This is a genomic window from Streptococcus sp. 596553 (genome assembly GCF_900411395.1).
In the GTDB taxonomy this organism is placed as follows: Bacteria; Bacillota; Bacilli; order Lactobacillales; family Streptococcaceae; genus Streptococcus; species Streptococcus mitis_BA.
Window position 1 is genome coordinate 316,106 of the sequence record NZ_OXCQ01000001.1, and the last position, 115,343, is coordinate 431,448.

Consider the following 115,343-nt stretch of genomic DNA (forward strand, 5'->3'; position numbering starts at 1 on the left):
GCATTGATGGAGTAAGTGGTATTGTTACAATTTCCCATAATGCGGCTAGTGCAGGAACTCAAGTAAGTGCGACAGCTAAACATGGTAATAGTGAAGTTAGTGCTTCTTCAACACCAGTCAGCTTACCAGCTAGACGATATTATCCAATTCCTGATTCATATAACGCAACACCTCAACCTTCTACTCCTACTCAGCCAGATCAAGGAGCTACTGAGACTCCAACAGCTCCATCTGAGCCAGCTCCACAACCGTCTCAACCAGCAGCTCCGAGTCAACCTGCAAGTCCTGCTCCAGCTCCAAGTTCAGCTCCGACTCAAGCACCTAGAGCGGTAGCAAGTCCTTCGGCTAGCTCAACGAGCACGCAAGCACCTGCTCCAGCTCCAGCTCCAGAGCAAGTTGACAAGTCTAAACTTCGTGCCTTGACTCAAGAGTTAGACCAACGCTTGAAAGCTTTGGCAACAGTATCTGATCCGAAAATCGATGCAGCCAAAGCTGTCCTCCTAGATGCTCAAAAAGCTCTGGAAGATAGTGCCTTGACAGAGCAAGGTTTGCGTACTGCAGTAGAGTCTGTGAAGGCTGCCTTGGACTCTCTTAAAGATGTGAAAGCAAATGCTAGCGACAGCAAACCTGCACAGGACAAGAAGGATGCCAAACAAGGAACGGAAGATAGTAAGGATTCAGATAAGATGACTGAAACAAACTCAGTTCCAGCAGGAGTGATTGTAGTCAGTCTACTTGCCCTTCTAGGTGTGATTGCCTTCTGGTTGGTTCGCCGTAAGAAAGAGTCAGAAATCCAGCAATTAAGTACGGAATTGACCAAGGTTCTCGGACAGCTAGATGCAGAAAAAGTAGATAAAAAAGTCCTTGCCAAAGCCAAAAAACTTCTCCAAGAAACCCTTGATTTCGTGAAAGAAGAAAATGGCTCAGCAGAGACAGAAGCTAAACTAGTAGAGGAGCTTAAAGCAATCCTTGCCAAACTCAAGTAAAACATAATTTATGAAATGTCAGACCTAAAAGACATTTTCGTTCACAAAAGCAGCGACGAGTAACCCTTGTCGTTGCTTTTTGGCTATTTTGGGGACAAGATCCGCCTTGACTAGCAAAAGAAAAGATTGGTCAATAGTAGCCGATACGATTTTGCGTAGCAGAAAGCATACAAATTAAATTGAATATAGTAAAATAGGATTAGAAATCTTAAGAAAGTTGGTTCTTTATTGGAAACGCTAGTATTTTCAATCTCCGTTTTTTTAGCAGGGGTCTTGTCCTTCTTTTCTCCTTGCATTTTTCCACTTCTGCCAGTTTATGCTGGGATTTTATTGGATGATCAGGAAAGTGCAAAAAGTTTTTCCTTGTTTGGGAGAAAGGTTCTTTGGTCCGGTTTGATTCGAACGCTTTGCTTTATCGCAGGTATTTCTCTCATTTTCTTTATTCTAGGATTTGGTGCTGGTTACTTTGGTCATATTCTCTATGCAAATTGGTTTCGATATGTCATGGGAGCTATTATTATCATTTTGGGTCTTCACCAGATGGAAATTTTTCATTTTAAGAAATTAGAGGTTCAAAAAAGCTTTACTTTTAAGAAATCAGAAGCCAATCGTTATTGGTCAGCATTTTTACTCGGTATTACCTTTAGCTTCGGTTGGACGCCTTGTATTGGTCCAGTTTTGAGTTCGGTTTTAGCGCTTGCGGCTTCTGGTGGAAATGGAGCTTGGCAAGGAGCCATATATACTCTTATTTACACTCTGGGCATGGCCCTTCCTTTCTTGGTCTTAGCCTTAGCTTCAGGAGTAGTGATGCCTTATTTTAGTAAAATCAAGCGTCATATGATGTTACTGAAGAAAATTGGTGGTTTCCTCATTATTTTAATGGGAATTTTGTTAATACTAGGACAAGTAAATGTTCTAGCTGGAATTTTTGAATAAAGGAGAAAAAGATGAAAAAAGTAATGTTTGCTGGCTTAAGCCTCTTGTCATTAGTTGTATTGATGGCCTGTGGTGAGGAAGAGACTAAAAAAACTCAAGCCCCACAACAGCCAAAACAAGAAACGACTGTACAACAAATCGCTGTTGGAAAAGATGCTCCAGATTTTACCTTGCAATCTATGGATGGTAAAGAAGTTAAGTTATCTGATTTCAAGGGTAAAAAAGTCTACTTGAAGTTTTGGGCTTCATGGTGTGGTCCATGTAAGAAAAGTATGCCAGAGTTGATGGAATTAGCTGCAAAACCAGATCGCGATTTCGAAATTCTTAGTGTCATTGCACCAGGAATTCAAGGTGAAAAAACTGTTGAACAATTCCCACAATGGTTCCAAGATCAAGGTTATAAGGATATTCCCGTTCTTTATGATACTAAAGCAACCACCTTCCAAGCTTATCAAATTCGAAGCATTCCTACAGAATACCTGATTGATAGTCAAGGAAAGATTGGGAAGATTCAATTTGGTGCTATCAGCAACGCGGATGCAGAAGTAGCCTTTAAAGAAATGAACTAGAATCGATAAAATCTGATTACAAGATGTAGTCAGATTTTTTTAGAAAATTATTTTATAAATATTCACAAATCCCCTATATTTATGGTAAAATAGAATCATCAGTTTATTTTGGAGTCAAAGATGAATATATTTAGAACAAAGAATGTTAGTTTGGATAAAACGGAGATGCACAGGCATTTGAAGTTATGGGATCTGATTTTGCTGGGTATCGGAGCCATGGTAGGGACAGGTGTCTTTACAATCACAGGTACTGCAGCCGCTACGCTTGCTGGTCCAGCACTAGTGATTTCAATCGTTATTTCTGCCTTGTGTGTGGGATTATCAGCTCTCTTTTTTGCAGAATTTGCTTCACGAGTACCTGCTACAGGTGGTGCCTACAGTTATCTCTATGCTATTTTAGGAGAATTTCCGGCTTGGTTGGCTGGCTGGTTAACCATGATGGAGTTCATGACAGCCATATCTGGTGTGGCTTCGGGTTGGGCAGCTTATTTTAAAGGCTTGCTTTCTCAATACGGGATAGCTCTTCCTCAGGCATTAAATGGTACCTTTAATCCTCAAGCAGGGACATTTGTTGATTTATTGCCTATTCTTGTCTTGGTCTTGGTGACTTCGCTTGTTTTACTAAATGCCAAGGCAGCCTTACGCTTTAATTCGATTCTAGTTATTTTGAAATTTTCCGCTTTAGCTCTCTTTGTTTTAGTAGGAATTTGGAATATTAAACTTGACAACTGGAGTAATTTTGCTCCTTATGGTTTTGGACAAATCTATGGTGCTAGTACTGGTATTATGGCTGGTGCGTCCTTAATGTTCTTTGGATTTTTGGGCTTTGAATCCATCTCTATGGCCGTAGATGAGGTCAAGACTCCTCAAAAAAATATTCCTAGAGGGATTGTCTTATCGCTTTCTATCGTAACCATTCTCTATGCCTTGGTGACCCTTGTTTTGACTGGTGTAGTTCACTATAGTCATTTAAATGTCGATGATGCCGTTGCCTTTGCCCTTCGTAGCATTGGGATTAGTTGGGCAGCTAACTATGTGTCATTAGTGGCTATCCTAACCTTGATTACGGTTTGTATCTCGATGACCTATGCCCTATCGCGTATGATTTACAGTTTAGCACGCGATGGCTTGATGCCTGCTGCCTTTAAAGAACTGACGAAGACTAGCAAGGTACCTAAAAATGCGACTATCTTAACCGGTCTAGCTTCAGCAGTAGCTGCAGGAATGTTTCCATTAGCTAGTATTGCAGCCTTCTTAAATATTTGTACCTTAGCCTACTTGATTATGCTGGCTTATGGTCTGATTCGCCTACGGAAAGAAAAAGGGATGCCCAAAGCGGGCGAATTTAAAACACCATTGGTACCCTTATTACCGATTTTATCAATCATCATTTGTTTGTCCTTTATGTTACAGTATAATATGGAAACTTGGATTGCTTTCCTAGTTGCTTTGTTGATAGGAAGTCTTATTTACTTTACTTATGGTTATAAGCATTCTACCATAGAAGAATAATACTCTTCGAAAATCTCTTCAAACTACGTCAGCTTCGCCTTGCCGTATGTATGGTTACTGACTTCGTCAGTTTCATCTACAACCTCAAAGTCGTGCTTTGAGCAGCCTGCGGCTAGCTTCCTAATTTGCTCTTTGATTTTCATTGAGTATATAAAGTGAGAATCTGTTGAGTTGTTGAAACTCAGCAGATTTTTATATGTGAAAGAAATTTCAAATTTTTTCTAAAAATATCTTGACAGATTAAATTTTTAGGAGTAGAATGTTTACTAGTTAATTAAATGGTTAAGGAGTTGTTCATGAAGAAACAAAATTTATTTTTAGTCTTGTTAAGTGTTTTTCTTTTATTGCTAGGAGCCTGTAGTCAGAAGGAAAGCCAGACAGGAAAGGGGATGAAAATTGTGACCAGTTTTTATCCTATCTACGCTATGGTTAAGGAAGTATCTGGTGACTTGAATGATGTTCGGATGATTCAGTCAAGTAGTGGGATTCACTCCTTTGAACCTTCAGCGAATGACATCGCAGCCATCTATGACGCGGATGTCTTTGTTTACCATTCGCATACGCTAGAATCTTGGGCAGGAAGTCTGGATCCAAATCTAAAAAAATCTAAAGTGAAGGTTTTAGAGGCTTCTGAGGGAATGACCTTGGAACGTGTCCCTGGACTAGAGGATGTAGAAGCAGGGGATGGGGTTGATGAAAAAACGCTCTATGACCCTCACACATGGCTAGATCCTGAAAAAGCTGGCGAAGAAGCTCAGATTATCGCTGATAAACTTTCAGAGGTGGATAGTGAGAATAAAGAAACTTACCAGAAAAATGCGCAAGCCTTTATCAAAAAAGCTCAAGAATTGACTAAGAAATTCCAGCCTAAATTTGAAAAAGCGACTCAGAAAACATTTGTAACACAACATACGGCCTTTTCTTATCTAGCGAAGAGATTTGGGCTTAATCAACTTGGTATTGCAGGCATCTCTCCTGAACAAGAACCAAGTCCAAGACAACTAACAGAAATTCAGGAATTTGTTAAAACCTATAAGGTTAAAACAATTTTTACGGAAAGTAATGCTTCTTCAAAAGTAGCTGAAACTCTTGTCAAATCAACAGGTGTGAGTCTTAAAACTCTAAATCCTTTAGAGGCAGACCCACAAAATGACAAGACTTATTTAGAAAATCTGGAAGAAAATATGAGTGTTCTAGCAGAAGAATTGAAATGAGGAAAGAATGAAAATCAATAAAAAATATGTAGCAGGTTCAGTGGCAGTCCTTGCCCTAAGTGTTTGTTCCTATGAACTTGGTCGTTACCAAGCTGGTCAGGCTAAGAAAGAGTCTAATCGAGTTGCTTATATAGATGGTGATCAGGCTGGTCAAAAGGCAGAGAACTTGACACCAGATGAAGTCAGTAAAAGAGAGGGAATCAACGCCGAACAAATTGTTATCAAGATCACTGATCAAGGTTATGTAACCTCTCATGGAGACCATTATCATTACTATAATGGCAAGGTTCCTTATGATGCTATCATCAGTGAAGAATTGCTGATGAAAGATCCGAATTATCAGTTGAAGGATTCAGACATTGTCAATGAAATCAAGGGTGGCTATGTCATTAAGGTAGACGGGAAATACTATGTTTACCTTAAAGATGCGGCCCATGCGGACAATATTCGGACAAAAGAAGAGATTAAACGTCAGAAGCAAGAACACAGTCATAATCATAATTCAAGTACAGATAATGCTGTTGCTGCAGCCAGAGCTCAAGGACGCTATACAACGGATGACGGTTATATCTTCAACGCATCTGATATTATTGAGGACACGGGTGATGCTTATATTGTCCCTCACGGCAATCACTTCCACTATATTCCTAAGAGTGATTTGTCTGCCAGTGAATTAGCTGCAGCCCAAGCCTTCCTATCTGGAAAAGGCGGTCAATTAAGTACGGTTGAATATCGTTCTAGCAGGAGAGAAACAAGATCTAGTGTGAGAACGAGTCAATCTGGAACTCCTCAAAATCCTGCAACAGATTCTGAAAGTCAAAGTGAAGATTTAGCTAGTCTCCTTCAAGAATTGTATGCTTTGCCACTTAGCCAACGTCATGTGGAGTCTGATGGATTGGTATTTGACCCAGCACAGATTATAAAACGTACAGCAAATGGTGTGGCAGTTCCTCACGGGGATCATTTCCATTTCATCCCTTATTCGCAAATGTCTGCCTTGGAAGAAAAATTGGCTCGAAATCTACCAATTGGAGGTCAGCCAGTTCAAAAGCATTCTGATAATACGAAACCAAGCAGTACAGATAAACTAAGTTCAACCATTAAACCAAACTTTAATCTCAATACGCAAGCACCGAATCGAGCAACTGGAGGCGCCTATACAACGGATGATGGGTATGTCTTTAGTCCGACAGATGTGATTGAAGATACAGGAGACGCTTTTATTGTACCGCATGGCAATCATTTCCACTATATACCAAAAGGCGCTTTGTCTGCAGGAGAATTGGCTGCAGCCCAAGCCTATTGGAATGGGAAGCAAGGGTCTCGTCCTTCTTCAAGTTTTAGTCATAATGCAAATCCAGCTCAACCAAGCTTGTCAGAGAACCACAATCTAACTGTCACTCCAACTTATCATCAAAATCAAGGGGAAGATATTTCAAGCCTTTTACGTGAATTGTATGCCAAACCTTTGTCAGAACGACATGTGGAATCGGATGGCTTGGTATTCGACCCAGCACAAATAACAGATCGTACAGCAAATGGTGTTGCTGTGCCTCACGGAAATCATTATCACTTTATCCCTTATTCACAAATGTCTGATTTAGAGCAGAAGATTGCAAGAATGATTCTGTTAAAAGGGCAAAATGGTGCAGTCGTGCCAGGAATGCATTATTTGAAACCAGCACCAAAACCGCAAGCTCAACCGTCAACTGAGAAAAAACAAACTAATTTTGCAGTAGAACAGGTTGTTAGAAAAGTTGGAAAAGGATATGTTGTGGAAATTGCTGGTGTCAGTCACTATGTTTTTGCTAAAGACTTGGCTAAGGATAAGATTGATGCTATTGAAAATCTCTTGTCTAAGAAAACTCAAGAGACACATGCTCTAGTTGCGAAGAAAGAAAACGTCTCTTCTCGTGACAAAGAATTTTATGATAAAGCTTATAATCTGTTAACCCAGGCTCATAAAGCCTTGTCTGAAAATAAGGGGCGTGCTGTTGATTTTCAAGCCTTAGACAAATTAGCAGAACGCTTGAATAATGAATCTTCTAATAATAAAGTAAAATTGGTAGATGATTTATTGGCATTTCTAGCACCGATTACCCACCCAGAACGCCTTGGCAAACCAAATGCTCAAATTGCCTATACAAACGATGAAATTAAATTAGCGAAATTAGCAGGTAAATATACAACCTCAGATGGCTACATTTTTGACGAACATGATATTGAAAGTGATGCAGGAAATGCCTACGTCACTCCACACTTGAACCATAGCCACTGGATTAAAAAAGACAGCTTATCTGAAGCTGAAAGGGCAGCAGCTCAGGCTTATGCTAAAGAAAAAGGCTTACAAGCTCCAAATTCTACTGAAGCAAAACCAGAGGCAACAGGGACAGAAGCTATCTATAACCGCGTAACAGCTGAGAACAAGGTACCATTAGAAAAAATACCAAATCATTTACAGTATACTGTAGCTGTACAGAATGGTTACTTTATAATTCCTCACTTTGATCACTATCATAATCTTAAGTTTGCATGGTTTGACGAAGGACTCTATAAGGCACCTGAGGGTTATACCTTAGAAGATTTATTTGCGACTGTAAAATACTACGTTGAACATCCGGACCAACGTCCTCATTCAGATAATGGTTGGGGTAATGCTAGCGACCATGTTCGTAAAAATAAGGCAGACCAAGACGGTAAACCTGATGAAAATAAGGAACATGATGAAGTAAGTGAGCCAACTCGCTCTGAATCTGATGAAAAAGAGAATCACGCTGGTTTAAATCCTTCAGCAGATAATCTTTATAAACCGAGCACTGATGAAGACGAGACAGAGGAAGAAGCTGAAGATACTACAGAAGAGCCAGACGTCCATCAAGTAGAGACTGCAAAAGTAGAAGCTAAACTCAAAGAAGTAGAAGCTTTACTTGATAAAGTAACGGATGCTAGTCTGAAAGCTACTGCGACTGAAACCCTGGCTAGTTTACGAGGTAACTTGAGCCTGCAAACCATGGATAATAATGACATCATGACAGAGGCAGAAAAATTACTTGCTTTGTTAAAAGGTAGTGAGTCAATTGAGACGAAGCCAGAAGCATAAGTTTATCCTATTAAATCAAGATGATGTAAGAGTCAGTAGCAATACTGGCTTTTATTTTTTTAAATGATATAAAAATCTTGACAGATAAACTGAAAAAAGGTAAACTATTTACTGGTTAATTAAATGGTTAAATAACCAGTTTAGAAAAAATGTTTAACCGAGAAAAAGAAGTTAAGAAAAAGCTTCATCATTTATTGAAATGAGGGATTTATGAAATTCAGTAAAAAGTATATAGCAGCTGGATCAGCTGTTATCGTATCCTTGAGTCTATGTGCATATGCACTAAACCAGCATCGTTCGCAGGAAAATAAGGACAATAATCGTGTCTCTTATGTGGATGGCAGTCAGTCAAGTCAGAAAACTGAAAACTTGACACCAGACCAGGTTAGCCAAAAAGAAGGAATTCAGGCTGAGCAAATTGTCATTAAGATTACAGATCAGGGCTATGTAACGTCACACGGTGATCACTATCATTACTATAATGGGAAAGTTCCTTATGATGCCCTCTTTAGTGAAGAACTTTTGATGAAGGACCCAAACTATCAACTTAAAGACGCTGATATTGTCAATGAGGTCAAGGGTGGTTATATCATCAAGATCGATGGAAAATATTATGTCTACCTGAAAGATGCAGCTCATGCTGATAATATTCGAACCAAAGATGAAATCAATCGTCAAAAACAAGAACATGTCAAAGATAAGGAGAAGGTCAGCTCAGATGTCGCTGTAGCAAGGTCTCAGGGACGTTATACGACAGATGATGGTTATGTCTTTAATCCAGCTGATATTATCGAAGATACGGGTGATGCTTATATCGTTCCTCACGGAGGTCACTATCACTACATTCCAAAAAGTGATTTGTCTGCTAGTGAATTAGCAGCAGCAAAAGCTCATCTAGCTGGGAAAAATACGCAACCGAGCCAGTTAAGCTATTCTTCAACAGCTAGTGACAATAACACGCAATCTGTAGCACAAGGCTCAACTAGCAAGCCAGCAAATAAAGCTGAAAATCTCCAGAGTCTATTGAAAGAACTTTACGATTCACCTAGCGACCAACGTTACAGTGAATCAGATGGTCTGGTTTTTGACCCTGCTAAGATTATCAGCCGTACGCCAAATGGAGTTGCGATTCCGCATGGCGACCATTATCACTTTATTCCTTACAGCAAGCTCTCTGCTTTAGAAGAAAAGATTGCCAGAATGGTGCCTATCAGTGGAACTGGTTCTACGGTCTCTACAAATGAAAAACCTCATGAAGTAGCGTCTAGTCTAGGAAGTCTTTCAAGTAGTCCATCTACTTTGAATAGTGCCTCATTACTTACAAATAAGCCTATCTCTTCAACATCTGATGGCTATATTTTTAATCCAAAAGATATTGTTGAGGAAACAGCAACAGCTTATATCGTAAGACATGGTGACCATTTCCATTACATTCCTAAGTTGAATCAAATCGGACAACCGACTCTTCCAAATAATAGTCTAACAACACCTTCGCCATCTCTTCCAATCAATCCAGGAACTTCACATGAGGAACATGAAGAAGATGGGCACGGCTTTGATGCTAATCGTATTATTGCGGAAGATGCGGCAGGCTTTGTCATGACTCATGGTAACCACAATCATTACTTCTTCAAGAAGGACTTGTCAGCAGAGCAAATTAAGGCAGCGCAAGACCACTTGAAAGGGGCAAATCCAGCAACACCAAGCCCAGCCCATGATGATCACGATGATGATGAGCATGACCACCATCATGGAGAAGACCATGATCACGGTTTTGATGCCGATCGTGTCATCAGTGAGGATGAACAAGGCTTTGTCATGACTCATGGTAACCACAATCATTACTTCTTCAAGAAGGATTTGACAGCTGATCAAATTAAGGAAGCTCAGGATCATTTGAAAGCACATCATGATGCAGAGCCTGTAAAACCTCTTGCTAAAACGGTAGAGTCTTTCTCAAGAGATGCTAGTGATGAAGAAAAGATTGCTTACATTTCTAAGACCTATGGTGTTCCACTTGAAGCGATTAGAATTTCAAACGGATTCTTTGTTTTTGGAAATCCAGACCAAGCCTACGATCCAACTCATATCCACCCATATGCTGTTCGTAAGGAACATGTTCGTTTGCCACTCCAAACTGGAAATCCAGAACTTGATTTCCTAAATGAACTTTATACGACTGCCTTACGTGATGGTGTATCACCTTATAGTTTGCAGGTAGAAAATGGTAGTTTTGTGATTCCTCATGGTGACCACAATCACTACATCAAGGTTCAAACGAAGGGCTATGAAGTAGCTTTGAAAAACAAGATTCCAGCCCTCCAATCCAACTATCAACCTGGAGCTTTTGATGAGAAGGCAGTCTTGGCAAAAGTAGATCAACTTCTAGCTGATAGCAGAAGTATCTACAAAGACAAGCCTATCGAACAAAGACAGATTGAGTTAGCCTTAGGTCAGTTTACTGAAAATATGAAGAAACTAGCAACTAACTCTACAGCAGGTTATCTTGCGACACTAGAACTCTTTGATAAGCAATATATCCATATTGATGAAAGTATCAAACCTGTTGAAACAAGTGCTTTAGATAAGAAATATCAGGCCTTGATTGATAAAATCAATACCTTGGATACAGACTCTTATGGACTTCCAAAGAAAGACCTTCTCGTTCGACTCCAAGAAGCTAAATTGGCTAAAGATGAGGCTGGTTTAGTAGCAGTTGAATCACAACTTCAAGCTCTTCAAGACTTTAATGATCGTACTGGTGATACAACAGTGGAATACATCAAGTACTTCTATGAGCATGTAAACGATGGCCGTTTAAGTGATGAGCTTCGTAATAAAGTAGCTAATTTGACTTTTACTTTATATCAATCCCAATCCTTCCGTAAGGCTGTGGACTTGAATAAACTGTTCCCAAGCATTTACCAAACAAAACAAGAAGTAGAAGAGGCTTTGAAAAATCAGCCAGCTTCTACAAAAGTAAATGAAACAGTTTTAGATAAAGAAACAGTTGATAGCCAATCTGCTAAGCAAGCGATTTATGAATTTTTGAAAGATCTTTATCCTGATCTTAAAAAAGAAGAGCATGTCAATCATGTTAGCAAGGAAGAAGTAGAAAGCCTCTTGAGCAAGGCAAATCAACTCTTGGAACAACTCCAAGAAGAAGGAATCAGACAATCCTTGGCAGAAGAAGTAGAAAATCTCAAAGCTGCTACAAATAAGGCTGATGCAGACTTGGATGAAGTAAACAGTCAGGTGAAAGATGTCTTGACTCGTATCGCTAGCGCCCTTCAACAAGAGAAGGAAAATGCTGAACAAGATCCTCAGACACTTGTACTCTATCAAAAACTCTACGATATTCTCATATCGCTTCACTCTTATTTAGAAAGTAATAATGGTTCTGATGATGACTTTGATAAAGTGGATGCATTACTAGATCAACTTTCTGCTAAGAGTAAAGACAAAGCAGCTTTACTTGAATTGACAAAAGCTATTCTAGTTTTGAATCACCAAATCCAGTCAAAAGCTAGCGCAAGTGAAGAAACAAGTCCAGCAAGAAATGCCGAGGCAAATGGTGCTAACACCAGTGCTGAGAACCAACCAAACGTAACTACAGAATCTAACAGTGAAACTGCAAGCGACGAAAACAAAGCAAGCAACACAAGAGATTCTAAACCTGCTGAACCAGCTTCAGAAAAGGAAACAACAGAATCTACAATAAGTACTGGAAATCAAGAAAAACCAGCAGAATAAAAAGAAAGGCGAAGTAGCTGAGCTACCTCGTCTTTTTAGTCTTTATAAGCTACGATATCAATGATGGTATCAACTGCACGTTCCATAGTCTGAAGGCTGACGTATTCAAAACGACCGTGCATATTCTCGCCACCAGCAAAGATATTAGGGGTTGGGATTCCCATAAAGGAAATCTTAGAGCCGTCTGTCCCTCCACGGATTGGTTCGATAATAGGAGTGATACCCAGATCTTCCATAACGGCTTTAGCAATGGTAATTGGAGTCATATCATTTTCAATGACTTCTTTCATATTGTAGTACTGATCTGTCAAGTTTAGGGTGACACGGTCGCTCCCAAGTCCTTGATTCATCTTATCAGTGATAGACTGCATAGCTGCTTTACGCGCTTCAAAGGTATCTTTTTCAAAATCACGAATGATGTAGCTTGCACGCGCCTCCTCGACACTACCTGTCACATCCATAAGATGATAGAAACCTTGGTAACCATCCGTTAACTCAGGTCGGTCATTTTCTGGAAGTTGATTGTGAAAATCAATTGCTAGCTGAAGGGCGTTGACCATCTGACCTTTGGCGGTACCAGGGTGGACATTGCGTCCTTGGAAATGCAATTCAGCACCCGCTGCTGAAAAGGTCTCGTACTGAAGTTCTCCTAGTGGTCCTCCATCAACAGTGTAGGCAAAATCCACATCAAAATCATCTGCATCAAATTTATTAGCACCAACACCGATTTCCTCATCTGGACCAAAACCAACACGAATCTCACAGTGTTTGATTTCAGGGTGAGCAGTTAGATATTCAATAGCAGTCATAATTTCAGCAATACCAGACTTGTCATCAGCCCCTAGCAAGGTTGTTCCGTCGGTTGTGATGAGCGTTTGTCCTGGATATTTTTCAAGACTCTTGAAGTCGGCTGGATCTAGTTTAAAACCAGAATTTCCAAGTTCAATCACACCACCATCGTAGTTTTCAATTACCTGGGGATTAACTCCTTCGGCATTAAAGTCAGCAGTATCCATGTGGGAGATAAAGCCAATCTTACGCGTTAAAGATGGATCATTGGCTGGTAAGGTCCCAATTGCAAAACCATTTGGCAGATAATAAACATTTTGCAGTCCAACACGTTTCATTTCAGGGATAAGAACATTGGTTGCGAAGTCAACCTGACTCTGAGTACTTGGAGTAGTAGTAGAGTGTTCATCAGAGCGCGTGTTGACCTTAACGTAGGTTAAGAATCGGTCCAAGAGATTTGGATAAGTCATAAAAAACTCCTTTTGAATTCATTTTTTCCATTGTATCATAGAAAAGAGAGAAAAACAAAAGACAGAAGTTAGGGAAATTCACTAGGTTGGCGTTTACTTATTAATGAATAAATGATAAAATAAACTTGATAAAAATATCACAAGGAAGCGATTATGAAAAAAGCAATTTTAATGATGACTTTCGGTTCGCCAGAAGAGATTACTTTTGAAGGTGTGGCTGATTTTTTCACAAATATTCGTCGTGGAGTGAGACCTCAAGACCACGAAATTCAAACTCTCTACGATAATTATGTACGAATTGGAGGCACGCCTCTGCAAAGAATTACTCGTGAAGAGGTTGCCTTGGTAGAAGCTAGGCTAGGAAATGAATATAGTGTCTATTTTGCCAATAAGTTTTCCAGTCCCTTTATTCCAGATGTAATTGGTCAGATGGAAGCAGACGGCATTGAGCAGTGTATTTGCCTGATTTTGGAGCCTCATTATTCTTTTTACTCTGTCATGGGTTATGAGAAATTTTTAGAAAGCAAGCAAATTCAATTTTTGGTCATTAAGGACTGGTATCAGGAAGAAGCGCTATTAAATTATTGGGCAGATGAAATTGCTAAGATTTTAAAAGAAGAAGTAAAGCAGGATAGCTTTAAAGTCATCTTTTCTGCCCATAGTGTGCCCATTTTTGCCTTGGATTTTGGCGATCCTTATATCGATCAAATTTTTGAAAATAGCAAGTTAGTCGCTGAAAAACTAGGTTTGAGTTCCGAGCAATATACAAATACCTGGCAAAGTGAGAGTGATATTGGGATTCCATGGATTAAGCCAGATGTATTAGAATATCTCAGAGAACAGACAGAACATCCAGACCATTATATTTTTGTTCCAATTAGCTTTATCAGTGAGCACATTGAAGTCTTGTTTGATAATGATGTGGAATGTTATGACTTGTGTCAGGAATTGGGTGTCAACTACCATCGTCCACCAATGCCAAATACAGATTCTCGTTTGATTGATACCTTGGTCAACACAGTCAGAGCTAATGAACATCAGGAGTTTAAGGAATTTCTTCCAGAAGAAGAAACCTTTGATGAATTGGTTCCTTCAGACGAGACGAAAAACATTTTGGCCGAATCTCAAGATTTACAAATGCCTGAATTTGTGAAAAAACTGATTGAGAAAAAAGGTCGGGAGAATGTCAAGATGCCTTATCTTATCAAGAAGATGCTAGAAAAAGCAGGCAAGTTACCCAAAGAGTAAAGAAAAAAGGATTTAGCTTTGTGCTAGATCCTTTTAAACGATTATTTTTTCTCAAGAAGAGCTTTGATTTCTTGAAGGACTTCCAATTCGGTTGGTTTTTTTTCGTCAGTTTTTTCTTCCTTTATACCAGTCAGTTTCTGTGCTTTTTCAATACCCTTGATAATAAAGAAGAGGGCGGTACCGACAAAGATAAAATTGATAATAGCACTTAAAAAGTTACCATAGCCGACTCCATGCCAAGACAGTTGAGCGATACGTTCGACTTTAGCAGCTTTCAAAGCGGGATTTAAAATAAGAGGAGTGATAATGTCGTTTACAAGTGAAGTAACGATAGCACCAAAAGCAGAGGCAATGACAACACCGACAGCAAGGTCAATAACATTTCCTCGAAGCAAGAATGATTTTAGATTTTTTAACATATTGTTTTCCTTTCAACGTTTCGTGTTTCATTGTATCCTAAATCATTATAGAAGGCAATTAAAAGGCTCATAAATGGAGCATTATTTTCTAAAAATATAGATCTTGCTCAAGATATAATTGATGATAATAATGAGTATTTGTGCAATTATTGTTTCAATAGTATTTATCTTATCAATGTCTTCATTTACAAATTGCCCTATGATATGAGGGAATTGAGTCACAAACAGAAAAGTAAATAGTAAATCTAACAGAAAAGTAGAAAGGCGAGCAAGAGAAAATTTCACTAAACGAATAAGCCGATTCTTCCTTGCTTGCTTAAATACAATCGTATCATTTGTGATAAAGGCAAATAGGATACCAATACTATTTGCTAGGGCAGTAGCAAGAAGTTCCTGATGACTTAGTTGATAAATGACCAATCGCGAGAGAATCGAAACTAGAGTTGTTGTAAGGCCAAAAAAGAGATAGGCTAAGATTTCATTGTTAAAAATTTTTTGAATAGGAATTTTCATGCTTTAAGTATAGCATAAAGCAGGCTATTGTGCTATACTAGTAAGGTTGATTCAAGCAACCCTTGGTGCTTAGCTTCTTTCACCAAGCATATTTTACGCGGATAACCGCCAAAGGAGAAAAGATGAAAAAATTAACTATTCGTGATGTTGCAGATATTGCAATCGTCGCTGCTATCTATGTCGTTTTGACTGTCACACCGCCTCTAAATGCCATTAGCTATGGTGCTTATCAGTTCCGTATTTCAGAAATGATGAACTTTATGGCTTTTTACAATCCCAAGTACATCATCGGAGTTACTATCGGTTGTATGATTGCTAATTTCTTTAGCTTCGGACTGCTAGATGTCTTTGTTGGTGGCGGATCAACCTTGGTATTCCTCAGTTTAGGTGTTTGGCTTTTTGCAAAATACAGCAAGGATTACCTCTTTAACGGATTGATTCGAAAAGATCATTTCTTCTTTTCAATCCTCTTTTCAATTTCCATGTTTACTATCGCTGCAGAGTTAAATATTGTAGCAGAATTACCATTTTTCCTTACTTGGTTTACAACAGGGATCGGTGAATTTGCCTCATTGATTATTGGAGCGATTATTATCGGTAAAATTGGTCGTCGAATTGATTTAAGCAAATAGAAGAAGACAAGCTAGGTAGCCTTTACCTGGCTTTTTCTTATAGAAAATTTCTAAGGAAACTTGACAAGCTTTTCTGATTATAGTATACTTTTTAAGTAAGCTGATTTAGCTCAGTTGGCAGAGCGCATCCATGGTAAGGATGAGGTCGCCGGTTCAATCCCGGCAATTAGCATGAAATAAACAGAAAAGCCCTTGATTTACAAGGGTTTTTGTTATGTCTGCCCTAAATCTTTCAAAGATATTTCTTATTAAGCTGTGTAAATAAAACTAATACTTAATGAAAATCAAAGAGCAAACTAGGAAGCTAGCCACAGGTTTCAAAGCACTGCTTTGAGGTTGTAGATGAAACTGACGAAGTCAGTAAGCATACATACAGTAAGACGATGCTGACGAAGTTTGAAGAGATTTTCGAAGAGTATAAAGAGTTTCGTCTGTTGACAAAAGTCATTCTCTTTAGTAGAATAGAATATGCGATGAGTCGATAGGTAGTCCTCGGACTACTATTGAGCATAAGGAGGTCATAACGCAGGAGCGGACCTTGATGAGTTGTGTGAACCTGCTCATCACATGAAGATGCCTCTTAGTCCCTGGTCTAGCGACTGGGGATTTTTATTTTTCAAAAAATGATGAAAAAGCTTTGCAATTCATGGAAAAAGTAGTATAATACTTCTATTATAGAAATTTTTAGAAAATTCCGAAAGAGGTTATTTATGGGATATACAGTTGCTGTAGTCGGCGCGACAGGTGCTGTCGGTGCTCAGATGATAAAAATGTTGGAAGAATCAACACTTCCAATTGATAAAATTCGTTTACTTGCTTCTGCACGTTCAGCAGGTAAGACTTTGAAATTTAAAGACCAAGATATTACGATTGAAGAAACGACTGAAACTGCTTTTGAAGGAGTTGATATTGCTCTCTTTTCAGCAGGTGGTTCTACATCAGCTAAGTATGCACCATACGCAGTGAAAGCTGGCGCAGTAGTAGTAGATAATACATCTTACTTCCGTCAAAATCCAGATGTTCCTTTGGTTGTTCCAGAGGTCAATGCTCACGCACTTGATGCCCACAACGGGATTATTGCTTGCCCTAACTGTTCAACAATCCAAATGATGGTGGCTCTTGAGCCAGTTCGCCAAAAATGGGGCTTGGACCGTATCATTGTTTCAACTTATCAAGCCGTTTCAGGTGCTGGTATGGGAGCAATTCTTGAGACACAACGTGAGCTTCGTGAGGTCTTGAATGACGGAGTGAAACCACGTGATTTGCATGCCGAAATCTTGCCTTCAGGTGGTGACAAGAAACACTATCCTATCGCCTTTAACGCTCTTCCACAAATCGATGTCTTCACTGACAATGATTACACATACGAAGAGATGAAGATGACCAAGGAAACTAAGAAAATCATGGAAGATGATAGCATTGCAGTATCTGCAACATGTGTGCGTATTCCAGTCTTGTCAGCTCACTCTGAGTCTGTTTACATCGAAACAAAAGAAGTGGCTCCAATAGAAGAAGTCAAAGCAGCTATCGCAGCCTTCCCAGGCGCTGTTCTTGAAGATGATGTAGCTCATCAAATCTATCCGCAAGCCATCAATGCAGTTGGTTCACGTGATACCTTTGTTGGTCGTATCCGTAAAGACTTGGATGCAGAAAAAGGAATTCACATGTGGGTTGTTTCAGATAACCTTCTCAAAGGTGCTGCTTGGAACTCAGTTCAGATTGCTGAAACTTTGCACGAACGTGGATTGGTTCGTCCAACAGCTGAATTGAAATTTGAATTAAAATAGTCATATAATTTAGGAGTTCAGATGAACTCCTTCTTTGAAATAGAGAGGTGTTTTCATGTCTTATAAAGATTTAAAAGAGTGTAAAATCATCACAGCCTTTATTACCCCCTTTCACGAGGATGGTTCCATCAACTTTGATGCTATTCCAGCCTTGATTGAGCATTTGTTGGCGCATCATACTGACGGAATTCTTCTTGCAGGGACCACTGCTGAGAGTCCAACCTTGACCCACGATGAGGAGTTGGAACTGTTTGCGGCTGTACAAAAGATTGTCAATGGACGAGTTCCTTTGATTGCGGGTGTAGGTACCAATGATACGCGTGACTCTATCGAGTTTGTCAAAGAAGTAGCAGAATTTGGTGGCTTTGCTGCTGGACTTGCAATCGTCCCTTACTACAATAAACCTTCTCAAGAAGGAATGTACCAGCACTTTAAAGCTATTGCAGACGCTTCTGACTTACCTATTATCATTTATAATATTCCAGGTCGTGTGGTTGTGGAATTGACTCCAGAAACCATGCTTCGCTTGGCTGACCATCCAAATATCATTGGTGTTAAGGAATGTACCAGTCTTGCCAATATGGCTTACTTGATTGAGCATAAGCCAGAAGAGTTCTTGGTCTATACAGGTGAAGATGGAGATGCTTTCCATGCCATGAACCTTGGTGCGGATGGGGTTATCTCTGTTGCCTCTCATACAAATGGTGATGAAATGCACGAGATGTTTACTGCCATTGCAGAAAGCGATATGAAGAAAGCCGCAGCTATTCAACGTAAATTCATTCCTAAGGTCAATGCCCTCTTCTCTTATCCAAGTCCTGCTCCAGTTAAGGCAGTTTTGAACTACATGGGATTTGAAGCTGGACCAACTCGTCTACCTCTTGTTCCAGCACCAGAAGAAGATGCTAAACGCATTATCAAGGTTGTCGTAGATGGCGACTACGAAGCAACCAAGGCAACTGTAACAGGGGTTTTAAGACCAGATTACTAATAAGACAATAAAATCCATGACCGCAAGAACGATCATGGATTTTTCTTATTTTCCTAAACAGAATTGGCTAAAGAGTTGGGTGATGAGTTCATCAGGAGCAGCATCCCCAGTAATTTCTCCGAGGATTTCCCAAGTACGAGTCAAATCAACTTGAAGTAAATCAACTGGCATCCCCAGTTCAAGACCTTCGTTTACAGCTTGTAGGCTTTCAACTGCTTTCTCAATTAAGGAAATGTGACGGGCATTTGACAAGTAGGTAGCATCTTGCTCAACTAAGCCAGCATTTTCAAAGAAGAGGTTGTTAATTCTCTCTTCAATCTTATCGATATTTTGGTTTTTAAGGACTGAAATACGAATAACGTCTTCAGGTAGTTCCGAAGCTTCAATCGCTTCTGGCAGGTCGGTTTTATTAAGAAGAATAATACGGTTTGTATCTTGGCTAATCTCAAGAAGTTGTTGGTCTTGGGCGGTTAGTGGTTCACTGGCATTTAGCACCAGTAGAACCAAGTCGGCTTCCTTGAGGGCTTTTTTCGAACGCTCAACACCTATTTGTTCCACGATGTCATCCGTTTCACGAATACCGGCCGTGTCAATCAATTTTAGAGGAACACCGTTGATGTTGACGTATTCTTCTATGACATCACGTGTGGTACCAGCAATGTCTGTAACGATAGCCTTGTCCTCACGCAAGAGATTGTTGAGGAGGCTAGATTTCCCAACGTTGGGACGTCCGATGATGGCAGTGGAAATTCCTTCACGAAGGATTTTACCGCGACGGGCTGTCCTAAGGAGATTGGTTAGCAATTGCTCAAACTCCCTAGTCTTCTCACGGACAACAGCAGTAGTGGCTTCTTCAACATCGTCATACTCAGGATAGTCGATATTAACCTCAACTTGGGCAAGTGTGTTAAGGATTTCTTGACGGGTATTGTTAATCAGGTCAGAAAGGGAACCATCTAGTTGTTTGACCGCAATGTTCATGGCTTTATCTGTCTTAGCACGGATGATATCCATCACGGCCTCAGCCTGTGTCAAGTCTACGCGACCGTTTAAAAAAGCACGTTTGGTAAATTCACCAGGTTCTGCCAACCGAGCTCCTTCACGGATAGCTAGCTGGAGAATCTCATTGGTTACCGCAATTCCACCGTGGGTGTTAATCTCGATAATATCCTCACGGGTGAAGGTCTTTGGAGACTTCATAGCTCCAACCATAACCTCGTCCATGACCTTCCCTGTCTGAGGGTCAACAATATGACCGTAGTTGAGAGTGTGGCTAGCAACCTGACTCAAGTCTTTTCCTTTAAAAATCTTTTGCGCAATAGCAAAACTGTCTGTTCCGCTCAGGCGGACAATACCAATAGCCCCTTCACCTAGGGGAGTAGAGATAGCAGCGATGGTATCAAATTCACGTGTAATCATAATGTTTCCTTTAATAAATAGATCTTTTATTGGAAATTTTTCCAAGTCTCTTTTCAAATTGTAACAAATTTAGGCTATTTCTTCAATGGATGCTACTTGGAGATTGAAAAAGCCTAAGCAATTCTGCTTAAGCTAGCTTATTTGGTGCGCATTTCCCCTTGTGGGAAGTAAGTTCCTTCTGGCATGTCGTTGATGATGACATGGACAGCAGATTGAGGGGCTCCAGTGTTACGGACAACCGCTTCCGTTACTTCCTTAGCAAGAGCCTTCTTTTGCTCGAGCGTGCGTCCTTCAAATAAATCGATGCGTACAAATGGCATAATATCTTCCTCCACTAGTTTTGATTTCTTCTATTTTACCATATTTTGCCGTTTAAAGCTTCAGAAAATTATGATATACTAGGATGTAGCAAAAATTTAGAAATGGACGTGAAGCAAGAAACATGGCACAGTTGTATTATCGTTATGGGACCATGAACTCTGGTAAGACGATTGAGATTCTCAAAGTGGCCTATAACTATGAGGAGCAAGGAAAAGGTGTTGTAATTATGACCTCGGCTCTGGATACGCGTGACGGTGTTGGCTATGTGTCGAGTCGAATTGGCATGAAACGCCCTGCCATTGCGATTGAGGAAACGACGGATATCTTTGGATTTATCCGAGATTTACCTGAGAAACCATACTGTGTTTTGGTCGATGAAGCCCAGTTTCTCAAACGTCATCATGTTTATGACCTAGCTCGTGTTGTAGACGAGTTAGACATACCCGTTATGGCATTTGGTTTGAAAAACGACTTTCGCAATGAACTATTCGAAGGTTCCAAGTATCTCTTGCTTTTATCAGACAAGATCGACGAAATCAAGACCATCTGTCAGTATTGCAAGAAAAAGGCGACTATGGTTTTGCGAACACAGGATGGACTGCCCGTTTATGATGGTGAGCAGATTCAAATAGGTGGCAATGAAACCTATATCTCAGTTTGCCGTAAACATTATTTTGCCCCTGAAATCAATAAGGAGAATGAAGAAAAATGAACATCTATGATCAACTACAAGCTGTAGAAGACCGTTATGAAGAATTAGGAGAGTTGCTCAGTGACCCAGATGTGGTTTCGGACACTAAGCGTTTCATGGAACTTTCGAAAGAAGAGGCTTCTACTCGCGATACGGTAACAGCCTACCGTGAGTACAAACAAGTCCTTCAAAACATCGTTGACGCTGAAGAGATGATTAAGGAATCAGGCGGAGATGCGGACTTGGAAGAAATGGCCAAGCAAGAGCTCAAAGATGCCAAGGCTGAAAAAGAAGAATACGAAGAAAAACTGAAAATCTTGCTCCTTCCTAAAGATCCAAACGATGACAAGAACATCATCCTTGAAATCCGTGGAGCAGCTGGTGGAGACGAAGCAGCACTTTTCGCTGGAGACCTTCTAACCATGTACCAAAAGTATGCGGAAGCCCAAGGTTGGCGTTTTGAAGTCATGGAAGCCTCTATAAATGGCGTCGGTGGTTTCAAAGAAGTGGTTGCCATGGTTTCTGGTCAGTCTGTATACTCTAAGCTTAAGTACGAATCAGGTGCCCACCGTGTGCAACGTGTCCCTGTGACAGAAAGCCAAGGTCGCGTACATACTTCGACAGCGACAGTTCTTGTCATGCCTGAAGTGGAAGAAGTAGAATACGATATTGATCCAAAAGACCTTCGTGTTGATATTTACCACGCATCAGGTGCTGGTGGACAGAACGTCAACAAGGTTGCAACTGCCGTTCGTATCGTTCACTTGCCAACCAATATCAAGGTTGAGATGCAGGAAGAACGTACCCAGCAGAAGAACCGTGAGAAGGCTATGAAGATTATCCGTGCGCGTGTTGCTGACCACTTTGCTCAGATTGCACAAGATGAACAAGACGCTGAGCGTAAGTCGACAATTGGTACTGGGGACCGTTCAGAACGTATCCGTACTTATAATTTCCCACAAAACCGTGTGACTGACCACCGTATCGGCTTGACCCTCCAAAAACTAGATACTATTTTGTCTGGTAAATTGGATGAGGTTGTGGATGCCTTGGTGCTTTATGACCAAACACAAAAATTAGAAGAATTAAACAAATAATGAAATTAGCTCAATTATTTTCAGATTTTGAAGAAGAATTGATAAGAAAAGGAGAGGAAGCAGAAAGCCTCTCTTTTGTCTATCGTAGCCTGAAAAATCTCTCTTTTACGGACTTTGTCTTTGCTCTGCATCAGGAAGTGACGGAAGAGGAAGAAGTATTTGTAAAAGGAATTTTCCAACAGTTAGCAGCTCATAAACCAGCCCAGTATATCATCGGACAGGCAGATTTTTATGGAATGCAGTTAAAAGTTGATGAGCGAGTATTGATCCCTCGTCCAGAGACAGAGGAATTGGTTGAGCTTATCCTAGCTGAAAATCCTGAGACGAATTTTTCAGTTCTGGATATTGGAACAGGTAGTGGAGCTATTGCTATCGCCTTAGCAAAAAACAGACCAGATTGGTCAGTGACAGCAGCAGATATTTCCCAAGATGCTTTAGATGTATCCAGCGAAAATGCTAAAAATCAAAATCTTCAAATATTTTTAAAAAAATCTGACTGTTTTACAGAAATTTCTGAAAAATATGATATAATTGTTTCCAATCCACCCTATATCTCTCGTGAAGATGAGTCAGAGGTCGGCTTGAATGTTTTGCATTCGGAGCCTCATCTAGCTCTATTTGCAGATGAGGATGGCCTAGCTATTTACCGTAGAATTGCGGAAGATGCAAAAGACTATCTCAAAGATGGTGGTAAGATTTACCTTGAAATTGGATACAAGCAAGGTCAAAGTGTTCCTGAACTTTTTAGGAAACATCTTCCTGAAAAGCGAGTACGAACACTCAAGGACCAATTTGGTCAAGATAGGATGGTCGTGGTTGATGATGGACAGGATTAGACAAGAGTTGGAAAAGGGCGGAGCAGTCGTTCTGCCTACAGAGACGGTTTATGGTCTTTTTGCCAAGGCGCTAGACGAAAAAGCAGTTGACCATGTTTACCAGCTCAAACGTCGTCCTAGAGACAAGGCACTCAATCTCAATATTGCCTCTTTAGAGAATATCTTGCACTTTTCAAAGAATCAGCCAACTTATCTACAAAAACTTGTCGAGACCTTTTTACCAGGTCCCTTGACCATTATCCTTGAAGCCAATGACCGAGTTCCCTATTGGGTCAATTCTGACCTTTCAACTGTTGGATTTCGGATGCCCAGTCACCCTATCACACTGGATTTAATTCGAGAGACAGGTCCTTTGATTGGGCCGTCTGCCAATATCTCAGGTCAGGCAAGTGGAGTAACCTTTGAACAAATTCTGAAGGATTTTGACCAAGAGGTTCTGGGTCTAGAAGACGATGCTTTTCTAACTGGACAGGATTCAACTATTTTGGATTTGTCTGGAGACAAGGTGAAAATCTTACGCCAAGGGGCCATTAAGCGAGAAGATATTCTTGCTCGGTTGCCAGAGATTTTTTTTGAGGAGGCATGAAATGCTAAGAAATTTGCAAGAAACAGATGTGAAAGCGATATGTGACATAAATCAAGAGGCTTTGGGTTATTCTTTTAGTCCAGAGGACACAGCTCGTCAACTAGCTAGATTATCTAAGGATTCACATCATTTCCTACTTGCTTATGAGGATGAAGCTAGTCATGCCTTGCTTGGATATGTCCACGCTGAGGTCTATGAATCACTTTATTCTAAAGCAGGATTTAATATTTTAGCCTTAGCAGTTTCACCTCAAGCGCAAGGTCAAGGTATTGGTAAAAGCTTGCTAAAAGGGTTGGAAGAAGAAGCAAAAAGACGTGGTTCTGGGTTTATTCGCTTAAACTCTGCCGATCATCGTCTGGGGGCTCATGCATTTTATGAAAAAGTTGGTTATACTTGTGATAAAATGCAGAAACGGTTTATTCGCATCTTTTAGTTTGATTTTCTAATAAGAAAATGAAACTAATGGACTAGTCACACAATAAAAGGAGAAGACCTATGATTTTTGACAAAGATGATTTTAAAGCATACGATGCTGATCTCTGGAATGCTATTGCCAAAGAAGAAGAACGACAACAAAACAACATTGAGTTGATTGCTTCGGAAAACGTAGTTTCCAAGGCTGTTATGGCAGCTCAAGGGTCTATCTTGACGAATAAATACGCCGAAGGCTACCCAGGCCATCGTTATTATGGTGGAACGGATGTGGTAGACGTGGTAGAAAGTCTAGCTATTGAACGTGCAAAAGAAATTTTCGGCGCTAAATTCGCTAATGTCCAACCTCACTCAGGAAGCCAAGCCAACTGTGCATCTTACATGGCCTTAATTGAGCCAGGTGATACCGTTATGGGGATGGATTTGGCAGCAGGTGGACACTTGACCCACGGAGCTCCAGTTAGCTTCTCAGGTCAAACCTACAACTTTGTTTCTTATAGTGTGGATCCTGAAACAGAACTCTTGGACTTTGATGCTATCTTGAAACAAGCCCAAGAAGTAAAACCAAAACTGATTGTAGCTGGTGCGTCAGCCTATTCTCAAATTATCGACTTTTCAAAATTCCGTGAAATTGCGGACGCTGTTGGGGCTAAACTCATGGTAGATATGGCTCATATCGCTGGTTTGGTTGCTGCTGGTCTACATCCTAGCCCAGTGCCATACGCTCACATCACGACAACAACGACCCACAAAACCCTTCGTGGACCTCGTGGTGGTTTGATTTTGACCAATGATGAAGACTTAGCTAAGAAAATCAATTCAGCTATTTTCCCTGGTATTCAGGGTGGTCCTTTGGAGCACGTTGTGGCGGCTAAAGCTGTTTCTTTCAAAGAAGTCTTAGATCCAGCTTTCAAGGAATATGCTACCAATGTCATCAAGAACAGCAAGGCTATGGTAGATGTCTTCTTGCAAGATTCTGATTTCCGTATCATTTCTGGCGGGACTGAAAACCATCTCTTCCTAGTGGATGTGACTAAAGTTGTAGAAAATGGAAAAGTTGCTCAAAACTTGCTGGATGAAGTCAATATTACCCTAAATAAAAACTCAATTCCTTACGAAACCTTGTCCCCATTCAAGACAAGTGGGATTCGTATCGGATCTGCAGCCATCACTGCACGTGGATTTGGTGAAGAAGAAAGTCGCAAAGTGGCTGAATTGATCATTAAAACCCTTAAGAATGCAGGAAATGAGGCTGTATTAGAAGAAGTGAGAAGTGCAGTCAAAGAATTGACAGATGCCTTCCCATTATACGAGGACTAATACTTTTATGGACATTTATATTAAGAAAGCCATTATCCATCAGTTCAGTTCGGATGATACCGAGCTGTTCCTAGCGGATAAGTTTCTCAATATTACTCCAAAAATCGAAGAATACCTGCGGAAAAAAATTGAACGTGTGTATTCAGATGAAGCCAAGACTGGGATTTTCGAGGAAGAAAATCCCTTCTTCAATCACATCACAGACGATTTGTTGGAGACATCAGTAAAGCTGGCTAATCTCTGGAAAGAGGAGTTCAGCATTTCAGAAAATCTCAAGACCAATGACTTGATTTTTGTGCAATTTTCTAAAGAAGGTGTAGAACATTTCGCTTTTTTGCGAATTGCCCTGCGCGAGACCTTGACCCACCTCGGTGGAGAAGTGGATAATCCAATCAAGCTAACTCAGAATAATCTGCCTGGATTTGGAACAGGTGCTGATGAGGCCTTAGTGATTAATCTTCAGAGTCGCAAGTACCATCTGATTGAAAAACGAATCAAGTACAATGGAACTTTCTTGAACTATTTTTCAGATAATCTTCTTGCTGTCGCTCCTAAGATTTCACCCAAGAAATCCATCAAGGAACTGGAAAAAACAGCCCAGAGAATTGCTGAATCTTTTAACACAGATGACTTTCAATTTCAATCCAAGGTCAAATCAGCGATTTTCAACAACTTAGAAGAAAGCAATGAATTGTCGCCTGAGAAATTGGCCAACGACCTTTTTGACAATAATCTGACTGCTCGTTTGAGTTTTATTGACCAAGTCAAAGAAGCCGTACCAGAACCAGTTCAGTTCGATGAAATTGATGCCAGCCGCCAGTTAAAGAAATTTGAAAACCAAAAACTCTCCTTGTCAAATGGAATTGAGCTCATCGTTCCCAATAACGTCTATCAAGACGCCGAGTCTGTTGAGTTTATCCAAAACGACAATGGAACTTACTCTATCTTAATCAAAAATATCGAGGATATTCAAAGTAAATAATGTTTAAACGAATTCGAAGAGTGCTTGTACTGGCAGTCTTCCTTTTTGCTGGCTATAAAGCTTACCGCGTTCACCAAGATGTCAAACAAGTCATGACCTATCAACCCATGGTGAGAGAAATCTTGAGTGAAAAAGACACCCCAGCAAACGAAGAGCTTGTGCTCGCTATGATTTATACCGAAACAAAAGGAAAAGAAGGCGACGTCATGCAGTCTAGTGAGTCTGCCAGTGGTTCCACCAACACCATAAATGATAACGCCTCTAGCATTCGGCAAGGCGTTCAAACTCTGACAGACAATCTCTATCTGGCCCAGAAGAAGGATGTAGATGTCTGGACTGCTGTTCAAGCCTATAATTTTGGACCTGCCTATATCGATTTTATCGCCCAAAATGGCAAGGAAAATACCTTGGCTCTGGCCAAACAGTACTCTCGTGAGACTGTTGCTCCCTTGCTTGGCAATACCACTGGAAAGACTTATAGTTATATTCACCCCATTTCCATTTTCCATGGAGCCGAACTCTATGTAAATGGAGGAAATTATTACTATTCTAGACAGGTGCAACTCAACCTTTACATCATCAAATGTTTCACTCTCTTTTCGACATCTGGCTAGTCCAGATGTTTTTGTTATAAGTTTTCTTTAAGATAGATATATTACTCTAGAAAGGTAAAGGAGGAAAATCCCTATGAGAAAGAAACTCTTTCTGACCAGTGCTGCGGTCTTGTGGGCAGTAACAGCTATGAATAGCGCCCATGCAGCAACAGATGTTCAAAAAGTTATCGATGAAACCTACGTCCAACCTGAATATGTCCTAGGTTCATCATTGTCAGAAGACCAAAAAAATCAAACCCTTAAAAAACTAGGCTACAATGCCTCAACAGACACCAAAGAACTCAAGACCATGACACCTGATGTCTATTCTAAAATCATGAATGTGGCCAATGACTCTAGTTTACAGTTGTATTCATCAGCCAAGATTCAAAAGCTAGGTGACAAATCGCCACTTGAGGTCAAGATTGAAACACCAGAAAACATCACTAAGGTGACGCAGGATATGTACCGCAATGCAGCAGTAACCTTGGGTGTGGAACACGCCAAAATCACTGTAGCAGCACCCATTCCAGTTACAGGTGAGAGTGCCTTAGCCGGGATTTACTATTCGCTGGAAGCTAATGGAGCCAAGGTGCCACAAGCTAACAAAGATTTGGCTCAAGAAGAGCTAAAGGCTTTGTCCGATATCAATGCTGAAAACAAGGACAAAACAGGCTATGATGCTAATAAATTAAACGTTGCCTTAGCAGATATTAAGTCAGGACTCGCCAAAGCTAAAGAAAGTAAGGGAAATCTGACAGAAGAAGATGTCCGCAAGATTGTTGAAGATACCTTGAAAAATTACAAACTTGATCAGGTCATAACAGGAAACCAGATCAATATCATCATCAATTTTGCTTTAAATCTCTCAAAAAGTGATATCCTCAGCAATGCAGACTTCACTAAAACCCTAAATGACCTTAAACAAAGTATCGTATCACAAGCTGGTGACAGTTTTAAAAATATCAACCTTAACTTTGATGCTGATAAGGCGCTAGAGGACGGCGGGAACTTTTTAAGCTCCCTCTGGCAAGCCATTGCCAACTTCTTCAAGAGTTTTGGTTCTTAAGAAATTTCATGGTATAATAGATGGTAACCGTAACGTTGCCGTCTTTTTTGTCGGCTAATAGAAAGAGAAGAGAATGTTAAAGAAAAATGACATTGTAGAAGTTGAAATTGTTGACTTGACCCATGAAGGCGCAGGAGTTGCCAAGGTAGATGGTTTGGTCTTTTTTGTAGAGAATGCTTTACCGAGTGAAAAAATCCTCATGCGTGTCCTCAAGGTTAATAAAAAGATTGGTTTTGGGAAGGTTGAAGAATACCTTGTCCAGTCACCACACCGTAATCAAGATCTAGATTTGGCTTACCTGCGTTCAGGAATCGCGGATTTAGGTCATCTTGCCTATCCAGAACAGCTCAAGTTTAAAACCAAGCAAGTCAAGGACAGTCTTTACAAGATTGCTGGAATTACGGATGTAGAGGTTGCTGAGACGCTTGGTATGGAAAATCCAATCAAGTACCGCAACAAGGCACAGGTCCCTGTCCGTAGAGTGAATGGTATCTTGGAAACAGGATTTTTCCGTAAGAATTCCCACGACCTCATGCCTTTGGAAGATTTCTTTATCCAAGATCCTGTGATTGACGAGCTAGTAGTAACCCTACGCGACTTGCTCCGCCGTTATGATTTGAAGCCTTATGATGAAAAGGAACAAGCTGGCTTGATTCGAAACATTGTGGTGCGTCGCGGACACTATTCAGGTCAAATCATGGTTATTTTGGTAACAACTCGTCCCAAAGTTTTTCGTGTGGAGCAATTGATTGAACAACTAATCAAACAGTTCCCAGAGATTGTGTCTGTTATGCAAAATATCAATGACCAAAACACCAATGCGATTTTTGGTAAGGAATGGCGCACCCTTTATGGACAAGACTTTATCACTGACCAGATGTTGGGAAATGACTACCAAATCGCTGGACCTGCTTTTTACCAAGTCAATACTGAAATGGCTGAAAAACTTTATCAAACAGCCATTGACTTTGCTGAATTAAAAGAAGATGATGTGGTCATTGATGCCTATTCTGGTATTGGGACGATTGGGCTCTCTGTTGCGAAACACGTTAATGAAGTTTATGGTGTTGAAGTGATTCCAGAAGCGGTTGAGAATAGCAAAAAGAATGCTCAGCTGAACAATATTTCAAACGCCAACTATGTCTGTGATACAGCTGAAAATGCCATGAAAAATTGGCTCAAAGATGGGATTCAACCAACCGTTATCTTGGTTGATCCTCCACGCAAGGGCTTAACCGAAAGCTTTATCAAGGCAAGCGCTCAAACAGGAGCAGACTGCATCGCCTATATCTCCTGCAATGTCGCTACTATGGCGCGTGATATTAAACTCTACCAAGAGTTAGGATACGTGTTGAAGAAAGTCCAGCCGGTGGATCTTTTTCCTCAGACGCATCACGTCGAATGTGTAAGTTTGTTAGAGAAACGTAGTTAATCCTCAAAAGGTTCCCCAAACCTTTTGAGTTCCGCAGACTTACCATGTTGAGGCAGTATCACTGCTTGTACAAGCTGAGGTATCAGCGAAGTAGAAGTAAATGTTCTCCCATTCGATAGGACTCGTAGAATGAAGAGGAAAACCGACGAAACGATACGGTAAGTCCGAAACGCTCAGTGTGTAAGCTTGTTGCTAAAAGCGTAAAAACCTTTGAACGAAAGGAATAATAGACTTTCTGCGAAACAAAATATAATACAATAAAACTATGAATTCTGAAGCAAGTCAGCAATTAAGCGATAGCCGTTTCAAGAGCCTTGTAGGTGTTCAGCGCACGACTTTTGAAGAGATGTTAGCTGTGTTAAAAACAGCTTATCAACGTAAACGCGCAAAAGGTGGACGAAAACCCAAATTAAGCCTAGACTATCTCCTCAAGGTAACTATTCAATACATGCGAGAATAGCGCACTTATGAACAAATTGCGGCTGATTTTGGCATTCACGAAAGCAACTTAATCCATCGGAGTCAATGGGTTGAAGCAACTCTTATTCAAAATGGTTTTACGATTTCAAATTCTGCCCTAATTATAAAAAACAGTAAAATTCGAAGGATTGTAAGGTAAGAGTTTTTTTCTTTCTGAAAAAATGGTATAATAGCAATCAAAACTAGAAAATAAAACGGAATTTGGAACAGATTTGTCTGTATCCTAGTAGAGTGGTGATACTATGAAGATTAGTAAGAGGCACTTATTAAATTATTCCATCTTGATTCCCTACTTGCTTTTATCTATTTTGGGCTTGATTGTGGTCTATTCGACCACCAGCGCTATTTTAATTGAAGAAGGCAAGAGCGCCTTGCAATTGGTTCGAAACCAAGGAATCTTTTGGATTGTTAGTTTGATACTGATTGCCTTAATTTATAAATTGAGACTAGATTTTTTGAGAAATGAGCGACTAATCATTTTAGTTATATTGATAGAAATGGTTTTATTGTTTTTGGCTCGTTTTATTGGTATTTCCGTAAACGGGGCATACGGTTGGATTTCGGTTGCAGGAGTAACTATTCAGCCAGCTGAGTACTTAAAAATCATTATTATTTGGTATTTGGCTCACCGATTCTCCAAACAGCAAGAAGAAATAGCTATTTATGATTTTCAAGTTTTGACTCAAAATCAATGGCTTCCCCGTGCTTTTAATGATTGGCGATTCGTTCTCCTAGTTCTGATTGGAAGTTTGGGAATTTTCCCTGATTTAGGAAATGCAACTATCTTAGTCTTGGTTTCCTTGATTATGTATACAGTTAGCGGAATCGCTTATCGCTGGTTTTCAACCATTCTGGCGCTCGTATCTGCCGCTTCTGTCTTTGTCTTGACCACTATCAGCCTTATCGGTGTTGAGACCTTTTCAAAAATTCCAGTATTTGGCTATGTAGCCAAGCGCTTTAGTGCCTTTTTTAATCCTTTTGCCGATCGTGCTGATGCGGGTCACCAGTTATCTAATTCTTATTTTGCCATGGTCAATGGCGGTTGGTTTGGTCTAGGTCTTGGAAACTCGATTGAAAAACGAGGTTATTTACCAGAAGCTCATACAGACTTTGTCTTTTCTATCGTGATTGAAGAATTTGGCTTTGTTGGTGCCAGTCTTATTTTAGCTCTCTTGTTTTTCATGATTTTGCGGATTATCTTGGTCGGTATCCGAGCGGAGAATCCTTTCAATGCCATGGTTGCACTCGGTGTCGGAGGGATGATGTTGGTTCAGGTATTTGTCAATATCGGAGGGATTTCGGGCTTGATTCCATCTACAGGAGTAACCTTTCCCTTCTTATCCCAGGGTGGAAATAGTCTTCTAGTCTTATCAGTGGCAGTGGCCTTTGTCTTAAATATTGACGCCAGTGAAAAACGCGCTAAGTTGTACCGAGAATTGGAAAATCAAACAATGAACCTTCTGTGAAGTAGAATAAAGAAAGGATAGTCTATGTCTCTTCAAAAATTAGAAAATTATAGTAATAAAAGTGTTGTGCAAGAAGAAGTCTTGATTCTAACAGAATTGCTGGAAGATATTACTAAAAATATGCTTGCCCCAGAGACCTTTGAAAAAATCATGCAGTTGAAAGAATTATCAACGCAGGAAGATTATCAAGGTCTAAACCGTCTAGTGACTAGCTTATCAAATGATGAAATGGTCTATATTTCACGCTATTTTTCAATCTTACCTCTTTTGATTAATATTTCAGAGGATGTGGATTTAGCTTATGAAATCAATCATCAAAATAATATTGATCAGGACTATTTAGGTAAATTATCAACAACGATCAAAATGGTTGCTGAAAAAGAAAATGCCGTTGAAATTCTTGAACACTTGAATGTTGTCCCTGTTTTGACAGCCCATCCAACACAAGTGCAACGCAAAAGTATGTTGGATTTAACAAATCATATTCATAGTCTTTTACGTAAATACCGTGATGTTAAGTTGGGGTTGATCAATAAAGAAAAATGGCACAATGATTTGCGTCGTTACATCGAAATCATCATGCAGACAGACATGATTCGTGAGAAAAAATTAAAAGTGACTAACGAAATCACGAATGCTATGGAATATTACAACAGCTCCTTTTTGAAAGCTGTACCTCACTTGACGACGGAGTATAAGCGCTTAGCGCAAGCCCATGGTCTGAATTTAAAACAGGCTAAACCAATCACCATGGGTATGTGGATAGGTGGTGACCGTGATGGAAATCCATTTGTTACAGCAGAGACCTTGAAGCAGTCTGCACTCACTCAGTGTGAAGTCATCATGAACTACTACGATGAAAAGATTTACCAACTTTATCGTGAATTTTCTCTTTCAACTAGTATTGTCAATGTAAGTAAGCAAGTCAGAGAAATGGCTCGTCAGTCTAAGGATAATTCGATTTACCGCGAAAAAGAGCTTTACCGTCGTGCCTTGTTTGATATTCAATCAAAAATTCAGGCAACTAAAACCTATCTGATTGAGGATAAGGAAGTTGGGCCTCGTTATGAAACAGCCAATGATTTTTACAAGGATTTGATTGCCATTCGAGATTCTCTACTAGAAAATAAGGGAGAGTCCTTGATTTCAGGTGATTTTGTGGAATTATTGCAGGCAGTAGAGATATTTGGTTTTTACCTAGCATCAATTGATATGCGACAAGACTCTAGCGTCTATGAAGCCTGTGTGGCAGAACTCTTGAAATCAGCAGGAATTCATTCTCGCTATAGCGAGTTGAGCGAAGAAGAAAAGTGTGACCTTCTCTTGAAAGAATTAGAAGAAGATCCCCGAATTCTTTCTGCGACTCACGCAGAAAAATCAGAATTATTAGCAAAAGAACTAGCTATTTTTAAGACGGCTCGTGTTTTGAAAGATAAGTTGGGAGATGATGTCATCCGTCAGACCATCATTTCACATGCAACCAGCCTTTCTGATATGCTAGAATTAGCTATTCTATTAAAAGAAGTAGGACTGGTGGATACGGAAAGGGCGCGTGTTCAGATTGTTCCCCTTTTTGAAACAATTGAAGACTTGGATCATTCAGAGGAAACAATGAGACAATATCTTTCTCTTAGCCTTGCCAAAAAATGGATTGCCTCACGCAACAACTACCAAGAAATCATGCTTGGCTACTCTGACAGTAATAAAGATGGCGGTTACTTGTCATCATGTTGGACCCTCTACAAGGCTCAACAACAATTGACTGCTATTGGAGATGAATTTGGCGTTAAGGTTACCTTCTTCCATGGTCGTGGTGGTACTGTCGGTCGTGGTGGTGGACCAACCTATGAAGCTATCACATCTCAACCGCTCAAGTCTATCAAGGATCGTATCCGCTTGACGGAGCAGGGTGAAGTAATTGGTAATAAATACGGTAACAAAGATGCTGCCTACTATAACCTTGAAATGCTAGTATCGGCAGCCATTAACCGTATGATTACTCAGAAGAAGAGCGATACCAATACCTCAAATCGTTATGAAGCTATTATGGATCAAGTAGTGGACCGTAGTTACGATATCTACCGTGATTTGGTCTTTGGTAATGAGCATTTCTATGATTATTTCTTTGAGTCAAGTCCAATCAAGGCTATTTCAAGTTTTAATATTGGTTCTCGTCCAGCCGCTCGTAAGACGATTACTGAAATCGGTGGTTTGCGTGCCATCCCTTGGGTATTCTCATGGTCACAGAGTCGTGTTATGTTCCCTGGATGGTACGGGGTTGGTTCAAGCTTCAAGGAATTTATCGATAAAAATCCAGAGAATATTGCTATCTTACGAGATATGTACCAAAATTGGCCTTTCTTCCAATCGCTTCTTTCAAATGTTGATATGGTTTTGTCAAAATCAAATATGAATATTGCTTTTGAATATGCTAAACTTTGTGAAGATGAGCAAGTTAAGGCCATCTATGAGACTATTTTAAATGAATGGCAAATTACTAAGAACGTTATCTTGGCTATTGAAGGACATGACGAACTCTTAGCTGACAATCCATATCTAAAAGCTAGTCTGGATTACCGTATGCCTTACTTTAATATTCTCAACTATATTCAGTTAGAGTTGATTAAACGCCAACGTCGTGGAGAATTGTCAAGTGATCAAGAACGATTGATTCATATCACCATCAACGGAATTGCGACAGGATTGCGTAATTCAGGTTGATAATTTTCAAGAGTGAATATCAAAAAAATTCTAATAGACTATTGACAAGTAGTTTAAAAATGATATAATTTAACCATTCAGAAAAGTAATCGTACAAACTTTCAAGAGAGTCTGTGGTAGCTGAAAACAGATAAGTGATGATGATGAAAATTGGGCTGAATGTTATTTAGAATTTGAAATCATAAAAATTCGGTGAGCACACCTTACAGTGCATCTCGTTATTGCGAGACAGAGCGATAGGGAAATTCCCTATAATTGAGGTGGTACCGCGCATCGACGTCCTCACACAAGTTTTTTGTGTGAGGACTTTTTTGGTGGAGGTTAGTATGGAAAGAAAACGATGGCGTCGCTTGTTTATACTCAATGAAAATCAAAGTACAAACTAGGAAGCTAGCCGCAAGCTGCTCAAAACACTGTTTTGAGGTTGTGGATAGAACTGACAGAGTCAGTATCATATACCTACGGCAAGGCGACGCTGACGTGGTTTGAAGAGATTTTCGAAGAGTATTAGATAAGTGAAGTATTTTAAAGGAAATAAAAAGGAGAAATAGAATGAAAAATAAACGTTTAATTGGAATTATTGCTGCATTAGCAGTCTTAGTAGCAGGAAGCTTGATTTACTCTTCAATGAATAAACCAGAAGCTAAGAATGAGAAGAAAGTTGCCAAAGTTGGTGTTCTTCAGTTTGTGAGCCATCCATCTCTTGATTTGATTTATAAAGGGATCCAAGATGGACTTGCAGAAGAAGGATATAAAGATGATCAAGTTAAAATCGATTTTATGAACTCAGAAGGTGACCAAAGTAAGGTTGCGACAATGAGTAAACAATTGGTTGCAAATGGCAATGACCTTGTGGTTGGTATTGCAACACCAGCAGCTCAAGGACTGGCTAGTGCCACAAAAGACCTACCGGTCATCATGGCCGCTATTACTGACCCAATCGGTGCTAACTTGGTTAAAGATTTGAAAAAACCAGGTGGCAACATTACAGGGGTATCTGACCACAATCCAGCTCAACAACAAGTTGAACTCATCAAGGCTCTAACACCAAATGTGAAAACAATCGGAGCTCTTTACTCAAGTAGCGAAGACAATTCAAAAACACAGGTCGAAGAATTTAAGGCTTATGCTGAAAAAGCAGGTTTGACAGTGGAAACATTTGCAGTTCCTTCAACAAATGAAATTGCCTCAACTGTCACTGTTATGACTAGCAAGGTCGATGCTATTTGGGTTCCAATTGATAACACCATTGCATCAGGATTTCCAACGGTTGTCTCTAGCAATCAAAGTTCTAAGAAACCAATTTATCCAAGTGCGACAGCTATGGTAGAAGTAGGTGGTTTGGCATCAGTTGTAGTTGACCAACATGACCTTGGTGTGGCAACTGGTAAAATGATTGCGCAAGTCTTGAAAGGTGCAAAACCAGCCGATACCCCAGTCAATGTCTTTTCAACTGGTAAGTCAGTCATCAATAAAAAAATAGCACAAGAACTAGGTATTACGATTCCTGAGTCTGTTCTCAAAGAAGCAGGACAAGTCATCGAATAAATAAGGTAGGGAGGAGGAGACTCTTCCCATTTTTTAAAAAGATGAATATAGAAAGGATTAAATAAAATATGATTGTTTCCATTATTTCTCAAGGATTTGTCTGGGCTATTCTAGGTCTGGGAATCTTTATGACATTTAGGATTTTAAACTTTCCAGATATGACGACAGAAGGTTCCTTCCCTCTTGGCGGAGCTGTTGCTGTCACTCTGATAACCAAAGGCGTGAACCCTTTTTTAGCGACACTACTTGCTGTAGGAGCAGGTTGTTTGGCTGGAATGGTAGCAGGACTTCTTTATACAAAAGGGAAGATTCCAACCTTGCTCTCAGGGATTTTGGTGATGACTTCTTGTCACTCAATCATGCTCTTGATTATGGGACGTGCGAATTTAGGCCTGCTTGGAACCAAGCAAATCCAGGATGCCTTGCCTTTTGATTCAGATTTGAATCAACTCTTGACAGGTCTTATCTTTGTCAGTCTTGTTATTGCTCTCATGCTCTTTTTCTTGGATACCAAACTCGGACAAGCCTATATTGCTACAGGTGACAATCCTGATATGGCTAGAAGTTTCGGGATTCATACTGGACGCATGGAGCTCATGGGCTTGGTCTTATCAAATGGTGTGATCGCCCTTGCAGGTGCCCTCATTGCCCAGCAAGAAGGCTATGCTGATGTGTCTCGAGGAATCGGGGTTATCGTTGTGGGGCTTGCAAGTTTGATTATTGGAGAAGTTATCTTTAAGAGCTTGAGCTTGGCAGAGCGTTTGGTTACCATTGTTGTCGGTTCTATCGCCTATCAATTCTTAGTGTGGGCAGTTATCGCATTTGGCTTTAATACAAGTTACCTTCGTCTATATAGTGCAGTGATTTTAGCAGTCTGTCTCATGATTCCAACATTTAAGCAAACAATCTTGAAAGGAGCCAAGTTAAGCAAATGACAGCCATTGTAGAATTAAAAAATGCAACCAAAGTCGTTAAAAATGGCTTTGATGAAGAAAAGATTATTTTAAATGATGTTTCCTTAGAAATTTTTGAACAGGATTTCATCACGATTTTAGGTGGAAATGGTGCTGGGAAATCAACCCTCTTTAACACTATTGCAGGAACCTTATCACTAACCAGTGGAACCATCCGTATTTTAGGTGAAGATGTTACCAAGTTTTCACCAGAGAAGCGGGCTAAGTATCTGTCTCGAGTCTTCCAAGATCCCAAGATGGGAACAGCTCCTCGTATGACAGTCGCTGAAAATCTCCTGATTGCCAAGTTTCGTGGTAAAAAGCGTGGACTATTTCCACGACGCTTGACTAGCTATAAGGATGAGTTTCAGGCAACTATTGAAAAAGTGGGAAACGGTCTTGAGAAACACTTGAATACACCGATTGAGTTCTTATCAGGTGGTCAAAGACAAGCCTTGAGTCTCTTGATGGCAACCTTGAAGCGTCCTGAATTGCTCTTGTTAGACGAGCATACTGCAGCTCTTGATCCAAAGACCAGTGTCGCACTCATGGAATTGACGGATGAATTTGTCAAGAAAGACCAGCTGACAGCCCTTATGATTACCCATCATATGGAAGATGCTCTCAAATATGGTAATCGCTTAATTGTCATGAAAGAAGGACGAATTATCCAAGATTTGAACCAAGAAGAAAAAGCAAAAATGAAAATCTCTGATTATTATCAGCTCTTTGAATAAAGTAGGGAAAATGAGTGAAATGGTTTACTTTTTTTCTGAAATAAAGTATACTATATAAAGTAAACTATGATAACATGGAGGTATTGTGTATGGTTGACAAACAAGTCATTGAAGAAATCAAAAACAATGCCAACATTGTGGAAGTCATAGGAGATGTGATTTCTTTACAAAAGGCAGGACGGAACTATCTAGGGCTCTGTCCTTTTCATGGTGAAAAAACACCTTCTTTCAACGTTGTAGAGGACAAGCAGTTTTACCACTGTTTTGGTTGTGGCCGCTCAGGTGATGTCTTTAAGTTCATCGAGGAGTACCAAGGGGTTCCCTTTATGGAGGCTGTGCAGATTTTAGGTCAGCGTGTTGGGATTGAGGTGGAAAAACCGCTTTATAGTGAGCAGAAGCCAGCTTCACCCCACCAAGCTCTTTATGATATGCATGAAGATGCAGCCAAATTTTACCATGCTATTCTCATGACAACGACCATGGGGGAAGAGGCCAGAAACTACCTCTATCAGCGTGGTTTGACAGATGAAGTCCTCAAACATTTTCGGATTGGTTTAGCACCTCCAGAACGAAACTATCTCTATCAACGTTTGTCTGGTCAGTATCGTGATGAGGATTTTCTAGATTCAGGACTGTTTTATCTCTCGGATGCTAATCAATTTGTAGATACCTTTCACAATCGGATCATGTTTCCCCTGACAAATGATCAGGGAAAGGTCATTGCCTTCTCAGGTCGTATCTGGCAGAAAACGGATTCACAAACTTCTAAGTATAAAAATAGCCGATCGACTGCAATTTTTAACAAAAGTTACGAATTATATCATATGGATAGGGCTAAAAAATCTTCTGGAAAAGCCAGTGAGATTTACCTCATGGAAGGATTCATGGATGTCATTGCAGCCTATCGGGCTGGAATCGAAAATGCTGTAGCGTCTATGGGAACGGCCTTAAGTCGTGAGCATGTTGAGCATCTGAAAAGGTTAACCAAGAAGTTGGTTCTTGTTTACGATGGCGATAAGGCTGGGCAAGCTGCGACATTGAAAGCACTGGATGAAATTGGTGATATGCCTGTGCAAATCGTCAGCATGCCTGATAACTTGGATCCAGATGAGTATCTACAAAAAAATGGTCCGGAAGACTTGGCCTATCTATTAACGAAAACTCGTATTAGTCCGATTGAGTTCTACATTCACCAGTACAAGCCTGAAAATAGTGAAAATCTGCAGGCTCAGATTGAGTTTATTGAAAAAATAGCTCCCTTGATTGTTCGAGAAAAGTCTATTACTGCTCAAAACAGCTATATTCATATTTTAGCTGACAGTCTGGCGTCCTTTGATTATGCTCAGATTGAGCAGATTGTTAATGAAAGCCGCCAGGCGCAAAGGCAGAATCGCATGGAAGGGATTTCCAGACCGACGCCAATCACCATGCCTGTCACCAAGCAGTTATCGGCTATTATGAGGGCAGAAGCCCATCTACTTTATCGGATGATGGAATTTCCTCTTGTTTTGAACGATTACCGTTTGCGAGAAGACTTTGCATTTGACACACCTGAATTTCAGGTCTTATATGACTTGCTTGGCCAGTATGGCAATCTTCCTCCAGAAGTTTTAGCAGAACAGACAGAGGAAGTTGAAAGAGCTTGGTACCAAGTCTTAGCTCAGGATTTGCCTGTTGAGATGTCACCGCAGGAACTTAGTGAAGTAGAGTTGACTCGAAACAAGGCTCTCTTGAATCAGGACAATATGAGAATCAAAAAGAAGGTGCAGGAAGCTAGCCATGTAGGAGATACAGATACAGCCCTAGAAGAATTGGAACGTTTAATTTCCCAAAAGAGAAGAATGGAGTAATAATGGCAACAAAACAAAAAGAAGTAACAACATTTGACGTACAAGTAGCAGAATTTATCCGTAATCATAAGCAAAAAGGGACAGCAACAGATGATGAAATCAATGCTAGTCTTGTCGTTCCTTTTACCTTGGACGCTGATGGGATTGAAGATCTCTTGCAACGGATTCAGGATGCAGGAATTTCGATCACAGATAACGAAGGAAATCCGAGTGCGCGTGTTCTTAGCAATGAAGAAGAACCAGAACTCAGCGATGAGGACTTGATTGGGTCAACTTCTGCTAAGGTTAATGACCCTGTCCGTATGTACTTGAAAGAAATCGGAGTCGTTCCTCTCTTGACCAATGAAGAGGAAAAAGAATTGGCACTGGCTGTTGAAGCTGGTGATATCGAAGCCAAACAACGTCTTGCGGAAGCCAACCTTCGTTTGGTTGTTTCCATCGCCAAACGCTATGTCGGTCGTGGTATGCAGTTCCTTGACTTGATTCAAGAAGGAAATATGGGCTTGATGAAGGCGGTTGACAAGTTTGACTATTCTAAAGGGTTCAAGTTCTCAACTTACGCAACTTGGTGGATTCGTCAGGCTATCACTCGTGCTATTGCGGATCAAGCTCGTACCATCCGTATCCCAGTTCACATGGTTGAAACCATCAATAAATTGGTTCGTGAACAGCGGAACCTCCTTCAAGAATTAGGTCAAGATCCAACACCAGAACAGATTGCTGAACGTATGGATATGACACCTGATAAGGTTCGTGAAATCTTGAAGATTGCCCAAGAACCAGTATCTCTTGAAACTCCAATCGGTGAAGAGGATGATAGCCACCTTGGGGACTTTATCGAAGATGAAGTGATTGAAAATCCAGTGGATTATACAACTCGTATCGTCTTGCGTGAGCAGTTGGATGAGGTCTTGGATACTCTTACAGACCGTGAAGAAAATGTTCTACGTCTCCGTTTCGGGCTAGATGATGGAAAAATGCGTACCCTTGAAGATGTGGGTAAAGTCTTTAACGTGACTCGCGAGCGTATCCGTCAGATTGAAGCAAAGGCTTTGAGAAAACTACGCCAACCAAGTCGCAGCAAACCGCTTCGTGATTTTATTGAAGACTAAGAGTGAGGAAAATATGGCTTATACAGAAGAGCAAATTGAAAACATCAAAACACGAATTTTAACAGCCTTGGAAGAAGTCATCGACCCTGAGTTGGGAATCGATATTGTCAATCTTGGTTTGATTTATGAGATTCGTTTTGACGGCGACACAGGGCAAACAGAGATTGATATGACGTTGACAACTATGGGTTGTCCCTTGGCAGACCTTTTGACGGATCAGATTTATGATGCCATGACAGAGGTTCCAGAAGTAACGGATACTGAGGTTAAATTAGTCTGGTATCCAGCCTGGACCGTTGAAAAAATGAGTCGCTATGCACGCATTGCCCTAGGCATTAAGTAAACATATAAAAGCATGTGAGAGACCGTTGGAAAAGTGAGGAAATTTCCCCTTCTTTTCCTTTAGTCTCTCCTTTCTTTTGCTGATTTTATTCAAAGAAAATGATATAATAGTAGTTATGGAAAAAAAGAAATTACGCATCAATATGTTGAGTTCAAGTGAGAAAGTGGCAGGACAAGGAGTTTCAGGTGCCTACCGTGAATTAGTTCGTCTTCTTCACCGTGATGCCAAGGACCAATTGATTGTTACAGAAAATCTTCCAATAGAGGCAGATGTGACTCACTTTCATACAATTGATTTCCCCTATTATTTATCAACATTCCAAAAGAAACGCTCAGGAAGGAAAATTGGCTATGTGCATTTCTTGCCTGATACACTTGAGGGGAGTTTGAAGATTCCATTTTTCTTAAAGGAAATTGTGAAACGCTATGTATTTTCTTTTTACAATCGGATGGAGCACTTGGTGGTGGTCAATCCGATGTTTATTGAGGATTTGGTGGCAGCTGGTATTCCACGTGAAAAAGTGACCTATATTCCTAACTTTGTAAACAAGGAAAAATGGCATCCCCTTCCACCAGAAGAGGTAGTGAGACTGCGAACAGAGCTAGGTCTTAGTGACAATCAGTTTATCGTAGTAGGTGCTGGGCAAGTTCAGAAACGTAAAGGGATTGATGACTTTATCCGTCTGGCTGAGGAATTACCTCAGATTACCTTTATCTGGGCGGGTGGTTTCTCTTTTGGGGGCATAACAGATGGTTATGAACGCTACAAGAAAATGATGGAAAATCCCCCTAAAAATTTGATTTTTCCAGGTATTGTATCGCCAGAGCGGATGCGCGAATTGTATGCCCTAGCGGACCTTTTCTTGTTGCCTAGTTACAATGAGCTCTTTCCTATGACGATTTTAGAGGCTGCCAGTTGTGAGGCTCCTATTATGTTGCGTGATTTAGATCTCTATAAGGTGATTTTGGAGGGAAATTATCGGGCAACAGCAGATAGAGAAGAGATGAAAGAAGCTATTCTGGAATATCAAGCAAATCCTGATGCTTTAAAAGATTTGAAAGAAAAGGCTAAGAATATTTCTAGAGAGTATTCTGAAGAGCATCTGTTACAAATCTGGTTGGACTTTTATGAGAAACAAGCCGCTTTAGGGAGAAAGTAAAAAGTGAGGTAATCTATGCGAATTGGTTTATTTACAGATACCTATTTTCCTCAGGTTTCAGGTGTTGCGACCAGTATTCGAACCTTGAAAATAGAACTTGAAAAGCAGGGGCATGCTGTTTTTATCTTTACGACGACAGATAAGGATGTCAATCGTTATGAAGATTGGCAAATTATCCGCATTCCAAGTGTTCCCTTCTTTGCTTTTAAAGATCGCCGCTTTGCCTATCGAGGATTCAGCAAGGCACTGGAAATTGCTAAACAGTATCAGCTGGATATTATCCATACTCAGACAGAATTTTCTCTTGGCTTGTTGGGGATTTGGATTGCGCGTGAATTGAAGATTCCAGTCATCCATACCTATCACACCCAGTACGAAGACTATGTGCATTATATTGCCAAGGGGATGTTGATTCGTCCTAGTATGGTCAAGTATCTGGTCAGAGGTTTCCTGCACGATGTGGATGGGGTGATTTGCCCGAGTGAGATTGTCCGAGACTTGCTATCTGACTATAAAGTCAAGGTTGAAAAACGTGTTATTCCTACTGGGATTGAATTAGCCAAGTTTGAGCGTCCAGAAATCAAGCAGGAAAATTTGACAGAACTGCGTAGTAAATTAGGGATTCAAGATAATGAAAAGATGTTGCTTAGCCTTTCCAGAATTTCCTATGAAAAAAATATTCAAGCAGTATTAGCAGCCTTTGCAGAAGTTCTGAAAGAAGAAGACAAGGTTAAACTGGTGGTAGCTGGGGATGGTCCTTATCTGGATGACCTCAAAGAGCAAGCCCAGAAACTAGAGATTCAAGACTCCGTCATCTTTACAGGAATGATTGCTCCTAGTGAGACAGCTCTTTATTACAAGGCGGCGGATTTCTTCATCTCGGCATCGACGAGTGAAACGCAAGGTTTGACCTACTTGGAAAGCTTAGCTAGTGGGACGCCTGTCATTGCTCATGGAAATCCTTATCTGGACAATCTTATCAGTGATAAAATGTTTGGAACCTTATATTACGGTGAACATGATTTGGCTGGAGCTATTCTGGAGGCCCTGATTGCAACACCAGACATGAATGAGCATACCTTATCAGAGAAGTTGTACGAGATTTCAGCTGAGAACTTTGGGAAACGAGTGCATGAGTTTTATCTGGATGCCATTATTTCAAATAACTTCCAGAAAGATTTAGCAAAAGATGACACGGTCAGTCAGCGTATTTTTAAAACAGTTTTGTATCTACCGCAACAGGTGGTTGCTGTACCCGTAAAAGGCTCTAGACGCATGCTGAGGGCTTCAAAAACACAGTTAATCAGCATCAGAGATTATTGGAAAGACAGTGAAGAATAGAAAGAGGAACAGCTATGAAAAAACAATTAATGAGAAGTGGGCGTGATAAAAAGATTGCGGGTGTTTGTGCTGGGGTAGCCCATTATTTTGATATGGATCCTACTATTGTTCGCGTAATATGGGGTGTTCTTGCTTTTGGTTACGGAGCGGGAATTGTAGCTTATATCATTTTATGGATTATCGCACCAGTAGCAAGTGACTATTGAAAACTAGCTCAATTCATGCTAAGATAATAGAAAATAGAATGTAACGAAGGAGAGAAAAATGGCATTTGGAGATAATGGAAATCGTAAAAAAACTATGTTTGAGAAAATAACCTTGTTTATCGTGATTATCATGCTAGTAGCAAGTATTTTGGGAATTTTTGCAACTGCAATTGGTGCCCTCAGTAATCTATGAAATAGATTCAAGAAAATTTAGTGACTGGGATTTCCCAGCCCTTTTTTAAAGTGAGAAGAAAAAATGAGTATGTTTTTAGATACAGCCAAGATCAAGGTCAAGGCTGGTAATGGTGGTGATGGCATGGTTGCCTTTCGCCGTGAAAAATATGTCCCTAATGGTGGTCCTTGGGGTGGTGATGGTGGTCGTGGAGGAAATGTGGTCTTCGTTGTAGACGAAGGACTACGGACCTTGATGGATTTCCGCTACAATCGCCATTTCAAGGCTGATTCTGGGGAAAAAGGGATGACCAAAGGGATGCATGGTCGTGGTGCTGAGGATCTTAGAGTTCGAGTACCACAAGGTACGACTGTTCGTGATGCAGAGACTGGCAAGGTTTTGACAGATTTGATTGAACATGGTCAAGAATTTATCGTTGCTCACGGTGGTCGTGGTGGACGTGGAAATATTCGTTTCGCAACACCAAAAAATCCTGCACCGGAAATCTCTGAAAATGGAGAACCAGGTCAGGAACGTGAGTTACAATTGGAACTAAAAATCTTGGCAGATGTCGGTTTAGTAGGATTCCCATCTGTTGGGAAATCAACACTTTTAAGTGTTATCACATCTGCTAAACCTAAAATTGGTGCCTACCATTTTACAACTATTGTGCCAAATCTAGGAATGGTTCGTACCCAATCAGGTGAATCCTTTGCAGTAGCCGATCTGCCAGGTTTGATTGAAGGGGCTAGTCAAGGTGTTGGTTTGGGAACCCAGTTCCTCCGCCACATTGAGCGTACACGTGTCATCCTCCATATCATTGATATGTCAGCTAGCGAAGGCCGTGATCCTTATGAGGACTACCTAGCGATCAATAAAGAGCTGGAGTCATACAATCTTCGTCTCATGGAGCGTCCACAGATTATCGTAGCCAATAAGATGGATATGCCTGAGAGTCAGGAAAATTTTGAAGAATTCAAGAAGAAATTGGCTGAAAACTACGATGAATTTGAAGAGTTACCAGCTATCTTCCCGATTTCTGGATTGACCAAGCAAGGTTTGGCAACGCTCTTGGATGCGACAGCTGAATTGTTAGACAAGACACCAGAATTCTTGCTCTACGACGAGTCAGATATGGAAGAAGAAGCTTACTATGGATTTGACGAGGAAGAGAAAGCCTTTGAAATTAGCCGTGATGACGATGCGACATGGGTACTTTCTGGTGAAAAACTCATGAAACTCTTTAATATGACCAACTTTGATCGTGACGAATCAGTCATGAAATTTGCCCGCCAGCTTCGTGGTATGGGGGTTGATGAAGCCCTTCGTGCGCGTGGTGCTAAGGATGGGGACTTGGTTCGCATTGGTAAATTTGAGTTTGAATTTGTAGACTAGGAGACTGATATGGGAGATAAACCGATATCTTTCCGAGATGCGGATGGTAATTTTGTTTCCGCTGCAGACGTTTGGAATGAAAAGAAATTGGAAGAACTGTTTAATCGTCTCAATCCAAATCGTGCTCTGAGATTGGCACGAACTAAAAAAGACAATCCATCTCAGTAAAGAAGCTAAAAAATCCCGTGCCTCATCAGATACGGGATTTTGTGGTACGACGGGATGTATAGCAAACTGAATCTGGAATAGCACAGCATATCTTCTAAAATATTGTTATCAATTGATTTGAATTTCAAAATTAAATTGTTTGATTCTTATTTCACTTTGTTATAGTATATCTGATGTCAAAATTCTCGGCGAGTCAAATAGCGATTCCCAAGCCTGACTATCGTGAGGTAGCGGATTAAAACGGTCTGGGGATAGATCGTTTTAAGTCTGATGCTGGAAATAAGAATCGTCAGGGGAAGGGATAGCGAAATCGTGGCTCTACGAACAGGAACGTGATAGTAAGGCGTATATAGTGGATAAGGGGGCTCAAAACTCTAAAGTCCAAAAAGGTAGTCGTAACCTATATACATAAAGCACGAGAGTAATTGAATTCGGACTAAGATTTTCTATTTTCACTGTAACCTTTTAACGTCCTCATATCTTGTATACACGAGGAAAGATGTATGACTTATCCCGTGAGGTCTATCACTATAAAGAGAAAACGACAGATAGAGGTGATCCTGAGTCACGGTTATCTTTAAAATAGATTGTCTGATAGGATGCTAGCCTGAAAACGTCTTGTTCATGAAATATAGGACGCTATGTATAAAACGCTTCTGTGAACTGAGAGAAGGGGGAGAAGTTCTTTCTAAAGTTTAGTTGAACAGCCGTATTCCGATACTTAGATAAGGGGGTTAGTCTTAGCTCCTACTCGATTTCAGGGGGCAAAAAAGGGGCAATAGCGATTCGAGAAAGATTATACTCTTCGAAAATCTCTTCAAATCACGTCAATATCGCCTTGCCGTATATATGTGACTGACTTCGTCAGTCTTATCTACAACCTCAAAACAGTGTTTTGAGCAGCCTGCGGCTAGCTTCCTAGTTTGCTCTTTGATTTTCATTGAGTATCAGTGACTAAATCATCAACTCTGATTTATCCAATAAAATTGAAAAGGATGGAAAAAAGGTTGCATTTATGATATAATTTATTTTAAAGACCTTATTAGAAATCTTGAAAGAGTATTGAAAACTTAGAATGAGAAAAATTGTTATCAATGGTGGATTACCACTACAAGGTGAAATCACTATTAGTGGTGCTAAAAATAGTGTTGTAGCCTTAATTCCAGCTATTATCTTGGCTGATGATGTGGTGACTTTGGATTGCGTTCCAGATATTTCGGATGTAGCAAGTCTTGTCGAAATCATGGAATTGATGGGAGCTACTGTTAAGCGTTATGACGATGTCTTGGAGATTGATCCAAGAGGTGTTCAAAATATTCCAATGCCTTATGGGAAAATCAACAGTCTTCGTGCATCTTACTATTTTTATGGGAGCCTCTTGGGTCGTTTTGGTGAAGCGACAGTTGGTCTACCGGGAGGATGTGATCTTGGTCCTCGTCCGATTGACTTACACCTTAAGGCGTTTGAAGCTATGGGTGCCACTGTTAGCTACGAGGGAGATAACATGAAGTTATCTGCTAAAGATACAGGACTTCATGGTGCAAGTATTTACATGGATACGGTTAGTGTAGGGGCAACGATCAATACGATGATTGCTGCGGTTAAAGCGAATGGTCGTACTATTATTGAAAATGCAGCCCGTGAGCCTGAGATTATTGATGTAGCTACCCTCTTGAATAATATGGGTGCCCATATCCGTGGGGCAGGAACCAATATCATCATTATTGATGGTGTCGAAAGATTACATGGAACCCGTCATCAGGTGATTCCAGACCGCATTGAAGCTGGAACATATATTTCCTTAGCTGCTGCAGTTGGTAAAGGAATTCGTATCAATAATGTTCTTTACGAACACCTGGAAGGATTTATTGCTAAGCTGGAAGAAATGGGAGTGAGAATGACTGTATCTGAAGACAGCATTTTTGTCGAAGAGCAGTCTAATTTGAAAGCAATCAATATTAAGACAGCTCCTTACCCAGGCTTTGCAACTGATTTGCAACAACCGATTACCCCACTTTTACTAAGAGCGAATGGTCGTGGTACAATTGTTGATACGATTTACGAAAAGCGTGTAAATCATGTTTTTGAACTAGCAAAGATGGATGCGGATATTTCGACAACAAATGGTCATATTTTGTACACAGGTGGTCGTGATTTACGTGGAGCCAGTGTTAAAGCAACTGACCTGAGAGCTGGTGCAGCTTTAGTCATTGCTGGTTTGATGGCCGAGGGACAAACTGAAATTACCAATATCGAGTTTATCTTACGTGGTTATTCTGATATTATCGAAAAATTACGTAATCTAGGAGCGGATATTACACTTGTTGAGGATTAAACCGTAGAGGTGTTTATGAATATTTGGACCAAATTAGCAATGTTTTCTTTTTTTGAAACGGATCGCTTGTATTTGCGTCCTTTCTTTTTTAGTGATAGTCAGGACTTCCATGAGATAGCTTCGAATCCAGAAAATCTTCAATTTATTTTCCCGACTCAAGCAAGTCTGGAAGAGAGCCAATATGCGTTGGCTAATTACTTTATGAAGTCCCCTTTGGGGGTATGGGCTATTTGTGACAAGAAAACTGAAAAAATGATTGGTTCTGTTAAGTTTGAAAAGTTAGATGAAATTAAAAAAGAAGCTGAACTTGGCTATTTTTTGAGAAAAGATGCTTGGTCGCAAGGATTTATGACAGAGGTTGTTAGAAAAATTTGTCAACTTTCTTTTGAAGAAGTTGGCTTAAAACAATTATCCATCATTACCCACCTTGAAAATGAAGCTAGCCAACGGGTTGCTCTTAAGTCTGGATTCCGTTTGTTTCGTCAGTTTAAAGGAAGTGATCGCTACACAAGAAAAATGCGGGATTATCTTGAATTTCGGTATGTAAAAGGAGAATTCAATGAGTAAGCATCAGGAAATTCTAAGCTATTTGGAAGAATTACCAGTAGGTAAAAGGGTCAGTGTTCGTAGTATTTCCAACCATCTGGGAGTCAGTGATGGAACTGCCTATCGGGCCATTAAAGAAGCTGAAAACCGTGGAATTGTGGAGACCCGTCCTAGAAGTGGAACAATCCGCGTCAAATCCCAGAAAGTTGCTATCGAAAGATTAACTTTTGCTGAAATTGCTGAAGTGACCTCTTCTGAGGTTCTGGCTGGGCAAGAAGGTTTAGAGAGAGAATTTAGTAAGTTTTCAATCGGTGCTATGACCGAACAAAATATCTTGTCTTACCTTCATGATGGGGGACTCTTGATTGTCGGAGACCGTACCCGTATCCAACTGTTAGCACTTGAAAATGAAAATGCCGTTCTGGTTACAGGTGGATTTCAGGTTCATGATGATGTACTTAAACTGGCCAATCAAAAAGGGATTCCTGTTCTGAGAAGCAAGCATGATACTTTCACTGTCGCGACCATGATCAATAAAGCCTTGTCAAATGTCCAAATCAAAACGGATATTTTAACTGTTGAGAAGCTTTATCATCCAAGTCATGAGTATGGTTTTCTGAGAGAGACAGACACTGTTAAAGATTATTTGGACTTAGTTCGTAAGAATCGAAGCAGTCGTTTTCCAGTTATTAACCAACATCAGGTTGTCGTTGGAGTTGTAACTATGAGAGATGCGGGCGATAAGTCACCAAGTACCACAATTGACAAGGTTATGTCGCGTAGTCTATTTTTAGTTGGATTATCGACAAATATTGCCAATGTTAGTCAACGGATGATTGCTGAAGACTTTGAAATGGTACCAGTTGTTCGGAATAATCAAACCTTGCTTGGAGTTGTGACACGACGAGATGTCATGGAGAAGATGAGCCGTTCCCAAGTTTCGGCTCTACCGACTTTTTCTGAGCAGATTGGACAAAAACTTTCTTATCACCATGATGAAGTAGTGATTACAGTGGAACCCTTTATGCTTGAGAAAAACGGTGTTTTAGCTAACGGTGTATTGGCGGAGATACTGACTCACATGACCCAAGATTTGGTTGTGAATAGTGGCCGCAATCTCATTATCGAGCAAATGCTGATCTACTTTTTGCAGGCTGTTCAGATAGATGATATACTGCGCATTCAAGCACGGATTATTCATCATACGAGACGATCAGCTATTATTGACTACGATATTTATCATGGTCACCAGATTGTTTCAAAAGCAAATGTAACCGTTAAAATTAATTAGAAACTAGGAGAAAAAATGATAACATTAAAATCAGCTCGTGAAATCGAAGCTATGGATAAGGCCGGTGATTTTCTAGCAAGTATTCATATCGGCTTACGTGATTTGATTAAGCCTGGCGTAGATATGTGGGAAGTTGAAGAGTATGTCCGCCGTCGTTGTAAGGAAGAAAATTTCCTTCCGCTTCAGATTGGGGTTGACGGTGCAATGATGGACTATCCTTATGCTACCTGTTGCTCTCTTAACGATGAAGTAGCTCACGCTTTCCCTCGTCACTATATCTTGAAAGATGGTGATTTGCTCAAAGTTGATATGGTTTTGGGAGGCCCAATTGCTAAATCTGATTTTAATGTCTCAAAATTAAACTTCAACAATGTTGAGCAAATGAAAAAATACACTCAGAGCTATTCTGGTGGTCTGGCAGACTCTTGTTGGGCTTATGCTGTAGGTACACCGTCCGAAGAAGTCAAAAATTTGATGGATGTAACCAAAGAAGCTATGTACAAGGGGATTGAGCAAGCTGTTGTTGGAAACCGTATCGGTGATATTGGAGCGGCTATTCAAGAATATGCTGAAAGTCGTGGTTACGGTGTAGTGCGTGATTTGGTTGGTCATGGTGTTGGCCCAACTATGCACGAAGAACCAATGGTTCCTAACTATGGTATTGCAGGTCGAGGACTCCGTCTTCGTGAAGGAATGGTCTTGACTATTGAACCAATGATCAATACAGGTGACTGGGAAATTGATACAGATATGAAGACCGGCTGGGCGCATAAGACCATTGACGGTGGACTATCTTGTCAATATGAACACCAATTTGTCATTACGAAAGATGGTCCTGTTATCTTGACTAGTCAAGGTGAAGAAGGAACTTATTAATAAAAAGTGAAAAGACTACTGGAAGTTTATTTTGATAAAAAATCCAGTAGATCTTTTTATAATAAAACGTATTGTATCAAGCTTTTAATGCCTGGTATAATGCGTTTTTCTGATTTTAAGATTTTCTTCAACTTTGTTTGTAACGACATTATAACAGAGGATCTAGGATTCAGGGCTCTCCTCCTATATACTATTAGTAAAGCAAAACTAGGGGAGAATATTTTAGTGTCGCAATCTATTGTTTCTGTAGAGGTTCCACAATATTGTCGTTTTGATTCTAAAAAGAGCAATGAAATTCTGTTTAACGTTCGTATTGCCAATCTTAAATTTACCTTTTTCATATTGAAGTATTGAGCTAGTTTATGAAAAAATTGAATGAAAGAGTTGAGTGTTTTAGAAACCTACAGTGTAGTATTCTAGTTTCAATCCACTATATTTTGCTACTCCCCGTAAAGTTTCTATTTTCCCTGAATTCTGATATAATAGAAATATTGACTTCAAGAGTAAGGAAGAGAAGATGAACGCATTATTGAATGGAATGAATGACCGTCAGGCTGAGGCGGTGCAAACGACAGAAGGTCCCTTGTTGATTATGGCGGGGGCTGGCTCTGGAAAGACCCGAGTTTTGACCCACCGTATTGCTTATCTGATTGATGAAAAGCTGATCAATCCGTGGAATATCTTGGCCATTACCTTTACTAATAAGGCTGCGCGTGAGATGAAAGAGCGTGCTTATAACCTTAATCCAGCCACTCAGGACTGTCTGATTGCGACCTTCCACTCCATGTGTGTGCGTATTTTGCGTCGCGATGCGGATCATATTGGCTACAACCGCAATTTTACTATTGTAGATCCAGGGGAGCAGCGAACTCTCATGAAACGCATTCTCAAGCAGTTGAACTTGGATCCTAAAAAATGGAATGAACGAACTATTTTGGGGACCATTTCCAATGCTAAGAATGATTTGATTGATGATGTTGCCTATACTGCTCAAGCTGGCGATATGTATACGCAAATCGTGTCCCAGTGTTACACTGCTTATCAAAAAGAGCTTCGTCAGTCGGAGTCGGTTGACTTTGATGATTTGATTATGCTGACCCTGCGTCTCTTTGATCAAAATCCTGATGTTTTGACTTACTATCAACAGAAATTCCAATACATCCACGTTGATGAGTACCAAGATACCAACCATGCCCAGTACCAACTAGTCAAACTCTTAGCGTCTCGCTTTAAAAATATCTGTGTGGTTGGGGATGCGGATCAGTCTATCTACGGCTGGCGTGGTGCTGATATGCAGAACATCTTGGATTTTGAAAAGGATTATCCTCAAGCCAAGGTAGTTTTGTTGGAGGAGAATTATCGTTCCACCAAAACCATTCTCCAAGCGGCCAACGAGGTCATTAAAAACAATAAAAACCGTCGTCCTAAGAATCTCTGGACTCAAAATGCTGATGGGGAGCAAATCGTTTACTATCGTGCCAATGATGAACTAGATGAGGCTGTATTTGTAGCCAAAACCATCGATGAACTTGGTCGGAGTCAAAACTTCCTTCACAAGGATTTTGCAGTTCTCTATCGGACTAATGCGCAGTCCCGTACTATTGAGGAAGCCCTGCTCAAGTCCAATATTCCTTATACCATGGTCGGAGGAACCAAGTTCTACAGCCGTAAGGAAATCCGAGATATTATCGCTTACCTCAACCTCATTGCTAATTTGAGTGATAATATTAGTTTTGAGCGTATTATCAACGAACCGAAACGTGGAATTGGTCCAGGTACAGTTGAGAAAATCCGTGACTTTGCCAATATGCAAGACATGTCTATGCTAGATGCTTCAGCCAATATTATGTTGTCTGGTATCAAGGGTAAAGCAGCCCAGTCAATTTGGGATTTTGCAAATATGATTTTGGATTTGCGGGATCAACTGGACCAGTTAAGCATTACTGAGTTGGTTGAGGCAGTTCTAGAAAAAACAGGGTACGTTGATATCCTTAATGCTCAAGCAACCTTAGAAAGCAAGGCTCGAGTTGAAAATATCGAAGAGTTTCTTTCTGTGACGAAAAACTTTGATGACACCTCTGATGGGTCAGAAGAGGAAACTGGTCTGGACAAGCTGAGTCGTTTCTTAAATGATTTAGCCTTGATTGCGGATACAGATTCAGGTAGTCAGGAGACATCAGAAGTGACCCTGATGACCCTGCATGCTGCCAAAGGTCTCGAGTTTCCAGTTGTCTTTTTGATTGGGATGGAAGAAAATGTCTTCCCACTTAGTCGTGCAGCTGAAGATCAAGATGAATTGGAAGAAGAGCGCCGTCTAGCCTATGTAGGTATCACGCGTGCAGAGAAAATCCTCTATCTGACAAATGCCAACTCGCGCCTGCTTTTTGGTCGTACCAACTACAACCGTCCCACTCGTTTTATTAACGAAATCAGCTCGGACTTACTTGAGTATCAAGGTCTGGCTCGTCCAGCAAATACAAGCTTTAAGGCATCATATAGCAGTGGTGGTCTTGCCTTCGGTCATGGTATGAGTTTGGCTCAGGCTCTTCAAGACCGTAAACGCAGTGCAGCACCAAAAACTATCCAGTCAAGCGGTCTTCCATTTGGTCAATTTACAGCTGGAGCAAAATCAGCTTCTAGCGAGACGAATTGGTCCATTGGTGACATTGCCCTCCACAAGAAATGGGGAGAGGGAACTGTTCTGGAAGTTTCAGGTAGTGGTGCTACGCAGGAATTGAAAATCAATTTCCCGGAAGTAGGTTTGAAAAAACTTTTAGCCAGTGTGGCTCCAATTGAGAAAAAAATCTAATTTTCCATCCTTCTCACGAATAATAAAGTGAGGAGGATTTTTATGTATAGTATTTCATTCCAAGAAGATTCACTATTACCAAGAGAAAGACTGGCCAAGGAAGGAGTTGAAGCGCTCAGTAATCAAGAGTTGCTAGCTATTTTACTCAGGACAGGAACACGTCAAGCTAGCGTTTTTGAAATTGCCCAGAAAGTTTTGAGCAACCTTTCAAGCCTAACGGATTTAAAAAAAATGACTCTGCAGGAATTGCAGAGTCTGTCTGGTATCGGTCGTGTTAAGGCTATAGAACTACAAGCTATGATTGAACTGGGTCATCGTATTCACAAACACGAGACTCTTGAGATGGAAAGTATTCTCAGCAGTCAAAAGTTGGCCAAGAAGATGCAGCAGGAATTGGGGGATAAAAAACAAGAGCACCTGGTGGCGCTCTATCTCAATACTCAAAATCAAATCATTCATCAACAGACCATTTTTATTGGTTCTGCAACTCGTAGTATCGCTGAGCCGCGAGAGATTCTTCACTATGCTATCAAGCATATGGCGACTTCTCTCATCTTGGTTCACAATCATCCTTCGGGAGCGGTAGCGCCTAGCCGAAATGATGATCAGGTTACTAAACTTGTCAAAGAAGCCTGCGACCTGATGGGGATTGTCCTCTTGGACCATTTGATTGTCTCACATTCTAGTTACTTTAGTTACCGTGAAAAGACAGATTTAATCTAAAGTTCATTAACAACATAGTCAAAGAGATTTTTATCTTTGGGACGATTTTCAAAAAGAAACTCTGGATGCCATTGGACACCGAGAAAGGCAACATCATCCGTACTCATGACAGCCTCAATGATACCATCTTTAGGATCATAAGCCGCAATCTTTAAGTTAGGTGCTAAATCCTTAATACTCTGATGGTGGAAGGAGTTGATATGGGAGATTTCTCCATAGATTTCTCGTAGAACGGTATTTGGTTCTGTCACTAAGCGTTGGGTTGTGTACTCTGCGGAACAATCCTGCCAGTGATCTTCGATATCTTGATACAAAGTTCCACCCATGGCAACGTTAAAAAGCTGAGTCCCACGACAGACAGAAAAAATTGGCTTTTTCTGTTTAATCGCTTCCTTGATGAGGGCCAGTTCGAAGATATCTCTTTGAAGGTGGTAGTCATCGCTATCAATGGTTTTCGGTTCGCCATAGAATTTTGGATCAACATTTTGCCCACCTGTTAAGATGAGCTTGTCAACCATACTGATATAGTGGCAGGCCATTTCTTGATCACCAATCGGTAGGATGATGGGAATCCCTCCAGCGTCTTTAACGCCTTCAACAAAGCCTTTTGCTGCGTAGCTCATCATGATGTCATCATCAGGATGAGTTTTTTCGTTTCCTGTAATCCCTATAACTGGTTTTTTCATAAAATGATTTTCGCTTTCTAATCCTCTTTTCGCATGAAATAGAGGAGAGTTTGGAGTTCACTTGTCAAATCGACATACTGAACGACCACGTCTTTTGGTAAATGCAGATGGACTGGTGAAAAACTAAGAATTCCTTTCACGCCAGCATCCACCAAGAGATTAGCAACCTCTTGCGACTTGACGCTGGGAACTGTCAGGATAGCAGTCTTCACATCAGCATCCTTGATTTTATCCTTGATTTGAGAAATTCCGTAAATGGGAATTCCATCAGGAGTTTGGCTACCGACTTCAGGATGGTCATCTAGGTCAAAGGCCATGATAATCTTCATCTTGTTACGTTCGTGGAAGCGGTATTGGAGAAGAGCATGGCCCATATTTCCAATACCAACCAGCATGACATTGGTGATGGAGTTATCATTGAGCAAATCGGCAAAAAATGTCATTAGTTTTTTGACATCATAGCCAAAACCACGACGACCAAGTTCACCAAAATAGGAAAAATCACGACGTACGGTCGCTGAATCAATCCCAATGGTCTCTGCAATTTGCTTAGAGTTGGCACGTTCAATCTTTTCTGCATGAAATCTCTTAAAAATTCGATAGTAGAGGGAGAGTCTTTTTGCTGTAGCTTTTGGAATAGCAAACTGTTTATCTTTCACAAAATCACAACCTTTCTATTCTTCTATTTTATAGAAACATTGTGAAAAAATCAACAAAAACAAGAAAAAACTAAGAAAAATCTTAGTTTTGATGTAAAAAATCTGCATGTGATAGAAAACGGTAGAGATCTCCGACCAGACCCTGATAAACTTCCTGGCCCTTAAAAGTCAAAGAAGTCACATAAAGTGTATCTGGTAGAGTCACACATCCTGACAAAGCTAGCATGAGAGCCTCATAATCTTCATACTTGAGTGTACGCTCTACATGATAGCTGTCCTTATAGGTCAGTTCAAACATTTTGGCTCTATCTTTCCGATTTTGTAAAGACACCACGTTCTACTAAGCTATCCATGAGGAAATAGAATTTTTCCTGATGAATGTGGTGATCTTCTGATTTGAAAATATCAACTAGACGAAGGCCAAACTTGTCAGTGATATTGATTTTAGCACCTGTAAGTTCCTTGTTAATGATGATTTTGAGTTGGAAGCCTTCACCGCTGTTTGGCACTTTTTCAAGTAGGCGAGTCAATTCATAGTTACCAACCTTAGTCTCAAAAAAGGTGTTGTCCTTAAGGGTGAATTTTTTAACAGAAGGGCTAAGAGTGTAGTCGTAACGACAATTTTTTAACAGAATGGTTTTTTCAAATGCCATATGGCTAACCTCCGATAATTTCTTTTAAGGTTTTTGCGAGGGTATGTAGGTCTTCAACAGTATTTTCTGACGACAAACTGATGCGAACGGATTCTTTCAAGCGTTCTGAATTTGCCCCGTACATGGCTTCGAGAACATGGCTGGATTGTACAATGCCCGCAGTACAGGCTGAACCAGTAGAGATAGAAATTCCAGCCAAATCTAGACGAAGGAGTAAGAGGTCATTTTTCTGGCCAGGAAATCCAATATTGAGAACATAAGGAAGATGATGTTGTCCTCTATTCAGGTAATACTGAATTCCCTCTAGCTCTGCCAGAAAGGCAGTCTCTAGATTTTGTACATGTTGAAAATGTTCTTCTTGTTTTTCGAGGTCTTCTTTTAGGGCTGCAACCATACCCACGATGGCAGCTAGATTTTCAGTCCCTGCACGTTTTTTCTGTTCTTGGTCTCCGCCATGTAGATAAGAATCAAAGTCCATGCTAGATGCGTAGAGAAAGCCGATTCCCTTAGGGCCATGGAACTTGTGGGCAGAAGCAGTGAGAAAATCAATGCCCAATTCTTCTGGATGTATAGGGATTTTACCAATAACCTGAACTGCATCAACATGATAGGCAGCAGGGTGTTGCTTGAGTATTTGGCCAATTTCAGCAATGGGAAGTAGGTTTCCTGTCTCATTATTAGCAAACATGGTAGAAACCAAAATCGTATCGTCACGTAAGGCCTCTTGAATTTGCTGGGCAGTGATTTCCTGATTTTCTGGCTGGATAATGGTTGCTTCAAACCCAAAGTGCTGAACCAAGTAATCAATGGTTTCAAGGACAGCATGGTGCTCAATGGCAGTTGTGATGATATGTTTTCCTTGTTCTTGGTGACGAAGGCAGTAGCCAATGATAGCAGTATTGTTGCCTTCAGTCCCACCAGAAGTGAAAAAGATATGTTGAGGTTTTGTCCCCAGTAACTGAGCTAGTTCCTGACGGGCTTCTCGCAAGAGTTTGCCAGCTTGACGACCATGTCCATGAATACTAGAAGGGTTTCCGTAGGTTTCTTGCATCACCTTGGTCATAGCTGAAATAGCAACTGCTGACATAGGAGTTGTTGCAGCATTGTCCAAATAAATCAAAGGATCACCTTATTTCTTTTTGTTGTAGGCAAAGAGTGGGCTGACTGGTTTTCTTTCGTGGATACGGACGATAGCATCACCAATTAACTCACTAGCAGTGATGTAGCATACGTTTTTAGGAGTTTTTTCTTTTGTTGCTACTGAATCAGTCACAAGAATTTCTTTAATCTTAGTATTGTCAAGAAGTTCAGCAGCTCCTTCGACGAAGAGACCGTGGCTAGAAACAGCATAAATTTCTGTAGCCCCTTCACGTTCAACGATTTTAGCAGCTTCAGAGAAGGTACGTCCAGTATTTAAAATATCATCAATCAAGATAGCTTTTTTACCTTCAACATCACCAATGATATAACCTTCGTTGCGAGTTGCATCGTCTTGAGGGTAGTCGATAATGGCGATAGGAGCATCAAGATATTCAGCCAAGCTACGCGCACGTTTGACACCTGAATTTTTAGGGCTAACGACAACAACATCTGAACCTAGTAGTCCCTTATCGCAGTAATGTTTTGCAAATAGGGGAACAGTGAAAAGATTATCCACTGGAATATCAAAGAAACCTTGGACCTGAACGGCATGCAAATCAAGAGTCAGGATACGATCAACCCCAGCCTTAACCAGCATATTGGCAACTAGTTTTGCTGTAAGTGGCTCACGAGGACAAGCAATGCGGTCTTGACGTGCATAGCCAAAATACGGAAGGACAACGTTGATACTGTGGGCACTTGCACGCACACAAGCGTCGACCATGATTAACAATTCCATTAGGTGGTTGTTGACAGGGAAACTTGTTGATTGGATGATGTAAACATCATAACCACGGACACTTTCTTCAATATTCACTTGGATTTCTCCGTCTGAAAATTGACGTGATGATAGTTTTCCAAGTGGGACACCAACAGCTTGAGCAATTTTCTGTGCAATCTCTTGGTTAGAGTTGAGTGCGAAAAGTTTCATGTTTTTTCTATCTGACATTATAGACCGTCCTCTGTAAACTTTATAAATCCTAGTGATATTTGCCTTACCTATATGAACTAGGATTCGTGTATTTTTATCTTTTCTATTTTACCAAAAAATGGAGATTATTTCAGCTATTTTTCATACTTTTGACAAATCGAACCAATTTTGAAGGAGCTTTTTGATAAGAAATCTGATTTTCCTCTAAAAATTGTTGGAAATCCTGTTTGCCTTGCTCATGATTTTCCACTTCAAGCTCCAATTCGTAATCTGTCATATCAAAGTATTGACTCTCATCTAGCGCCATGAGGCCAATAGATGTTTGCATTTCATAGCGAAGCGTTGTTAGACAACCAAGAATCTGCCATTCACTAGTTTTAATACCATGTTTCGCCAATTCATCCAGTACTAGCCCTTGAGGAAGTTCTTTCTTGCTCAGATAGTTTTCAGCATCTTTTAGCTGCAATTTTTGGTTGTACTCCATGTTTCCGACACTCTGTGGGACTTTGAGTGTCAATTCTGCCCAGTTTTCAAAAGTGCGAATGCGCATAGCAACTTTCTTTTCTCGCAGTTCAAAATCAGGCGTGTCCATGTAGTAATTTTTTTGAAGAACAGGAGTGACGTCTGTGAACTGGTCTTTTAGACGATTGTATTCATCTTTTTTCAAGAGTGTTTTCAATTCAATTTCTAAATGTTTCATTTTTCTTACCTTTTCTTTATCGTTGAAAGCGGATTTATGGTATAATAAGCATTGTATTTATTGTATATGAATCTGGAGAAAAAATCAAAGATATTTTTGACGGATAATATGAGAACAAGGGAGAATATATGACCTTAGAATGGGAAGAATTTCTAGATCCTTACATTCAAGCTGTTGGTGAGTTAAAGATTAAACTTCGTGGTATTCGCAAGCAATATCGTAAGCAAAATAAGCATTCTCCGATTGAGTTTGTGACGGGTCGGGTCAAGCCAATTGAGAGCATCAAAGAAAAAATGGCTCGTCGTGGCATTACTTATGCGACCTTAGAGCACGATTTGCAGGATATTGCTGGCTTACGTGTGATGGTTCAGTTTGTAGATGACGTCAAGGAAGTAGTGGAGATTTTGCATAAGCGTCAGGATATGCGAATCATACAGGAGCGAGATTACATTACTCATCGAAAGGCTTCAGGCTACCGTTCCTATCATGTGGTAGTAGAATATACGGTTGATACCATCAATGGAGCCAAGACCATTTTGGCAGAAATTCAAATTCGTACCTTGGCCATGAATTTCTGGGCAACGATAGAACATTCTCTCAACTACAAGTACCAAGGGGATTTCCCAGATGAGATTAAGAAGCGACTGGAAATTACAGCTAGAATCGCCCATCAGTTGGATGAAGAAATGGGTGAAATTCGTGATGATATCCAGGAAGCCCAGGCTCTTTTTGATCCCTTGAGTAGAAAATTAAATGACGGTGTAGGAAACAGTGACGATACAGATGAAGAATACAGGTAAACGAATTGATCTGATAGCCAATAGAAAACCGCAGAGTCAAAGGGTTTTGTATGAATTGCGAGATCGTTTGAAGAGAAATCAGTTTATACTCAATGATAGCAGTCCGGACATTGTCATTTCCATTGGTGGAGATGGCATGCTCTTGTCGGCCTTTCATAAGTACGAAGACCAACTTGATAAGGTACGCTTTATCGGTCTTCATACAGGACATCTGGGCTTTTATACCGATTATCGTGATTTTGAGTTGGATAAGTTAATGACCAATTTGCAGCTAGATACCGGAGCAAGGGTTTCTTACCCTGTTCTAAATGTGAAGGTTTTTCTTGGAAATGGAGAGGTCAAGATTTTTCGTGCCCTCAATGAAGCCAGCATCCGCAGGTCTGATCGAACCATGGTGGCAGATATTGTCATCAATGGTGTTCCCTTTGAACGTTTTCGTGGAGACGGGCTAACAGTTTCAACGCCGACTGGTAGTACGGCTTATAACAAGTCTCTTGGCGGTGCAGTGTTACATCCTACCATTGAAGCTTTGCAATTAACGGAAATTGCCAGCCTCAATAATCGTGTCTATCGAACGCTGGGCTCTTCCATTATTGTGCCTAAGAAGGATAAGATTGAACTCATTCCAACAAGAAATGATTACCATACTATTTCGGTTGACAATAGTGTCTATTCTTTTCGTAGTATCGAGCGAATCGAGTATCAAATTGACCATCATAAGATTCACTTTGTCGCTACACCTAGCCACACCAGTTTCTGGAACCGCGTTAAGGATGCCTTTATCGGCGAGGTGGACGAATGAGGTTTGAATTTATCGCAGATGAACATGTCAAGGTTAAGACTTTCTTAAAAAAGCACGAGGTTTCTAAGGGGCTTCTGGCCAAGATTAAGTTTCGAGGTGGAGCTATTCTGGTCAACGACCAACCGCAAAATGCAACCTATCTATTGGATATTGGGGACCGAGTTATCATAGATATTCCCGCTGAGGAAGGTTTTGAAACTCTCGAAGCTATCGAGCGCCCACTGGATATTCTCTATGAGGATGACCATTTTCTAGTCTTAAATAAACCCTATGGAGTGGCTTCTATTCCTAGTGTTAATCACTCCAATACCATCGCTAATTTTATCAAGGGTTACTACGTCAAGCAAGACTATGAAAATCAGCAGGTTCACATTGTAACTAGACTTGATAGAGATACTTCTGGCTTGATGCTCTTTGCTAAGCACGGCTATGCCCATGCACGATTAGACAAGCAGTTGCAGAAGAAGTCCATTGAAAAACGCTACTTTGCTTTGGTTAAAGGCGATGGACACTTGGAGTCAGAGGGGGAAATTATTGCTCCGATTGCGCGTGATGAAGACTCCATTATTACCAGACGCGTAGCTAAAGGTGGAAAGTATGCTCATACTTCTTACAAGATTGTAGCATCTTATGGGAATATTCATTTGGTAGACATTCGCCTGCACACTGGTCGAACCCACCAAATCCGAGTCCATTTTTCTCATATTGGTTTTCCTTTGTTGGGAGATGACTTGTACGGTGGTAGTCTAGACGATGGAATTCAGCGCCAGGCCCTACATTGTCATTCCTTAACTTTTTATCATCCATTTTTAGAGCAAGACTTGCAGTTAGAAAGTCCCTTGCCGAATGATTTTAGCAACCTTATTACCCAGTTATCAACTAATACTCTATAAAAACTGTTTCAGAGTATAATTATTATTTTAAAGGAGAAAACTCATGGAAGTTTTTGAAAGTCTCAAAGCCAACTTGGTTGGTAAAAATGCTCGTATTGTTCTCCCTGAAGGGGAAGAGCCACGTATTCTTCAAGCGACTAAACGCTTGGTAAAAGAAACAGAAGTGATTCCTGTTTTGCTTGGAAATCCTGAAAAAATTAAAATTTATCTTGAAATTGAAGGGATCATGGATGGTTATGAAGTTATTGACCCTCAACATTATCCTCAATTTGAAGAAATGGTTGTTGCCTTGGTGGAGCGTCGCAAGGGCAAAATGTCTGAAGAAGATGCACGCAAGGTTTTGGTTGAAGATGTCAATTACTTTGGTGTTATGTTGGTTTACTTGGGCTTGGTTGATGGAATGGTATCTGGAGCTATTCACTCAACAGCTTCAACAGTTCGCCCAGCCCTACAAATCATTAAAACTCGCCCAAATGTGACTCGTACTTCAGGTGCCTTCCTCATGGTTCGTGGTACGGAACGTTACCTCTTTGGAGACTGTGCTATCAATATCAATCCTGATGCAGAAGCCTTGGCTGAAATTGCCATCAACTCAGCAATCACAGCTAAGATGTTTGGCATCGAGCCTAAAATTGCTATGCTAAGCTATTCTACTAAAGGTTCAGGCTTTGGTGAAAGCGTTGATAAGGTTGTAGAAGCAACTAAAATTGCTCACGACTTGCGTCCTGACCTTGAAATCGATGGTGAGTTGCAATTTGATGCGGCCTTTGTTCCCGAAACTGCAGCTCTGAAAGCTCCGGGAAGTACAGTAGCTGGTCAAGCAAATGTCTTTATCTTCCCAGGTATAGAGGCAGGAAATATTGGCTACAAGATGGCTGAACGTCTTGGTGGTTTTGCGGCTGTAGGACCTGTTTTGCAAGGTTTGAACAAGCCAGTTAACGACCTTTCTCGTGGATGTAATGCAGATGATGTTTACAAGTTAACCCTTATCACAGCAGCCCAAGCTGTTCATTAATAGTGAAAACTATAAAGCGATATACTATGCTATACTGTAGTTATGAAACTATGTACGAAAAGCACTGCCATTAACTCCTGGGAACTAAATTACTGATTGGTGTCAAAAAGGACAACTTCCAAGCGATGATATCCTGTCTATATACGACCTATAGAAATCTGTAATATACATGTCCGTAAAACGATAAATTCCCTTTTTGATTTTAAATGAGTATGAAAAGAGAATTTTTTCATTAGAAAACGCATAATATTGAGTGTTTTGACACCTGCTATTATGCGTTTTTTATAATTTTTGCACCTTTCTTAGCCTTTGTTATCGACAAGTATTGTTCTAGCTCCTTGTTTTTAGAATGGCAATTTCCCAGCGAAAGCACCCAGTTTTTTCTTGGTAGTTTCATCGATTTGTTCAAGAGCAGAGTTGATGGCTTGAACGGTCATATCAGAAAGAGTTTCAAGGTCCTCTGGGTCAATGATAGCTGGATTGAAATCAATGCTGACAACTTTCTTATCTCCAGTTAAGGTCGCTTGGACAAGGTCTTGAGCAGATTTGCCAACAAATTGCATAGCTGCAAGTTCAGCTTGACTTTGTTCCATTTGTTTTTGAAGTTTTTGTGCTTGGCGCATCATGTTTTGCATGTTCATCATAAGATTTCTAAAGTTCCTTTCATCTCAAGGGGATAATCCTTGTTGTTAACAAGTGCCTGATTTTCTCTCCTAATTGTTATTAGTAGCATATCCATCAAGCCCAAGTATTGATTTTATTATACCATTTTTTTAAGACATAGTCTTTTATTGGTGAGAGTTATTTATGTCAAGGAGTGATTAGAAATAAATTAAAATAATGATTTTTGCTAAGAGGGGCTCTATTCTAGTTTCATGGAAATGATTTTACTAAAGGTTCGTATGCTTTGTTTACAAACATGTTATCTCTATCTATTTTTGGATAAATAGTTATCTATTATTATGCTAATAGTAAAATCTAAATGGTAGCCTACGATTTTTTAGAAAGAAAATGGTACAATATTCTAAGAGAAAATACAATGGGAGGGAAAATGAGGTTATTACCTATAAGAAAAATATCACGTCAGTCTAAAAGGTTAGCACTTTTTTTGACGTTTTGTGCTGGATATGTAGATGCTTACACTTTTATTGTTCGCGGGAATACCCTTGTAGCTGGACAAACAGGAAATGTTGTCTTTCTTTCGGTAGAGCTAATACAAAATAATGTTTCGGATGTTAGGGATAAGCTTTTAACCTTAATAGCGTTTATGCTGGGAGTTTTTTTACTAACCATTTATAAGGAAAAATTGAGAATTGTGAAAAAGCCAATTCTGTCACTGATTCCTTTGGCAATCTTATCAATAGTTATTGGTTTTGTGCCTCAGACTGTGGATAATATCTATCTAGTGCCGCCCTTGGCCTTCTGTATGGGCTTGGTGACAACTGCTTTTGGAGAAGTATCGGGTATTGCTTACAATAATGCCTTTATGACAGGGAATATCAAACGGACCATGTTGGCTTTTGGAGATTATTTCCGGACCAAGCACACTCCTTTTTTGCGTGAAGGGTTCATATTTGTTAGCCTGCTTAGTAGTTTTGTCCTTGGTGTTGTCTTTTCAGCCTATTTGACGATTTTCTATCATGAAAAGACTATTCTTGGTGTTCCTATTATGATGAGTATTTTTTACCTTAGCATGCTTTTTGCCTCGTGGCGGAAAAAAGTAAAAGAAAAAGCTTCATTTTAGGTGTTATTACTTGTAAGAAAATAGGAGATATGATATACTTAGAGAGTTGACTATGCACGTTCCTGTGCAACCGCACGAACATCGTTGCTCGTTGTATAACAAATTTAAACTTTGTTATATATAGAGCTCTTCTTTTAAGTGGTTCGTCCCACGATGCTAGGCGAGTCTTCACAAAAAATCGGGGAAACCCATAAAAATCATAGGAGGTGCATAATGAGCACATACGCAATTATCAAAACTGGCGGAAAACAAGTTAAAGTTGAAGTTGGTCAAGCAGTTTACGTTGAAAAATTGAACGTTGAAGCTGGTCAAGAAGTTACTTTTAACGAAGTTGTTCTTGTTGGTGGTGAAAACACTGTTGTCGGAACTCCACTTGTTTCTGGAGCTACTGTAGTTGGAACTGTTGAAAAACAAGGAAAACAAAAGAAAGTTGTTACTTACAAGTACAAACCTAAAAAAGGTAGCCACCGTAAACAAGGTCACCGTCAACCATATACTAAAGTTGTCATCAACGCAATCAACGCTTAATTTTAAGGAGAACACATGATACAAGCAGTCTTTGAGAGAGCCGAAGATGGCGAGCTGAGGAGTGCGGAAATTACTGGACACGCCGAGAGTGGCGAATACGGCTTAGATGTCGTGTGTGCATCGGTTTCTACGCTTGCCATTAACTTTATCAATTCTATTGAGAAATTTGCAGGCTATGAACCAATCCTAGAATTAAACGAAGATGAAGGTGGCTATCTGATGGTTGAAATTCCAAAAGATCTTCCTTCACACCAGAGAGAAATGACTCAGTTATTCTTTGAATCATTTTTCTTAGGTATGGCAAACTTATCGGAGAACTCTTCTGAGTTCGTCCAAACCAGAGTTATCACAGAAAACTAACACGGAGGAAAACATTATGTTAAAAATGACTCTTAACAACTTGCAACTTTTCGCCCACAAAAAAGGTGGAGGTTCTACATCAAACGGACGTGATTCACAAGCTAAACGTCTTGGAGCTAAAGCAGCTGACGGACAAACTGTAACAGGTGGATCAATCCTTTACCGTCAACGTGGTACACACATCTATCCAGGTGTAAACGTTGGTCGTGGCGGAGACGATACTTTGTTCGCTAAAGTTGAAGGCGTAGTACGCTTTGAACGTAAAGGACGCGATAAAAAACAAGTTTCTGTTTACCCAATCGCTAAATAAAAAGGTTCAGTGAACCTTTTTATCCCGAGCCTTGAATTGTAAAGGCGAGGAAGCTAGAAATAGCATAAAAACAGGCTTTCCGAGTTTTCGGAGAGCCTATTTTTTTGTTTTGGTACCCATACTTTTTAATATGTATAGTGGATTGAATCTGGAATAGAACACTGTTAAAAATTGATTTGAGTTTCCTACTCGATTTCTTCAGATTTTATTTCAATTGACTATAAGAACTGGTATCTGGTTTCAAATACTGGCTTGTCGTCCCTTCACTTGTCTGAATGGCTTGATTCGTTCCTTCTGATAAGGGAAAATGATATTCTTTAGCTGAAACTGTCTGAGAATCCAAGCTAACAGATGGAAAGAAAAATAGCTCCAATCTGAATCACACTGGATGGGAGTTGTTGAAAAGCAGTTATCTAGTTTTTCTTTTCTACTTTGGCTTTTTTTCTTTGTCATCAGGGAAAGTGACTTGCTTCAAATCAGGGAGTTTAGGAAACTCTTCAAACATCTTGTTCAAGTTGTCTAGTTTTGTAAATTTTGCAGCCATAGGTGTACCTCGATTCTAAATTCTACCTTTTCGACACCAATTAGTAATTTAAAGTTCTCAGGAGTTAGTTTCATTGCTTTTTCATACATAAGGATAGTATGACATTTTATGGTTATTGAACAAGTCTAATCACTCCTTTCAAACTTTTGAAGATGTCCTACAAGTTTTTGAGAAGAATATTGCAAAGTTCATAGTTGAGCAACAATAGAGTGAAGTACTTTTTGAAAACAGCTACACTTCAGGTGAAAAAAACGACATTTCAGATTTTCTGATCCAGAAATAGCTATCGCTATGATATAATTAGTTTATGATTATTACTATTCCTATAAAAAACCAAAAAGATATTGGCACACCATCTGATTCAGTCGTTGTTCTCGGCTATTTTGATGGTATACACAAGGGGCATCAAGAATTATTTCGTGTTGCCAATAAGGCTGCGAGAAAGGATTTATTACCTATCGTCGTTATGACCTTTAATGAATCTCCAAAGATCGCTTTAGAGCCTTATCATCCGGATTTATTTTTGCATATTTTGAACCCTGCTGAACGTGAAAGAAAATTAAAGCGCGAAGGTGTAGAAGAATTATATCTCCTTGATTTTAGTAGTCAATTCGCTAGTCTCACGGCAGAAGAATTTTTTGCAACTTATATCAAGGCTATGAATGCCAAAATTATTGTTGCAGGTTTTGATTATACATTTGGTTCTGACAAAAAAACAGCAGAAGATTTAAAGGATTACTTTGATGGAGAAGTCATTATTGTCCCACCTGTAGAAGATGAGAAAGGAAAGATTAGTTCAACTCGTATCCGTCAAGCTATTTTAGATGGAAATGTGAAAGAAGCAGGAGAACTTTTGGGGGCACCGCTTCCATCAAGAGGTATGGTGGTTCATGGCAATGCTCGTGGTCGTACGATTGGTTATCCGACAGCGAATTTAGTGCTTTTAGACCGTACTTATATGCCAGCAGATGGCGTTTATGTCGTTGATGTTGAGATCCAAAGACAGAAGTATCGTGCTATGGCTAGTGTTGGAAAAAATGTGACTTTTGATGGAGAAGAAGCACGTTTTGAAGTCAATATTTTTGATTTTAATCAAGATATTTATGGGGAAACCGTCATGGTTTATTGGCTTGATCGCATTCGAGATATGACCAAATTTGACTCAGTTGACCAATTAGTGGATCAGTTAAAGGCTGATGAAGAACTAGCTCGGAATTGGTCTTAAGAGTAGTTTGGGTAATTAAAAAGAGGTTGTTTGTAACCCAAAAGATAGATGAATAAGTCTAACTTTTGAGGTCACGACACTACCTCTTTTTATTCTTTTTCAAAGGTGAAGCCTTCTCCTAGGATTTCATGGGCTTCTGTAATGGTTATAAAGGCTTGAGGATCGATTCGATGAATCATTTCCTTCATTTTCACAATCTCATTTCTACCGACAATACAGTAGATAATTTTCAAATCTTTTTGACTATAGTAGCCTTGACCAGAAATAAAAGTAACGCCTCTTCCTAGGTCATCATTAATCGCCTTAGCAAGTTGGTCAGGACGTTTTGTGATAATCATAAAACCTTTACCAGCATAGCCACCTTCTCCAATCAAATCAATGACACGCGAAACGATAAAATCAAATAAGAGCGTGTAGGAAACCAATCTCAAGTCCTTGAAGATTAGGAGAATGAGCATGAGAATACAAAAATCTAAGATAAAGAGCAGTTTCCCCATAGATATATGAGTGTATTTATTGAGAATACGAGCTAGAATATCAGTTCCGCCAGTTGTACCTCCAGCATTAAAGATAATTCCAAGACCGATTCCCAATAGAATTCCCGCTATAAGAGCTGTGATTAGTAAATCACCTTGAAGATCAATATGAAGGGGAATACGTTCAAAAAAGGCCAACCAGGCGGATAAGGCTAAGGTTCCAAGTAAACTAGAATAGAGAGATTTTGCTCCAAATATTTTCCAAGCTAGTATGAAAAGGGGAATGTTAATCAGTAAGTTCATGAGCGAAACAGGGATTTTAAAAAGATAAAAGGTGATAAGGGTAATACCTGTCGCACCTCCTTCAAAGAGATGATGAGGAACTACAAAATAAGTCAGGCCAAAAGCATAAATAGCAGCACCTAGTAAAATGGTAAAAATGGGGTAAATTTTTTTAATCATAGGACACCTCTTTTCTTATAAGTTGATTATATCAAATTTTTACGGAAAATTTGAGTGACTCCATTAGGATTTTTAATCTTTTTTTGATATAATTAAAAGTAAGAAAACCAATCTGAATCCTAAAATAGAAAGATTGATACTATGACAAAAATTAAGATTGTAACCGATTCATCTGTTACTATTGAACCAGAACTCGTAAAACAATTAGATATTACAATTGTTCCATTATCTGTAATGATTGATAATGTTGTTTATTCTGATGCTGATTTGAAAGAAGAAGGTAAATTTCTTCACTTGATGCAAGAAGCTAAGAATCTTCCGAAAACAAGCCAGCCGCCTGTAGGTATCTTTGCTGAAGTTTTTGAAGACTTGTGCAAGGATGGCAGCCAGATTCTTGCTATTCATATGTCCCATGCTCTTTCGGGGACTGTAGAAGCAGCGCGTCAAGGTGCTAGCCTATCTACTGCCGACGTAACAGTTATTGACAGTTCCTTCACTGACCAAGCTTTGAAATTCCAAGTTGTTGAGGCTGCAAAATTAGCGCAAGAAGGCAAAGAGTTGGAGGAAATCTTATCTCATGTAGAAGAGGTTAAAAACCACACAGAACTCTATATTGGCGTTTCAACTTTGGAAAATCTTGTCAAAGGTGGACGAATTGGCCGTGTAACTGGATTGTTGAGCTCACTTCTCAATATCCGTGTTGTCATGCAGATGAAGGATCATGAATTGCAGCCAATGGTTAAAGGTCGTGGTGCTAAAACCTTTAAAAAATGGTTAGATGAGTTGATAACATCGCTTTCTGAACGTTCTGTAGCAGAGATTGGAATTTCATATTCTGGTAGTGATGATTGGGCAAAAGAGATGAAAGAAAGCTTACAAGCTTATGTTGAAAAGCCAATTTCTGTTTTGGAAACGGGTTCCATTATTCAAACTCACACGGGTGAGAGCGCTTGGGCTATTTTGGTACGTTACCACTCCTAAAAAAATAAATAAAATGGGAAGAAATAGCGTTTTTAACTTGACCTAAAAGGGATTTTAGGATATGATTATATTTGTTAATTAGAAATTATTTGGAGGAATCGTTAACATGGCAAACAAACAAGATTTGATCGCTAAAGTAGCAGAAGCTACAGAATTGACTAAGAAAGACTCAGCAGCAGCAGTTGAAGCTGTATTTGCAGCGGTAGCTGACTATCTTGCAGCTGGTGAAAAAGTTCAATTGATCGGTTTTGGTAACTTTGAAGTTCGTGAGCGTGCAGAACGTAAAGGTCGCAACCCACAAACTGGTAAAGAAATGACAATTGCAGCTTCTAAAGTTCCAGCATTCAAAGCTGGTAAAGCTCTTAAAGACGCTGTTAAATAATCAGTCTTTAAAAAGCCTATTGTATCAAGCTTTCTAGCTTGGTCAGTAGGCTTTTTAATTATGAAATCTAGTAATAAATAGAATTAAAAAGTTGAATGCTCCGAAAATATTGTATATATAGTAGTTGAATCTAAAATAGTACGAAACAATTTCTAAAACATTTATAGAAATTAATTTTACTTCCTCAATCGATTTGTTCTCATCTTATTTCAATCCGCTATACGTATGTATATAATGAAAAGAATTAAATAATAGAATTGTGCGATAACTATTTGAAGCAAGATTAGCTGGTTAGAAAATCCAACAAGATAGCGAAGGAATATAACATGAAATATACATAATTTATTTTATGTTACAAAAATTGTACTAAAAGACTTACGATTATCTTGAATGCCTTAGGGAAACATGCTATACTACTTGTATGATTATTTTACAAGCTAATAAAATTGAACGTTCTTTTGCAGGAGAAGTTCTTTTTGATAATATCAACCTGCAGGTTGATGAACGTGATAGGATTGCCCTTGTTGGGAAAAATGGTGCAGGTAAGTCTACTCTTTTGAAGATTTTAGTTGGAGAAGAGGAGCCAACTAGCGGAGAAATCAATAAGAAAAAAGATATTTCTCTATCTTACCTAGCCCAAGATAGCCGTTTTGAGTCTGAAAATACTATCTACGATGAAATGCTCCATGTCTTTGATGACTTACGTCGGACGGAGAAACAACTTCGCCAGATGGAGCTAGAGATGGGTGAAAAGTCTGGTGATGATTTGGATAAACTGATGTCAGATTATGACCGCTTATCTGAGAATTTTCGTCAAGCAGGTGGCTTTACTTATGAAGCTGATATTCGAGCGATTTTGAATGGCTTCAAGTTTGATGAGTCTATGTGGCAGATGAAAATTGCTGAGCTTTCTGGTGGTCAAAATACCCGTCTGGCGCTGGCCAAAATGCTTCTTGAAAAGCCCAATCTCTTGGTCTTGGACGAGCCGACCAACCACTTGGATATCGAAACCATAGCCTGGCTAGAGAATTACTTGGTAAATTATAGCGGTGCCCTTATTATTGTCAGCCACGACCGTTATTTCTTGGATAAGGTTGCGACAATTACGCTGGATTTGACTAAACATTCCTTGGATCGCTATGTGGGCAATTACTCTCGTTTTGTTGAGCTGAAGGAGCAAAAGCTAGCTACTGAGGCAAAAAACTATGAAAAGCAACAGAAGGAAATCGCAGCTCTGGAAGACTTTGTCAATCGCAATCTAGTCCGAGCTTCAACGACCAAACGTGCCCAATCTCGTCGTAAACAACTGGAAAAAATGGAGCGTTTGGACAAGCCCGAATCTGGCAAGAAAGCAGCCAATATGACCTTCCAGTCTGAGAAAACGTCGGGCAATATTGTCTTGACTGTTGAAAATGCGGCTATTGGTTATGATGGGGAAGTGTTGTCAGAGCCTATAAGCCTAGCCCTTCGTAAGATGAATGCTGTTGCCATCGTTGGTCCAAATGGAATCGGCAAGTCAACCTTTATCAAGTCTATAGTGGATCAAATTCCTTTTATCAAGGGTGAAAAGCGCTTTGGCGCTAATGTTGAGGTTGGTTACTATGACCAGACGCAAAGCAAGCTGACACCAAGTAATACGGTACTTGATGAACTCTGGAATGATTTTAAGTTAACACCAGAAGTTGAAATCCGTAACCGTCTAGGTGCCTTCCTTTTCTCAGGAGATGATGTTAAAAAATCGGTTGGCATGCTGTCAGGTGGAGAGAAAGCTCGTTTGCTTTTGGCTAAATTGTCTATGGAAAACAACAACTTCTTGATTCTGGACGAGCCAACCAACCACTTGGATATTGATAGCAAGGAAGTTCTAGAAAATGCCTTGATTGACTTTGATGGAACTCTTCTCTTTGTCAGCCACGACCGTTACTTTATCAATCGTGTGGCAACTCATGTACTGGAATTGTCTGAGAATGGTTCAACTCTTTACTTGGGAGATTATGACTACTATGTTGAGAAGAAAGTAGAAGTAGAAATGAGCCAGACTGAGGAAGCTTCAACTAGCAATCAAGCAAAAGAAGCAAGTCCAGTTAATGACTATCAGGCCCAGAAAGAAAGTCAAAAAGAAGTTCGCAAACTCATGCGACAAATCGAAAGTCTAGAAGCTGAAATTGAAGAGTTAGAAAGTCAAAGCCAAGCCATTTCTGAACAAATGTTGGAAACAAACGATGCCGACAAACTGATGGAATTGCAGGCTGAGCTGGACAAAATCAGTCATCGTCAGGAAGAAGCCATGCTTGAGTGGGAAGAATTATCAGAACAGGTGTAAAGATGGAACATCTTGGAAAAGTATTTCGTGAATTTCGGACAAGTGGAAATTATTCTTTAAAGGAGGCGGCAGGCGAGTCCTGCTCTACCTCTCAGTTATCTCGCTTTGAGCTTGGGGAGTCTGACCTAGCAGTTTCACGTTTCTTTGAGATTTTGGATAACATTCATGTTACAATCGAAAATTTCATGGATAAGGCAAGGGATTTCCATAATCATGAACATGTGTCTATGATGGCACAGATTATCCCCCTTTACTATTCAAATGATATTGCAGGTTTTCAAAAGCTTCAAAGGGAACAACTTGAAAAGGCTAAGAGTTCGACGACTCCCCTTTATTTTGAGTTGAACTGGATTTTGCTACAAGGTTTGATTTGTCAAAGAGATTCGACTTATGAGATGAAGCAGGATGATTTGGATAAGGTAGCAGATTATCTCTTCAAAACAGAAGAATGGACCATGTATGAATTGATTCTTTTCGGGAACCTCTATAGTTTCTACGATGTGGACTATGTCACTCGGATTGGTAGAGAAGTTATGGAGAGGGAGGAATTTTACCAAGAGATTGGTCGCCATAAGAGATTAGTGTTGATTTTGGCCCTCAATTGTTACCAGCATTGTTTAGAGCATCTTTCTTTTGACAATGCAAGCTATTTTGAGACTTATACAGAGAAGATTATTGGTAAAGGTATTAAGCTTTATGAGCGTAATGTTTTCCATTATTTAAAAGGTTTTGCCTTATATCAAAAAGGAAAGTGTAAAGAAGGTTGTAGCCAAATGCAAGAGGCCATGCATATTTTTGACGTGCTAGGTCTTCCAGAGCAAGTAGCCTACTATCAGGAACACTACGAAAAATTTATCAAAAATTAATTTTCCCAAATAAGGGAAAAAGAAAAAAGCTCCTTTCAGTTTTGATACAATAGTTTCAAAATTTGAGAGGAGTTTTTATATGAATCGCTATGCCGTACAGTTGATTAGTCGCGGAGCTGTTAACAAGATAGGGAATATGCTCTATGATTATGGAAATAGTGTCTGGTTGGCTTCCATGGGGACTATCGGACAGACAGTTTTAGGAATGTATCAGATTTCTGAACTCGTCACATCTATTCTGATCAATCCCTTTGGCGGAGTGATTTCAGACCGTTTTTCTCGTCGTAAGATTTTAATGGTGACAGACCTTGTTTGTGGGATTCTTTGTCTGGCTATTTCTTTCATAAGGAATGACAGCTGGATGATTGGCGCTTTGATTTTTGCTAATATTGTGCAGTCGATTGCCTTTGCCTTTTCTCGTACAGCCAATAAAGCTATCATAACTGAAGTGGTGGAGAAAGATGAGATTGTGATCTATAATTCTCGCCTAGAGCTGATTTTGCAGGTTGTAGGTGTTAGCTCTCCTGTTCTTTCCTTCCTTGTTTTACAGTTTGCAAGTCTCCATATGACGCTACTGCTAGACTCGCTGACTTTTTTCATTGCTTTTATTCTAGTGGCTCTCCTTCCAAAAGAGGAAGCAGGAGTTCAAGAGAAAAAGGCTTTTACTGGGAGAGATATGTTTGTAGATATCAAGAATGGGTTACACTATATCTGGCATCAGCAAGAAATTTTCTTCCTTTTGCTGGTAGCTTCCAGCGTTAATTTCTTTTTTGCAGCTTTTGAATTTCTCCTCCCCTTTTCGAATCAGCTTTACGGGTCAGAAGGAGTCTATGCAAGTATTTTAACTATGGGGGCTATTGGTTCCATCATTGGGGCTCTTCTAGCTAGTAAAATTAAAGCTAATGTTTATAATCTTTTGATTTTACTGGCTTTGACAGGTGTCGGAGTTTTTATGATGGGATTACCACTGCCAACTTTTCTTTCCTTTTCTGGAAATTTAGTTTGTGAATTGTTTATGACGATTTTTAATATTCACTTTTTTACTCAAGTACAAACCAAGGTTGAGAGCGAATTTCTTGGGAGAGTACTGAGTACAATTTTTACCTTAGCTATTCTATTTATGCCTATTGCAAAAGGATTTATGACATTCTTGCCAAGTGTACATCTCTCTTCTTTCCTGATAATTGGAAGTGGTGTTATCATCTTGTCTTGTATATCGTTTATTTATGTTCGAACTCATTTTGAAAAATTGATATAAGGCTGCTTGAGTTTCAAAAATAATTTCAAACTAAGTATTTTTTCCGCCCTTCTCGTTTGTGAGGAGGGCTTAGTTTATGGTAAAATGGTCTTATGAATAAAAGAATGAATGAGTTAGTCGCCTTGCTCAATCGCTATGCGACTGAGTACTATACCAGCGATAATCCATCGGTTTCAGACAGTGAGTATGACCGTCTTTACCGAGAGTTGGTTGAGTTAGAAACTGCCTATCCAGATCAAGTATTAGCAGACAGTCCGACCCATCGTGTTGGTGGTAAGGTTTTAGATGGTTTTGAAAAATACAGTCATCAGTATCCTCTTTATAGTTTGCAGGATGCTTTTTCACGTGAGGAGCTTGAAGCTTTTGATGCGCGTGTTCGTAAGGAAGTGGCTCATCCAACCTATATTTGTGAGCTGAAAATCGATGGCTTATCTATCTCGCTGACGTATGAAAAGGGGATTTTAGTTGCAGGTGCAACACGTGGAGACGGTTCTGTTGGGGAGAACATCACAGAAAATCTTAAGCGTGTTAAAGACATTCCTTTAACTTTGCCAGAAGAACTAGATATCACAGTTCGTGGGGAATGTTATATGCCACGCGCTTCTTTTGACCAGGTTAATCAAGCTCGCCAAGAAAATGGAGAGCCTGAATTTGCCAATCCCCGTAATGCGGCGGCAGGCACACTACGTCAGCTGGATACAGCAGTAGTTGCCAAGCGCAATCTTGCAACGTTTCTCTATCAAGAAGCCAGCCCGTCAACTCGTGACAGCCAAGAAAAGGTTTTGAAGCACCTAGAACAACTTGGTTTTGTAGTCAATTCTAAACGAATTCTGGCTGAAAGCATGGATGAGATTTGGAATTTTATCCAAGAAGTAGGAGAGGAACGGGAAAATCTGCCTTATGATATTGATGGAGTTGTAATCAAGGTCAATGACTTAGCAAGCCAAGAAGAACTTGGTTTTACCGTTAAGGCTCCAAAGTGGGCAGTGGCTTACAAGTTCCCTGCTGAGGAAAAAGAAGCTCAACTCTTGTCAGTTGATTGGACAGTTGGCCGTACGGGTGTTGTAACCCCAACTGCAAATCTAACACCAGTACAGCTAGCTGGAACAACTGTTAGCCGTGCGACCCTGCACAATGTGGATTATATTGCTGAAAAAGATATCCGCAAAGACGACACGGTTATCGTCTATAAGGCTGGTGACATCATCCCTGCTGTTTTACGAGTGGTAGAGTCCAAACGGGTTTCTGAAGAAAAACTAGATATCCCTACAAACTGCCCAAGTTGTGACTCGGATTTGTTGCATTTTGAAGATGAAGTGGCCCTGCGTTGTATCAATCCGCGTTGCCCTGCTCAAATCATGGAAGGTTTGATCCACTTTGCTTCTCGAGATGCCATGAATATTACAGGCCTTGGTCCATCTATTGTTGAGAAGCTTTTTGCTGCCAATTTAGTCAAGGATGTGGCGGATATTTACCGTTTGCAAGAAGAGGATTTCCTACTTTTAGAGGGGGTTAAGGAAAAGTCTGCTTCTAAACTGTATCAGGCCATTCAAGAATCTAAGGAAAATTCTGCTGAAAAACTCTTGTTTGGTTTGGGAATTCGCCATGTCGGAAACAAGGCTAGTCAGCTCTTACTCCAACATTTCCACTCGATTGAAAATCTGGCTCAGGCAGATCCAGATGAAGTGGCTAGTATTGAAAGTCTGGGTGGCGTGATCGCCAAGAGTCTTCAGACATATTTTGCGACAGAAGGCTCTGAAATTCTCCTCAGAGAATTGAAAGAAGCTGGGGTCAATCTGGACTATAAAGGTCAGACGGTAGTAGCGGATGCAGCCTTGTCAGGTTTGACCGTGGTATTGACAGGAAAATTGGAACGTCTCAAGCGCTCAGAAGCTAAAAGCAAACTAGAAAGTCTGGGTGCCAAGGTAACAGGCAGTGTGTCTAAAAAGACCGACCTCGTCGTGGCAGGAGCAGATGCTGGAAGTAAACTTCAAAAGGCACAAGAACTTGGTATCGAAGTTCGAGATGAAGCTTGGCTCGAAAGTTTGTAATGATCTTTTAAAAACAGAGTTTAGATAGAATGACAATGTTTGTTAATCGAGACAAAATTAGTCAAAAATTTATTAGTGAAACAGAAACAAATTAAAAAGTAAAAAGGAAAAATAAAAATGTATACCTACCCTATGCGCATTCATTACCATCGCAAGAATGGTGAATACGACACTTGCTCTTTTGTAAAGAGTAAGGATCAACGAATTGATTTGCTAACCTACAAAGAAGATTATTTTGGAGCCTTATTTAGCTTTGAACACCCAAGTGCTCATCCCTTAGAAAGCTTGAATTTTGTGGTTCATACAGGTCAAACTAGTAAAGAATATACTATCCGTTTTAATCACTATCCCCTCTTAACAGAGGTCTGGATTTTGGAAGGCGATGATCGGATTTATTACTCTGAAAATCCTGCTATTGCCAGTCCTTTCTATAAAAATCAAAATCCTTTTGCCTTTGATAAGGCCATTAACAGTGCTAGTTTTGACCATCATTGGGGTTACCAAGGGGAATTGGGTTGCCGTGTAGAGGACAATCAGGCTCATTTTTCCCTTTGGTCACCAACAGCGACAGCAGTGCAGGTTGTGGTTTATGAATCAGCTGCTAATGATGCCTCTGTTTGGAAAACTTTTGATATGGAAAGAGGCAATCGCTACTCTTATAACCATAAGGACAATACTATTGGTGTCTGGAGTTTGGATGTTGAGGAAGATTTGACTGGTAAGGCTTATCAGTATCAAGTCCAATTCCCTCATCACCAAACACTGACACGTGATCCCTATACTATCGCGACCAGTCCTGATGGCAAACGTTCTGCTATTCTGAGCCATGCAGAAAAGCAAGTTGAAAACTTTGAGGTCAAGCACGGCTCTGAGGCTACTTGGCGTTTGGAAAATCCATGTAAGGCAGTTATTTGTGAAATGCATATTCGTGATTTGACCCAATCACCGACCTCAGGTGTGGATGAACATCTTCGAGGAACGTTCTTGGGTGCTGCTCAGACTGGAACGGTTAACCAGTACGGTCAGTCAACTGCTTTTGATCACATCAAGAAGTTGGGCTACAATTATGTTCAGTTGCAACCAATTGCAGACCGTCACAAAGAATACGATGAGGACGGGAATGTAACCTACAACTGGGGTTATGATCCACAAAACTATAACGCACCAGAAACTAGTTTTTCAACTAATCCAGAGGATCCAGCTCAGGTCATTCGCGACTTAAAGACCATGGTTCAAGCTTATCACGATGCGGGCATTGGTGTCATTATGGATGTGGTCTATAATCATACCTTCTCAGTAGTTGATGCACCTTTCCAAACAACAGTCCCTGATTACTATTATCGTATGAATCCAGACGGTACCTTCCAGAATGGAACGGGTGTTGGAAATGAAACAGCCAGTGAACACGAAATGTTTCGCAAGTATATGATTGATTCCCTTCTATACTGGGTGCAAGAATACAATATTGACGGCTTCCGCTTTGACTTGATGGGGATTCATGATGTCAAGACCATGCAGATGATTCGTCAGAGCTTGGATGAAATCGACCCTAACATTATCCTTTATGGAGAAGGATGGGATATGGGAACAGGTCTTGCCCCTTATGATAAGGCTAAGAAAGACAACGCCTACGAAATGCCAAATATTGGTTTCTTTAATGACAATCAGCGTGATGCTGTCAAAGGTGGAGAAGTTTACGGTGCTATCAAATCAGGTTTTGTCAGTGGTGCTGCGACAGAGCCAATTCTAGCTAAAGCAATCCTAGGAAGTCGTGAATTAGGAACCTATACATATCCAAATCAGGTGCTTAACTATGTGGAAGCCCATGACAATTACAATCTTCACGATTTATTGGCAACCCTTCATCCAGACCAAAGTTCAGAACAAATCATGCGCAAGGTTGAGACAGCCACAGCTATGAACCTACTCATGCAGGGGATGGCCTTTATGGAAATCGGTCAAGAATTTGGTCGTACCAAACTGGTTGCGACTGGTGAGAATGGTGAGTTGACACATGATGATAGAGAGCGTGCGATGAATAGCTATAATGCTCCTGACAGTGTGAACCAAGTCAACTGGGATTTGATCAATGAGCGTCAAGACAGTATTGAATTTATTCGTCAAGTCATCCGATTGAAGACAAAAACTGGTGCCTTTTCTTACTCTAGCTATGATGAAATTTACCATCATGTCTTTGTGCATTCTGCGATTGAACATAGCGGCTGCCTTATCTATGAAGTTCATGGCAAAGAACACCTCTTGGTGGTTGTGAATGCTAAATCAGAACCCTATCAATTTGAAAATGCAGGAAATTTAGCTATGTTGGTAACCAACAGTCGCTCAAAAGAAGACAATGTGTTAGATGATATTAGTCTAGCTGTCTTGAGTGTTTTATAAAGACCATCTATCTCGCTATTCTAACACATCATTGGAAGTGAACGAATAGAAAGAACTTAGCTAACAACTCACTTGTATAGAAAAGTTGATAAATATTTTCATCAAACGTGTAAAATCAGGAAATTGTTTTCCTGGTTTTATTTTTTGCTATAAAAAATAATATTTGTAGAAAAAATACGAACTTTTTGGTATTTTAGTAGAAAAAGAAAGGCGTTTTCGCAATTTTTTTGAAAAAATATTGATTTACAAGTGGACACATCAGTGAATTTGTTGAAGATTTTCAAAATAATTTTAAAGAAGTATAGTAATTTACTTGAATCTTCTCTAAAAAGGTAGTATAATAAAAACATAGAAAACGCTTACAGAAAAGGGGAGGTATTATGGATAAAAGAGAAGCTTTGCGCACCTTTATGACAGGAGAAAATTTTTATCTCCAACATTATCTAGGAGCACATAAAGAGCAAGTGAATGGAGAGTATGGTTATACATTTCGTGTATGGGCTCCCAATGCTCAGGCTGTTCACTTGGTGGGGGATTTTACCAACTGGATTGAAAATCAGATTCCAATGGTAAGAAATGACTTTGGGGTCTGGGAAGTCTTTACCAACATGGCTCAAGAAGGGCATATTTACAAATATCATGTCACACGTCAAAATGGTCATCAACTGATGAAAATTGACCCTTTTGCTGTCAGATATGAGGCTCGTCCAGGAACAGGGGCAATCGTAACAGAGCTTCCTGAGAAGAAATGGAGGGATGGACTTTGGCTGGCACGAAGAAAACGTTGGGGCTTTGCTGAACGTCCTGTCAATATCTATGAAGTTCACGCTGGCTCATGGAAAAGAAATTCTGATGGCAGTCCTTATAGTTTTGCCCAGCTCAAGGATGAACTCATTCCTTATCTCGTTGAAATGAACTATACTCATATTGAGTTTATGCCCTTGATGTCCCATCCTTTGGGCTTGAGTTGGGGTTATCAGCTTATGGGTTACTTCGCTTTAGAGCATGCTTATGGCCGACCAGAGGAGTTTCAAGATTTTGTCGAGGAGTGTCATATCCATAATATTGGGGTTATTGTGGACTGGGTACCAGGTCATTTTACCATCAATGATGATGCCTTAGCCTATTATGACGGGACACCGACTTTTGAGTACCAAGACCATAATAAGGCTCATAACTATGGTTGGGGTGCCCTTAATTTTGACCTTGGAAAAAATGAAGTCCAGTCCTTCTTGATTTCTTGTATTAAGCATTGGATTGATGTCTATCATTTGGATGGTATTCGTGTAGATGCTGTTAGCAACATGCTCTATTTGGACTATGATGATGCTCCATGGACACCTAACAAAGATGGGGGAAATCTCAACTATGAAGGTTATTATTTCCTTCAACACTTGAATGATATTATTAAGTTAGAATATCCAGATGTGATGATGATTGCAGAAGAAAGTTCGTCTGCAACCAAGATTACGGGAATGAGAGAGCTTGGTGGTCTAGGATTTGACTACAAATGGAATATGGGCTGGATGAATGATATCCTCCGTTTCTACGAAGAAGACCCAATTTACCGTAAGTATGACTTTAATTTGGTGACTTTCAGCTTTATGTATGTTTTCAATGAAAACTATCTCTTACCATTCTCGCACGATGAAGTGGTTCATGGCAAGAAGAGTATGATGCATAAGATGTGGGGAGATCGTTACAATCAATTTGCAGGTTTGCGCAATCTCTACACTTACCAAATTTGTCACCCTGGTAAGAAATTGCTCTTCATGGGTAGCGAATATGGTCAATTCCTAGAATGGAAATCTGAAGAACAGTTGGAATGGTCTAACCTAGAAGACCCAATGAATGCTAAGATGAAGTATTTCACTTCTCAGCTAAACCAGTTTTACAAAGACAACCGCTGTTTGTGGGAAATTGATACCAGCTATGATGGTATTGAAATCATTGATGCGGATAATCGAGACCAGAGTGTTCTTTCCTTCATCCGTAAGGGTAAGAAGGGCGACATGCTAGTCTGCGTCTTTAATATGGCACCTGTTGAACGAAAAGATTTTACAATCGGTCTGCCTGTTGCAGGGATTTATGAAGAAGTCTGGAATACTGAGTTAGAAGAGTGGGGAGGCGTTTGGAAAGAACATAATCAAACTGTTCAAACGCAAGAAGGACTATGGAAAGATTATGAGCAGACCTTAACCTTTACCCTACCGGCTATGGGGGCTAGTGTCTGGAAAATCAAACGTCGCTTGAAATCTGCAAAAACCGTCACAAGTAAAAACCAAAAAGGAGTAGAAAATGAAGAATGAAATGTTAGCTTTGATTCTTGCTGGTGGGCAAGGAACTCGTCTCGGTAAACTCACTCAAAGCATCGCAAAACCAGCTGTGCAATTTGGTGGGCGCTACCGTATCATTGACTTTGCCCTTTCAAACTGTGCCAACTCAGGGATTCACAATGTTGGAGTCATTACACAGTACCAGCCACTTGCTCTCAACAATCATATTGGGAATGGTTCAAGCTGGGGACTAGATGGTATTAATTCTGGTGTTTCTATTCTCCAACCTTATTCTGCCAGTGAAGGAAATCGTTGGTTTGAGGGGACTAGTCACGCTATTTACCAAAATATCGACTATATCGACAGTGTCAATCCTGAGTATGTCTTGATTTTGTCTGGGGATCACATCTACAAAATGGACTATGATGATATGCTCCAGTCTCATAAGGATAATAATGCCAGCTTGACAGTAGCAGTTTTAGACGTCCCTCTTAAAGAAGCAAGCCGTTTTGGTATCATGAATACTGATGCCAACAATCGTATTGTTGAATTTGAAGAAAAACCAGCTCAACCTAAATCTACAAAAGCTTCTATGGGAATCTACATTTTTGATTGGCAACGCCTTCGTAATATGTTAGTCGCTGCTGAAAAGAGCAATGTAGATATGTCAGACTTTGGTAAAAATGTCATTCCAAATTACCTTGAGTCAGGTGAAAGTGTTTATGCTTACGAATTTAGTGGTTATTGGAAAGACGTCGGTACGATTGAGTCACTTTGGGAAGCGAACATGGAGTACATTTCTCCAGAAAATGCCTTGGATAGCCGTAACCGTCAATGGAAGATTTACTCAAGAAACTTGATTTCACCACCAAACTTCCTCGGTGCAAATGCTGATGTGGAAGACTCATTAGTTGTAGACGGATGTTTCGTTGATGGAACTGTTAAACATTCTATCCTTTCAACAGGCGCGCAAGTTCGCGAAGGAGCAGAAGTCCTTGATTCAGTTATCATGAGTGGAGCTATCATTGGTCAAGGAGCTAAGATTAAACGTGCCATTATTGGTGAAGGTGCGATTATTTCTGACGGTGTCGAAATTGATGGAACAGAAGAAGTACAAGTTGTAGGATATGATGAAGTAGTGGGGGTAGCAACAGATGAAGATTGATAAATATTCTGCCATTTTAGGAAATACAGTTGGTTTTCATGATATGTCGACATTGACGGACCACCGTCCAGTAGCAAGTTTGCCATTTGGTGGGAAATATCGTTTGATTGACTTCCCGCTTTCTAGTCTTGCTAATGCAGGTGTTCGTAGTGTCTTTGGTATTTTCCAGCAGGATAATATCAGCTCAGTCTTTGACCATATTCGTTCAGGACGCGAGTGGGGCTTATCAACCCTTCTTAGCCATTACTATCTAGGAATTTACAATACCCGTGTAGAAAGTAGCACAGTTGGAAAAGAATACTACCAGCAGCTGCTCACCTATTTAAAACGTTCTGGCTCAAACCAAACAGTTTCACTCAACTGTGATGTTTTGATTAATATTGATTTGAACCAAGTTTTCCACCTTCATAACACAACGAAGGGGCCTATTACAGTTGTTTATAAGAAACTTCCTAAGAAAGATATTTCAGAAGTGAACGCAATCTTGGAAGTAGATGAAACAGACCATGTTCGTTCTCATAAACTCTTTGATAGCAAGTCAACATCTGAAACGTTCAATATGTCTACAGATATCTTTGTCGTTGATACACCTTGGTTGATTGAACGATTGGAAGAAGAAGCTAAAAAAGAACATCCAGAGAAGTTGCGCTATGTTTTACGTGATTTAGCTACTAAAGAAGGGGCTTTCGCCTACGAGTATACAGGTTATCTGGCAAATATTCACTCTGTAGAGTCTTATTACCAAGCTAATAAAGATATGCTTGAATCGCAAAAATTCTATTCTCTTTTCTCACCAAACCAAAAGATTTATACAAAGGTCAAAAACGAAGAGCCGACTTACTATGCTAATACATCTAAAGTAAGCACTTCTCAGTTTGCGTCTGGTAGTATCATTGAAGGTCAAGTGGCTAATTCTGTTCTATCACGTAATATTCATGTCCATAAGGATAGCTTGGTTAAAGATAGCATCTTATTCCCTCGTGTTGTTATTGGAGAAGGTGCTCAGGTAGAATATGCTATCTTGGACAAGGGTGTTGAAGTTGCGGATGGCGTTGTGATTCGAGGAACTGCAGAACATCCAGTTGTCGTTAAGAAAGGTAGCAAAGTAACAGAGGATATTCATTCATGAAAATTTTATTTGTAGCAGCAGAGGGTGCACCCTTTTCAAAAACAGGTGGTCTGGGAGACGTCATTGGCGCTCTTCCTAAATCACTGGTAAAAGCGGGACATGAAGTTGCAGTGATTTTACCCTACTATGACATGGTAGAGGCTAAATTTGGAAATCAGATTGAAGATGTTCTTCATTTTGAGGTGAGTGTTGGTTGGCGCAGACAGTACTGTGGGATTAAGAAAACAGTATTAAATGGTGTAACCTTCTACTTTATTGACAGCCAATATTATTTCTTCCGTGGTCATGTTTACGGTGATTTTGATGACGGAGAACGCTTTGCCTTTTTCCAATTGGCTGCCATTGAGGCTATGGAAAGAATTGACTTTATTCCTGACCTTCTCCATGTTCATGACTACCATACAGCCATGATACCGTTCTTGTTAAAGGAAAAATACCGTTGGATTCAAGCCTATCAAGGTATTAAAACTGTTTTAACCATTCATAATTTGGAATTCCAAGGACAATTTTCAGAAGGAATGTTATGGGATTTGTTTGGAGTCGGTTTTGAACGTTATGCTGATGGTACCCTTCGATGGAACAACTGTTTAAACTGGATGAAGGCTGGAATTCTTTATGCTGACCGTGTTTCAACCGTTTCGCCTAGTTATGCTCATGAAATTATGACCAGTCAGTTCGGATGTAACTTGGATCAAATTCTTCGAATGGAGTCTGGTAAAGTATCTGGTATCGTGAACGGGATTGATGCTGACCTGTATAATCCTCAGACGGATGCTCTTTTAGACTATCATTTTAATCAGGAAGATTTGTCTGGGAAAGCCCAAAACAAGGCAAAATTGCAAGAAAGAGTTGGCTTGCCCGTTAGAGCTGACGTTCCACTGGTGGGAATTGTTTCTCGTTTGACACGTCAAAAAGGTTTTGATGTGGTGGTTGAAAGTCTGCACCATATCTTGCAAAATGATGTTCAGATTGTTCTTTTGGGAACTGGCGATCCAGCATTTGAAGGAGCTTTCTCATGGTTTGCTCAGATTTACCCAGACAAGCTATCAGCAAATATCACTTTTGATGTCAAACTAGCTCAAGAAATCTACGCCGCTTGTGACCTCTTCCTCATGCCAAGTCGTTTTGAACCATGTGGCTTGTCTCAAATGATGGCGATGCGTTATGGAACCTTGCCATTGGTCCATGAAGTCGGTGGATTGCGAGATACCGTTCGCGCTTTCAATCCAATTGAAGGAAGCGGTACTGGCTTTAGCTTTGACAATCTATCTCCTTACTGGTTAAATTGGACTTTCCAAACAGCTTTGGACTTGTATAGAAACCATCCTGACGTTTGGAGAAACCTACAAAAACAAGCTATGGAGTGTGATTTCTCATGGGATACAGCCTGCAAGTCATACCTTGACTTGTACCATAGTTTAGTTAATTAATAGATAAAATCGTATGATGACTTCATACGATTTTTAGGCTGTTTAGAGAGGAGAACTTATGTCTCAAGTAAAAGGCTTGTGTGTCATGGACGTTGACGGCACCTTAATTCTAGAAGAAGTGATTGACCTTTTGGGAAGAGAGGCAGGTTGTGAGGAGGAAATTGCGCAGCTTACAAGTCAGGCAATGCGAGGAGAGCTAGACTTTGAAAGCAGTTTACGAAAAAGAGTGTCCTTCTTGGAAGGTCTTCCTATTTCGGTCTTTGATAAAGTTTTCAACTCAATTCATCTATCGCCAAATGTTCAAGAATTCATCTCTATTCTCCAAAAGAATGGCATCCTAGTTGGTCTGGTGTCAGGTGGATTTACACCAATAGTTGAAAGATTAGCAAAATCCCTCGACATTGCCTATTTCTCTGCCAACCAACTTGAAGTAAAAAGTGGCTTTCTAACAGGAAAATTAGTTGGACAAATTATCAGTCCCCAGATCAAAAAAGAGACTCTGGAAAAATGGAGAGAGAAACTAAAACTTCCTAAAGAAAGAACGATTGCAATCGGTGACGGGGCCAATGATTTATTGATGTTGAAATCAGCAGGATTGGGAATTGCTTTTTGTGCCAAAGAAGTGCTGAAACAGGAAATACCGAATCATGTTGATAAGAGGGATTTTTTAGAAATTCTGCCTTTGATTGAATTTTTAGAATGAGGGAAAATATGAAGATTGTAATTGCACCGGATTCGTTTAAGGAAAGCTTAAGCGCTGAAGAGGTGGCTGAATCAATAAAAAGAGGCTTCCAACAATCGATAGCAGATGTAGACTGTCTCCTCTGCCCTGTTGGTGATGGGGGAGAAGGTACTGTAGATGCTATCCGACAATCTCTTGACCTTGAAGAAAAATGGATCCAAGTGACAGGCCCTTTTGGACAAAAAGAAGCCATGCGCTATTTTCAAAAAGGGGAACTGGCACTATTTGAAGTAGCTGATTTGGTTGGCCTTGGAAAAATTCCGATAGAGAAACGAAATCCACTTCAAATCCAAACTTGTGGTATTGGAGAGTTGATTCGCCATCTCATTGCTCAAGGGATTAAAGATATCTATATTGGCGTTGGTGCACGGCCAGTAATGATGGAGGAATTGGGATCGCTGCTGGTTTAGGTTATCGATTTTATGATAGGGATGGAAATGTCTTGCCCACTTGCGGTCAGTCCTTATTAAACTTAGCTTCTATGTCAACAGAAAATCGCTGTGAACTTCCTGAAGATGTGCAAATTCGTATTTTAGCAGATGTCGTGAGTCCCTTATGTGGTCCTCAAGGTGCGACCTACATTTTTGGAAAACAAAAAGGCCTTGATCCTACTATGTTTGAAGTCGTAGATCAGGCAATCCAAGATTTTTATGAAAAAGCCTCACCTGTAACATTGGAAATTAAAGGAGTAGGAGCTGGTGGAGGCATTGCTGGCGGTTTGTGTGCCTTTGCTCAGGCAAATATCGTGTCTGGAATTGATACCTGCTTGAACTTAATTAACTTTGATAAGAAAGTTTCACATGCTGACTTGGTAGTTGTAGGAGAAGGAAGGCTAGATCGTCAAAGTTTAGCAGGTAAAGCGCCTATAGGTGTTGCAAAAAGAACCCCTGTCGGAGTTCCTGTCATTGCTATTTGTGGTAGTCTTGCTGAAGATTTACCTTCCCTACCATTTGAAAATATCCAAGCTGCCTTTTCTATTTTGGAGAAAAGTGAACCTTTAGCAGATAGTTTGAAAAATGCCAGTCTCTATCTGGAGCGCACGGCCGCCAATATCGGGCACTTATTAACTATGCGCAAGATTTAGCCAAACCATTTTTTCCATAAGGATGTTTTGGATGGTTCTTCCTTTTTACCTTCCCAAAGTTTTGCAAAAGCAAGTCGAAGGTTCTTTTCTTCTACTTGAACTGGTGCATTGGTGTGGATAACCAGACCGAAGGGAGAAGTAGTATGCTCTTCAGACACTATGGTGGCTTGGCTATCAGTTTCTTTTGCTTCTTTCAAGTAGAAAACTTGTTTGTCAAATTCGATAGTTGGTGAAATCTTTACAAATAGTAGCTCAGCCTTTTCCTGAAGGTTTTCTAAAATGGATAAAAAGCCTTTTTCTAACTGCGGGCTATTCGCTGTGTCAATATCTGCATATCCAAGAACTCTTTCCTCAAAAGTACCAAGATAGCGTCTTTGCTCATCTGGATTTAGTTTTGGCCCACCATGAGCTTTCTCAAGTAATTGTTTTGATAAATCTGTCATGAAAACAGTATATCATAAAAGTTAGAATAAAACAGACAAAAGAAAGCGATTACTTCGTAAAGTTAAGGAAAATTTGCACAAAGATAACGTTTTTTCTTGAAAAAGGAGGGTTTTTAAGGTATTATAGAGGTGTAAAAAATTTAACTCATAAGGAGAGTAAAAAATGTCAATTATTACTGATGTTTACGCTCGCGAAGTCCTAGACTCACGCGGTAACCCAACACTTGAAGTAGAAGTTTACACTGAATCAGGTGCTTTCGGACGTGGTATGGTTCCATCAGGAGCTTCTACTGGTGAACACGAAGCAGTTGAACTTCGCGACGGTGACAAATCTCGTTACGGTGGTCTTGGTACACAAAAAGCTGTTGACAACGTAAACAACATCATTGCTGAAGCTATCATTGGCTACGATGTACGTGATCAACAAGCTATCGACCGTGCTATGATCGCTCTTGACGGTACTCCTAACAAAGGTAAATTGGGTGCGAATGCAATCCTTGGTGTGTCTATCGCTGTAGCTCGTGCTGCCGCTGACTACCTTGAAATCCCACTTTACAGCTACCTTGGTGGATTCAACACTAAAGTTCTTCCAACTCCAATGATGAATATCATTAACGGTGGTTCTCACTCTGACGCTCCAATCGCTTTCCAAGAATTCATGATCGTACCTGCTGGTGCGCCATCATTCAAAGAAGCTCTTCGTTGGGGTGCTGAAATCTTCCATGCTCTTAAGAAAATCCTTAAATCTCGTGGTTTGGAAACAGCCGTAGGTGACGAAGGTGGATTTGCTCCTCGTTTTGAAGGAACTGAAGACGGAGTTGAAACTATCCTTGCTGCTATCGAAGCTGCTGGATATGTTCCTGGTAAAGACGTATTTATCGGATTTGACTGTGCTTCATCAGAATTTTACGATAAAGAACGTAAAGTTTACGACTACACTAAATTCGAAGGTGAAGGAGCAGCTGTACGTACTGCTACAGAACAAATCGACTACCTTGAAGAATTGGTAAACAAATACCCAATCATCACTATCGAAGATGGTATGGATGAAAATGACTGGGACGGTTGGAAAGCTCTTACTGAACGTCTTGGTGGTAAAGTTCAATTGGTTGGTGACGACTTTTTCGTAACAAACACTTCTTACCTTGAAAAAGGTATTGCAGAAGGTGCTGCTAACTCAATCCTTATCAAAGTTAACCAAATCGGTACTCTTACTGAAACATTCGACGCTATCGAAATGGCGAAAGAAGCTGGTTACACTGCCGTTGTATCACACCGTTCAGGTGAAACTGAAGATTCAACAATCGCTGACATCGCAGTTGCAACTAACGCAGGACAAATCAAGACTGGTTCACTTTCACGTACAGACCGTATCGCTAAATATAACCAATTGCTTCGCATCGAAGATCAACTTGGTGAAGTAGCTGAATACCGTGGATTGAAATCATTCTACAACTTGAAAAAATAATCTCTTTATGAGATGAGGGGCTATAAAGCCTTTAAACTGAGCACTTTGGGGCGCTTTCCCTTAGTGCTTTTTCTAATTTTACTACCCTTTTAGTTACCCTTAACTGATTTTAGGTATAGTAAGAGGGTAGTCACTAAACGTGACACCCTTTATAAATTATTGATGGCTGTTTCATAATTTGAGACAGCTTTTTTTGCATTCTCTTGGTTTGTATGCCAGTAAACATTTTCAGTCACTAATAAGTTAGAGTGTCCCAATCTATATTGGACATCTTTGGGGCTAGTCTGAGCGTACAACATCATAGTGGTATGTGTATGGCGGAAACCGTGGAATGATACATTCGTTACACCAGCGTTCTCAAAATGCTTATTTAGGCGTTTGCGTAGTTTGCAAGCATAAGCATATTTTTCTGTAAATACTGAGAATACAACTGTTTCAGTTCGGCCTAATTTCCAAGACTGAATTTGTTGACGATTCTTGTACTGTTTAAGTAAAAGTAGGGTGGCTTTGTCTATTGGTATATCACGATAACCAGCGTTTGATTTAGGTGAGTTTATTTCTTGATAGCGGTTTAGTGTCTTATTGATACTGATAACACCGTTTTCTAGGTCAATATCAGACCATTCAAGAGCCAGAGCCTCACTAATACGACACCCAGTGGCCAATAAAGTCTTATACAGGACAACATCAAATAGGTTTTCATAATTTGATTGATCCAGAATATCTAAATAATTCAGAAACTGTTTTAATTCTTTGTTGTCTAAGTATTTTACAGTAGACTTTTCTTTTTGCTGTTTGCGTGGAACGATGACATCGTTAGCTGGATTGTATTGTATTACCTGGATAGCTACGCCATACTTCAAAATACGCTTATTCATGTTATGGAGTAAGGAGTAGTTAGCAAACGCCCCTTTTTCGCCTTTATTGGCCTTGTCAGCCCATTTATTTACTTGCTGTTGAAGAATAGGCGTGGTTAGCTTATCTAGCTTGTAATCGCCAAATACAGGCAATAAATGCACTCTAACCAATCCATCCATAGACTGGCGAGTATTGGGTTTAACTGTATTCTTGTAACTATCCCACCAAACTTTTACCAGTTCTTCATATGTTGTGATTGTTGGCTTATCTTTAACTGTATAGCCGTTTGAAGCAAAAGCATTGACAGCCTCTCTTGCTTTGACTTTAATCCCTTTTTTAGTGTTGGCCGTAACAGTAGTTCTAGCCTTTTTCCCTGTAAGTTTATCAACTCCAAGATACACGCTTGCTCGGTATACGATAGATCCGTTTTTCTTTTTGTATTCTGTAATATTCATGGTTTACTCCTTTTCCATCAGCAGGCAAGCAATTAGAAAAGGTTTTGAAGTTATACCATGCGAGGGGCTACGAGAATGCCCCTATTTTCAATTTTAAGCAGTCAGACGGTAAATAATACCAGAGTAGGAAATAAGGCGGATATGGGGCTTATATGGGGTTAAAAAAGCCTCGGTATTTCAAGAGTTTTATCGCTTTAAAACTGTTCCATCCGTGTTTTTTCGTAGTCCAGTGATTCTTTGAAGAGGTCAGCTAGTCCAGTTACGTCTTGGTTTGCTAGGAGTTCCATATAATGCGCCCTTGAGTCTTTTGAGACGATGATAGGAACGTTTAGATACTTCATAGCTAGGTACATGAGTACCAGGCGACCAGTACGGCCGTTACCGTCGCTAAATGGATGAATCCGTTCAATCTGAATGTGGGTATCTGCTAAAATCTCTAAGATTTCTTTTTCATCATGAGCATGATCTAAGCGATAAGCAGTATTATCCGCCCATTGTGTCATCAGGTAGGGTGTTTCTGCTGGGCTAGCTGTTTGAAATTCTGCCCCGATAATAGCATTTTGAACTTGTTTAAATCGTCCTCTATCGTGTTGCAGTCTATCCACTAATAAGGCGTGAAAATCTTGAACCAGCCCCACAGTAAGGGCTTGATGGTTTGCCAATGAGTCCAAGAGATAAGAAAAGGCTTGTTTATGGTTTTCAATCTCATAAAACTCACGAATACTTTTGCCGTTGCGTGGTAAGGTGCTTTCTAAGATAATGCTGACAGTTTCGGGTAGAGAGATAGTGTTCCCTTCAATACCGCTAGAATGGTAGGCCATGCGTACCAGTATATCGTCCAGATAGTTTTGTGAGTAGGTCATAATTCCCCTTTCTATTTGTCAATTTCGCTTATTTTTGCGCTTTAGTCTGTAAAATTGGCTTTCTATTCTTCAATTTCCCCTGTTTTTGCACGATAGACCTTAGAAATAGGGTTGCTATTGGCGAATATGGGGGAGTTTTTGTATTTTGAGAATTCCTGTATTTCAAGAGTTTTATTAGAGTTTCTCATTCAGTAGTTTTAGTATTTCTAGTAGTTCAGTATCTTCTTTAATCTCATTCAACAAATTATAATCACGGTTTCTTTTTAAAATTTCAGTGTAGTATTTGTCTTTGTTTTTAACGGTTTTTACATCGTTGAGTAAAGTATTATCGTGAGACATACCTTTCAATAAGGCGTGCAGATGTTTTATTTGAGAATCAGAGATAAGCAACTCCAGATGTGCTAGCGAGAACGCTAGTTTTTTTAATTCATTTTGATATTCTTGTTCATTAAAAGAACTATATTCAGCTTTGGTTTTAATGTCTAGTAAGTAGTTTACACTCACACCAAAATATTCGGCTAGTTTTTTAGTGTAGTCGTATTTTATTTCTAGCTTATCTTCTTTTTCCCATCGCGATATGGTCATTTCTGAAACTCCGAGTAGGTTAGCGAGATCTTTTTGAGTATCACCATTGCTTTTTCGTAGTTCCTGTAGTTTATTCATTTTTTTATCACCTCAATCTAATTATAACACAACGAAAATAGTTTTTAACGAAAATGTTAAAAAATCCTTGACAACTAACTTTTATTTTAGTAAACTACACTTGTACTAACGAAAAAGTTAGTTAAGAAAGGAGAAAATATATTGCTTATCACCTCAACACGAGCAAAAGCAATCCGACGGAAACAAGCCGATAAGAATTTAACTGCTAAAAAAGCAAGTGAGGAAATAGGAATAAATCCTGTTACTTATCGCAAAATCCGAGACGGTGGCGAAGTAAAACCTAGCATTTATCAAAAAGCCATGCAGTGGCTTGCTGAAGATTATTAGAAAGGAGCGACCCAATCGCAATACTACTTTACATTTACAGATTTCTCATGTGGTGCTTTACCACTGGGGATTGACAACAAAAAAAGTCACTTGCTGAACGTTTGGCGACTGAAGCAAGCGACTGGATGAAAAGGATACGTTTTTTAACGTATCTTGATTATAGCATAGAAATACAAGGTAAACAATGGGAAAAAAACATTTTGAACTTGAAGACAAGAAATTGTCAGAACGTGGGCGCTATTTGAAGAGTATAGACCGCTACAAGACTATGTTAAATGCTTTTTCTATCGCTTTTGATAGCACAGTCAAGGCGGAAACTAGACAGAAAGCTGAACATGATGGCTTGAAAGCCTTGGACAGAATCCCAGATAAGCACTACGCCCTGCTTTATGACATGATGGAGGGGTAAGCATGACTAAATATGAACGTGCTAAGCAATTCTATAGCCGAGCGGCATTCGCTTTAAGTGACTTTTTGCATGGACGAATAGATGAACTAGAATTTAAAAAACAGTGGCAAAACTTAGAAAATAGAGCCATTAGAGAAATGAACTAACAAAATCGAATAGCAGGCAAGCAATTAGAAAAGCTTTTGAAAAGCATAGAGCGCCAACTCTTTAAACTGGTACTTTCTCACGCTTTCAATTTGGCGACTCTGAGCGTGAAGATATCGTCTATAAGAAACAACTCAAAAAGCCCCACGCTCTCGGTCGGCAAACTTCTGAGCGTGAGGAACTTCATTGCAAGAAAAACTGTATAAGAAACAACCATTCAAAACCCCCACACTCGCCATCGCCCAACTTTGAGTGTGAGGATATCCAGTATAGTAAAAAGCATTAAAAAGCCATCGTGGCAAGTATAAAAAGATAGAAAAAAGGTAAAAAACATGACAACAAAAAAAGCAATATCAAGCCAACAAGTTCTATTATCGGCTAAGAAGCTAGCAGAATTAGGGAACGAATTAACCGACATCATGAATGTTTTAGAAATGAATAACCTAGCTCTTGAAGGGCTTGAGTTTGCACTACAGAATGATACAACCACGTTCTTATGGCTTGCTAAAAAATACACTGATACAGCATACGCCCAGAATGAAAAGCTATACGATCGTCTAAATGAAATAGCCTTTTTGCTTTTGAACAATGACGACGCTAAAGAGCTGGAGGCAATGCAATGACACTAGACCTAGACAACATGACACAAGCAGAATTTGATAAACAAATGGCTGAAATCAAGGAGAGAAATCCGAACCTCTTCCAGTTTATTGCTGATTTTGTAGATCGAAAAGTAAGCGCCGAAGAGGTGGACGACTTCCTGAAGATGGAGCGAACTGATTAAGTGGAATATATTAAGAATTACAAAGCGAGGGCATAAGATGAATGAATTAGATTTGACCAATACACAAGCGGTTGTCTTTATGATGGTATTGATTGGCTTACTGCTTTATCTAAACCACCTAGACCGCAAAAAAAGCGCCCAATTTGAGCGAGAAAACCAACAGACGATAGAAACACCTAGCGAGGATTTAAACCCTTACTACGGCCGTTATATCCAGCTTGCAGGTAAGATTCATAACTAGAAAGGAGTGTAATATGCAACTATTATCAAGAGAAGCAGAACTTGAATTACTGGAGAAAGTGGGAGATCACTTAGCTAAAAGGATGGAACTGGAAAAGCAACGTGATGACAACTGGGACTTGATTTCTAGGCCTGAGGTATTAGAGAAGTTAGGTATTAGTGGAACCACGTTAAATAATTGGCAGGAGCATGGTCTAAAATCGTTCCAGTCGCCTTTTGAAAACAGTAAGAAAATCTATTACCGTAAGAGTGATATTTACAATTTTCTTGCAGTAGATTAGGAGGTGCAATGAGAATAATAGAGTTGACTATATCCGTTGAGAAAATGCCCCTATTTGGCTTTCTCAAGTCTACCCCAACCCAAGTTTGGAAGAATGGGAATTACTACAAATTTATCTACTTTGAGCCAATAGGCGAGGCGCTGACGGCTTTTCACTACAAAGGCTTGTATGTGGTAGTTAAAGACGAGAGTGAGGAAGTAGAGGGCTGGGAACTAACCAGAGATTTAGAAATAGGTTTGGCCAGTCCTGACTTGCTGACGATCCTGAAAGATTTAGAGGTAAACAAATTGACAGAGCAACGGCAGGGGCTTGGAGTGGAGTTAAAAGGCTGGGTTTTTGACCTGATTTGTAATGGCATTTATACCAGGTATGAGACTTCACTTTTTGTCCGCTTGCTATTTGTGAATGGTTACAGTTTTGGCCAATTAGTGGACTTGTTTTCAGCAATCGTTAAACGGAAAGACTTAGCAAGCTACTTTCTAGAAGTAGCGACAAAATTCTATAAGGAGGTGGCTTTTGAATAGCAATGACATTGTAGATAAAATCATTGAAGAAGATAAGCAGAAAGTACCGCCTGAAGTGGTGGACTTGACCCAAGCAAGGGAGACCGATGAGGAACATAATAGCCTGAACTTGGCAAAGAAAGCAAGAGGCGATGGCTTTGCAGTCAACTTGGACAATCTCAAGAAGATTTTGAATGGAGATAGCAAGCTAAAAGGGGCTATACAGTACAACGTCTTCACTTATGAAATCGACGTGACTAGACCAATGAAGCTAAACGGTAGAACCTTGAGCGGTGCAATCGATGACCTGATTATCAGAGAGATTAGGGCTTATATTGCTACCAAGTACAAGCTGGACTATAAAAAGTCTGATATAGCAGATATTCTGGAGGTGGTGGCTGGAGAGCATAGCTACAACCCCTTAAAAGACTATCTGGAATCATGCGAAAACGAGTATAAAGAGTTAGTGAATCAGCGTGATCCCTTTGATATTTTAAGGCATTATCTCAATATCAAGGATGATGAATATAACCGTATTATCGTGGACTTGTTTTTCCGTGGAGCAGTTGCCAAGGTATTTGACCCCTCTATCAAGTTTGACTTTGTGCTGGACTTGACTGGAAGGCAGGGAGTGGGGAAGACCCAATTTTTTGAGGGGCTATTCACTCATAAGTATTTTACAACCGTTGAGACCTTCACAGACAAAGACGACAAGGCTAGAATGGTGAGAAACTGGTGTGTATTTGATGATGAGATGGTGGCCAGTAAAAAGGCTAGTTTTTCAGAATTGAAGAAATTTATCACAGAAACCAAGCTAGAGTTTAGACCGCCTTACGCTTCAAGTGACAGACGATTGCCTAAGAGTTTTATTATCGTGAGGGCAACCAATGACCATGATTATTTAAATGACTTGACAGGAGAAAGGCGCTTTCTGGTTGCAGAAGTCTACAAGGACACCGCTTATAAGGGCAGGAAGTGGACGGAAAAAGACCGTAGAGCCTTTTGGGGTGCTATGGTGGTAGCTTGGAAGTCTAATAAATCTTTGACCTTGACAGACGAGCAAGAAAAGCTAGTAAACGAGGTTAGAAGCCGTTACAAGTTTGTAGATGAAATCCTTGAGGATGTTGAGCGTTATTTAGAAACTCCCTACCCTAAAAATATGTATCAATTCCCAACAACAGACAGTACAAGACACTACTATATTCATGACATGATGAACCACGGCTACCATATGGGCACTAATGGCGTAGAGGTTCATCTTGATACTGAAAAGTATGGGGAACTGGTGGAAAGGGATAAGGTGGTAGTTAATTTATTCTTTTCTGAGGTTTATTTGAACAATTCCCCTAATCCCAAAGATAAAAATAAGGTAAAGAAAATCATGCAAAACAAAGAAGGCTGGGAATATAGAGAATCTTTAAGGTTTGGTAAAAGCGTCAAGCGCGGATTTGCTAAAATAAAAAAATAAAGTGTAGACAGTGTAGCCAAAAGATAAAAAAACGGCTACACTGAAAACCTTTGATACTGTAAGGGTTTCAAAGAGGTGTAGACAAGACGAAAAAAATGGCTACACCCCTAAACCCTTGATATTACTGACTTTTTAATATAAATGTAGCCAAAATATATATTTTATAAAAGTATAGTTAATTAAATATCTAATGCGTTATATATTATTTTTTTCTGAGATGAAACGGCTACACGGCTACACAAGACCTAAACCCTTGGAGCTGTAGGGCGGAAGGCGTAGCCGCTAGATAGTCAAAAATGGCTACACTTTGCCCGAAACCTAAAATAAAATAGAAAATGAAATGAAGGAGCAAACCAGATGGCAATGAACATTTGTCAAAGAGTGACTAGACTAGAAGAAACTGTTGAGCGGATCAGTGAGGTGTTAGATGGATTTATTGAGAATGCGAACTATAATTCGTCGGTGAATAATGTGAACGTGATTAAAATAGCGGAAAAGTTTGAGCAGGTCTTTGAAGAACTTGATGAACTAAAAGCAGTACATGACAAACACTAAAACAAAATGGGGTAGATAGTACCGACCCCCTTGCGATGGTGTAACTACTAGTGACACCCTTAAAACAGAAAGAGGAAAAACAACATGACATTAAAAGCATTTTCAGAAACAGCACCAAAACATACATTTACTTATGAATTTGGAGACCTAGAAGACGCACAAATAGCAGGACTAGCGTTATTTGGATTTATGAGAGGTACTTATCTAGTGCCAGCTATTAAACTAAGATATAAGGAAAACGGAACGCTTATCGCTGAGTATTTGGAAGATAACAATCTAGATATCAACTTTAAACGTATTTGTGAAGTTTTCAAGAATGAAGAAAATCCAATAGATGAAGAAGTTGAGGAATAGAGTGGAGAGGATGTAAGCAGATGAACTACAATAGAGACCCCGTGACTGGATCTAGCACTCTAAACTTAATCAAACAATAGAAAAGGAAAAAATAAGATGGCAGACACACAAAACACAAACAACATTGAACAAGCGCAAAAACGCCAAGAACTAGCCCAAAAAATGGATAAAGCACTAGATAAAATCACTAAGGAAGTAAACGCATTGATCACACAGAATGAAAATGCGATTGCTGAGGCTGAACGAGAAAAAACACAATTGCTTCAAGATCAAGCGAACGCCCAACGTGAACACGATGAAGCGGTTGATGAAGTAGATAAAGACAAGCTACGCAATGCCAAGGATAATTTATGGATTGCTGAAAGTAAATTAAAAAAGAATGCTAAAAAGCTGGAAGACTTGCACAATGAAACACTTATGAGTCTTGAAGATTTTAAGGCAAAAATCGATGAACTAGATTCAACGGTTGACAAAAAGCATAAGGCGCTTTATGATAAAGCCGTGGATTTGCTACGAGAGATTGACCAGATCGATGACGAATTTAGAGCAGATTCAGATAAACTTCAAGCCCTTTACCATGCTATGGCTTACAAAGTTGGGAAAGGTAAGAGAGAGTTTACTTTCAGTACAGGGGGATCTATTATCTCTCCAGCCGATGGAAGGGTTAGATACGAACCAGTCCATCCAGTTGAACCATTCTTAAGAGATGTTTATGTGCGAGCTTTCGGAAATACTTACAACGATGTGAAGGGACATTTTTAAAAGATGAAGAGACAAATTAGACACAAAATTGAACCAGTACCAACGATTGTAGAACTCTTTAAACTAATGGAGGAGCACCAGCAAGCACATCCAGAGTACGAGCGTTATAATTTTAAATACATTGAAGATGGTGATGCTATTGGTGCAATCATTGACTACAACGTAGAAGAATCAGTATTAAAAGCTGAGAAAGAGCAAGATAACGCTTAAGACAAGGGGAGTTTTTTCCCTTTTTGTCGCTTAAGGAGGTGAACTAATGTGACAGATAAGTTAACGCAAAGACAAGAAAAATTTGTCCAAGGACTAGTGGCTGGACTATCTCAAAGAAAAGCATATAAAGAGGCATACAACGCCCAAAAGATGGCTGATAGTACGATAGATTCAAGGGCTAGTAAGTTGCTGAAAGAGTACAAGGTTAATACAAGGTACAGAGAGTTATTAAAAGAGTTTTCAAACCGTGCTTTGTGGTCAAGGGAGCAGGCTTTTAATGAGTATGAATGGCTAAAAAATAAAGCTAAATCTGAAATTATCGAAAGTGGATTGAAGCCTAGCAATTTCAATGCCTTTCTTTCTGCTTTGCATGGGATGAATAATAGCGCTTTTCGTGATTTGGAGTTGCTGGACGAGAAGTTGCGAGCAGAAATCAGTGTGATTAAGAGTAACATCCATCAAGAAACTCCAGTTAAGGATGATAAATTTATAGAGGCCATGAGCGCAATGGTTGAATCCGTCTGGGAAGATGAGATTCAAAAGGAATAGCCTTAGAATACGAAAAAAAGCCAAGGCGCTCCGCCTCAGCTATAATCTCAAATATTATTATATCACAAAGGAGCGAATTAATGGAGCTGGATAAGTTTAAAACGATGATGAACGTCAGAGAGCGGATGACTTACTTTCTACGTTTCCAGAGGATGGCAGGAAGTGAAAACCAAGTTACGATAGATGAAGAGGCTTGGAAACTTATCTTACCTGATTAGTGGAAATTGAGAGGTGAACATGAAAAAGCAATCCGTGAGTGATTGGAAATATTCGTCCACGACATCAATAGCATAGAGAACAAGCGAGCCAGAAAATACTTTATTATCCATTATTGTTATATGAGAAAGAAAACAATGAGCGAATGCGTAGAAATGGCAGGTACTAGCTCCACTACTTATCATCGATACAAACAGATAGCTGTTTTAAACTTTGCGAGAATCCACCAGAACGGAGAGCTGGAAGTGTATAAGTAGGCTGAGGCTTCATATTCACCCCCTATTTTGCTTTGTTTCGTACTGGATAACTAAATCACCACGGATAAACTAAAAGCCCTTAGCAACGAATCTAAGGGTTTTTTGACTGGTTGATTTTATCAGTAATTTCAATTTCCTTGATTTCATCTTCAAAGAGTTTTATCCATCTGGTTCCGGAATTAACAGATAACCCATCAAATTCTTCATCGTGGACATCTTTGTCTTCGTAAAGAGCTACACCTTTAAATATTTGGCCATCAATATCGGTGATTCTGACAACCTTGTTATTAAATTCTTTAAGTTCCATAAGTCTCTCCTTTCGTGGTACTATAGTCTGTTATATTATTGGAATTCCCTTAACATACGCTTCTTTAGCCTCCGCAAGTGTCATTTTATTTGGACCGCCATCGATATTAAATGCTCCCGTATTTTGCCAACGACAGACGTCACAGATATCATAGTCCATAACTTCAGTTCCGCAAACAGGGCAATGTAACCATAAATATCCATCAATTTCCCAAGTCTTTTTTGATCTATCCATATAAATCCCTCCTCCATAAACTCGCCAAACCAGTCTTTCGGTGAACCGTCAATATTAACCCACTTTTTCATCATTATACTGCAAATCGAAGGGGATTGCTAATAATTGAGTGTGTATTCCAGATGTGGTATGATAGTATTATTAGGTAATAAAAAAAAGCACGTTTGATCGTGCTAGTTTCTTGCCTGCTGAACTCATCATTTTAAGTTCCTTTTTGTTACCCTTTAAGTTATCTCAACTTATTTGAATTTAATAGTTTTTGAGAAAATCAAGTTAGATATTGAGTAGGCTTAGGCCTATTTTTTAGTATCTAATAATAGGAAGATAACTTGAAAAAATAAAATAGTTCAGTGAACTATTTTATCTCGAACCTTGAAATTTAAAAGTTCGGCCGTTGATTTAACAACGTTTCTAGCCCCTCGGATTTTTTCCGAAGGGCTATTTTTGTATTTGAGAGACAAAACTTTTGAAAAAATCTTTTTCATAACTTTATCCAGTACATTGATTGCTTCATCTTTCATGTTCTTTGTGACGTGGGTGTAGATGGAAGTAGTGACTTCAGAGTCGGAATGACCAACCCTGTCCATGATTGTTTTTAGCGGAATTTTATTTTCAGCTAAAATGCTAATAGTTGTATGTCTGAAGATGTGAGGGGACAGATGTTTGGGGATTGGTTTTTTAAGGCGTTCGTTTGTTCGATGGAGAGATTTACTTAGAATAGAACTATGGATTGGCCTACCAGTGTTTGTGACGAATATACGAGTGCTTTTGTACCAATTTAGGTCAGTATTTTCACTGAGCTGGTTCAGTTCAATCATTTTGTCTAGTATCTCAATTTCTCTTTTAGTTAAGTGGGTAGTTCGAAATCTTGCAAAAGTCTTAGTACCGTCATCATCTGGAATGTATCGGTTGAATGTTGTGTGGATGTCTAATGTCTTGCTATCTTTGTGATATTTGTCTGACGTAAGAGCAGCTAATATCTCCAAACAATTTAGGAGGATAGAAGTTTGATTAGTAGCTGACTAGTCCTTGTGTTATCTTGCTATATCGTACAGAAATATTTCTATGTACATGGTTCTAATACCTATATTTTTGACAATAATATAAGAAAATAGTATACTAAATAGACAGTCATTTATTGTAGTGATAACGGTTAGGAGAAAATAGTGTTAAAACGTATTTTAAATATAGCATTAGCTTATGTCGGTGTTGTTATTGGTGCTGGATTATCTTCCGGCCAAGATTTAATGCAATACTTTGTTAGTTTTGGTAAATGGGGTATCATTGGAACGATTGTTCTTGGAATCATAAGTATTATTTTTGGTAAAATTATCATTACCTTAGGAAGCTATTTCCGTTCAAATGATCATTTTGAAGTTCTTTCCCAAATTGCCGGGCCTATTACTAATAAGATTCTTGATTTTGCTTTAATTGTTTCCTGCTTTGTAATTGGTTTTGTTATGATTGCTGGGGCTGGTTCAAACCTTAACCAACAATTTGGTTTGCCATTTTGGTTGGGAGGATTGATTTGTGCTATCTTGGTCATTATTGTCAGTTTTCTTAATTTTGAAAAGATTACCAGCGTTCTTGGGATATTTACTCCTTTGGTCTTTGTCATGATTATCATTATGGCAGTCCATACGTTCGTAGGGAAAAGTTTTGATTTTGAAGAATTAGAAGCAATCACAGCTACACTTTCTTCTCCGATGCCCAATGTCTGGGTTTCTTTACTAAATTATTTCGCACTAACTGTTATGACTGGTGTATCCATGGCATTTGTCTTAGGAGGTTCTGTCATGAGAATTGGTGTTGCGGAAAAAAGTGGTCTCTTAGGTGGACTTGTAGTTAGTTTAATTATTACTGTAGCAACTGGTATTTTATACGCCAATATAAAACTTGTTTCAACTGTTGATATTCCTATGTTAACAATTGCGGAGCAGATTCATCCTCTATTTTCTTTGCTGTATGCTCTAATTATTTTTGGACTTATTTTTAATACAGCTTTCAGTTTATTTTATGCCTTGGCAAAACGTTTCTCTTCAAATAAACCTAAGCGCTTTTACCCTATTCTAATTGCTACGGTCGCTATAGGATATGGTTTATCTTTTATGGGATTTAAAGAATTAGTCTCCATTATGTATCCTCTTTTAGGTTATGTCGGTTGTCTAATGCTGGTCATTTTAGCAGTGGCATGGATAAAAGAAAGAGGAAACATCAAAGGGGAAAAATCTTTAAGACGAAAGATGATTCGATTGATAACCAAAAAATATGACGATGAACAAGAATATACTATTAGAGATAAAGCGACATTTCACCAACTCGGTGAAGATTCTATTATAGATACTAAAAGTATCAAAAGTGATATCAAGGATTTGGTAAAAGAACAGTTTGTTGATGATGATGCAAAACATGATGGAAGCGTCTTATCTTAAATGATAATAAAACTGGCAAAATCTTTAAAATCAGAAAAGTGCATGTTATCAGGTATCAAAAACACTTGATAATATGCCTTTTATTGTAATACTAGATACTTCAGCTTTTCCTAAAATTAAGTTTTTGCTATGCTTAGCTGAACTGACTTTTGAAGTATTTTCATTTTCAGATTAGTAGACAATGAACATTAACTCATCTATCTGCTAGTAGCTAGTCAGACAAAGACTGACTTATATATGGGGAAAATCCTCTTTCAAGTGAGTTTTATCTTTATCCAGAACTAGAAAATAGCAATAATATCTACGAACTATATTCCATCGTGTGGAGGAGAGAGACTAGTTTGGATGATTAAGAATAACCTACTATTAAAAAATAGATCATTTTTTAATATGAGATAAAAACCGATATTAAAAGCAATTTATTTCTATTTTTTAACATTTCATTGTATAATAGCAATATACGCAAATATCATGTGTCATCAGGTTAATACTCTTAGAAAATCTTTTTAAACCATGTTAGGCTAATATACAGACTCAAAACAATGTCGTGAGTAGCCTGCGTCTAGTTTCCTAGTTTACGCTTTGATTTTCATCGAGAATAACCTTTCTATTTCAATTTTAAGGAGAAAATACAGAGTGAAAAAAATAATGCTAATTATCAATCCAACTTCTGGAGGAGAAAAAGCTTTAGATTACAAAGAGAAGCTGGAGAATAAAGCAAGAGAGTATTTTGATGATGTGGAAACTAAAATTACTCAAAAAGCTAAAGATGCTACAAATTTCGCAGAAGAAGCTGCTAGAGAAAGATATGAATCAATTCTAGTTTTTGGTGGAGATGGTACGGTCAATGAAGTTATTTCAGGGATTGCTGAAAGGGACTATATTCCTAAACTGGGAATTATACCAGGTGGTACTGGTAACCTGATTACAAAACTTTTAGAAATCAATCAAGATATTGACGGAGCTATTGAAGAACTAGATTTCAATTTAACTGATAAGATTGATATCGGAAAAGCAAATGGTCACTATTTTGGATATATCTTTAGTATCGGGTCTCTCCCTGAAGCCATTCATAATGTTGAAATTGAAGATAAAACGAAATTTGGTATCTTGGCTTATGCAGTTAATACCATGAAGTCTGTCATGACAGATCAAGTCTTTAACATTAAAGTTGAAACCGAAAATGGAAATTACCTTGGGGAAGCAAGTCATGTTTTAGTACTTCTAACAAATTATTTTGCAGATAAAAAAATCTTTGAAGAAAACAAGGATGGATATGCAAATATTCTAATTTTGAAAGATGCTTCTATATTCTCTAAATTATCTTTGATTCCGGATTTGTTAAAAGGAGATCTTGTAGAGAATGAAAATATTGAATATATAAAGGCACGTACTATTAAAATTTCTTCTGATATCGAATTAGAGTCGGATGTTGATGGCGATAAATCAGATAATCTACCAGTCGACATCAAGGTACTAGGACAACACATTGAAGTGTATTCCGTACCTAAGAAACAATCATAAAACTCAAAGCCTTGTTACCGAGGCTTTTTTCATTATGTGATTTTCAGTAGGCAGATTTATTCTATCTATAATACAAGTAAAATTAAGTATTTAAGATCTAGCAGATTTAGCAGATGATGAATAAAAGAAAGGATGGCCTAAATATTTTAACAGATTTACGAGACTAATCATGGTATAATATAGGGTAATGAAAAATTCCAACGAGGCAGAGATGAAATTACTTTATACTGATATTCGGACTTCTTTGACCGAGGTTCTAACTAGAGAAGCAGAAGAGCTAGTTGCTGCTGGCAAGCGAGTCTTCTATATCGCTCCTAACTCTCTTTCTTTTGAAAAGGAACGCGCCGTGCTGGAATGCTTGTCCCAGCAGGCTTCTTTTGCGATTACCGTCACGCGCTTTACTCAAATGGCTCGTTACCTGATTTTGAATGATTTGCCAGCTAAAACTACTCTTGATGATATCGGTCTTGGGATGGCTTTTTATAAGTGTCTTGCGGCACTCGATCCCAAGGATTTACGTGTTTATGGTGCGATTAAGCAGGATCCTCAGTTTATCCAGCAGTTGATTGAGCTTTACCACGAGATGAGCAAAGCTCAGATGACTTTTTTGGACTTGGAGAATTTGACGGATGAGGATAAGAGAGCCGATTTACTCTTGATTTTTGAGAAAGTAACGGCCTATCTCAATCAAGGCCAGTTAGCTCAGGGAAGTCAGTTATCCCATTTGATTGAGGCTATTGAGAATGACAAAGTTAGTAGTGATTTTACTCAAATCGCCTTGGTTATTGATGGATTTACCCGTTTTTCTGCTGAGGAGGAGCGGATTGTGGACTTAGTTTATGCTAAGGGTGTTGAGATTGTTATTGGGGCTTATGCTAGTAAGAAAGCCTATACTAGCCCATTCGCCGAAGGCAATCTCTACCAAGCCAGTGTGGAGTTTCTCCATCATCTAGCTTCTAAATACCAAACGCCTGCTCAAGACCGTTCTCAGACTCATGAGAAGATGGATAGTTTTGACAAGGTCTCTCGTTTATTGGAATCGTCCTATGACTTTTCAGAACTTTCCTTGGAAATTGATGATAAGGACCGTGAAAACTTACAAATCTGGTCTTGCTTGACGCAAAAGGAAGAGTTGGAGCTAGTAGCCCGTAGCATTCGTCAGAAATTGCATGAGAACTCAGACCTGAGCTACAAGCATTTTCGTATTCTCTTGGGGGATGTAGCTTCTTATCAGTTATCTCTAAAAACGATTTTTGACCAGTATCAGATTCCTTTCTATCTAGGCAAAAGCGAATCCATGGCGCACCACCCTTTGACACAGTTTGTTGAGTCTATTTTAGCTTTAAAACGCTATCGTTTCCGTCAAGAAGATTTGATAAATCTTCTCAGAACAGGTTTGTATACTGATCTTAGCCAAGCGGATATTGATGCTTTTGAGCAATATATCCGTTATCTTGGTATCAATGGCTTGCCAGCCTTTCAGCAAATCTTTACCAAATCCCACCATGGAAAATTTAATCTGGAACGTTTAAATGCTCTTCGTTTGCGTATTTTAACCCCTCTTGAGACTCTTTTTGCTAGCCGAAAACAAAAGGCTGAAAATCTCTTGTACAAGTGGAATAGCTTTCTAAAAGAAGGAGCTGTGACCAAGCAGTTGCAAGATTTGACAGCCACTATGGAAGCTGTAGAACAGGAAAGACAAGCCGAGGTTTGGAAGGCATTCTGTCATGTTTTAGAACAATTTGCGACTGTTTTTGCTGGTTCACAGGTTAGTCTGGAGGACTTCCTAGCCTTGCTCCATTCTGGAATGAGCCTATCTCAGTACCGCACCATTCCAGCAACAGTGGACACCGTTCTGGTGCAGAGTTATGATTTGATTGCTCCTCTGACAGCTGACTTTGTTTATGCCATTGGGCTGACTCAGAATCATTTACCAAAAATTGCGCAAAACACCAGTCTATTGACAGATGAAGAAAGACAAAGCTTAAACCAAGCAACCGAAGAAGGCGTTCAATTGCTGATTGCCAGCAGTGAAAACCTCAAGAAAAATCGCTATACTATGCTTTCCTTGGTCAATTCTGCTCGTAAGCAGTTGGTCTTATCGGCTCCAAGCCTTTTTAATGAAAGTGAAAGTAAGGAATCTGCCTATCTTCAAGAGTTGGTCCATTTTGGATTTAGTCGAAAAGAGAAGAGGATGAATCACAAAGGGCTGTCTAAGGAGGATATGGGGTCCTATCACAGTCTTTTGTCCAGTCTGGTTGCCTATCACCAGCAGGGCGAGACGAGCGATACTGATCAAGATTTGACTTTTGTTAAGGTTCTGGCGCGTGTCATGGGTAAAAAACTAGACCAGCAAGGTCTGGAAAATCCAGCTCTCCCAACCAGTCCAAACAGTAAGCAGTTGGCTAAGGACACCTTGCAGGCGCTCTATCCTGATGAACAGGAATTTTACCTGTCTACATCTGGTTTGACGGAGTTTTACCGGAACCAATACAGTTATTTCCTCCGCTACGTGTTAGGCTTGCAGGAGGAATTGCGCCTGCGTCCAGATGCTCGTAGTCATGGAAATTTCTTGCACCGTATTTTTGAACGTACCTTGCAGTTACCTAACGAAGATTCCTTTGACCAACGTCTAGAACAAGCTATTCAAGAAACCAGTCAGGAACGCGAATTTGAGGCTATTTATCAAGAAAGTTTAGAAGCCCAGTTCACCAAGGAAGTTCTGCTTGATGTCGCACGGACGACTGGACATATTCTCCGACACAATCCAGCCATCGAAACCATCAAAGAGGAAGCGAATTTCGGTGGAAAAGAGCAGGCCTTTATTCAATTGGACAGTGGTCGCAGTGTCTTTGTACGAGGCAAGGTGGACCGGATTGACCGTTTGAAAGCTGATGGAGCGATAGGAGTAGTAGACTACAAATCCAGTCTGACTCAGTTCCAGTTTCCTCATTTCTTTAATGGACTCAATTCCCAGTTGCCAACCTATCTAGCTGCCCTAAAAAGAGAAGGGGAGCAGAACTTTTTCGGCGCCATGTACTTGGAAATGGCTGAACCTGTCCAATCTCTGATGGCCGTTAAAAGTCTGGCAGGTGCAGTTGTAGAAGCCAGCAAATCAATGAAATACCAAGGCCTCTTTTTAGAAAAAGAAAGCAGTCATTTGGGCGAATTTTATAACAAAAACAAGGCCAATCAGCTGACGTATGAGGAATTCCAGCTCCTACTGGACTACAATGCCCATCTTTACAAGAAAGCAGCAGAGAAGATTTTAGCAGGCCAGTTCGCCATTAACCCTTATACCGAAAATGGCAGAAGTATTGCCCCATACGTCCAGCAACACCAAGCCATCACAGGCTTTGAAGCCAATTACCACTTGGGCCAAGCCCGTTTCCTAGAAAAGTTGAACTTGGCTGACGGCAAGCGTCTAGTTGGAGAAAAACTCAAGCAAGCTTGGTTTGAAAAAATGAGAAAGGAGTTGAAACGATGAAGTCCATTCCCTTTTTAACTGAGGAAGAAATTCAAAAATTGCAAGAAGCTGAAGCAAATTCGAGCAAGGAACAAAAGAAAACTGCCGAACAAATCGAAGCTATCTACACTTCTGGCCAGAATATTCTGGTCTCAGCATCGGCTGGTTCTGGAAAGACCTTTGTCATGGCCGAGCGCATTCTGGACCAATTGGCGCGTGGTGTCGAAATTTCTCAACTCTTTATCTCAACCTTTACCGTCAAGGCTGCGACTGAACTTAAAGAACGTTTGGAGAAGAAAATCAGCCAACAAATTCAAGAAAGTGGCGATGTTGACCTCAAACAACACTTGGGTCGCCAGTTGGCAGACCTACCCAACGCTGCCATCGGAACCATGGACTCTTTCACACAAAAATTCCTTGGTAAACATGGCTATCTGATTGATATTGCGCCTAATTTCCGTATTTTACAAAACCAGAGCGAGCAACTTCTTCTCAAAAACGAAGTCTTCCATGAGGTATTTGAAGCCCATTACCAAGGTAAACAGAAAGAGACCTTTAGTCATTTACTGAAAAACTTTGCTGGACGTGGCAAGGATGAACGGGGGCTACGCCAGCAGGTCTATAAAATCTATGACTTTCTCCAATCCACCAGCAATCCTCAGAAATGGCTGAGTGAATCTTTCCTCAAAGGCTTTGAGAAAGCTGATTTTACGAATGAAAAAGAAAAACTAACTGAGCAAATCCAGCAAGCCCTTTGGGACTTGGAAAGTTTCTTCCGTTATCATCTGGATAATGATGCCAAGGAATTTGTAAAGGCTGCTTATTTAGAAAATGTTCAGTTAGTTCTGGATGAAATTGGCTCCTTAAATCAAGAGTCTGATAGGCAGGCTTATCAAGCAGGGCTTGCGCGTGTTGTCGCAATCTCTAAGGAAAAAAATGGTCGAGCTCTGACGAATGCCAGTCGTAAGGCTGATTTGAAGCCCCTGGCCAATGCCTACAATGAAGAGAGAAAGACCCAGTTTGCTAAACTAGGACAACTAGCAGACCAGATAACGATTCTCGACTATCAAGAACGTTATCATGGAGACACTTGGAAACTGGCTAAAACCTTCCAAGCCTTTATGAGCGATTTTGTGGAGGCTTATCGTCAGAGAAAACGTCAGGAAAATGCCTTTGAATTCGCTGATATTAGCCATTACACCATTGAGATTTTAGAGAATTTCCCACAAGTTCGTGAAGCTTATCAGGAGCGCTTCCACGAAGTTATGGTCGATGAGTATCAGGATACCAACCATATTCAAGAACGGATGTTGGAATTGCTGTCTAATGGTCACAATCGCTTTATGGTGGGAGATATTAAGCAATCTATCTATCGTTTCCGTCAAGCAGACCCGCAGATTTTCAATGAGAAATTCCAACGCTATGCGCAAAATCCACAAGAAGGCAAGCTGAATCTCCTCAAAGAAAATTTCCGTAGTAGTTCAGAAGTGCTATCTGCAACCAATGATGTTTTTGAACGTCTTATGGACCAAGAAGTTGGAGAAATCAACTATGATAACATGCACCAGCTTGTTTTTGCCAATACCAAACTGACTCCCAATCCAGACAACAAGGCAGAATTTCTCCTCTACGACAAGGACGACACAGGTGAGGAAGAAGAGAGCCAAGCTGACACTAAACTGATTGGTGAAATGCGCCTGGTCATCAAGGAAATCCTTAAACTTCATCAGGAAAAAGGTGTTGCCTTTAAGGAAATTGCCCTTCTGACCTCCAGTCGCAGTCGTAATGACCAGATTCTTCTTGCCCTGTCTGAGTACGGGATTCCTGTCAAAACCGACGGTGAGCAAAACAATTACCTCCAATCCCTAGAAGTGCAAGTCATGCTGGACACCCTTCGTGTCATTCACAATCCCCTACAAGACTATGCCTTGGTTGCCCTTATGAAGTCTCCAATGTTTGGTTTTGATGAGGATGAGTTAGCACGTTTGTCCCTTCAGAAAGCAGAGGATAAAGTCCACGAAAATCTCTATGAGAAACTGGTCAATGCTCAAACACAGGCAACAAGCCAGAAAGAGTTAATTCACTCAACACTAGCTGAGAAACTAAAGCAATTCATGGATATACTAGCTTCTTGGCGCTTGTATGCCAAAACCCACTCCCTCTATGACTTGATTTGGAAAATTTATAACGACCGTTTTTACTACGATTATGTTGGAGCTTTGCCAAATGGTTCTGCTAGACAGGCCAATCTCTATGCCCTAGCACTGCGTGCTGATCAATTTGAAAAGAGCAATTTCAAGGGCTTGTCTCGTTTTATTGGTATGATTAACCAAGTTTTAGAAGCCCAGCACGATTTGGCAAGCGTGGCCGTCGCACCGCCAAAAGATGCAGTAGAGCTCATGACCATCCACAAGAGTAAAGGACTGGAGTTTCCTTACGTCTTTATCCTCAATATGGATCAAGATTTCAACAAGCAAGACTCTATGTCAGAGGTCATTCTCAGCCGTAAAAATGGGCTTGGTGTCAAATATATTGCCAAAATGGAGACAGGAGCAGTGGAAGCCCACTATCCGAAAACCATCAAACTCTCCATTCCTAGCCTGACCTATATGCAGAATGAAGAGGAATTACAGCTGGCAAGCTATTCTGAGCAAATGCGTCTGCTGTATGTTGCCATGACGCGGGCTGAGAAAAAGCTCTATCTTGTCGGCAAGGGTTCTCGTGAAAAGCTGGAAGCCAAGGAATACCCAGCAGCCAAAAATGGGAAACTAAATAGCAATACTAGACTGCAAGCAAGGAATTTCCAAGATTGGATTTGGGCTATCAATAAAGTGTTTGCCAAGGATAATCTCAACTTTAGTTATAGTTTTGTTGGTGAAGATCAGCTGACTAGAGAAGCCATCGGAGAATTAGAAAACAATGGCCCTCTCCAAGATAACTCTCAAGCAGACAATCGCCAGTCAGAAACCATTAAGGAAGCCCTTGAAATGCTGAAAGAAGTGGAAGTATATAATACTCTTCACCGCGCAGCCATTGAACTTCCTAGTGTTCAAACCCCAAGCCAAATCAAGAAATTCTATGAACCAGTTATGGATCTGGAAGGTGTCGAGATTGCAGGTCAAGGACAGTCAGTAGACAAGAAAATCAGCTTTGATTTGCCAGATTTTTCAAGCAAAGAAAAGATGACAGGAGCTGAGATTGGTAGTGCCACCCACGAACTGATGCAGAGAATGGACCTCAGCCAGAGACCAACGCTTGCTAGCCTGACAGAAACTCTCAAACAAGTTCAAACCAGCCTAGCTGTCAAAGACAAGATTAATCTTTCGAAAATTCTTACATTCTTTGATACAGAATTCGGTCAGGAAATTCTCGCTAATACCAACCATCTCTATCGCGAGCAACCCTTCTCCATGCTCAAACGAGACCAAAAGAGTCAGGAAGACTTTGTTGTCCGTGGTATCCTTGATGGCTATCTACTTTACGAAGACAAAATCGTTCTGTTCGACTATAAGACAGACCGCTATGATGAACCAAGTCAACTCATAAACCGCTATCGTGCTCAGTTAGCCCTTTATGGAGAGGCCTTATCTCGAGCCTATTCGATTGAAAATATTGAGAAATACTTGATTTTACTCGGTAAAGACGAGGTTCAAGTTGTAAAAGTATAATCTAGAAAGGAGACCTCATGACACTTCCAGTTAGAAAATCCCTGCACGATGCGGTGTTACAGGCTTCAAAAGCGGATACTTGGGAACAAGCTACCAAGGAATGGAATGAAGTTTCCTTGATTTTTAACGGCATCGGCCGTAGCAATTGTGTCTGTGGGAATGCCATCAAGTACGCTTACGAACTCTTTAACGGTGTCACAGGTCAACGCCTCTTTCCGATTGGTAGTGATTGTGTTCGACATTTTCATCGATTGTCCCTTGACCAGAAACTAGAAGAGGAAGAAAAACTGCTCAGAAAGGTTGAAAATCTAACCAGAAAAGCTAAGAAAAAGGAAAAAATCAAGGTCAATAAAAGTGACTTTGACGAGCGTCTTTTAAAGTGGCTCTGGGAAAAAGGTGTTTTCAAGCCTAATCGCGGCAATCAATTTACACCTGAGAGAGACTACCAGATCTTCCTAGAAGTCTTTCAAGGAGGAAGTTGGACCAAGGCAGAGCCCAAGAAAAAGGCTCGTATGGAAGAAGTCCTTGAAAAGTGTATCAAACCCTTTTTACTTGGCAAACCAGATGACCAACTCTACCTTGTCAAGCTAGGTAAGGAGAAAATTGACTACGAACAAGAACTCCGTGTCCAGGCAGAGAAAGAGCGCAGGAAGAGGGATAAAATCGCCAAGCAATATGCAGACAATCTGGTCCTAGCCATGGGACCCGCAGAGCGTGCCTACCAAGATTACTTTGGCTTTACAGAGACCCTGACTCAAGAAGAACGCAAGTGGGAGAAAATTCTTTTTGGTAAAAATCGGACAGAACGGGCTATCAAGGCCAAACAATACCAAAAAGAGTTGGAAAAAGATCAACGAATTGCCGGTCAGGATCCAATTGAAAGAAAGCAGAAGCAGACCTGGCTCCTCAATTCCTATTTCCGTGAGCTTCCTGAAGAAAAATCCCGATTTGCTCGGCTCTTATTAGAATATCGAAAAAGTGGAGAAGTCCCCTTTTCAACTGAATACCTGTCCGACCATCTGCTCGACTTTTTCTATAAAATGAAAGCCTTTGAATTTGAAATCGCACCAGAACAAGTCCGCGATTTTTTAAAAGAAAGCCTTCAGACAGAACATCTATCCTCAGCACAAGAAAGCTGGATAGAAGGTATTCTCCTCAACTGCCTCAAACCATTTTTAGAACGATTAGTGATATGAGTAACACCTGCCGTGGAAATGCCATGGTAGGTGTTATTGTATCCCCAAAATAATATAAAACAAAGTATGAAAACGCTACGCAATTTTAAGACATTTCGGTAAATAAAGAGTATAATTAAGGTATATTGCCTTTTTTATAGATAATACACTAATATAATAAAGGTCTCTGTAACATTTATAAATTGTATTTCAAGGAGGAATCATGGAAAAGTATTTTGGTGAAAAACAAGAACGTTTTTCATTTAGAAAATTATCAGTAGGACTTGTATCTGCAACGATTTCAAGTTTATTTTTTATGTCTGTATTAGCTAGTTCATCTGTGGATGCTCAGGAAACTGCGGGAGTTCACTATAAATATGTGACAGAGTCAGAGCTATCATCAGAAGAAAAGAATCAGCTCGTTTATGATATTCCGACATACGTGGAGAATGATGATGAGACTTATTATCTTGTTTATAAGTTAAATTCCCAAAATCAACTGGCGGAATTGCCAAATACCGGAAGTAAGAATGAGATGCAAGCCTTAGTTGCTGGTACTAGCTTAGCAGCTCTGGGGATTTTAATTTTTGCTGTTTCCAAGAAAAAAGTTAAGAACAAAACGGTACTACATTTAGTATTGGTTGCAGGGATAGGAAATGGTGTCCTAATTTCAGCTCATGCTTTAGAAAATAATCTTTTACTGAATTACAATACGGACTATGAATTGACCTCTGGAGAAAAATTACCTCTTCCTAAAGATATTTCAGGTTACAGATATGTTGGATATATCAAAGAGGGAAACATAACTTCTGAGTCTAAAGTAAATAATCAAGAAAAATCAGCAGCCACTCCTACAAAACAACAAAAGGTGGATTATAGTGTTACACCGAATTTTGTAGACCATCCCAAAGTACAAGATATTCAGGAAGAAAAAACAGCTTCTTCAACTAAGCCGACAGAAGTTCAAGTAGTTGAAAAACCTCTTTCTACAGAATTAACGAATCCAAGAAAAGAAGAGAAACAATCTTCAGATTCTCAAGCACAATTAGCAGAACATAAGAATCTAGAAACGAAGAAAGAGGAGAAGAATTCTCCAAAAGAAAAGACTGGGGTAAATACATTAAATCCGCAGGATGAAGTTCTATCAGGCCAGTTGAATAAACCTGAACTCTTATATCGTGAGGAAACTATAGAGACAAAAATAGATTTTCAAGAAGAAGTTCAGGAGAATCCTGATTTAGCTGAAGGAACTGTAAGAGTAAAACAAGAAGGTACATTAGGTAAAAAAGTTGAAGTCATCAGAATATTCTCTGTAAACAAGGAAGAAGTTTCGCGAGAAATTGTTTCAACTTCAACGACTGCGCCTGTTTCAAGAATAGTCGAAAAAGGTACTAAAAAAACTCAAGTTATAACGGAACAACCTGAGACTGGTGTAGAACATAAGGACGTACAGTCTGGAGCTATTGTTGAACCCGCAATTCAGCCTGAACTACCAGCAGCTGTAGTAACCGACAAAGGTGAACCTGCAATCCAACCAGCGTTACCCGAAGCAGTCGTAACCGACAAAGGTGAGCCGGAAGTTCAACCAGAGTTGCCAGAAGCTGTTGTAACAGATAAGGGTGAACCAGAACAGGTAGCCACGCTACCAGAATATACAGGTCTACAAGCTGGAGCTATTGTTGAACCTGAAAAAGTTGAACCGGAATATGCTGGAGTACAAGCTGGGGCTATTGTTGAACCTGAGCAAGTAGCCCCCCTACCAGAATACACAGGAGTCCAGGCTGGAGCGATAGTCGAACCAGAACAAGTAGCCCCCCTACCAGAATACACAGGCCCACAAGCTGGAGCTATTGTTGAACCGGAGCAGGTAACCCCACTGCCAGAATACACAGGCCCACAAGCTGGAGCTATTGTTGAACCGGAGCAGGTAACCCCACTGCCAGAATACACAGGAGTACAAGCTGGCGCTATTGTTGAACCAGAGAAGGTAGAAGCACCGAAGGAATACACAGGAGTGCAAGCCGGAGCAATAGTAGAACCAGAAAAAGTCGAAGCACCGAAAGAATATACTGGTAAAATCGAACAACCTAGTGCAGAAGATACTAAACCTGAAAATGAGGCAAGCCCTACAAATGGGGAAGCGGAACGTCCTAAAGATAAAATTAAAGAAGAAAAAGAAGTCGACAAGAAACTAGAGCTTAGAAATATTTCTAATGTAGAATTGTATACTTTAGAAAATGATAAGTATCGACATGTAACATCACTTGCGAGTGTTCCAACTAATCCAACAAATTACTTTATGAAAGTAAAATCGGAGAATTTTAAAGATGTTATGTTACCCGTTAAGAGTATTGAAAGTGCTACAAAAGATAATCAAGATGTTTATAAAATTGTAGGACAAGCTAATGATTTAATTCAACATGAAAATGATAGTACTGTAGAAAATTATACTTATTATTTACCAAAAACTATTAATAGTAAAAACGAAGTTTATACATCATTTAAACATCTAGTAGAAGCAATGAATAGAAATTTACATGGTACGTTTCGTTTAGGAGCAACTATGGATGCTCGTGAAGTAGAACTTTCGGATGGTCAAGAAAGTTATATAAATCAAGAATTTAGTGGTACATTAATAGGTACAAACAATGATAAGAACTATGCTATATATAATCTGAAAAAACCGTTATTTAATGCTTTAAGTCGTGCTACTATTCAAGATCTTTCAATAAAAGAAGCAAATGTTTCTTCGAAAGAAGATGCTGCCACAATATCGAAAGAGGCGAAAAATGGTACTACAATTGCTAATGTTCATTCATCTGGTGTAATTGCTGGTGAGCGTAGCATTGGTGGTTTAGTTTCACAAGTTACTAACTCTATAATTTCTGAAAGTAGTTTTACTGGTAGAATAACGAATACTTATGATACAAAAGCTACTTATCAAATAGGTGGTTTAGTAGGAAAACTTTCAGGAGTTAGTGCTTTGATTGATAGATCAATTTCATCTATTGATATGGCGACAAATGCTAATACAGGAGATCAGGTTGTTGGTGGCATAGCGGGAGTTGTTGATAAAAATGCAACTATCAGAAATAGTTATGTTGAAGGAAATCTTAATAATGTAAAACATTTTGGTTATGTTGGAGGAGTTGCAGGGTATCTTTGGGATAGAGAATCATCAGATGAAAGAAACTCAGGTCAACTTACAAATGTATTAAGTGACGTTAATGTTACGAACGGTAATGCTATTGCTGGTTATGATTTTAAAGGAATAAGAGCAACTAACACTTATAGTAATCAAAATAATAAGGTAGTCAATGTAGTACAAGTAGATGATGAAATACTAAGTAGAGATTCAGAAATACAAAGAGGAACTGTATTAGAAAATAATAAAGTTCTCGAGAAAAAAGCTGAACTTGTTCCTAAGAAAAATACTAAGATAGAAGACTTTAATTTCTCTTCTAGATATGAAACAGATTATAAAAACTTAAAAGATGCTGATGTTAATAGATTAAGAGTGTATAAAAATATTGAGAAACTATTACCTTTCTATAATAGAGAGACAATTGTTAAATATGGTAATTTAGTAGACACTAATAATGATTTATTTACTAAAGAGGTTGTGTCTGTAGTTCCAATGAAGGATAAAGAAGTAATCACAGATATTAATAAACATAAAGCTAGTATTAATAAACTGTTACTTTATTATTCAGATAATACTTCTCAAACATTGGATGTAAAATATCAACAAGATTTCTCTAAAGTAGCAGAATATGAAATAGCTAATACAAAATTAATATACACACCTAATACGCTATTACATAATTATGATAATATTGTAAAAACTGTTTTAAATGACCTGAAATCTGTTCAATATGATTCAGGTGCTGTTAGAAAAGTATTAGATATTTCTAGTAACATAAAATTAACAGAATTATATCTAGATGAACAATTTGAAAAAACAAAAGAAGCTATAGGTGATAGTTTAGCGAAACTTCTGTCAGCAGATGCAGCAATCGCTGAGAATAGTAATTCGATAATTGATAATTATGTAATCGAAAAAATTAAAAATAATAAGGAAGCTTTACTTCTAGGATTAACATACTTAGAGCGTTGGTACAATTTCAAATATGGTGATACAAAAGCGAAAGATTTAGTTATGTACCACTTGGATTTCTTCGGTAAATCAAATAGTTCAGCGTTAGATAATGTTATCGAACTAGGTAAATCTGGATATAATAATTTACTAGCGAAAAATAATGTTATAACTTATAACGTTTTATTAGCGAAAAATTATAAAACTAATAATTTATTTGATGCATTAGAAAAATATAGAAAAGCTTTTGTACCAGATAAAACAAATAATGAGTGGTTTAAAGAACAAACTAAAGCTTATATAGTAGAAGAAAAATCTGCAATTAAAGAGGTAAGTGATAAGCAATCAATAGCTGGTAGTCCATATTCAATTGGAGTATATGACAGATTAACTAGCCCATCATGGAAATATCCAAGTATGGTATTGCCGCTATTAACATTACCTGAAAAATCTGTGTTTATCATAGCGAACATTTCGACTATAGGTTTCGGTGCTTATGATAGATATAGAAGTAAAGAACATCCAGCAGGAACTAATTTAAATGACTATGTTGAAACAAAAGCAAGAGAAGCGGCTGCTAGATTTAGAGATCACTATGATTATTGGTATAAAATTCTAGATAATGAAAATAAAGAAAAATTATATAGAAGTGTTCTAGTTTATGATGCATTTAGATTTGGTACAGATGATAA

At 39.6% G+C, this 115,343-nt stretch carries 104 protein-coding genes, 1 tRNA gene, 7 pseudogenes, 1 riboswitch and 2 other annotated features (1 of these 115 cut by a window edge); of the genes and pseudogenes, 89 read left to right on the forward strand and 23 right to left on the reverse strand.

Annotated features, from left to right (window positions below):
- Positions 1 to 329: 329 nt before the first annotated feature.
- The 8 genes and pseudogenes from DSY56_RS01600 to DSY56_RS01640 all read left to right on the forward strand — a co-directional run.
- Positions 330 to 542: pseudogene (locus DSY56_RS01600) on the forward strand (hypothetical protein); the annotation flags it as partial.
- 27 nt (positions 543 to 569) lie between these two features.
- Positions 570 to 986: an EGFR-like transmembrane domain-containing protein gene (locus tag DSY56_RS01605; protein WP_200832339.1), complete on the forward strand. Its 417-nt coding sequence runs from the start codon at positions 570 to 572 to the stop codon at positions 984 to 986.
- A gap of 228 nt (positions 987 to 1,214) precedes the next feature.
- Positions 1,215 to 1,922 carry a thiol-disulfide oxidoreductase-associated membrane protein CcdA2 gene (gene ccdA2, locus DSY56_RS01615; RefSeq protein WP_112443637.1) on the forward strand — a complete coding sequence of 236 codons (708 nt, stop codon included), beginning with the start codon at positions 1,215 to 1,217 and terminating at the stop codon, positions 1,920 to 1,922.
- A gap of 11 nt (positions 1,923 to 1,933) precedes the next feature.
- The gene (gene sdbB, locus DSY56_RS01620) at positions 1,934 to 2,491 is read left to right on the forward strand and encodes a thiol-disulfide oxidoreductase-associated lipoprotein SdbB (protein WP_112443638.1); all 558 of its coding nucleotides are present in this window, start codon (positions 1,934 to 1,936) and stop codon (positions 2,489 to 2,491) included.
- Between the two features lie 120 nt (positions 2,492 to 2,611).
- Positions 2,612 to 4,003, forward strand: a complete 1,392-nt coding sequence (locus DSY56_RS01625) for an APC family permease (RefSeq protein WP_112443639.1) — start codon at positions 2,612 to 2,614, stop codon at positions 4,001 to 4,003.
- A gap of 296 nt (positions 4,004 to 4,299) precedes the next feature.
- Positions 4,300 to 5,217 carry a zinc-binding lipoprotein AdcAII gene (gene adcAII / locus DSY56_RS01630; RefSeq protein WP_112443640.1) on the forward strand — a complete coding sequence of 306 codons (918 nt, stop codon included), beginning with the start codon at positions 4,300 to 4,302 and terminating at the stop codon, positions 5,215 to 5,217.
- Between the two features lie 7 nt (positions 5,218 to 5,224).
- The gene (locus tag DSY56_RS01635; protein ID WP_112443641.1) at positions 5,225 to 8,317 is read left to right on the forward strand and encodes a pneumococcal-type histidine triad protein; all 3,093 of its coding nucleotides are present in this window, start codon (positions 5,225 to 5,227) and stop codon (positions 8,315 to 8,317) included.
- A gap of 210 nt (positions 8,318 to 8,527) precedes the next feature.
- Positions 8,528 to 12,070, forward strand: coding sequence for a pneumococcal-type histidine triad protein (locus tag DSY56_RS01640; RefSeq protein ID WP_112443642.1), 3,543 nt, complete (start codon positions 8,528 to 8,530; stop codon positions 12,068 to 12,070).
- 35 nt (positions 12,071 to 12,105) lie between these two features.
- On the opposite strand, the gene pepT is transcribed toward DSY56_RS01640, so the two are convergent.
- Positions 12,106 to 13,329, reverse strand: coding sequence for a peptidase T (gene pepT, locus DSY56_RS01645; protein ID WP_112443643.1), 1,224 nt, complete (start codon positions 13,327 to 13,329; stop codon positions 12,106 to 12,108).
- A 153-nt stretch (positions 13,330 to 13,482) separates the two neighbouring features.
- Between pepT and hemH the strand changes: the two genes are divergently transcribed.
- Positions 13,483 to 14,577, forward strand: coding sequence for a ferrochelatase (gene hemH, locus DSY56_RS01650; RefSeq protein ID WP_112443644.1), 1,095 nt, complete (start codon positions 13,483 to 13,485; stop codon positions 14,575 to 14,577).
- Between the two features lie 41 nt (positions 14,578 to 14,618).
- Here the strand turns inward: hemH and mscL are convergent, their stop codons facing one another.
- Positions 14,619 to 14,996: a large conductance mechanosensitive channel protein MscL gene (gene mscL, locus DSY56_RS01655; protein ID WP_000916792.1), complete on the reverse strand. Its 378-nt coding sequence runs from the start codon at positions 14,994 to 14,996 to the stop codon at positions 14,619 to 14,621.
- Between the two features lie 81 nt (positions 14,997 to 15,077).
- Entirely contained in the window at positions 15,078 to 15,509 is a 432-nt protein-coding gene (locus tag DSY56_RS01660) for a GtrA family protein (RefSeq protein ID WP_112443645.1), read from the reverse strand.
- A 28-nt stretch (positions 15,510 to 15,537) separates the two neighbouring features.
- Positions 15,538 to 15,634: riboswitch (PreQ1 riboswitch) on the forward strand.
- On the opposite strand from DSY56_RS01660, the gene DSY56_RS01665 reads away from it, so the two are divergent.
- From DSY56_RS01665 to dapA, 4 genes are all read left to right on the forward strand, one after another.
- Complete coding sequence (locus tag DSY56_RS01665) at positions 15,632 to 16,141, forward strand: QueT transporter family protein (protein WP_000737071.1); 510 nt, start codon at positions 15,632 to 15,634, stop codon at positions 16,139 to 16,141. Its footprint overlaps the riboswitch before it by 3 nt.
- 99 nt (positions 16,142 to 16,240) lie before the next feature.
- Positions 16,241 to 16,313, forward strand: a tRNA-Thr gene (locus DSY56_RS01670).
- 538 nt (positions 16,314 to 16,851) lie between these two features.
- The gene (locus DSY56_RS01675; protein ID WP_000542462.1) at positions 16,852 to 17,928 is read left to right on the forward strand and encodes an aspartate-semialdehyde dehydrogenase; all 1,077 of its coding nucleotides are present in this window, start codon (positions 16,852 to 16,854) and stop codon (positions 17,926 to 17,928) included.
- 55 nt (positions 17,929 to 17,983) lie between these two features.
- Positions 17,984 to 18,919 (forward strand): 4-hydroxy-tetrahydrodipicolinate synthase, encoded by a 936-nt coding sequence (dapA, locus tag DSY56_RS01680; RefSeq protein ID WP_112443646.1) that lies wholly within the window; start codon positions 17,984 to 17,986, stop codon positions 18,917 to 18,919.
- A gap of 45 nt (positions 18,920 to 18,964) precedes the next feature.
- On the opposite strand, the gene mnmE is transcribed toward dapA, so the two are convergent.
- The gene (gene mnmE, locus DSY56_RS01685; protein WP_112443647.1) at positions 18,965 to 20,338 is read right to left on the reverse strand and encodes a tRNA uridine-5-carboxymethylaminomethyl(34) synthesis GTPase MnmE; all 1,374 of its coding nucleotides are present in this window, start codon (positions 20,336 to 20,338) and stop codon (positions 18,965 to 18,967) included.
- A 137-nt stretch (positions 20,339 to 20,475) separates the two neighbouring features.
- Positions 20,476 to 20,658 carry a 4-oxalocrotonate tautomerase gene (locus DSY56_RS01690; protein ID WP_001117401.1) on the reverse strand — a complete coding sequence of 61 codons (183 nt, stop codon included), beginning with the start codon at positions 20,656 to 20,658 and terminating at the stop codon, positions 20,476 to 20,478.
- 122 nt (positions 20,659 to 20,780) lie between these two features.
- Here DSY56_RS01690 and DSY56_RS01695 point away from each other — a divergent pair, with 122 nt between their 5' ends.
- The 32 genes and pseudogenes from DSY56_RS01695 to radC all read left to right on the forward strand — a co-directional run bounded on the left by DSY56_RS01695 (position 20,781) and on the right by radC (position 53,928).
- Complete coding sequence (locus DSY56_RS01695; protein WP_112443648.1) at positions 20,781 to 21,371, forward strand: thymidine kinase; 591 nt, start codon at positions 20,781 to 20,783, stop codon at positions 21,369 to 21,371.
- Positions 21,368 to 22,447, forward strand: a complete 1,080-nt coding sequence (prfA, locus tag DSY56_RS01700) for a peptide chain release factor 1 (RefSeq protein WP_004262425.1) — start codon at positions 21,368 to 21,370, stop codon at positions 22,445 to 22,447. Before DSY56_RS01695 ends, prfA begins: the two co-directional genes overlap by 4 nt.
- Positions 22,447 to 23,283, forward strand: coding sequence for a peptide chain release factor N(5)-glutamine methyltransferase (prmC, locus tag DSY56_RS01705; RefSeq protein ID WP_112443649.1), 837 nt, complete (start codon positions 22,447 to 22,449; stop codon positions 23,281 to 23,283). The genes prfA and prmC overlap by 1 nt, the downstream gene beginning before the upstream one ends.
- A complete protein-coding gene (locus DSY56_RS01710; protein WP_200832327.1) occupies positions 23,267 to 23,869 on the forward strand; it encodes an L-threonylcarbamoyladenylate synthase in 603 nt (200 codons plus the stop codon). Before prmC ends, DSY56_RS01710 begins: the two co-directional genes overlap by 17 nt.
- A gap of 1 nt (position 23,870) precedes the next feature.
- A complete protein-coding gene (locus DSY56_RS01715; RefSeq protein WP_112443651.1) occupies positions 23,871 to 24,302 on the forward strand; it encodes a GNAT family N-acetyltransferase in 432 nt (143 codons plus the stop codon).
- Between the two features lie 62 nt (positions 24,303 to 24,364).
- Complete coding sequence (glyA, locus tag DSY56_RS01720) at positions 24,365 to 25,621, forward strand: serine hydroxymethyltransferase (RefSeq protein WP_112443652.1); 1,257 nt, start codon at positions 24,365 to 24,367, stop codon at positions 25,619 to 25,621.
- A gap of 7 nt (positions 25,622 to 25,628) precedes the next feature.
- Positions 25,629 to 26,603: a nucleoid-associated protein gene (locus DSY56_RS01725; protein WP_200832329.1), complete on the forward strand. Its 975-nt coding sequence runs from the start codon at positions 25,629 to 25,631 to the stop codon at positions 26,601 to 26,603.
- Positions 26,603 to 27,217 carry a cell wall hydrolase Pmp23 gene (pmp23, locus tag DSY56_RS01730; RefSeq protein ID WP_061439446.1) on the forward strand — a complete coding sequence of 205 codons (615 nt, stop codon included), beginning with the start codon at positions 26,603 to 26,605 and terminating at the stop codon, positions 27,215 to 27,217. The genes DSY56_RS01725 and pmp23 overlap by 1 nt, the downstream gene beginning before the upstream one ends.
- A 73-nt stretch (positions 27,218 to 27,290) precedes the next feature.
- Positions 27,291 to 28,265 carry a DUF1002 domain-containing protein gene (locus DSY56_RS01735; RefSeq protein WP_112443654.1) on the forward strand — a complete coding sequence of 325 codons (975 nt, stop codon included), beginning with the start codon at positions 27,291 to 27,293 and terminating at the stop codon, positions 28,263 to 28,265.
- Positions 28,266 to 28,338: 73 nt separating this feature from the next.
- Positions 28,339 to 29,697: a 23S rRNA (uracil(1939)-C(5))-methyltransferase RlmD gene (gene rlmD, locus DSY56_RS01740; RefSeq protein WP_112443655.1), complete on the forward strand. Its 1,359-nt coding sequence runs from the start codon at positions 28,339 to 28,341 to the stop codon at positions 29,695 to 29,697.
- Between the two features lie 265 nt (positions 29,698 to 29,962).
- Positions 29,963 to 30,277: pseudogene (locus DSY56_RS01745) on the forward strand (transposase family protein); the annotation flags it as partial.
- A gap of 142 nt (positions 30,278 to 30,419) precedes the next feature.
- A complete protein-coding gene (gene ftsW, locus DSY56_RS01750; RefSeq protein WP_112443656.1) occupies positions 30,420 to 31,643 on the forward strand; it encodes a cell division peptidoglycan polymerase FtsW in 1,224 nt (407 codons plus the stop codon).
- Positions 31,644 to 31,667: 24 nt separating this feature from the next.
- Positions 31,668 to 34,364, forward strand: a complete 2,697-nt coding sequence (gene ppc, locus DSY56_RS01755; protein WP_112443657.1) for a phosphoenolpyruvate carboxylase — start codon at positions 31,668 to 31,670, stop codon at positions 34,362 to 34,364.
- A gap of 69 nt (positions 34,365 to 34,433) precedes the next feature.
- Positions 34,434 to 34,651: a binding site (T-box leader), on the forward strand.
- Positions 34,652 to 34,727: 76 nt separating this feature from the next.
- On the forward strand, positions 34,728 to 34,853 hold the full coding sequence (locus tag DSY56_RS12555; protein WP_265339861.1) for a hypothetical protein: 126 nt from the start codon (positions 34,728 to 34,730) through the stop codon (positions 34,851 to 34,853).
- Positions 34,854 to 34,916: 63 nt separating this feature from the next.
- Entirely contained in the window at positions 34,917 to 35,912 is a 996-nt protein-coding gene (gene trpX, locus DSY56_RS01760; protein WP_050115404.1) for a tryptophan ABC transporter substrate-binding protein, read from the forward strand.
- A gap of 68 nt (positions 35,913 to 35,980) precedes the next feature.
- Positions 35,981 to 36,847 carry an ABC transporter permease gene (locus tag DSY56_RS01765; RefSeq protein ID WP_112443658.1) on the forward strand — a complete coding sequence of 289 codons (867 nt, stop codon included), beginning with the start codon at positions 35,981 to 35,983 and terminating at the stop codon, positions 36,845 to 36,847.
- Positions 36,844 to 37,602, forward strand: coding sequence for an ABC transporter ATP-binding protein (locus tag DSY56_RS01770; protein ID WP_112443659.1), 759 nt, complete (start codon positions 36,844 to 36,846; stop codon positions 37,600 to 37,602). The genes DSY56_RS01765 and DSY56_RS01770 overlap by 4 nt, the downstream gene beginning before the upstream one ends.
- An 89-nt stretch (positions 37,603 to 37,691) precedes the next feature.
- Positions 37,692 to 39,452, forward strand: coding sequence for a DNA primase (gene dnaG, locus DSY56_RS01775; RefSeq protein WP_112443660.1), 1,761 nt, complete (start codon positions 37,692 to 37,694; stop codon positions 39,450 to 39,452).
- A gap of 2 nt (positions 39,453 to 39,454) precedes the next feature.
- A complete protein-coding gene (rpoD, locus tag DSY56_RS01780; RefSeq protein ID WP_000201906.1) occupies positions 39,455 to 40,564 on the forward strand; it encodes an RNA polymerase sigma factor RpoD in 1,110 nt (369 codons plus the stop codon).
- Between the two features lie 13 nt (positions 40,565 to 40,577).
- Positions 40,578 to 40,907, forward strand: a complete 330-nt coding sequence (locus DSY56_RS01785; protein WP_000331929.1) for a metal-sulfur cluster assembly factor — start codon at positions 40,578 to 40,580, stop codon at positions 40,905 to 40,907.
- A 115-nt stretch (positions 40,908 to 41,022) separates the two neighbouring features.
- Positions 41,023 to 42,066: an alpha-galactosylglucosyldiacylglycerol synthase gene (gene cpoA / locus DSY56_RS01790; protein ID WP_164226980.1), complete on the forward strand. Its 1,044-nt coding sequence runs from the start codon at positions 41,023 to 41,025 to the stop codon at positions 42,064 to 42,066.
- A 15-nt stretch (positions 42,067 to 42,081) separates the two neighbouring features.
- Positions 42,082 to 43,407 carry a glycosyltransferase family 4 protein gene (locus DSY56_RS01795; RefSeq protein ID WP_112443661.1) on the forward strand — a complete coding sequence of 442 codons (1,326 nt, stop codon included), beginning with the start codon at positions 42,082 to 42,084 and terminating at the stop codon, positions 43,405 to 43,407.
- Between the two features lie 29 nt (positions 43,408 to 43,436).
- Positions 43,437 to 43,613 (forward strand): PspC domain-containing protein, encoded by a 177-nt coding sequence (locus DSY56_RS01800; RefSeq protein ID WP_025169691.1) that lies wholly within the window; start codon positions 43,437 to 43,439, stop codon positions 43,611 to 43,613.
- 58 nt (positions 43,614 to 43,671) lie between these two features.
- The gene (locus DSY56_RS01805) at positions 43,672 to 43,806 is read left to right on the forward strand and encodes a DUF4044 domain-containing protein (protein WP_112443662.1); all 135 of its coding nucleotides are present in this window, start codon (positions 43,672 to 43,674) and stop codon (positions 43,804 to 43,806) included.
- Positions 43,807 to 43,869: 63 nt separating this feature from the next.
- Positions 43,870 to 45,180, forward strand: a complete 1,311-nt coding sequence (gene obgE / locus DSY56_RS01810) for a GTPase ObgE (protein WP_112443663.1) — start codon at positions 43,870 to 43,872, stop codon at positions 45,178 to 45,180.
- 9 nt (positions 45,181 to 45,189) lie between these two features.
- The gene (locus tag DSY56_RS01815; RefSeq protein WP_007284777.1) at positions 45,190 to 45,348 is read left to right on the forward strand and encodes a hypothetical protein; all 159 of its coding nucleotides are present in this window, start codon (positions 45,190 to 45,192) and stop codon (positions 45,346 to 45,348) included.
- 1,075 nt (positions 45,349 to 46,423) lie between these two features.
- Complete coding sequence (locus DSY56_RS01820) at positions 46,424 to 47,683, forward strand: UDP-N-acetylglucosamine 1-carboxyvinyltransferase (RefSeq protein WP_061088064.1); 1,260 nt, start codon at positions 46,424 to 46,426, stop codon at positions 47,681 to 47,683.
- A 15-nt stretch (positions 47,684 to 47,698) separates the two neighbouring features.
- On the forward strand, positions 47,699 to 48,250 hold the full coding sequence (locus tag DSY56_RS01825; RefSeq protein WP_112443664.1) for a GNAT family N-acetyltransferase: 552 nt from the start codon (positions 47,699 to 47,701) through the stop codon (positions 48,248 to 48,250).
- Complete coding sequence (gene spxR / locus DSY56_RS01830) at positions 48,243 to 49,520, forward strand: CBS-HotDog domain-containing transcription factor SpxR (protein WP_112443665.1); 1,278 nt, start codon at positions 48,243 to 48,245, stop codon at positions 49,518 to 49,520. Before DSY56_RS01825 ends, spxR begins: the two co-directional genes overlap by 8 nt.
- 15 nt (positions 49,521 to 49,535) lie before the next feature.
- On the forward strand, positions 49,536 to 50,396 hold the full coding sequence (locus DSY56_RS01835) for a methionyl aminopeptidase (protein ID WP_112443666.1): 861 nt from the start codon (positions 49,536 to 49,538) through the stop codon (positions 50,394 to 50,396).
- A gap of 517 nt (positions 50,397 to 50,913) precedes the next feature.
- Positions 50,914 to 53,205, forward strand: a complete 2,292-nt coding sequence (gene pcrA / locus DSY56_RS01845) for a DNA helicase PcrA (protein WP_112443667.1) — start codon at positions 50,914 to 50,916, stop codon at positions 53,203 to 53,205.
- A gap of 42 nt (positions 53,206 to 53,247) precedes the next feature.
- Positions 53,248 to 53,928, forward strand: a complete 681-nt coding sequence (gene radC, locus DSY56_RS01850; RefSeq protein ID WP_112443668.1) for a RadC family protein — start codon at positions 53,248 to 53,250, stop codon at positions 53,926 to 53,928.
- On the opposite strand, the gene DSY56_RS01855 is transcribed toward radC, so the two are convergent.
- From DSY56_RS01855 to DSY56_RS01885, 7 genes are all read right to left on the reverse strand, one after another.
- A complete protein-coding gene (locus DSY56_RS01855) occupies positions 53,925 to 54,614 on the reverse strand; it encodes a gamma-glutamyl-gamma-aminobutyrate hydrolase family protein (protein ID WP_112443669.1) in 690 nt (229 codons plus the stop codon). The two genes, radC and DSY56_RS01855, sit on opposite strands and share 4 nt — an antisense overlap.
- Positions 54,615 to 54,631: 17 nt before the next feature.
- Positions 54,632 to 55,273 (reverse strand): redox-sensing transcriptional repressor Rex, encoded by a 642-nt coding sequence (locus DSY56_RS01860; protein ID WP_112443670.1) that lies wholly within the window; start codon positions 55,271 to 55,273, stop codon positions 54,632 to 54,634.
- Between the two features lie 82 nt (positions 55,274 to 55,355).
- The gene (locus DSY56_RS01865) at positions 55,356 to 55,571 is read right to left on the reverse strand and encodes a DUF4649 family protein (protein WP_000462491.1); all 216 of its coding nucleotides are present in this window, start codon (positions 55,569 to 55,571) and stop codon (positions 55,356 to 55,358) included.
- 7 nt (positions 55,572 to 55,578) lie between these two features.
- Positions 55,579 to 55,926: a DUF1831 domain-containing protein gene (locus DSY56_RS01870; protein WP_001864230.1), complete on the reverse strand. Its 348-nt coding sequence runs from the start codon at positions 55,924 to 55,926 to the stop codon at positions 55,579 to 55,581.
- 4 nt (positions 55,927 to 55,930) lie between these two features.
- Positions 55,931 to 57,046, reverse strand: coding sequence for a cysteine desulfurase family protein (locus tag DSY56_RS01875; RefSeq protein ID WP_112443671.1), 1,116 nt, complete (start codon positions 57,044 to 57,046; stop codon positions 55,931 to 55,933).
- A gap of 9 nt (positions 57,047 to 57,055) precedes the next feature.
- The gene (locus DSY56_RS01880; RefSeq protein WP_049524085.1) at positions 57,056 to 58,015 is read right to left on the reverse strand and encodes a ribose-phosphate diphosphokinase; all 960 of its coding nucleotides are present in this window, start codon (positions 58,013 to 58,015) and stop codon (positions 57,056 to 57,058) included.
- Positions 58,016 to 58,127: 112 nt separating this feature from the next.
- On the reverse strand, positions 58,128 to 58,697 hold the full coding sequence (locus tag DSY56_RS01885; RefSeq protein ID WP_112443672.1) for a CYTH domain-containing protein: 570 nt from the start codon (positions 58,695 to 58,697) through the stop codon (positions 58,128 to 58,130).
- A gap of 128 nt (positions 58,698 to 58,825) precedes the next feature.
- Here DSY56_RS01885 and DSY56_RS01890 point away from each other — a divergent pair, with 128 nt between their 5' ends.
- The 4 genes from DSY56_RS01890 to pta are packed head-to-tail and all read left to right on the forward strand — an operon-like array spanning position 58,826 to position 62,207.
- Positions 58,826 to 59,497, forward strand: coding sequence for a GTP pyrophosphokinase (locus tag DSY56_RS01890; RefSeq protein ID WP_000171681.1), 672 nt, complete (start codon positions 58,826 to 58,828; stop codon positions 59,495 to 59,497).
- Complete coding sequence (locus tag DSY56_RS01895; RefSeq protein WP_000799049.1) at positions 59,481 to 60,299, forward strand: NAD kinase; 819 nt, start codon at positions 59,481 to 59,483, stop codon at positions 60,297 to 60,299. Before DSY56_RS01890 ends, DSY56_RS01895 begins: the two co-directional genes overlap by 17 nt.
- Complete coding sequence (locus DSY56_RS01900) at positions 60,296 to 61,192, forward strand: RluA family pseudouridine synthase (protein ID WP_112443673.1); 897 nt, start codon at positions 60,296 to 60,298, stop codon at positions 61,190 to 61,192. Before DSY56_RS01895 ends, DSY56_RS01900 begins: the two co-directional genes overlap by 4 nt.
- Before the next feature lie 43 nt (positions 61,193 to 61,235).
- On the forward strand, positions 61,236 to 62,207 hold the full coding sequence (gene pta / locus DSY56_RS01905) for a phosphate acetyltransferase (protein ID WP_112443674.1): 972 nt from the start codon (positions 61,236 to 61,238) through the stop codon (positions 62,205 to 62,207).
- Positions 62,208 to 62,551: 344 nt separating this feature from the next.
- Here the strand turns inward: pta and DSY56_RS01910 are convergent, their stop codons facing one another.
- Positions 62,552 to 62,851 carry a YbaB/EbfC family nucleoid-associated protein gene (locus DSY56_RS01910; RefSeq protein WP_000981523.1) on the reverse strand — a complete coding sequence of 100 codons (300 nt, stop codon included), beginning with the start codon at positions 62,849 to 62,851 and terminating at the stop codon, positions 62,552 to 62,554.
- 407 nt (positions 62,852 to 63,258) lie between these two features.
- Here DSY56_RS01910 and DSY56_RS01915 point away from each other — a divergent pair, with 407 nt between their 5' ends.
- The 4 genes from DSY56_RS01915 (at position 63,259) to rpmA (ending at position 65,149) form a co-directional block, all read left to right on the forward strand.
- On the forward strand, positions 63,259 to 63,951 hold the full coding sequence (locus tag DSY56_RS01915) for a YoaK family protein (RefSeq protein ID WP_050243040.1): 693 nt from the start codon (positions 63,259 to 63,261) through the stop codon (positions 63,949 to 63,951).
- 58 nt (positions 63,952 to 64,009) lie between these two features.
- Positions 64,010 to 64,129 (forward strand) — a sequence feature (ribosomal protein L21 leader region).
- Between the two features lie 35 nt (positions 64,130 to 64,164).
- Positions 64,165 to 64,479 (forward strand): 50S ribosomal protein L21, encoded by a 315-nt coding sequence (rplU, locus tag DSY56_RS01920; RefSeq protein WP_003007734.1) that lies wholly within the window; start codon positions 64,165 to 64,167, stop codon positions 64,477 to 64,479.
- 15 nt (positions 64,480 to 64,494) lie between these two features.
- A complete protein-coding gene (locus tag DSY56_RS01925) occupies positions 64,495 to 64,839 on the forward strand; it encodes a ribosomal-processing cysteine protease Prp (protein ID WP_000613699.1) in 345 nt (114 codons plus the stop codon).
- Positions 64,840 to 64,855: 16 nt separating this feature from the next.
- On the forward strand, positions 64,856 to 65,149 hold the full coding sequence (gene rpmA, locus DSY56_RS01930) for a 50S ribosomal protein L27 (RefSeq protein WP_000916509.1): 294 nt from the start codon (positions 64,856 to 64,858) through the stop codon (positions 65,147 to 65,149).
- 220 nt (positions 65,150 to 65,369) lie between these two features.
- Here the strand turns inward: rpmA and DSY56_RS01935 are convergent.
- Positions 65,370 to 65,507: pseudogene (locus DSY56_RS01935) on the reverse strand (TIGR03943 family putative permease subunit); the annotation flags it as partial.
- 69 nt (positions 65,508 to 65,576) lie between these two features.
- Positions 65,577 to 65,693 (reverse strand): SPJ_0845 family protein, encoded by a 117-nt coding sequence (locus DSY56_RS12560; RefSeq protein ID WP_112443675.1) that lies wholly within the window; start codon positions 65,691 to 65,693, stop codon positions 65,577 to 65,579.
- 307 nt (positions 65,694 to 66,000) lie between these two features.
- Here DSY56_RS12560 and DSY56_RS01945 point away from each other — a divergent pair, with 307 nt between their 5' ends.
- Positions 66,001 to 66,918, forward strand: coding sequence for a bifunctional riboflavin kinase/FAD synthetase (locus DSY56_RS01945; RefSeq protein ID WP_112443676.1), 918 nt, complete (start codon positions 66,001 to 66,003; stop codon positions 66,916 to 66,918).
- Between the two features lie 89 nt (positions 66,919 to 67,007).
- On the opposite strand, the gene DSY56_RS01950 is transcribed toward DSY56_RS01945, so the two are convergent.
- Positions 67,008 to 67,856, reverse strand: a complete 849-nt coding sequence (locus tag DSY56_RS01950; protein ID WP_023942678.1) for a YitT family protein — start codon at positions 67,854 to 67,856, stop codon at positions 67,008 to 67,010.
- A gap of 141 nt (positions 67,857 to 67,997) precedes the next feature.
- Between DSY56_RS01950 and DSY56_RS01955 the strand changes: the two genes are divergently transcribed.
- From DSY56_RS01955 to DSY56_RS02015, 13 genes and pseudogenes are all read left to right on the forward strand, one after another.
- Positions 67,998 to 68,837: a DegV family protein gene (locus tag DSY56_RS01955; protein ID WP_112443677.1), complete on the forward strand. Its 840-nt coding sequence runs from the start codon at positions 67,998 to 68,000 to the stop codon at positions 68,835 to 68,837.
- 106 nt (positions 68,838 to 68,943) lie between these two features.
- The gene (locus tag DSY56_RS01960) at positions 68,944 to 69,219 is read left to right on the forward strand and encodes an HU family DNA-binding protein (RefSeq protein WP_001284639.1); all 276 of its coding nucleotides are present in this window, start codon (positions 68,944 to 68,946) and stop codon (positions 69,217 to 69,219) included.
- A 421-nt stretch (positions 69,220 to 69,640) separates the two neighbouring features.
- Entirely contained in the window at positions 69,641 to 71,542 is a 1,902-nt protein-coding gene (locus tag DSY56_RS01965; RefSeq protein ID WP_112443678.1) for an ABC-F family ATP-binding cassette domain-containing protein, read from the forward strand.
- Between the two features lie 2 nt (positions 71,543 to 71,544).
- Positions 71,545 to 72,408 (forward strand): Rgg family transcriptional regulator, encoded by an 864-nt coding sequence (locus tag DSY56_RS01970; protein ID WP_112443679.1) that lies wholly within the window; start codon positions 71,545 to 71,547, stop codon positions 72,406 to 72,408.
- 79 nt (positions 72,409 to 72,487) lie between these two features.
- Positions 72,488 to 73,666, forward strand: a complete 1,179-nt coding sequence (locus DSY56_RS01975; RefSeq protein WP_112443680.1) for an MFS transporter — start codon at positions 72,488 to 72,490, stop codon at positions 73,664 to 73,666.
- A gap of 92 nt (positions 73,667 to 73,758) precedes the next feature.
- Positions 73,759 to 75,717 carry an NAD-dependent DNA ligase LigA gene (gene ligA, locus DSY56_RS01980; RefSeq protein ID WP_112443681.1) on the forward strand — a complete coding sequence of 653 codons (1,959 nt, stop codon included), beginning with the start codon at positions 73,759 to 73,761 and terminating at the stop codon, positions 75,715 to 75,717.
- A gap of 117 nt (positions 75,718 to 75,834) precedes the next feature.
- On the forward strand, positions 75,835 to 78,114 hold the full coding sequence (pulA, locus tag DSY56_RS01985) for a type I pullulanase (RefSeq protein WP_112443682.1): 2,280 nt from the start codon (positions 75,835 to 75,837) through the stop codon (positions 78,112 to 78,114).
- Positions 78,115 to 78,494: 380 nt separating this feature from the next.
- Positions 78,495 to 80,423, forward strand: a complete 1,929-nt coding sequence (gene glgB / locus DSY56_RS01990) for a 1,4-alpha-glucan branching protein GlgB (protein WP_112443683.1) — start codon at positions 78,495 to 78,497, stop codon at positions 80,421 to 80,423.
- On the forward strand, positions 80,413 to 81,555 hold the full coding sequence (locus DSY56_RS01995) for a glucose-1-phosphate adenylyltransferase (protein WP_112443684.1): 1,143 nt from the start codon (positions 80,413 to 80,415) through the stop codon (positions 81,553 to 81,555). The genes glgB and DSY56_RS01995 overlap by 11 nt, the downstream gene beginning before the upstream one ends.
- The gene (glgD, locus tag DSY56_RS02000; RefSeq protein WP_112443685.1) at positions 81,545 to 82,684 is read left to right on the forward strand and encodes a glucose-1-phosphate adenylyltransferase subunit GlgD; all 1,140 of its coding nucleotides are present in this window, start codon (positions 81,545 to 81,547) and stop codon (positions 82,682 to 82,684) included. Before DSY56_RS01995 ends, glgD begins: the two co-directional genes overlap by 11 nt.
- Positions 82,681 to 84,114: a glycogen synthase GlgA gene (gene glgA / locus DSY56_RS02005; protein ID WP_101514378.1), complete on the forward strand. Its 1,434-nt coding sequence runs from the start codon at positions 82,681 to 82,683 to the stop codon at positions 84,112 to 84,114. Before glgD ends, glgA begins: the two co-directional genes overlap by 4 nt.
- 58 nt (positions 84,115 to 84,172) lie before the next feature.
- Positions 84,173 to 84,817, forward strand: a complete 645-nt coding sequence (serB, locus tag DSY56_RS02010) for a phosphoserine phosphatase SerB (RefSeq protein WP_112443686.1) — start codon at positions 84,173 to 84,175, stop codon at positions 84,815 to 84,817.
- Positions 84,818 to 84,825: 8 nt separating this feature from the next.
- Positions 84,826 to 85,940 (forward strand): annotated as a pseudogene (locus tag DSY56_RS02015) (glycerate kinase).
- Here the strand turns inward: DSY56_RS02015 and DSY56_RS02020 are convergent.
- Positions 85,937 to 86,383, reverse strand: a complete 447-nt coding sequence (locus DSY56_RS02020; RefSeq protein ID WP_112443687.1) for a DUF1694 domain-containing protein — start codon at positions 86,381 to 86,383, stop codon at positions 85,937 to 85,939. The pseudogene DSY56_RS02015 and the gene DSY56_RS02020 sit on opposite strands and share 4 nt — an antisense overlap.
- Before the next feature lie 163 nt (positions 86,384 to 86,546).
- Here DSY56_RS02020 and eno point away from each other — a divergent pair, with 163 nt between their 5' ends.
- A complete protein-coding gene (gene eno, locus DSY56_RS02025; RefSeq protein ID WP_112443688.1) occupies positions 86,547 to 87,851 on the forward strand; it encodes a surface-displayed alpha-enolase in 1,305 nt (434 codons plus the stop codon).
- A gap of 149 nt (positions 87,852 to 88,000) precedes the next feature.
- On the opposite strand, the gene DSY56_RS02030 is transcribed toward eno, so the two are convergent.
- The 3 genes from DSY56_RS02030 to DSY56_RS02040 form a co-directional block, all read right to left on the reverse strand.
- On the reverse strand, positions 88,001 to 89,164 hold the full coding sequence (locus DSY56_RS02030; protein ID WP_112443689.1) for a tyrosine-type recombinase/integrase: 1,164 nt from the start codon (positions 89,162 to 89,164) through the stop codon (positions 88,001 to 88,003).
- A gap of 194 nt (positions 89,165 to 89,358) precedes the next feature.
- Positions 89,359 to 90,027 carry a Fic family protein gene (locus DSY56_RS02035; protein ID WP_112443690.1) on the reverse strand — a complete coding sequence of 223 codons (669 nt, stop codon included), beginning with the start codon at positions 90,025 to 90,027 and terminating at the stop codon, positions 89,359 to 89,361.
- A 174-nt stretch (positions 90,028 to 90,201) separates the two neighbouring features.
- Positions 90,202 to 90,690, reverse strand: a complete 489-nt coding sequence (locus DSY56_RS02040) for a helix-turn-helix domain-containing protein (RefSeq protein WP_112443691.1) — start codon at positions 90,688 to 90,690, stop codon at positions 90,202 to 90,204.
- A 141-nt stretch (positions 90,691 to 90,831) separates the two neighbouring features.
- On the opposite strand from DSY56_RS02040, the gene DSY56_RS02045 reads away from it, so the two are divergent.
- The 15 genes and pseudogenes from DSY56_RS02045 (at position 90,832) to DSY56_RS12635 (ending at position 97,749) form a co-directional block, all read left to right on the forward strand.
- Entirely contained in the window at positions 90,832 to 91,017 is a 186-nt protein-coding gene (locus DSY56_RS02045; protein WP_112443692.1) for a hypothetical protein, read from the forward strand.
- 202 nt (positions 91,018 to 91,219) lie between these two features.
- A pseudogene (locus DSY56_RS02050) lies at positions 91,220 to 91,426 on the forward strand (hypothetical protein); the annotation flags it as partial.
- 2 nt (positions 91,427 to 91,428) lie between these two features.
- Complete coding sequence (locus DSY56_RS11975) at positions 91,429 to 91,572, forward strand: hypothetical protein (RefSeq protein ID WP_200832331.1); 144 nt, start codon at positions 91,429 to 91,431, stop codon at positions 91,570 to 91,572.
- Positions 91,573 to 91,902: 330 nt separating this feature from the next.
- On the forward strand, positions 91,903 to 92,193 hold the full coding sequence (locus DSY56_RS02055; protein WP_000208536.1) for a hypothetical protein: 291 nt from the start codon (positions 91,903 to 91,905) through the stop codon (positions 92,191 to 92,193).
- Positions 92,190 to 92,354: a hypothetical protein gene (locus DSY56_RS02060; protein ID WP_112443693.1), complete on the forward strand. Its 165-nt coding sequence runs from the start codon at positions 92,190 to 92,192 to the stop codon at positions 92,352 to 92,354. Before DSY56_RS02055 ends, DSY56_RS02060 begins: the two co-directional genes overlap by 4 nt.
- Positions 92,355 to 92,391: 37 nt before the next feature.
- Positions 92,392 to 92,595, forward strand: a complete 204-nt coding sequence (locus DSY56_RS02065; protein WP_084953892.1) for a hypothetical protein — start codon at positions 92,392 to 92,394, stop codon at positions 92,593 to 92,595.
- 13 nt (positions 92,596 to 92,608) lie between these two features.
- Positions 92,609 to 92,875 (forward strand): hypothetical protein, encoded by a 267-nt coding sequence (locus DSY56_RS02070; RefSeq protein ID WP_084953893.1) that lies wholly within the window; start codon positions 92,609 to 92,611, stop codon positions 92,873 to 92,875.
- A gap of 8 nt (positions 92,876 to 92,883) precedes the next feature.
- Positions 92,884 to 93,399 (forward strand): hypothetical protein, encoded by a 516-nt coding sequence (locus DSY56_RS02075; RefSeq protein WP_112443694.1) that lies wholly within the window; start codon positions 92,884 to 92,886, stop codon positions 93,397 to 93,399.
- Positions 93,392 to 94,846, forward strand: a complete 1,455-nt coding sequence (locus DSY56_RS02080; RefSeq protein WP_112443695.1) for a virulence-associated E family protein — start codon at positions 93,392 to 93,394, stop codon at positions 94,844 to 94,846. The genes DSY56_RS02075 and DSY56_RS02080 overlap by 8 nt, the downstream gene beginning before the upstream one ends.
- A gap of 357 nt (positions 94,847 to 95,203) precedes the next feature.
- The gene (locus tag DSY56_RS02085) at positions 95,204 to 95,401 is read left to right on the forward strand and encodes a hypothetical protein (RefSeq protein WP_045606892.1); all 198 of its coding nucleotides are present in this window, start codon (positions 95,204 to 95,206) and stop codon (positions 95,399 to 95,401) included.
- An 84-nt stretch (positions 95,402 to 95,485) separates the two neighbouring features.
- Complete coding sequence (locus tag DSY56_RS02090; protein ID WP_052689582.1) at positions 95,486 to 95,755, forward strand: hypothetical protein; 270 nt, start codon at positions 95,486 to 95,488, stop codon at positions 95,753 to 95,755.
- Positions 95,756 to 95,851: 96 nt separating this feature from the next.
- Positions 95,852 to 96,517, forward strand: a complete 666-nt coding sequence (locus tag DSY56_RS02095) for a hypothetical protein (RefSeq protein ID WP_045606891.1) — start codon at positions 95,852 to 95,854, stop codon at positions 96,515 to 96,517.
- A gap of 3 nt (positions 96,518 to 96,520) precedes the next feature.
- Positions 96,521 to 96,727, forward strand: coding sequence for a hypothetical protein (locus DSY56_RS02100; RefSeq protein ID WP_045606889.1), 207 nt, complete (start codon positions 96,521 to 96,523; stop codon positions 96,725 to 96,727).
- Between the two features lie 48 nt (positions 96,728 to 96,775).
- Positions 96,776 to 97,276: a terminase small subunit gene (locus DSY56_RS02105; RefSeq protein WP_045606888.1), complete on the forward strand. Its 501-nt coding sequence runs from the start codon at positions 96,776 to 96,778 to the stop codon at positions 97,274 to 97,276.
- Positions 97,277 to 97,356: 80 nt separating this feature from the next.
- Positions 97,357 to 97,749 (forward strand): annotated as a pseudogene (locus DSY56_RS12635) (transcriptional regulator).
- 91 nt (positions 97,750 to 97,840) lie between these two features.
- On the opposite strand, the gene DSY56_RS02115 reads toward DSY56_RS12635, so the two are convergent.
- The 3 genes and pseudogenes from DSY56_RS02115 to DSY56_RS02125 form a co-directional block, all read right to left on the reverse strand.
- A complete protein-coding gene (locus DSY56_RS02115) occupies positions 97,841 to 98,056 on the reverse strand; it encodes a hypothetical protein (protein WP_112443696.1) in 216 nt (71 codons plus the stop codon).
- A gap of 30 nt (positions 98,057 to 98,086) precedes the next feature.
- On the reverse strand, positions 98,087 to 98,290 hold the full coding sequence (locus tag DSY56_RS02120) for a CPCC family cysteine-rich protein (RefSeq protein ID WP_112443697.1): 204 nt from the start codon (positions 98,288 to 98,290) through the stop codon (positions 98,087 to 98,089).
- A 470-nt stretch (positions 98,291 to 98,760) separates the two neighbouring features.
- A pseudogene (locus tag DSY56_RS02125) lies at positions 98,761 to 99,108 on the reverse strand (tyrosine-type recombinase/integrase); the annotation flags it as partial.
- Positions 99,109 to 99,456: 348 nt separating this feature from the next.
- Between DSY56_RS02125 and DSY56_RS02130 the strand changes: the two are divergent.
- The 6 genes from DSY56_RS02130 to DSY56_RS02155 all read left to right on the forward strand — a co-directional run.
- A complete protein-coding gene (locus DSY56_RS02130; RefSeq protein ID WP_050242696.1) occupies positions 99,457 to 100,722 on the forward strand; it encodes a YkvI family membrane protein in 1,266 nt (421 codons plus the stop codon).
- A gap of 636 nt (positions 100,723 to 101,358) precedes the next feature.
- Positions 101,359 to 102,246 (forward strand): diacylglycerol/lipid kinase family protein, encoded by an 888-nt coding sequence (locus DSY56_RS02135; RefSeq protein ID WP_050253051.1) that lies wholly within the window; start codon positions 101,359 to 101,361, stop codon positions 102,244 to 102,246.
- A 211-nt stretch (positions 102,247 to 102,457) separates the two neighbouring features.
- Positions 102,458 to 105,733 (forward strand): ATP-dependent nuclease subunit B, encoded by a 3,276-nt coding sequence (gene rexB, locus DSY56_RS02140; RefSeq protein WP_112443698.1) that lies wholly within the window; start codon positions 102,458 to 102,460, stop codon positions 105,731 to 105,733.
- Positions 105,730 to 109,380, forward strand: coding sequence for a helicase-exonuclease AddAB subunit AddA (gene addA, locus DSY56_RS02145; protein WP_112443699.1), 3,651 nt, complete (start codon positions 105,730 to 105,732; stop codon positions 109,378 to 109,380). Before rexB ends, addA begins: the two co-directional genes overlap by 4 nt.
- 17 nt (positions 109,381 to 109,397) lie before the next feature.
- Complete coding sequence (locus DSY56_RS02150; RefSeq protein ID WP_112443700.1) at positions 109,398 to 110,576, forward strand: hypothetical protein; 1,179 nt, start codon at positions 109,398 to 109,400, stop codon at positions 110,574 to 110,576.
- Between the two features lie 202 nt (positions 110,577 to 110,778).
- A protein-coding gene (locus DSY56_RS02155; RefSeq protein WP_112443701.1) for a ZmpA/ZmpB/ZmpC family metallo-endopeptidase crosses the window boundary here: on the forward strand, positions 110,779 to 115,343 show its 5' portion. The gene runs 1,252 nt beyond the window's last position; only the first 4,565 of its 5,817 coding nucleotides appear in the window; the start codon lies at positions 110,779 to 110,781; the stop codon falls past the right edge of the window.

Coding starts and splice junctions, on each gene's coding strand:
- sdbB (WP_112443638.1), top strand. CDS start 1,934: ATGAAAAAAGTAATGTTTGCTGGCTTAAGCCTCTTGTCATTAGTTGTA.
- DSY56_RS01625 (WP_112443639.1), top strand. CDS start 2,612: ATGAATATATTTAGAACAAAGAATGTTAGTTTGGATAAAACGGAGATG.
- adcAII (WP_112443640.1), top strand. CDS start 4,300: ATGAAGAAACAAAATTTATTTTTAGTCTTGTTAAGTGTTTTTCTTTTA.
- DSY56_RS01635 (WP_112443641.1), top strand. CDS start 5,225: ATGAAAATCAATAAAAAATATGTAGCAGGTTCAGTGGCAGTCCTTGCC.
- DSY56_RS01640 (WP_112443642.1), top strand. CDS start 8,528: ATGAAATTCAGTAAAAAGTATATAGCAGCTGGATCAGCTGTTATCGTA.
- pepT (WP_112443643.1), bottom strand. CDS start 13,329: ATGACTTATCCAAATCTCTTGGACCGATTCTTAACCTACGTTAAGGTC.
- hemH (WP_112443644.1), top strand. CDS start 13,483: ATGAAAAAAGCAATTTTAATGATGACTTTCGGTTCGCCAGAAGAGATT.
- mscL (WP_000916792.1), bottom strand. CDS start 14,996: ATGTTAAAAAATCTAAAATCATTCTTGCTTCGAGGAAATGTTATTGAC.
- DSY56_RS01660 (WP_112443645.1), bottom strand. CDS start 15,509: ATGAAAATTCCTATTCAAAAAATTTTTAACAATGAAATCTTAGCCTAT.
- DSY56_RS01665 (WP_000737071.1), top strand. CDS start 15,632: ATGAAAAAATTAACTATTCGTGATGTTGCAGATATTGCAATCGTCGCT.
- DSY56_RS01675 (WP_000542462.1), top strand. CDS start 16,852: ATGGGATATACAGTTGCTGTAGTCGGCGCGACAGGTGCTGTCGGTGCT.
- dapA (WP_112443646.1), top strand. CDS start 17,984: ATGTCTTATAAAGATTTAAAAGAGTGTAAAATCATCACAGCCTTTATT.
- mnmE (WP_112443647.1), bottom strand. CDS start 20,338: ATGATTACACGTGAATTTGATACCATCGCTGCTATCTCTACTCCCCTA.
- DSY56_RS01690 (WP_001117401.1), bottom strand. CDS start 20,658: ATGCCATTTGTACGCATCGATTTATTTGAAGGACGCACGCTCGAGCAA.
- DSY56_RS01695 (WP_112443648.1), top strand. CDS start 20,781: ATGGCACAGTTGTATTATCGTTATGGGACCATGAACTCTGGTAAGACG.
- prfA (WP_004262425.1), top strand. CDS start 21,368: ATGAACATCTATGATCAACTACAAGCTGTAGAAGACCGTTATGAAGAA.
- prmC (WP_112443649.1), top strand. CDS start 22,447: ATGAAATTAGCTCAATTATTTTCAGATTTTGAAGAAGAATTGATAAGA.
- DSY56_RS01710 (WP_200832327.1), top strand. CDS start 23,267: ATGATGGACAGGATTAGACAAGAGTTGGAAAAGGGCGGAGCAGTCGTT.
- DSY56_RS01715 (WP_112443651.1), top strand. CDS start 23,871: ATGCTAAGAAATTTGCAAGAAACAGATGTGAAAGCGATATGTGACATA.
- glyA (WP_112443652.1), top strand. CDS start 24,365: ATGATTTTTGACAAAGATGATTTTAAAGCATACGATGCTGATCTCTGG.
- DSY56_RS01725 (WP_200832329.1), top strand. CDS start 25,629: ATGGACATTTATATTAAGAAAGCCATTATCCATCAGTTCAGTTCGGAT.
- pmp23 (WP_061439446.1), top strand. CDS start 26,603: ATGTTTAAACGAATTCGAAGAGTGCTTGTACTGGCAGTCTTCCTTTTT.
- DSY56_RS01735 (WP_112443654.1), top strand. CDS start 27,291: ATGAGAAAGAAACTCTTTCTGACCAGTGCTGCGGTCTTGTGGGCAGTA.
- rlmD (WP_112443655.1), top strand. CDS start 28,339: ATGTTAAAGAAAAATGACATTGTAGAAGTTGAAATTGTTGACTTGACC.
- ftsW (WP_112443656.1), top strand. CDS start 30,420: ATGAAGATTAGTAAGAGGCACTTATTAAATTATTCCATCTTGATTCCC.
- ppc (WP_112443657.1), top strand. CDS start 31,668: ATGTCTCTTCAAAAATTAGAAAATTATAGTAATAAAAGTGTTGTGCAA.
- DSY56_RS12555 (WP_265339861.1), top strand. CDS start 34,728: ATGAAAATCAAAGTACAAACTAGGAAGCTAGCCGCAAGCTGCTCAAAA.
- trpX (WP_050115404.1), top strand. CDS start 34,917: ATGAAAAATAAACGTTTAATTGGAATTATTGCTGCATTAGCAGTCTTA.
- DSY56_RS01765 (WP_112443658.1), top strand. CDS start 35,981: ATGATTGTTTCCATTATTTCTCAAGGATTTGTCTGGGCTATTCTAGGT.
- DSY56_RS01770 (WP_112443659.1), top strand. CDS start 36,844: ATGACAGCCATTGTAGAATTAAAAAATGCAACCAAAGTCGTTAAAAAT.
- dnaG (WP_112443660.1), top strand. CDS start 37,692: ATGGTTGACAAACAAGTCATTGAAGAAATCAAAAACAATGCCAACATT.
- rpoD (WP_000201906.1), top strand. CDS start 39,455: ATGGCAACAAAACAAAAAGAAGTAACAACATTTGACGTACAAGTAGCA.
- DSY56_RS01785 (WP_000331929.1), top strand. CDS start 40,578: ATGGCTTATACAGAAGAGCAAATTGAAAACATCAAAACACGAATTTTA.
- cpoA (WP_164226980.1), top strand. CDS start 41,023: ATGGAAAAAAAGAAATTACGCATCAATATGTTGAGTTCAAGTGAGAAA.
- DSY56_RS01795 (WP_112443661.1), top strand. CDS start 42,082: ATGCGAATTGGTTTATTTACAGATACCTATTTTCCTCAGGTTTCAGGT.
- DSY56_RS01800 (WP_025169691.1), top strand. CDS start 43,437: ATGAGAAGTGGGCGTGATAAAAAGATTGCGGGTGTTTGTGCTGGGGTA.
- DSY56_RS01805 (WP_112443662.1), top strand. CDS start 43,672: ATGGCATTTGGAGATAATGGAAATCGTAAAAAAACTATGTTTGAGAAA.
- obgE (WP_112443663.1), top strand. CDS start 43,870: ATGAGTATGTTTTTAGATACAGCCAAGATCAAGGTCAAGGCTGGTAAT.
- DSY56_RS01815 (WP_007284777.1), top strand. CDS start 45,190: ATGGGAGATAAACCGATATCTTTCCGAGATGCGGATGGTAATTTTGTT.
- DSY56_RS01820 (WP_061088064.1), top strand. CDS start 46,424: ATGAGAAAAATTGTTATCAATGGTGGATTACCACTACAAGGTGAAATC.
- DSY56_RS01825 (WP_112443664.1), top strand. CDS start 47,699: ATGAATATTTGGACCAAATTAGCAATGTTTTCTTTTTTTGAAACGGAT.
- spxR (WP_112443665.1), top strand. CDS start 48,243: ATGAGTAAGCATCAGGAAATTCTAAGCTATTTGGAAGAATTACCAGTA.
- DSY56_RS01835 (WP_112443666.1), top strand. CDS start 49,536: ATGATAACATTAAAATCAGCTCGTGAAATCGAAGCTATGGATAAGGCC.
- pcrA (WP_112443667.1), top strand. CDS start 50,914: ATGAACGCATTATTGAATGGAATGAATGACCGTCAGGCTGAGGCGGTG.
- radC (WP_112443668.1), top strand. CDS start 53,248: ATGTATAGTATTTCATTCCAAGAAGATTCACTATTACCAAGAGAAAGA.
- DSY56_RS01855 (WP_112443669.1), bottom strand. CDS start 54,614: ATGAAAAAACCAGTTATAGGGATTACAGGAAACGAAAAAACTCATCCT.
- DSY56_RS01865 (WP_000462491.1), bottom strand. CDS start 55,571: ATGTTTGAACTGACCTATAAGGACAGCTATCATGTAGAGCGTACACTC.
- DSY56_RS01870 (WP_001864230.1), bottom strand. CDS start 55,926: ATGGCATTTGAAAAAACCATTCTGTTAAAAAATTGTCGTTACGACTAC.
- DSY56_RS01880 (WP_049524085.1), bottom strand. CDS start 58,015: ATGTCAGATAGAAAAAACATGAAACTTTTCGCACTCAACTCTAACCAA.
- DSY56_RS01885 (WP_112443672.1), bottom strand. CDS start 58,697: ATGAAACATTTAGAAATTGAATTGAAAACACTCTTGAAAAAAGATGAA.
- DSY56_RS01890 (WP_000171681.1), top strand. CDS start 58,826: ATGACCTTAGAATGGGAAGAATTTCTAGATCCTTACATTCAAGCTGTT.
- DSY56_RS01895 (WP_000799049.1), top strand. CDS start 59,481: ATGAAGAATACAGGTAAACGAATTGATCTGATAGCCAATAGAAAACCG.
- DSY56_RS01900 (WP_112443673.1), top strand. CDS start 60,296: ATGAGGTTTGAATTTATCGCAGATGAACATGTCAAGGTTAAGACTTTC.
- pta (WP_112443674.1), top strand. CDS start 61,236: ATGGAAGTTTTTGAAAGTCTCAAAGCCAACTTGGTTGGTAAAAATGCT.
- DSY56_RS01910 (WP_000981523.1), bottom strand. CDS start 62,851: ATGATGAACATGCAAAACATGATGCGCCAAGCACAAAAACTTCAAAAA.
- DSY56_RS01915 (WP_050243040.1), top strand. CDS start 63,259: ATGAGGTTATTACCTATAAGAAAAATATCACGTCAGTCTAAAAGGTTA.
- rplU (WP_003007734.1), top strand. CDS start 64,165: ATGAGCACATACGCAATTATCAAAACTGGCGGAAAACAAGTTAAAGTT.
- DSY56_RS01925 (WP_000613699.1), top strand. CDS start 64,495: ATGATACAAGCAGTCTTTGAGAGAGCCGAAGATGGCGAGCTGAGGAGT.
- rpmA (WP_000916509.1), top strand. CDS start 64,856: ATGTTAAAAATGACTCTTAACAACTTGCAACTTTTCGCCCACAAAAAA.
- DSY56_RS12560 (WP_112443675.1), bottom strand. CDS start 65,693: ATGGCTGCAAAATTTACAAAACTAGACAACTTGAACAAGATGTTTGAA.
- DSY56_RS01945 (WP_112443676.1), top strand. CDS start 66,001: ATGATTATTACTATTCCTATAAAAAACCAAAAAGATATTGGCACACCA.
- DSY56_RS01950 (WP_023942678.1), bottom strand. CDS start 67,856: ATGATTAAAAAAATTTACCCCATTTTTACCATTTTACTAGGTGCTGCT.
- DSY56_RS01955 (WP_112443677.1), top strand. CDS start 67,998: ATGACAAAAATTAAGATTGTAACCGATTCATCTGTTACTATTGAACCA.
- DSY56_RS01960 (WP_001284639.1), top strand. CDS start 68,944: ATGGCAAACAAACAAGATTTGATCGCTAAAGTAGCAGAAGCTACAGAA.
- DSY56_RS01965 (WP_112443678.1), top strand. CDS start 69,641: ATGATTATTTTACAAGCTAATAAAATTGAACGTTCTTTTGCAGGAGAA.
- DSY56_RS01970 (WP_112443679.1), top strand. CDS start 71,545: ATGGAACATCTTGGAAAAGTATTTCGTGAATTTCGGACAAGTGGAAAT.
- DSY56_RS01975 (WP_112443680.1), top strand. CDS start 72,488: ATGAATCGCTATGCCGTACAGTTGATTAGTCGCGGAGCTGTTAACAAG.
- ligA (WP_112443681.1), top strand. CDS start 73,759: ATGAATAAAAGAATGAATGAGTTAGTCGCCTTGCTCAATCGCTATGCG.
- pulA (WP_112443682.1), top strand. CDS start 75,835: ATGTATACCTACCCTATGCGCATTCATTACCATCGCAAGAATGGTGAA.
- glgB (WP_112443683.1), top strand. CDS start 78,495: ATGGATAAAAGAGAAGCTTTGCGCACCTTTATGACAGGAGAAAATTTT.
- DSY56_RS01995 (WP_112443684.1), top strand. CDS start 80,413: ATGAAGAATGAAATGTTAGCTTTGATTCTTGCTGGTGGGCAAGGAACT.
- glgD (WP_112443685.1), top strand. CDS start 81,545: ATGAAGATTGATAAATATTCTGCCATTTTAGGAAATACAGTTGGTTTT.
- glgA (WP_101514378.1), top strand. CDS start 82,681: ATGAAAATTTTATTTGTAGCAGCAGAGGGTGCACCCTTTTCAAAAACA.
- serB (WP_112443686.1), top strand. CDS start 84,173: ATGTCTCAAGTAAAAGGCTTGTGTGTCATGGACGTTGACGGCACCTTA.
- DSY56_RS02020 (WP_112443687.1), bottom strand. CDS start 86,383: ATGACAGATTTATCAAAACAATTACTTGAGAAAGCTCATGGTGGGCCA.
- eno (WP_112443688.1), top strand. CDS start 86,547: ATGTCAATTATTACTGATGTTTACGCTCGCGAAGTCCTAGACTCACGC.
- DSY56_RS02030 (WP_112443689.1), bottom strand. CDS start 89,164: ATGAATATTACAGAATACAAAAAGAAAAACGGATCTATCGTATACCGA.
- DSY56_RS02035 (WP_112443690.1), bottom strand. CDS start 90,027: ATGACCTACTCACAAAACTATCTGGACGATATACTGGTACGCATGGCC.
- DSY56_RS02040 (WP_112443691.1), bottom strand. CDS start 90,690: ATGAATAAACTACAGGAACTACGAAAAAGCAATGGTGATACTCAAAAA.
- DSY56_RS11975 (WP_200832331.1), top strand. CDS start 91,429: ATGACTAAATATGAACGTGCTAAGCAATTCTATAGCCGAGCGGCATTC.
- DSY56_RS02055 (WP_000208536.1), top strand. CDS start 91,903: ATGACAACAAAAAAAGCAATATCAAGCCAACAAGTTCTATTATCGGCT.
- DSY56_RS02060 (WP_112443693.1), top strand. CDS start 92,190: ATGACACTAGACCTAGACAACATGACACAAGCAGAATTTGATAAACAA.
- DSY56_RS02065 (WP_084953892.1), top strand. CDS start 92,392: ATGAATGAATTAGATTTGACCAATACACAAGCGGTTGTCTTTATGATG.
- DSY56_RS02070 (WP_084953893.1), top strand. CDS start 92,609: ATGCAACTATTATCAAGAGAAGCAGAACTTGAATTACTGGAGAAAGTG.
- DSY56_RS02075 (WP_112443694.1), top strand. CDS start 92,884: ATGAGAATAATAGAGTTGACTATATCCGTTGAGAAAATGCCCCTATTT.
- DSY56_RS02085 (WP_045606892.1), top strand. CDS start 95,204: ATGGCAATGAACATTTGTCAAAGAGTGACTAGACTAGAAGAAACTGTT.
- DSY56_RS02090 (WP_052689582.1), top strand. CDS start 95,486: ATGACATTAAAAGCATTTTCAGAAACAGCACCAAAACATACATTTACT.
- DSY56_RS02095 (WP_045606891.1), top strand. CDS start 95,852: ATGGCAGACACACAAAACACAAACAACATTGAACAAGCGCAAAAACGC.
- DSY56_RS02100 (WP_045606889.1), top strand. CDS start 96,521: ATGAAGAGACAAATTAGACACAAAATTGAACCAGTACCAACGATTGTA.
- DSY56_RS02115 (WP_112443696.1), bottom strand. CDS start 98,056: ATGGAACTTAAAGAATTTAATAACAAGGTTGTCAGAATCACCGATATT.
- DSY56_RS02120 (WP_112443697.1), bottom strand. CDS start 98,290: ATGGATAGATCAAAAAAGACTTGGGAAATTGATGGATATTTATGGTTA.
- rexB (WP_112443698.1), top strand. CDS start 102,458: ATGAAATTACTTTATACTGATATTCGGACTTCTTTGACCGAGGTTCTA.
- addA (WP_112443699.1), top strand. CDS start 105,730: ATGAAGTCCATTCCCTTTTTAACTGAGGAAGAAATTCAAAAATTGCAA.
- DSY56_RS02150 (WP_112443700.1), top strand. CDS start 109,398: ATGACACTTCCAGTTAGAAAATCCCTGCACGATGCGGTGTTACAGGCT.